General features: G+C 39.3%; 91 protein-coding genes and 1 riboswitch. Of the genes, 32 read left to right on the top strand and 59 right to left on the bottom strand.

The window, feature by feature from the left end; genetic code table 11:
• The first annotated feature begins 61 nt into the window (after nt 1-61).
• Nucleotides 62-1,396 (top strand): hypothetical protein, encoded by a 1,335-nt coding sequence (locus tag MED121_RS15980; protein ID WP_009834759.1) that lies wholly within the window; start codon nt 62-64, stop codon nt 1,394-1,396.
• Here the strand turns inward: MED121_RS15980 and MED121_RS15975 are convergent.
• Nucleotides 1,393-2,649: an MFS transporter gene (locus MED121_RS15975; RefSeq protein ID WP_009834758.1), complete on the bottom strand. Its 1,257-nt coding sequence runs from the start codon at nt 2,647-2,649 to the stop codon at nt 1,393-1,395. The genes MED121_RS15980 and MED121_RS15975 overlap by 4 nt on opposite strands.
• 144 nt (nt 2,650-2,793) lie before the next feature.
• Between MED121_RS15975 and MED121_RS15970 the strand changes: the two genes are divergently transcribed.
• Entirely contained in the window at nt 2,794-3,735 is a 942-nt protein-coding gene (locus tag MED121_RS15970; protein ID WP_009834757.1) for a cupin-like domain-containing protein, read from the top strand.
• 17 nt (nt 3,736-3,752) lie between these two features.
• A complete protein-coding gene (locus MED121_RS24740; protein ID WP_009834756.1) occupies nt 3,753-3,884 on the top strand; it encodes a hypothetical protein in 132 nt (43 codons plus the stop codon).
• On the opposite strand, the gene MED121_RS15965 is transcribed toward MED121_RS24740, so the two are convergent.
• The 3 genes from MED121_RS15965 to MED121_RS15955 all read right to left on the bottom strand — a co-directional run bounded on the left by MED121_RS15965 (nt 3,877) and on the right by MED121_RS15955 (nt 6,904).
• Nucleotides 3,877-4,857 carry a TauD/TfdA family dioxygenase gene (locus tag MED121_RS15965; protein ID WP_009834755.1) on the bottom strand — a complete coding sequence of 327 codons (981 nt, stop codon included), beginning with the start codon at nt 4,855-4,857 and terminating at the stop codon, nt 3,877-3,879. The genes MED121_RS24740 and MED121_RS15965 overlap by 8 nt on opposite strands.
• Nucleotides 4,858-5,029: 172 nt before the next feature.
• The gene (locus tag MED121_RS15960; RefSeq protein ID WP_009834754.1) at nt 5,030-6,157 is read right to left on the bottom strand and encodes a Gfo/Idh/MocA family oxidoreductase; all 1,128 of its coding nucleotides are present in this window, start codon (nt 6,155-6,157) and stop codon (nt 5,030-5,032) included.
• Between the two features lie 27 nt (nt 6,158-6,184).
• Nucleotides 6,185-6,904, bottom strand: a complete 720-nt coding sequence (locus MED121_RS15955) for a GntR family transcriptional regulator (RefSeq protein WP_009834753.1) — start codon at nt 6,902-6,904, stop codon at nt 6,185-6,187.
• A gap of 308 nt (nt 6,905-7,212) precedes the next feature.
• On the opposite strand from MED121_RS15955, the gene MED121_RS15950 reads away from it, so the two are divergent.
• The 6 genes from MED121_RS15950 (at nt 7,213) to MED121_RS24445 (ending at nt 12,669) form a co-directional block, all read left to right on the top strand.
• Nucleotides 7,213-8,115: an aldo/keto reductase gene (locus tag MED121_RS15950; protein ID WP_009834752.1), complete on the top strand. Its 903-nt coding sequence runs from the start codon at nt 7,213-7,215 to the stop codon at nt 8,113-8,115.
• A gap of 35 nt (nt 8,116-8,150) precedes the next feature.
• Nucleotides 8,151-8,687 carry a TRAP transporter small permease subunit gene (locus tag MED121_RS15945; RefSeq protein WP_036180920.1) on the top strand — a complete coding sequence of 179 codons (537 nt, stop codon included), beginning with the start codon at nt 8,151-8,153 and terminating at the stop codon, nt 8,685-8,687.
• 43 nt (nt 8,688-8,730) lie between these two features.
• The gene (locus tag MED121_RS15940) at nt 8,731-10,023 is read left to right on the top strand and encodes a TRAP transporter large permease (protein WP_009834750.1); all 1,293 of its coding nucleotides are present in this window, start codon (nt 8,731-8,733) and stop codon (nt 10,021-10,023) included.
• 45 nt (nt 10,024-10,068) lie between these two features.
• A complete protein-coding gene (gene dctP / locus MED121_RS15935) occupies nt 10,069-11,139 on the top strand; it encodes a TRAP transporter substrate-binding protein DctP (protein ID WP_009834749.1) in 1,071 nt (356 codons plus the stop codon).
• Nucleotides 11,140-11,386: 247 nt separating this feature from the next.
• Nucleotides 11,387-11,532: riboswitch (FMN riboswitch) on the top strand.
• Nucleotides 11,533-11,660: 128 nt separating this feature from the next.
• A complete protein-coding gene (locus MED121_RS15930; RefSeq protein ID WP_009834748.1) occupies nt 11,661-12,149 on the top strand; it encodes a 6,7-dimethyl-8-ribityllumazine synthase in 489 nt (162 codons plus the stop codon).
• A gap of 367 nt (nt 12,150-12,516) precedes the next feature.
• The gene (locus MED121_RS24445) at nt 12,517-12,669 is read left to right on the top strand and encodes a hypothetical protein (RefSeq protein ID WP_009834747.1); all 153 of its coding nucleotides are present in this window, start codon (nt 12,517-12,519) and stop codon (nt 12,667-12,669) included.
• A gap of 34 nt (nt 12,670-12,703) precedes the next feature.
• Here MED121_RS24445 and MED121_RS15925 read toward each other — a convergent pair whose 3' ends face one another.
• Both MED121_RS15925 and MED121_RS15920 read right to left on the bottom strand, forming a co-directional pair.
• Nucleotides 12,704-13,027, bottom strand: a complete 324-nt coding sequence (locus MED121_RS15925; protein WP_009834746.1) for a hypothetical protein — start codon at nt 13,025-13,027, stop codon at nt 12,704-12,706.
• 179 nt (nt 13,028-13,206) lie between these two features.
• Entirely contained in the window at nt 13,207-14,103 is an 897-nt protein-coding gene (locus MED121_RS15920) for an alpha/beta hydrolase (protein WP_009834745.1), read from the bottom strand.
• 658 nt (nt 14,104-14,761) lie between these two features.
• Between MED121_RS15920 and dusA the strand changes: the two genes are divergently transcribed.
• Nucleotides 14,762-15,811 (top strand): tRNA dihydrouridine(20/20a) synthase DusA, encoded by a 1,050-nt coding sequence (gene dusA, locus MED121_RS15915; RefSeq protein ID WP_009834744.1) that lies wholly within the window; start codon nt 14,762-14,764, stop codon nt 15,809-15,811.
• Nucleotides 15,801-16,751, top strand: a complete 951-nt coding sequence (gene tal, locus MED121_RS15910; protein ID WP_009834743.1) for a transaldolase — start codon at nt 15,801-15,803, stop codon at nt 16,749-16,751. The genes dusA and tal overlap by 11 nt, the downstream gene beginning before the upstream one ends.
• 105 nt (nt 16,752-16,856) lie before the next feature.
• Here the strand turns inward: tal and MED121_RS15905 are convergent, their stop codons facing one another.
• Entirely contained in the window at nt 16,857-17,549 is a 693-nt protein-coding gene (locus MED121_RS15905) for an aspartate/glutamate racemase family protein (RefSeq protein ID WP_009834742.1), read from the bottom strand.
• Nucleotides 17,550-17,715: 166 nt separating this feature from the next.
• Entirely contained in the window at nt 17,716-18,015 is a 300-nt protein-coding gene (locus MED121_RS15900; protein WP_009834741.1) for a hypothetical protein, read from the bottom strand.
• 308 nt (nt 18,016-18,323) lie between these two features.
• On the opposite strand from MED121_RS15900, the gene MED121_RS15895 reads away from it, so the two are divergent.
• The gene (locus tag MED121_RS15895) at nt 18,324-20,141 is read left to right on the top strand and encodes a M3 family metallopeptidase (protein WP_242603220.1); all 1,818 of its coding nucleotides are present in this window, start codon (nt 18,324-18,326) and stop codon (nt 20,139-20,141) included.
• An 81-nt stretch (nt 20,142-20,222) separates the two neighbouring features.
• Here the strand turns inward: MED121_RS15895 and MED121_RS15890 are convergent, their stop codons facing one another.
• From MED121_RS15890 to MED121_RS15875, 4 genes are all read right to left on the bottom strand, one after another.
• The gene (locus MED121_RS15890) at nt 20,223-20,714 is read right to left on the bottom strand and encodes a DUF1842 domain-containing protein (protein ID WP_207382828.1); all 492 of its coding nucleotides are present in this window, start codon (nt 20,712-20,714) and stop codon (nt 20,223-20,225) included.
• Nucleotides 20,715-20,835: 121 nt separating this feature from the next.
• Nucleotides 20,836-21,279 (bottom strand): GNAT family N-acetyltransferase, encoded by a 444-nt coding sequence (locus MED121_RS15885; RefSeq protein WP_009834738.1) that lies wholly within the window; start codon nt 21,277-21,279, stop codon nt 20,836-20,838.
• Nucleotides 21,280-21,658: 379 nt separating this feature from the next.
• Nucleotides 21,659-23,959: an ATP-dependent helicase gene (locus MED121_RS15880; protein ID WP_009834737.1), complete on the bottom strand. Its 2,301-nt coding sequence runs from the start codon at nt 23,957-23,959 to the stop codon at nt 21,659-21,661.
• 90 nt (nt 23,960-24,049) lie between these two features.
• Complete coding sequence (locus tag MED121_RS15875) at nt 24,050-25,195, bottom strand: succinylglutamate desuccinylase/aspartoacylase family protein (protein WP_009834736.1); 1,146 nt, start codon at nt 25,193-25,195, stop codon at nt 24,050-24,052.
• 146 nt (nt 25,196-25,341) lie between these two features.
• On the opposite strand from MED121_RS15875, the gene MED121_RS15870 reads away from it, so the two are divergent.
• From MED121_RS15870 to MED121_RS15855, 4 genes are all read left to right on the top strand, one after another.
• Complete coding sequence (locus MED121_RS15870; protein WP_009834735.1) at nt 25,342-26,538, top strand: ABC transporter substrate-binding protein; 1,197 nt, start codon at nt 25,342-25,344, stop codon at nt 26,536-26,538.
• Between the two features lie 108 nt (nt 26,539-26,646).
• Complete coding sequence (locus tag MED121_RS15865; RefSeq protein ID WP_009834734.1) at nt 26,647-28,371, top strand: ABC transporter permease subunit; 1,725 nt, start codon at nt 26,647-26,649, stop codon at nt 28,369-28,371.
• A gap of 34 nt (nt 28,372-28,405) precedes the next feature.
• Nucleotides 28,406-29,056, top strand: coding sequence for an ATP-binding cassette domain-containing protein (locus MED121_RS15860; RefSeq protein ID WP_009834733.1), 651 nt, complete (start codon nt 28,406-28,408; stop codon nt 29,054-29,056).
• Nucleotides 29,057-29,560: a YgjP-like metallopeptidase domain-containing protein gene (locus tag MED121_RS15855; RefSeq protein ID WP_009834732.1), complete on the top strand. Its 504-nt coding sequence runs from the start codon at nt 29,057-29,059 to the stop codon at nt 29,558-29,560.
• 153 nt (nt 29,561-29,713) lie between these two features.
• Here MED121_RS15855 and MED121_RS15850 read toward each other — a convergent pair whose 3' ends face one another.
• Nucleotides 29,714-30,673: a YHYH protein gene (locus MED121_RS15850; RefSeq protein ID WP_009834731.1), complete on the bottom strand. Its 960-nt coding sequence runs from the start codon at nt 30,671-30,673 to the stop codon at nt 29,714-29,716.
• Between the two features lie 3 nt (nt 30,674-30,676).
• Nucleotides 30,677-31,060, bottom strand: a complete 384-nt coding sequence (locus MED121_RS15845; RefSeq protein ID WP_009834730.1) for a hypothetical protein — start codon at nt 31,058-31,060, stop codon at nt 30,677-30,679.
• Between the two features lie 176 nt (nt 31,061-31,236).
• Between MED121_RS15845 and MED121_RS15840 the strand changes: the two genes are divergently transcribed.
• Entirely contained in the window at nt 31,237-31,974 is a 738-nt protein-coding gene (locus MED121_RS15840) for a dienelactone hydrolase family protein (RefSeq protein WP_009834729.1), read from the top strand.
• Between the two features lie 77 nt (nt 31,975-32,051).
• Here the strand turns inward: MED121_RS15840 and MED121_RS15835 are convergent, their stop codons facing one another.
• Nucleotides 32,052-32,597, bottom strand: a complete 546-nt coding sequence (locus tag MED121_RS15835; RefSeq protein WP_036181065.1) for a YaeQ family protein — start codon at nt 32,595-32,597, stop codon at nt 32,052-32,054.
• Nucleotides 32,598-33,104: 507 nt separating this feature from the next.
• On the opposite strand from MED121_RS15835, the gene MED121_RS15830 reads away from it, so the two are divergent.
• Nucleotides 33,105-33,335 carry a hypothetical protein gene (locus MED121_RS15830; RefSeq protein ID WP_036180915.1) on the top strand — a complete coding sequence of 77 codons (231 nt, stop codon included), beginning with the start codon at nt 33,105-33,107 and terminating at the stop codon, nt 33,333-33,335.
• A gap of 319 nt (nt 33,336-33,654) precedes the next feature.
• Here the strand turns inward: MED121_RS15830 and MED121_RS15825 are convergent, their stop codons facing one another.
• The gene (locus MED121_RS15825; RefSeq protein WP_242603219.1) at nt 33,655-34,143 is read right to left on the bottom strand and encodes a hypothetical protein; all 489 of its coding nucleotides are present in this window, start codon (nt 34,141-34,143) and stop codon (nt 33,655-33,657) included.
• 177 nt (nt 34,144-34,320) lie between these two features.
• Between MED121_RS15825 and MED121_RS15820 the strand changes: the two genes are divergently transcribed.
• A complete protein-coding gene (locus MED121_RS15820) occupies nt 34,321-35,517 on the top strand; it encodes an MFS transporter (RefSeq protein ID WP_009834724.1) in 1,197 nt (398 codons plus the stop codon).
• Nucleotides 35,518-35,622: 105 nt separating this feature from the next.
• Nucleotides 35,623-36,123: a glutathione peroxidase gene (locus MED121_RS15815; protein WP_009834723.1), complete on the top strand. Its 501-nt coding sequence runs from the start codon at nt 35,623-35,625 to the stop codon at nt 36,121-36,123.
• Between the two features lie 67 nt (nt 36,124-36,190).
• Here MED121_RS15815 and aroC read toward each other — a convergent pair whose 3' ends face one another.
• The 12 genes from aroC to dinG all read right to left on the bottom strand — a co-directional run bounded on the left by aroC (nt 36,191) and on the right by dinG (nt 48,043).
• On the bottom strand, nt 36,191-37,282 hold the full coding sequence (aroC, locus tag MED121_RS15810) for a chorismate synthase (protein WP_009834722.1): 1,092 nt from the start codon (nt 37,280-37,282) through the stop codon (nt 36,191-36,193).
• Nucleotides 37,283-37,306: 24 nt separating this feature from the next.
• The gene (gene prmB / locus MED121_RS15805) at nt 37,307-38,212 is read right to left on the bottom strand and encodes a 50S ribosomal protein L3 N(5)-glutamine methyltransferase (protein ID WP_009834721.1); all 906 of its coding nucleotides are present in this window, start codon (nt 38,210-38,212) and stop codon (nt 37,307-37,309) included.
• A gap of 143 nt (nt 38,213-38,355) precedes the next feature.
• On the bottom strand, nt 38,356-39,123 hold the full coding sequence (locus tag MED121_RS15800; protein WP_009834719.1) for a hypothetical protein: 768 nt from the start codon (nt 39,121-39,123) through the stop codon (nt 38,356-38,358).
• Nucleotides 39,124-39,317: 194 nt separating this feature from the next.
• Nucleotides 39,318-40,166: a DUF4892 domain-containing protein gene (locus MED121_RS15795; RefSeq protein ID WP_009834718.1), complete on the bottom strand. Its 849-nt coding sequence runs from the start codon at nt 40,164-40,166 to the stop codon at nt 39,318-39,320.
• Nucleotides 40,167-40,196: 30 nt separating this feature from the next.
• On the bottom strand, nt 40,197-41,069 hold the full coding sequence (locus tag MED121_RS15790; RefSeq protein ID WP_116371650.1) for an alpha/beta hydrolase: 873 nt from the start codon (nt 41,067-41,069) through the stop codon (nt 40,197-40,199).
• Between the two features lie 37 nt (nt 41,070-41,106).
• Nucleotides 41,107-41,586, bottom strand: coding sequence for a phosphohistidine phosphatase SixA (gene sixA / locus MED121_RS15785; protein ID WP_009834716.1), 480 nt, complete (start codon nt 41,584-41,586; stop codon nt 41,107-41,109).
• Between the two features lie 2 nt (nt 41,587-41,588).
• Complete coding sequence (locus tag MED121_RS15780; RefSeq protein WP_009834715.1) at nt 41,589-41,867, bottom strand: DUF4389 domain-containing protein; 279 nt, start codon at nt 41,865-41,867, stop codon at nt 41,589-41,591.
• Nucleotides 41,860-42,891, bottom strand: coding sequence for an NAD(P)H-dependent glycerol-3-phosphate dehydrogenase (locus MED121_RS15775; protein ID WP_009834714.1), 1,032 nt, complete (start codon nt 42,889-42,891; stop codon nt 41,860-41,862). The genes MED121_RS15780 and MED121_RS15775 overlap by 8 nt, the downstream gene beginning before the upstream one ends.
• Before the next feature lie 58 nt (nt 42,892-42,949).
• A complete protein-coding gene (locus tag MED121_RS15770; RefSeq protein ID WP_009834713.1) occupies nt 42,950-44,188 on the bottom strand; it encodes a protein adenylyltransferase SelO family protein in 1,239 nt (412 codons plus the stop codon).
• Between the two features lie 3 nt (nt 44,189-44,191).
• On the bottom strand, nt 44,192-44,380 hold the full coding sequence (locus tag MED121_RS24440) for a hypothetical protein (RefSeq protein ID WP_009834712.1): 189 nt from the start codon (nt 44,378-44,380) through the stop codon (nt 44,192-44,194).
• Nucleotides 44,381-44,461: 81 nt separating this feature from the next.
• On the bottom strand, nt 44,462-45,760 hold the full coding sequence (locus MED121_RS15760; RefSeq protein ID WP_009834711.1) for a DEAD/DEAH box helicase: 1,299 nt from the start codon (nt 45,758-45,760) through the stop codon (nt 44,462-44,464).
• Between the two features lie 147 nt (nt 45,761-45,907).
• On the bottom strand, nt 45,908-48,043 hold the full coding sequence (gene dinG / locus MED121_RS15755) for an ATP-dependent DNA helicase DinG (RefSeq protein WP_009834710.1): 2,136 nt from the start codon (nt 48,041-48,043) through the stop codon (nt 45,908-45,910).
• A gap of 69 nt (nt 48,044-48,112) precedes the next feature.
• On the opposite strand from dinG, the gene lexA reads away from it, so the two are divergent.
• Nucleotides 48,113-48,733, top strand: a complete 621-nt coding sequence (lexA, locus tag MED121_RS15750) for a transcriptional repressor LexA (protein WP_009834709.1) — start codon at nt 48,113-48,115, stop codon at nt 48,731-48,733.
• A 49-nt stretch (nt 48,734-48,782) separates the two neighbouring features.
• Here lexA and MED121_RS15745 read toward each other — a convergent pair whose 3' ends face one another.
• The 3 genes from MED121_RS15745 to topA are packed head-to-tail and all read right to left on the bottom strand — an operon-like array spanning nt 48,783 to nt 52,152.
• The gene (locus tag MED121_RS15745; protein ID WP_009834708.1) at nt 48,783-49,052 is read right to left on the bottom strand and encodes a hypothetical protein; all 270 of its coding nucleotides are present in this window, start codon (nt 49,050-49,052) and stop codon (nt 48,783-48,785) included.
• A gap of 4 nt (nt 49,053-49,056) precedes the next feature.
• Nucleotides 49,057-49,515 (bottom strand): DUF6586 family protein, encoded by a 459-nt coding sequence (locus tag MED121_RS15740; RefSeq protein WP_009834707.1) that lies wholly within the window; start codon nt 49,513-49,515, stop codon nt 49,057-49,059.
• Nucleotides 49,516-52,152: a type I DNA topoisomerase gene (gene topA / locus MED121_RS15735; RefSeq protein WP_009834706.1), complete on the bottom strand. Its 2,637-nt coding sequence runs from the start codon at nt 52,150-52,152 to the stop codon at nt 49,516-49,518.
• Nucleotides 52,153-52,347: 195 nt separating this feature from the next.
• Here topA and MED121_RS15730 point away from each other — a divergent pair, with 195 nt between their 5' ends.
• Nucleotides 52,348-53,115 carry a DNA topoisomerase I gene (locus MED121_RS15730; RefSeq protein WP_009834705.1) on the top strand — a complete coding sequence of 256 codons (768 nt, stop codon included), beginning with the start codon at nt 52,348-52,350 and terminating at the stop codon, nt 53,113-53,115.
• Nucleotides 53,116-53,119: 4 nt separating this feature from the next.
• Here MED121_RS15730 and MED121_RS15725 read toward each other — a convergent pair whose 3' ends face one another.
• Entirely contained in the window at nt 53,120-53,605 is a 486-nt protein-coding gene (locus tag MED121_RS15725) for a hypothetical protein (RefSeq protein WP_009834704.1), read from the bottom strand.
• A 57-nt stretch (nt 53,606-53,662) separates the two neighbouring features.
• Between MED121_RS15725 and MED121_RS15720 the strand changes: the two genes are divergently transcribed.
• Nucleotides 53,663-54,094: a universal stress protein gene (locus MED121_RS15720; protein WP_009834703.1), complete on the top strand. Its 432-nt coding sequence runs from the start codon at nt 53,663-53,665 to the stop codon at nt 54,092-54,094.
• Between the two features lie 49 nt (nt 54,095-54,143).
• Here MED121_RS15720 and cysS read toward each other — a convergent pair whose 3' ends face one another.
• The 5 genes from cysS to MED121_RS15695 form a co-directional block, all read right to left on the bottom strand.
• A complete protein-coding gene (gene cysS, locus MED121_RS15715) occupies nt 54,144-55,526 on the bottom strand; it encodes a cysteine--tRNA ligase (RefSeq protein WP_009834702.1) in 1,383 nt (460 codons plus the stop codon).
• A 3-nt stretch (nt 55,527-55,529) separates the two neighbouring features.
• Complete coding sequence (locus MED121_RS15710; RefSeq protein WP_009834701.1) at nt 55,530-57,203, bottom strand: glutamine--tRNA ligase/YqeY domain fusion protein; 1,674 nt, start codon at nt 57,201-57,203, stop codon at nt 55,530-55,532.
• Nucleotides 57,204-57,331: 128 nt separating this feature from the next.
• Nucleotides 57,332-57,655: an AzlD domain-containing protein gene (locus MED121_RS15705; protein WP_009834700.1), complete on the bottom strand. Its 324-nt coding sequence runs from the start codon at nt 57,653-57,655 to the stop codon at nt 57,332-57,334.
• On the bottom strand, nt 57,656-58,414 hold the full coding sequence (locus MED121_RS15700; protein ID WP_009834699.1) for an AzlC family ABC transporter permease: 759 nt from the start codon (nt 58,412-58,414) through the stop codon (nt 57,656-57,658). It abuts the gene before it with no gap.
• Between the two features lie 3 nt (nt 58,415-58,417).
• A complete protein-coding gene (locus tag MED121_RS15695; protein ID WP_009834698.1) occupies nt 58,418-59,368 on the bottom strand; it encodes a bifunctional helix-turn-helix transcriptional regulator/GNAT family N-acetyltransferase in 951 nt (316 codons plus the stop codon).
• Between the two features lie 155 nt (nt 59,369-59,523).
• Between MED121_RS15695 and queC the strand changes: the two genes are divergently transcribed.
• The 4 genes from queC to MED121_RS15675 all read left to right on the top strand — a co-directional run bounded on the left by queC (nt 59,524) and on the right by MED121_RS15675 (nt 62,351).
• Entirely contained in the window at nt 59,524-60,189 is a 666-nt protein-coding gene (gene queC / locus MED121_RS15690; protein ID WP_009834697.1) for a 7-cyano-7-deazaguanine synthase QueC, read from the top strand.
• A gap of 110 nt (nt 60,190-60,299) precedes the next feature.
• A complete protein-coding gene (gene queE / locus MED121_RS15685; RefSeq protein WP_009834696.1) occupies nt 60,300-60,950 on the top strand; it encodes a 7-carboxy-7-deazaguanine synthase in 651 nt (216 codons plus the stop codon).
• 96 nt (nt 60,951-61,046) lie between these two features.
• Complete coding sequence (locus MED121_RS15680; RefSeq protein ID WP_009834695.1) at nt 61,047-61,538, top strand: peptidylprolyl isomerase; 492 nt, start codon at nt 61,047-61,049, stop codon at nt 61,536-61,538.
• A gap of 12 nt (nt 61,539-61,550) precedes the next feature.
• Nucleotides 61,551-62,351, top strand: a complete 801-nt coding sequence (locus MED121_RS15675) for a UDP-2,3-diacylglucosamine diphosphatase (protein ID WP_009834694.1) — start codon at nt 61,551-61,553, stop codon at nt 62,349-62,351.
• A 123-nt stretch (nt 62,352-62,474) separates the two neighbouring features.
• Here the strand turns inward: MED121_RS15675 and MED121_RS15670 are convergent, their stop codons facing one another.
• Together MED121_RS15670 and miaE are read right to left on the bottom strand one after the other, a co-directional pair.
• Nucleotides 62,475-62,774: a hypothetical protein gene (locus MED121_RS15670; RefSeq protein ID WP_116371649.1), complete on the bottom strand. Its 300-nt coding sequence runs from the start codon at nt 62,772-62,774 to the stop codon at nt 62,475-62,477.
• Nucleotides 62,775-62,873: 99 nt separating this feature from the next.
• Nucleotides 62,874-63,482 (bottom strand): tRNA isopentenyl-2-thiomethyl-A-37 hydroxylase MiaE, encoded by a 609-nt coding sequence (gene miaE / locus MED121_RS15665; RefSeq protein ID WP_009834692.1) that lies wholly within the window; start codon nt 63,480-63,482, stop codon nt 62,874-62,876.
• An 88-nt stretch (nt 63,483-63,570) separates the two neighbouring features.
• Here miaE and MED121_RS15660 point away from each other — a divergent pair, with 88 nt between their 5' ends.
• Together MED121_RS15660 and acnB are read left to right on the top strand one after the other, a co-directional pair.
• The gene (locus MED121_RS15660) at nt 63,571-65,301 is read left to right on the top strand and encodes a formylglycine-generating enzyme family protein (protein ID WP_009834691.1); all 1,731 of its coding nucleotides are present in this window, start codon (nt 63,571-63,573) and stop codon (nt 65,299-65,301) included.
• A 235-nt stretch (nt 65,302-65,536) separates the two neighbouring features.
• Nucleotides 65,537-68,137 (top strand): bifunctional aconitate hydratase 2/2-methylisocitrate dehydratase, encoded by a 2,601-nt coding sequence (gene acnB / locus MED121_RS15655; protein ID WP_009834690.1) that lies wholly within the window; start codon nt 65,537-65,539, stop codon nt 68,135-68,137.
• Between the two features lie 148 nt (nt 68,138-68,285).
• On the opposite strand, the gene raiA is transcribed toward acnB, so the two are convergent.
• Nucleotides 68,286-68,684 (bottom strand): ribosome-associated translation inhibitor RaiA, encoded by a 399-nt coding sequence (gene raiA / locus MED121_RS15650; protein ID WP_009834689.1) that lies wholly within the window; start codon nt 68,682-68,684, stop codon nt 68,286-68,288.
• A 299-nt stretch (nt 68,685-68,983) separates the two neighbouring features.
• On the opposite strand from raiA, the gene MED121_RS15645 reads away from it, so the two are divergent.
• Complete coding sequence (locus tag MED121_RS15645; RefSeq protein WP_009834688.1) at nt 68,984-71,119, top strand: FAD-dependent oxidoreductase; 2,136 nt, start codon at nt 68,984-68,986, stop codon at nt 71,117-71,119.
• Between the two features lie 68 nt (nt 71,120-71,187).
• Here the strand turns inward: MED121_RS15645 and MED121_RS15640 are convergent, their stop codons facing one another.
• The 9 genes from MED121_RS15640 to leuC all read right to left on the bottom strand — a co-directional run bounded on the left by MED121_RS15640 (nt 71,188) and on the right by leuC (nt 81,903).
• The gene (locus tag MED121_RS15640) at nt 71,188-71,904 is read right to left on the bottom strand and encodes a YebC/PmpR family DNA-binding transcriptional regulator (RefSeq protein WP_009834687.1); all 717 of its coding nucleotides are present in this window, start codon (nt 71,902-71,904) and stop codon (nt 71,188-71,190) included.
• Nucleotides 71,905-71,992: 88 nt separating this feature from the next.
• A complete protein-coding gene (locus tag MED121_RS15635) occupies nt 71,993-72,940 on the bottom strand; it encodes a hypothetical protein (RefSeq protein WP_036180909.1) in 948 nt (315 codons plus the stop codon).
• A gap of 157 nt (nt 72,941-73,097) precedes the next feature.
• On the bottom strand, nt 73,098-74,849 hold the full coding sequence (locus tag MED121_RS15630; RefSeq protein ID WP_009834685.1) for an ABC transporter ATP-binding protein: 1,752 nt from the start codon (nt 74,847-74,849) through the stop codon (nt 73,098-73,100).
• Complete coding sequence (locus tag MED121_RS15625) at nt 74,842-76,458, bottom strand: ABC transporter ATP-binding protein (RefSeq protein ID WP_278043832.1); 1,617 nt, start codon at nt 76,456-76,458, stop codon at nt 74,842-74,844. The genes MED121_RS15630 and MED121_RS15625 overlap by 8 nt, the downstream gene beginning before the upstream one ends.
• 303 nt (nt 76,459-76,761) lie before the next feature.
• Nucleotides 76,762-77,367, bottom strand: coding sequence for a hypothetical protein (locus tag MED121_RS15620; RefSeq protein ID WP_036180907.1), 606 nt, complete (start codon nt 77,365-77,367; stop codon nt 76,762-76,764).
• Between the two features lie 75 nt (nt 77,368-77,442).
• Nucleotides 77,443-78,561 carry an aspartate-semialdehyde dehydrogenase gene (gene asd, locus MED121_RS15615; RefSeq protein ID WP_036180904.1) on the bottom strand — a complete coding sequence of 373 codons (1,119 nt, stop codon included), beginning with the start codon at nt 78,559-78,561 and terminating at the stop codon, nt 77,443-77,445.
• 132 nt (nt 78,562-78,693) lie between these two features.
• Nucleotides 78,694-79,773 (bottom strand): 3-isopropylmalate dehydrogenase, encoded by a 1,080-nt coding sequence (gene leuB / locus MED121_RS15610; protein ID WP_009834681.1) that lies wholly within the window; start codon nt 79,771-79,773, stop codon nt 78,694-78,696.
• 45 nt (nt 79,774-79,818) lie between these two features.
• Nucleotides 79,819-80,466 (bottom strand): 3-isopropylmalate dehydratase small subunit, encoded by a 648-nt coding sequence (gene leuD, locus MED121_RS15605; RefSeq protein WP_009834680.1) that lies wholly within the window; start codon nt 80,464-80,466, stop codon nt 79,819-79,821.
• Between the two features lie 9 nt (nt 80,467-80,475).
• The gene (gene leuC / locus MED121_RS15600) at nt 80,476-81,903 is read right to left on the bottom strand and encodes a 3-isopropylmalate dehydratase large subunit (protein ID WP_009834679.1); all 1,428 of its coding nucleotides are present in this window, start codon (nt 81,901-81,903) and stop codon (nt 80,476-80,478) included.
• Nucleotides 81,904-82,099: 196 nt separating this feature from the next.
• Here leuC and MED121_RS15595 point away from each other — a divergent pair, with 196 nt between their 5' ends.
• Nucleotides 82,100-82,990, top strand: coding sequence for a LysR family transcriptional regulator (locus tag MED121_RS15595; RefSeq protein WP_009834678.1), 891 nt, complete (start codon nt 82,100-82,102; stop codon nt 82,988-82,990).
• A gap of 52 nt (nt 82,991-83,042) precedes the next feature.
• Here the strand turns inward: MED121_RS15595 and MED121_RS15590 are convergent, their stop codons facing one another.
• Nucleotides 83,043-84,197 (bottom strand): MFS transporter, encoded by a 1,155-nt coding sequence (locus MED121_RS15590; protein ID WP_009834677.1) that lies wholly within the window; start codon nt 84,195-84,197, stop codon nt 83,043-83,045.
• A gap of 266 nt (nt 84,198-84,463) precedes the next feature.
• Here MED121_RS15590 and MED121_RS15585 point away from each other — a divergent pair, with 266 nt between their 5' ends.
• On the top strand, nt 84,464-86,215 hold the full coding sequence (locus MED121_RS15585; protein WP_009834676.1) for an alpha-glucosidase: 1,752 nt from the start codon (nt 84,464-84,466) through the stop codon (nt 86,213-86,215).
• Between the two features lie 162 nt (nt 86,216-86,377).
• Here the strand turns inward: MED121_RS15585 and MED121_RS15580 are convergent, their stop codons facing one another.
• The 9 genes from MED121_RS15580 to MED121_RS24435 all read right to left on the bottom strand — a co-directional run.
• The gene (locus MED121_RS15580) at nt 86,378-87,667 is read right to left on the bottom strand and encodes an NAD(P)/FAD-dependent oxidoreductase (protein ID WP_009834675.1); all 1,290 of its coding nucleotides are present in this window, start codon (nt 87,665-87,667) and stop codon (nt 86,378-86,380) included.
• A 132-nt stretch (nt 87,668-87,799) separates the two neighbouring features.
• The gene (locus MED121_RS15575; protein ID WP_009834674.1) at nt 87,800-88,249 is read right to left on the bottom strand and encodes a YaiI/YqxD family protein; all 450 of its coding nucleotides are present in this window, start codon (nt 88,247-88,249) and stop codon (nt 87,800-87,802) included.
• Between the two features lie 167 nt (nt 88,250-88,416).
• A complete protein-coding gene (locus tag MED121_RS15570) occupies nt 88,417-89,751 on the bottom strand; it encodes an NCS2 family permease (RefSeq protein ID WP_009834673.1) in 1,335 nt (444 codons plus the stop codon).
• A gap of 758 nt (nt 89,752-90,509) precedes the next feature.
• Nucleotides 90,510-91,520: a low-specificity L-threonine aldolase gene (gene ltaE / locus MED121_RS15565; RefSeq protein ID WP_009834672.1), complete on the bottom strand. Its 1,011-nt coding sequence runs from the start codon at nt 91,518-91,520 to the stop codon at nt 90,510-90,512.
• 158 nt (nt 91,521-91,678) lie between these two features.
• Nucleotides 91,679-93,556 carry a propionyl-CoA synthetase gene (locus MED121_RS15560; protein ID WP_009834671.1) on the bottom strand — a complete coding sequence of 626 codons (1,878 nt, stop codon included), beginning with the start codon at nt 93,554-93,556 and terminating at the stop codon, nt 91,679-91,681.
• 240 nt (nt 93,557-93,796) lie between these two features.
• Complete coding sequence (locus MED121_RS15555; RefSeq protein ID WP_009834670.1) at nt 93,797-94,246, bottom strand: SLATT domain-containing protein; 450 nt, start codon at nt 94,244-94,246, stop codon at nt 93,797-93,799.
• Nucleotides 94,247-94,350: 104 nt separating this feature from the next.
• On the bottom strand, nt 94,351-96,540 hold the full coding sequence (locus MED121_RS15550) for a diguanylate cyclase (RefSeq protein WP_009834669.1): 2,190 nt from the start codon (nt 96,538-96,540) through the stop codon (nt 94,351-94,353).
• 79 nt (nt 96,541-96,619) lie between these two features.
• Nucleotides 96,620-97,720 carry an ABC transporter substrate-binding protein gene (locus MED121_RS15545; RefSeq protein ID WP_009834668.1) on the bottom strand — a complete coding sequence of 367 codons (1,101 nt, stop codon included), beginning with the start codon at nt 97,718-97,720 and terminating at the stop codon, nt 96,620-96,622.
• 578 nt (nt 97,721-98,298) lie between these two features.
• Nucleotides 98,299-98,568: hypothetical protein (locus MED121_RS24435; protein WP_009834667.1), on the bottom strand; the 270-nt coding region annotated here is incomplete at its 5' end.

Genomic DNA, 98,568 nt, shown 5'->3' with positions numbered 1-98,568 from the left:
AAGTTATTGTTAGTAATTAATCCCTTTGATATTTTATTCTTGTGCATTAAGGAAAGTGTGAGTGAAAAATTTAAAAGAGCATTTTTGGTTCACTTTTTTTGATGAAAACCCTGATTCTGATGATGTTGCTGATGATATAAGAAACATTGGCGCAATCAATAGATTTACCCGGCCGGATTGGAGTTTAGTTTTAACGCCTTATGAGTTCATGGATAAGGATGTTAATGATTACAATAAAAGCTTTAATCAATTGTTAGAAATAATTAAAAACCTCCCTGAATTGTTATTCAAAGGTGATTTTAAGCAGTTTTCTCACAAGGTTGGTTTTTACGACGAAACACTTCAATCGTTTTTTGCCGATTACGCACGCCTTAATTTAGACACAATCACCCCTTGTCGTTGGGATTTAATAAATACTCAAGATGGATTGAAAATTTTAGAATTAAACACAGGCGGTGCGTTAGGTGGTTTTGCTTATGAAGAAGTACAAAAAATTTATGACGAAACCCTAGATAAGGAAAATACTAAAGAACCCAGTCTTAATGTAATCGAAACTTGGGATAATCCTTTTACTGAAATCAGCCTCTTTATCCAAAACAAGCTAGCCAAGCTTAATAATCCTCTTTTGTTAGTGGTAGATGATGAGTCAATTTATAAAGACAGCCCTTTAATTGCCAACAGTGTCGCCCTAACCCTATCCAAGACGCTAAAACGGGATGTTAATGCCATTACGCACACGCAATTAAAAACAGTGTTAGATGAGCACACCGGAGACATTCTTTGCTTTGAAGTGTTTGGTGCGATAGACCTTGTTCGCGCTAAGGAATCCTATCAAACCTATCTTAATGGGGTAGAAACAAAGCGTATTTATCCCATCATTGATCTATTGAGCGAGCTTTTTATGAGTAAAGCTATCCTAGCCTTACTCAAGCAAGAAGCCACACTTACTCAGCTTGAGCCATATCAAGTTAAGGTCATCAATGAACTCATCCCTGACAGTGTGTTTTTAAAAGAGAATAAAGAAGCTCAACAATATCAGCAAAAGCTTAACGCAAACGATTGGGTTTTAAAGCCTGCAATTGGATACGGCGGTCAAGGTGTAGTCTGCCAATGGGAAATGAGTAATACACACTGGCAAGAGCAGGTTAAAACCTGCTTAGAAACAAAAGACACGCTTTTTATTCTTCAAAAAAGAGTTATCTCAACAAAGGTAAATCTCATTGCTATGACAGCACAAGGGCACTTTATTGAATCTGATAAACCCTGTGTACTGGGTGTTTTTAATGTTAATGGTGTGTTTGGCGGCGGCACTGTCAGGCAATCATTATCTGGCGAGGGTGTCATTAACGCGAGCAAAAATGCGGCTGTTGGCGTTATAAGACGACGTCTAAATTAATCAGCTAGCTTGATAAGACTTGCATCATCAGTGTGATTTAAGGCCTGACTTAAAAAGATCAAACCGGCAAAGCCTGCGATAGCAGCGCCCACTAACCATGTGTTGGTTAAGCCTAAATAAGATGCCCCTAAGGCACATAGCAAAGTGCCAAAAACACCCCCTAATCGAGAAATAAACGACATAATCGAGTCTACTGTCGATCTCACCTTGTCTTGGGTCGCATTGGCAATCAGGTGATTTCTGGCTGATACACCTAATTCCAAAGAGAAATCAAATGCGATAAAAAACAAAATAAAGTAGGTAATTGAATCAGACATAGTCAAGGCGATGACGGACACTAACTGACAAACAAGGCCAATAAAAAGTACTTTCCCCATTTGCTGTTTGAGCAGGCGACATAAGTGATTAGTCACTTTTGCTGCTATGCTGCCAAGGAACAAGGTGATAGCAAATACAAGACCAAAAAACCAAGGCAATGGGTCGGCTTGCGTTAAATGAGTAAATTCAACTTGCCAGAATTTTTCGATGGCACTGGCAAGAGGAATCGCCAATAACCCTGTCATTAGAATGCGCCAAAGAATGGGATGACAAATGGCTAGGACACCTGTTTTGATTTGTTTTGGTAACTCGGTGAAGCTCTGCTTAAAAACCGCATCAAAGCGTTTCTCTTCCTGTACCCAAACAATTGAAATGGCAATCACCAATGCATAACACAGGGCTCCCCCTAAAAGAATAATGCGATACACATCTATCTCTTCAAATTCAAATGTTATGCCTAAAAATACAACAAGGGAGCATAATAAAGCACCTGTTGCCCCCATAAGATTGGTACGAAAAGCAATGATGGCAAAGCCTTGTTGAAGGTCGATTTGATCTTTTTTGGCATTGAAGGTTTCAACAAACCAAGCGGTAATCGTCCCTGAACTCATTGAAATACCCGCTCCCCAAAATATCATGCTGACAATGGCACCGATAACACTGGGCAGGAGACACAAAATAAGTAATGAAGCGGCATTTAAAGCAAGTGAAATGATAAAGAGTTTTTTTCGACCAATTTGATCCGCTAATCCACCGGTTGGCATTTCAAGGATAATAACGGTCACTCCCATCACCGCCATAATGATGCCTATTTCTTTAATGCTGACCCCCATTGCAATAAATAAGGGGGTTAGAATAGGAAGCACTAAGAACTGACCGAGAAAGAACAAGCCTAATAGAAGTCCATAATAATGGCTAAACTGAATTCGATTCATCCATAAACCTTATGTTTTATTTCTTTTTGATTACAAAAAAATAATTTTTTCAAAAACCATTAATGATATAAAGATTATTAACTTATAACAAAAATGTGATTCATTGGATATCAAATTACTGGCTGAGCCAAAGGTAAAACAATCATGGAAGAACAAATACTTAGCAATATTCCAGGTATGGATGCCGCTGAAAAAGTGATGTGTGTGGATGCTGAAGTGCTCACTAAATCCTCTTTTTATAGTAATTTTGTCTCCATCAACAAACCTTGCTTAATCAAGAATGCGGTATCTCATTGGCCAGCAATAAAGAAATGGCAAAATGAAGCCTACTTAAAAGAGCAATGCGGTGATAATCTGTCAAATTTTTATCCTCACATGAATTATGACGATGAAAAGAACATGGTTAAAGACGAAACGAAACAGCCTTTTAGCCATATCCTTGATTTGCTCCTTGATAAATCGCCTGACATTATTAGTGCTCCCTCTTTGCTACTTGAGCGCCCTCCCTATGATGTCTTAAGGGATGATATGCAAGGATTTCACTTCATGCCAAACCCACCTAAGCCAATCGCTTATCCTTCTAGTCGTGCATTTTTTTATAAGAAAGCCGGTACAGGATGGCATTATCATTTTGTTGACGAAACACTCATGTGCCAAGTCAAAGGCAGTAAAAAGGTGGGTCTTTTACCGCCGGATAAAATCACTGACCAGCTAGTGCACGATATCTTTACAACGGATGCTTATTTAGCCAATAAGAATGTTTTTACCGCTTCTGCCAAAGATAAACTAAAGCCCATCATTGCAGAAGTTACCCCAGGAGATGCGCTTTACATCCCTCCTTTCTGGTGGCATGGAATAGAAACAATGGACAGTGAATTTGGTATTACAGTAGCCCAGTGTTGGCGCTCCCCTTTGCATGTCATGGGAGACTTGTCTTACCCTACTGTTAGGAAAATATGGAAAAAGTCTTTAACTAAACCAAATAAAAACACACCTTATGTTTTTGCCTTTGGCACCTTAAGTTTTATTGCACAGTTTGTGAGGTTGTTTCAATTTCCCTTCAAGCGAAAAGGCTCTCAATTCTAGCAAGACAAGGAATCGAAATGGGGTTGGAAGTAAGCGGCAAACAAAGAATTGAAATTAAAGCATTGTGTCAGCTGACAAGCACACACATTGAAGATAACAGGCTTAAACGCCACCCTAAATTAAGGGCGGCGCTAGATAAGCTTATTTAAATGAGATAGAAGCAAGGATACGACGATCCCCTTCAAAAGGTTGTCTAGCATGCAAAACCGTATGATTATTGACCCAAAGAACATCACCATTTTGCCATTTAAAGTTTACGCACTTATCATCCATTTGCGCGACTAAAGCTTGAATTGTTGCATCATCCATCAACTCACCTAGGCCTGTTTCAACTGCCGTTTTGCCGCTATTACGACTATCATTCCAGCCCGTATAAACCGCAACAACTGAATTGAAAAAGACTTTTTGCTCGGTTTCTTCATCAAAACGAATCGCAGAAAGTGTTTTGGTTTGAGTCCTTACATCCCCATTTTCTAGCCATTCCCAACTCATACCCGCTTCCTGCATTTTTGCTTCCGCCTCTTCTTTAGTACTGACTTGAAAAGTATCTTTCCAAGAGCGGCCAATGGCAGACGTGTTATCTGTTACTGCTGGCATTACCCTAACGTATCGAACACCATCTTGTTCAATTTTCTTAGCAAAGTTTGGGTTTAGATCAAACAAGGATTTACAGATTTCGCCAGAGTGAAGAATTGAGGTGGCTCCGCCTTTTGGTGATGCTGTTTCACAATAAAAGAAAATATAACCTGGTGGCGTAGGAACTTGCGCCATCTCATGGTGGAATGGGATTTTTTCAGTTGCCGGAGATTCATTTGCCGTCACAATTCTTGAGGCTGTCACTTGCTCTCTTGGTGCTGCTCCGCCTACATACGGCATATTGATATAATCCGTATTATCTAACATTTGCTCAAATTCAGCGGCACTCTCTAGAGGAAAGCCTCGTAACAAAATAGCGCCATGATCAATTAATCGCTGATGCAGTTCTGCTTTATTTTCGCTAATCCAATTTAAGAAGGCAGCTTTAGATGCATTTTTCAGCTCTTCATTGGGTATGACCAACAGTGGAAAGTCTAAACCGTCTACTTGTTTTTGTTCTGCTAGTTTACCTATCACCACACTCATCTTAACTCCCAATTATTAGATTTCTTATATTTAATATATAAATCAATAGTAGATCATTTATTAAAACTCTAATCCGAAAAGAATAAAAAGTAAATCAATGGTGAATGAATTAAACTTAAAATTTCCCCTTAATTCATTCAACTAATTGATTTAAATTAAATTAATTACAAAATTATTTTACGAAAGAATAGCCATCATCGGTGATTTTAACGGCTTGACCTGTGTTGGCAGAATGCTGAGCAGCGAGGCCAATCACAACCGCTTTAAGGCCGTCTTCAATACTCACCTCAACTTTTTCACCTTGTGTGATGGCTTTATAGAAGCCTAAGTGCTGATAAAAGGTTGAGCCATTATGATCGCCAGCGGCTAATAAGGTATCGTCGACAGGAATATCTGCTTCAATGGGACCTTTAGGATGTCTTGGGCTCAAAACCACTTTAGGGATAGGTGCATCACCTAAGGTCTCAACGGGCCAGAATCGGCCAGGTCCAGGAACAAAACATTCAATTTTTGCCTTTTCACCTATTGCGCAAATTTCTTCTTGATAACGAGAACCTTCTGCAAACATATTTAAGTCAAGGTTCGCTCGTTTACCATTTTTAAAATCCAAGACCACAAAGGCATTATCGATAATATCAGGCTGTTGACCCTCATACGTTTCTGTAAGGTGATTCACATCTTGTCCAGTAGAAGCATAAACACGGGTCACTTCTGACTGAGTTAGTAAGCGCATAAGGTCAAAAAAATGACAGCACTTTTCAACCAATGTGCCACCTGTTTTGTGATTAAAACGATTCCAATCTTGTACTTTTTCTAAAAATGGGAATCGATGCTCTCTGATACTGAGCATTTTCATATCACCGATATCATCAGCATCCAATTGTTTTCTTAGTTGCGCAACAGGCGGCATGTAACGATATTCCATTGCCACCCAAACAGGGGCTGGATGTTTTTGTGCAGCTAGCTGAATCGCTTCAATTTGGTCAATCTGGGTAATAATGGGTTTTTCGATCAGAATTGGTAGTTGCGTGTGTTCAAATAGATAAAGAAGCTGATCAGCATGCTGATAGTTAGGCGTAGCAACGACTATAGCACCCAAGTTTAAATCCGCTGCGAGCATCTCTTCAAGCGAGTCATAAAAGGCAGCATTAGGGGTGATTTGCGTACATCTTGCTCTCATTTCAAGGTCAGGCTCGATAATTGCGACGACTTCTGCCCCCTCAATTAAAGCAATGTTATTAAGGTGCTCTTGACCCATCATTCCGCAACCTAACATGCCATAACGTACGCTTTTGCTCATTTTCTTTACCTCTTATTTTTAGTTGTATTAACGCCAACGGGCAAAGTAGCGGCATTTACTCGGGTCAAACCAGGTTAAGGAATATTCCTCTATATTATCCTCGTTTGACCAGCCTCTTCTTTGCACCCTTGGCAAGATCTGATCTTTGTTCAGTTGAAGGCTATCTGCAACCCAATCAGGGATAGGTGCGCAATCAATTTCATCTTCAACACGACTTATCCAGAAAGAAAAATTCTCTCGATAATGTAAATAAAGTGATTCGTGTAAATCGTCTAAGGAAAGACTGTTGGCATGTTTTTGACTAAACCAGATTTGCTCTGCAGCAACTAATTCACGATTTAAATAACGTAAGCGCTTAATACACCAAGTTGATGCATTGACTTGCTCGATTCTAAGCTGTGAATTAACGCTATTATTGACATCAAGCTCAAGACTCAGAGTGTCGGCGCTGGGTGCACCACCACCTTCTAAAAGCTCTAAATGAAAAAATTGATAAATCGCACGTCCACCTGGAGCACGCTTTACATAAGTCCCCGAACCTTGTCGTCTTTCAAGTAATCCATCAGCTTCAAGCTTGGCAAGGGATTTTCGTAAAGTACCCACCGCAACACCTAGCTTAACCGCAAGCTCTGCTTCAACAGGTAAACGTTCACCTGCTTGCCAATGACCCGCTGCAATTTCCCTATGTAATAGCTCTCCAATTTGAATATATAGAGGCAGTTTCTTTTTTGTTTTTTTATCTTTCACGCATTCGCTCCATAAGGAAGTGATTTCACCTCTATTTTACAGACTCATGCGGCTTAAGAAAGCTTAGGCACATTTAAAAAGTAACTGTATTAAAAGCTAAATATAGTGACTCTATATTAGAGTTATCTTAAAAAAGCTAAAAAGATATAAAATTCATTTACTATTGATTTACATCATTAGAATACACTGATAGTGTAAATATACAAGTTATCTTGATTCAGTTTTCTTCTAGTGGTCAGAGCACCAGTTTAAGTAACAGAATCATTAACCGTTTTGTTTGAGCAAAGTGTTTTAGGGTGAGTTAGACAATGAAAAAAATAACAATGGGTCAGTCAGAGATTGAATTAAGCCGTTTGGTATACGGTGCATGGCGTTTAGATGATGCAGAAGATACCTCAAGCGCACATGTTAGAGAAAAAATTGATCTGTGTTTAGCGCAAGGGATTACCAGTTTTGACCATGCTGATATCTATGGGGATTATCGCTGCGAAGCGATTTTTGGTAATGCTATAAAAAATGATACGGCTTTAAGAGAGAAGATTCAGCTAATATCAAAATGCGATATTGCTCTATTATCTGAAAAATTCCCACAACGTAGAGTGAAGTTTTACGATACCAGCGCACACTATATACAAACAAGTGTCGAGCAAAGCCTAACTAATTTGGCAACTGACTACCTGGATCTACTGCTAATTCACCGCCCTGATCCCTTTATGGATGCGAAAGAAACCGCCTCTACCCTCGATTCTCTCATTGATAGCGGCAAAGTGCGCGGCGTTGGTGTTTCTAATTTTACACCTTGGGATTGGAAGTTGATCCAAAAGCACATGAAACATCCGCTACTGACAAATCAAATTGAAATGAGCCTGCTTAATCGTCAAGGCTTTGTTGATGGCTCCTTATCGGCAATGCAAACGGATGATATTACGCCAATGGCTTGGTCACCACTAGCCGGTGGCGAATTATTTAAAAATTCTGCTGCAACAGAGCGTTTAGCACCTATCTTTAAACGTATCTGTGATGCTCAAAATACCAGTATTGATCATATCGCTCTAGCTTGGTTATTAGCTCATCCTGCTAACATTTTACCTGTTGTAGGCACCAATAACCCTGAACGTATTAAGCATTTATCAGATGCCTTAAATGTTGAAATTGATCGAGAAACTTGGTTTGAACTTTGGACTGCTGCTGAAGGACAGGAAGTGCCATAAGCAAACGAGTTTAAGATGATTACTGGGAGAAGCAAATGGTCATATTAATGCCGTTAGTTAAATACCTGAGTCGATTTAACCTTATGCTGCATAAGGTTGGACGCAATATTGCTTGGGTACTTGTTGCCTTGATGATAAGCGTTATTCTGCTTCAGGTGTTCTTTCGTTATGTTTTAAATAGCGCCCTGCCATGGCCAGAAGAAGCCGCCAGAGCACTGATGATTTGGATGATGGCTGTGGTTGCTGGTGAGGCTTACCGTAAAGGTGGGTTTGTTGCTATAGACATGTTGATTCTTGCCCTACCAACAAAGTTAGCCAGTGTACTAAAGCTGGCTCTCTACCTCTTGGCTGGGTTAGTGCTATTTAAATTATTTACCTTAGGAATTGATTTTTTTGAACGAGGTTTTCGTTCAAGAGCCGCATCAATTCATATTTCAAGAGCTTGGATTTACCTGGCGATGCCTGTCTGCTTTTTTACCATGCTGTTATCTAACATAGAGCTCGTTCTACGTGAAATTGGCTGTTTGATGGGCAGAGCAGATCTCTATGCTTTAGATATAAAAGAAACTTAATTTAAATTACTTTCAAAAAATAATAAAAACGAGAGAAAAACCAATGTTAGCGCTATTTTTACCCCTGTTTTTAGTTTTTTTGTTGATTGGCATGCCAGTATTTTTTGCCATGTTAACTGCGCCTGGAATTATGCTTTATGCTACCGGCATGGAGCGCGATGTCTCGTTACTTTTTCGTAATATATACAACGGCATAGATTCCTTTCCTTTAATGGCGATTCCGTTTTTCATGCTTGCTGGTGAAATAATGAACCGTGGTGGCATCACCTTAAATTTGGTTCAATTTTCCCAATCTTTTATTGGTCATGTTCGCGGTGGTCTTGCCCATGTAAATATCTTATCCAGTATGCTGTTTGCAGGACTTTCTGGCTCAGCGGTCGCTGACACATCCGCCATTGGTTCTATGATGATTCCAGCAATGGAAAAGAATGGCTATAAACGTAAGTTTGCCGCAGCCATCACAGCCGCCTCTTCCGTCATCGGTCCTATTATCCCTCCTTCTGGCATCATGATTATCTATGCTTATACCATGGAAGTTTCTGTCGCAGCCTTGTTTGCAGCAGGGATAGTGCCAGGTATTTTAGTTGGTGTGTCCTTAATGATAATGGTTGCCTTAATGGCAAAGAAATATGACTTTCCAATTGCAGGGCCAAAATCAACTTGGAAAGAGAGAGGTCAAGCAACCAAAGGGGCTATTTTACCATTATTTGCCCCTGTCATTATTTTGGGTGGCATTATTGGTGGTATTTTTACCCCTACAGAAGCCTCTGCGGTTGCAACCTTTTACGCCTTAATCATCAGTGTTTGGGTAATGAAAACCGTTAAACTGTCTGATCTGCCTGATATTTTTATTAAGGGCGCTCAAGCTTCTGCTGTTGTGCTTTTATTGGTTGGATCTGCCATTGCTTTTAAAACGGTGGTAAGCCTCTCACACAGTGCTGAAATCCTTGCTGAATGGGTACTTGCGATTAGTGATAACCCACTAATGTTACTTTTCTTAATTAACATTCTGTTATTTGTTGTCGGCATGTTTTTAGATGCAGGCCCTGCCATTATTATCCTTGGTCCTATCTTAGGCCCGATCTTTATTAATCTGGGTATAGATCCAGTGCATTTTGCCATCATTATGAGTGTGAACTTAACCGTTGGCTTGGCAACGCCGCCCATGGGATTAGTTCTCTTTGTGGCATCCAGTGTCTCTGGTGAACGCATCGAAGCCATTTCAAAGGCAATTCTCCCTTTTTTAGCGGTAGAAGTTGCTGTGATATTTCTTATTACCTTTTTCCCATCCTTATCCATGACAATGCCAAGACTCTTAGGTCTGGTGTCAGGATAAACATTTAGTAAACCAATTAAATAATAAAAAAACGAGGACGACTTAATGTTTCTAAAAACTAAAATCTCTAGTGTGTTTGGTACAGCTATCTTAGCAGCCGGCGTATTATTAGGTGCGCAGGCGCAAGCTGCTGACTTCAACCTTCGCGCGGTAGCGAACTCAAATGAAAATGATGAAGATTATGATGGTTTAGTCGTATTCAAAGACTTTGTAGAATCCCATTCAAACGGTCGTATTAACGTCGATTTGTACATAGGCACACAACTTTGTGGTAATGGGGTGGAATGTCTTGAAGCACTAGAATATGGGTCAGTTGATATTTATATCTCTACCTCAGGTGGTGCATCTGCTATGTATCCTTACGTTCAAGTGTTAGACCTACCTTATTTGCTACGTGATGACAGAGTGGCAGAAACCGTTCTTGAGGGTGACTTTACCCGTGAATTACGTAAGCAAATTCTTGCGGATTCAGGCGATACAGTACGTCTGATGACAATTGGTAATACCGGTGGCTGGCGTAACTTTGCTAATACTAAACGTACAGTAAAAACACCGGGAGATTTAGATGGGTTGAAAATCAGAACCGTGGTATCTGACTTGCCACAAGAACTTGTTCGTTCTCTAGGTGCTAGCCCTACTCCCATCCCTTGGCCTGAACTATTTACTTCATTCCAAACCGGTGTGGTTGAAGGTTCTAAAAACGGTATCACGGATATTATGGGGATGAAGTTCACCGAAGCGGGTCTTAAGCATGTCACTCTAGATGGTCATGCTTATATGTCTGCGCTTTGGTACATGAGCAACGAATCTTTCATGGATATGCCTGAAGACCTTCGTAAAGTGGTCGTTGATGGCTTCAGCGCCTTGCAACAAGCAACATTTGCATCACCAAAACGAAAGTCAATTCAAGCATATCAAGACTTTGCTAAAGCAGGTGGTGAACTTTATGTACCAACACCTGAGCAAAAAGCCGACTTTAAAAAATCAGCAGAACCTGTTTATGACTGGTTCAAAGGCAATATCAAAGATGGCGAGAAATGGTTTGACCTGTTAGCTAAATCTGCTGCTGAAGCTGAAAAGGAAATTGAGCAAGCCTACGCTGCTGACCTCAATTAATCCTATTGCTCTTACTCCATTTTTATGAGGCCTTCGGGCCTCTTTTTTTGTTTTAAAACAAAGTATATTTAATGTTAAAAAAAACCAGCTGTTTAATATTTGTTCAGGTTATGCTGTTAAAATTGTCGAAATAAGAACAAATAATGACTATATGATGAAATCATCAAAAAAAGTGCGATTAAGTTCACTTTCTCCTTTGACATACACTAGATAAAACAATACATTTTGCGTGCTGGTTTTAGACCAGTTTCGTTCTCGGGGCGGGGTGAAATTCCCCACCGGCGGTAAGAACTTAGGTTTAAGCCCGCGAGCGTCTAATCGTATAGATTAGAGTCAGCAGATCTGGTGTGATTCCAGAGCCGACGGTCATAGTCCGGATGATAGAGAGCGTGTCAGACAAGAATTTTACTCGCCTATTAGCTCGCTAATTGTGCAGGGCTGTTTGGTATTTATTCGTTAAATACTAATCACTCTTTGCCTGTCCGTTCGCCCTGATTCAATATTTTATATAGGATTTACTTATGAATCAGAGCTTAACGAATAACTCTACTTTTAACGCAAATAACCAACGTATCGCATTCTTATACGGTTCTTGGCATTCTGATATTGTTTTAAATTGCCTTGATGGCTTTAAAGCAGAATTAGAAAAGCGTGGATATAACACAGACCTCATTGATGTCTTCCCAGTACCTGGCGCCTATGAAATACCGCTTCAGGCTAAAATCTTAGCTAAAACAGGAAAGTATGCAGCCATTGCAGGCTCTGGCCTCGTGGTAGACGGTGGTATTTATCGTCATGACTTTGTTGCTCAAGCGATTTGTACTGGTTTAATGCAGGTTCAATTAGAAACTGAAGTACCTGTATTAACGGCTGTACTCACTCCTCATAATTTTCATGAGCATGCTGAGCATAAAGACTATTTTAGTCGTCACTTCGTTGTAAAAGGCACTGAGCTTGCTAATGCGGTTGATGAGACAATTAGACTTACGGCTCAAACAAAAACCTTATAGCCATTGCGTAGCTGCTTATTAATTACCATTAATAAGCAGCTAAATAGCTGTTAAAAGAATGGGGCACTAAGAAGGTTTTTAGAAAGTAATTAGAAGTTTTTAGAAAGTCAGTTGCCACTTTATGCCGTCTTATTGCCACCTTTTTTGATAGAACTCACTATGCCTTTAAGCATGATGCATTTAGCAGAGTGTTGTTTTGACTTGTGTTTTACGGCTTTTTATTTACTATTTTTTTTACTTAGTGACATTTAAATAGCGCCTTATCAATAGAGTCTTAGCTCTGCCTTAGCTTTTAAACAGTATCTTTACCCTCTATCTCTATTTCTATCTTTAGTTGCAAGGCATGACATGCTCTTTGAGAGTAAGAATGATAAAGATAGCGAATCTCTTTGATTCAGACGCCAGATGGCACAGCCAGGATGAATCAGAAACTCGGTTTTATCAATCAGGTCACCCCGTTGAAATCAATGCTAAAACGACAAGGGTGCGACTCATTGATAATAATAAGTATGCCCTATAGGCTAAAATGACTGCTTTACTAAAAACCATATAAGTCATTGTTTTAAAGATGTTTCAATCACATCTTCAAACTCTAGTTTAATACTAAATACCTGTGAAAATAACCATAAACCCGAAGCACTTAACAACCAAAGTAAACTTGTCAGAAAGAGGCTCAAAAGCGGCCAACTCACAATAAAAAGGGTAAAAATATCTAAAAAATGATAGGGCTTGCCTAAAAAGCTATTATCAGAAAGATAAGTAACCACAGAGATCAAGATAGCAATAAGGAGAAGCAGTACGAATAAGCTACTGCTTAAAGCCGTCAGTAACAACTTGAAAAGTGACAGGTGTGATAGTCTCTCAGCTTTAACAAACATGATTTATTCCACTCCAATATTAAGAATGGTCAAGCCTGTACTGACGAGAGAACCATGTAAGATAATGGCTGACTAAAACAGCTTTAATCAGAAGGCTAACCTAGTTTTAACTTTTGTCATCTCTATCAATAAAGCAAAAAAAACGCCAAGGTGGCGTTTTTTTATACAGAAATTTAAAATTATTTCTGATTATCAGGGTTTTTCTGAAAAATCTCGTAAATATAGGCTTCGATAATATCCGTGTATTGACTGGAGAGCCCCAGTGAGTCGATGATTTCTTTCTCATCAAGATTGATTTTGACAACCTTTGTTTCTCTCGACATTTCTTGTGCTTTTAAATTAAATGCTTCAGAGCTTGCACAGTTATCAGGTTCTTCCAAAGTGGAACAAACCATCATCATAGGAATGGCTGAAGGCGTTAACTGATGTAGTGGTGAAACACTTGACCAATAACTTGGGTCATCCCCAAACGCGTCTCTTTGGGCATAATTAGCATCGTTTTCCATCAAGTCAATGGTATCAAGGGCGATGGGATTGATCACAATAGTACCTAACCAAGGCTTCACCCCTTCTTCAAATGCCATACTCGGATTTGCAGCTAACAAAGATGCCAAATAGGCCCCTGATGAATGCCCCATCAAAATAACATTGCTGGCATCACCGCCCCAAGCTTCCATCTTTCTTTGTAATAAAGCGATTGCTTTGGCAACATCCCTCGCCTGCCTATTTGGTTTTGCATCAAATAAGCTTCTGTAATTAGTTGAAGCAAACACCATACCGTTTGGTACCCAGCGTACCATCTTATTTGAAATACTAATGGCATCCGTTTTATCACCTGAAGTCCAGGCGCCCCCATGAACCATTAAAATTGCCGGTCTTTTTTTGGTATTGATAGGAAATGATGGGAGGTAAATATCAAGGGTTTGCAATTCATGGCTGCCATAAATTTGATCAGGCAGCTCGAAAATGGTTGGGGTATTGGCACTCGAGCTCGTTAATGGGGCAATCTGTGCCTGTAATCCACCCACACAAGCAAGTGAAGTAACGATAAGGAGGTTTTTTAAAGGTTTTAACATCAACTCAAGCCCATAACTGTCATTTGTGATTAGATTATAAGCACATAGCTAGTTCAATAAAAGCATATCACCTTGTTTTAACAAGTTTTACCATATTGGTCTTGGGATTTATTAAGTATGTTTGCTTTTCTTAGGCTTATCAAAAGAGTCATTAGAATATAGTTAAGGAAGCTTCTAATAAGTCCTGCCGCATCAGCGTGTGGATAAATTGTTTGAGAGTTAAGGCGAAAATCGTAACTTGATAGTCGCTTTATTGATAAGGTTCTAAGCTTTCTTCATTACCACACCCTTTTTTGGTTTGATAACTTATTATTTAAATTTAGGTGTCTTATTAAAAAATTGGCTTTCTTAGAGTGACCTTCCCGCATTTGTCTAAGAAGTCGCGTACTGATTAAAGCGTATGAGGATGTATTTTTACTTTTGGTAAAATTTATTTCTTTGTAATTTTATGACACAATGAGTCAAATTAATCATTCCAAATCGCTTTTTTGAGGCATAGAGTGAAAATTAATTACCAATTAATGAAATTTCATGCAATCAATAATGGGGATTTTATGGCATAATTCCGCCCCTAAATTAATGGAATTTCTTTTTTAGAATAACTTAATTTATCTCTGATACAGACTCTCAACCAATACAGTTTTATATAATATATTTTATGCCAGAAACCAACTCATTAAAGACAGGTAAGCCAGTTAAAAATAAGGTGAATCGCCGCTTTAGCATTGCACCCATGCTAGATTGGACAACATCTGATTACCGTGTATTTGCGCGCGCCTTGACCACTGAAACACTCCTTTATACTGAAATGGTGACAACCGGCGCCCTTTTGAAAGGAGATAACCCTGAGCGTTTTTTGAGATTTGAAGATATTGAGCACCCTATTGCCTTACAGCTAGGTGGTTCTGATGCAAATGCATTAGCTCAGTGTGCTAAGTTAGCAGAGAAATTTGGCTATGATGAAGTCAATTTAAATGCTGGCTGCCCTAGCTATAAGGTGCAACATAGCTTAATCGGCGCCATTCTCATGGCGCATCCAGAGAAAGTAAAAGATGCCATGAAGGCGATGCAAGATGCTTGCTCTATCCCTGTGACCTTAAAGCACAGAATTGGCTTAGACGACCAGCAAGATTATAGCATCGTAAGAGACTTTATTGGTGACGTCGCCACGACAGGCACACAGACTTTTATCGTACATGCAAGGAATGCCATATTAGCGGGCTTAAGCCCTAAACAAAATCGTGAAATCCCACCATTAAAATATGATTTTGTTTATCAATTGAAAAAAGATTTTCCTGATTTAGAAATTATTATCAATGGCGGCATCAAAACATTAGATGAATGTGAGCATCATTTAAAGCATCTAGATGGCGTTATGGTAGGACGTGAAGCCTATAATAACCCTTGGATTTTGAGTCAGGTTGATTCACGTTTATTTGATAAAGAAGACCAAGTTCAAGACAGAATACAAGCACTGAGAAATTTTGTGCCTTTTGTTGAGCACAGATTGAATAATGGCGAGCGCCTATCGCACTTAACTCGTCACATTATGGGAATATTCTTAGGACAGCCTGGTGGTAAGCAATTTAGACGCTATCTATCAGAGCAAGGACATAAAAAAGATGCATCGATTGATGTATTAAAACAGGCCATTGATTTGGTCACAGAACAGTTAACTAGAGCGAAGGAAATTAATAATGAGCAATAAGCTTTCTCAACTTAAAGAGTTTACAACTATCGTTGCTGATACGGGTGATATCGCGGCGATTAAAGAGTATATGCCAGAAGATGCAACAACTAACCCTTCATTAATGCTTAAAGCAGCTCAAATTCCTGAGTATGCTCCATTTATTGATCAAGCCATTACTTGGGCTAAATCACAAAGTGATGACCTTAACCAACAAATCATAGACGCTTCAGATAAGTTGGCCGTTATTGTTGGTGCTGAAATCCTCAAGACCGTACCTGGTCGTATCTCAACTGAAGTGGATGCACGTTTGTCTTTTGATAAAGACGCTACCTTGGCGAAAGCTCGTAAACTGATCAAACTGTACGAAGAAGCGGGTGTTTCTAAAGACAGAGTATTAATCAAAGCAGCGTCTACATGGGAAGGCATTAAAGCGGCTGAAGAGTTAGAAAAAGAAGGCATTAATTGCAACCTAACATTGCTTTTTTCTTTCGCTCAAGCAAAAGCGTGCGCAGAAGCAGGTGTTTATCTTATTTCTCCCTTTGTAGGTCGTATCCTAGATTGGTATAAAAAATCGACTGGCGAAGACTACACAGCAGAAACTGATCCAGGTGTGGTTTCTGTGACTGAAATATATAACTACTACAAGCAACATGATTACAAAACAGTTGTGATGGGTGCAAGTTTTAGAAACATTGGTGAAATTGAACAACTAGCAGGTTGTGACCGTCTGACAATCGCACCGGCTTTACTCGGTGAGCTTGAAAAAGATACGGGCACTTTAGAGCGTAAACTTGTGCCAGTTGCTGACATCGAAGCAGCTCCAGAAGCCATTACTGAAGCTGAGTTTCGTTGGGAAATGAATCAAGATGCCATGGCGACAGAAAAGTTATCTGAAGGCATTCGTAACTTTGCTATCGACCAAAACAAGCTAGAAGAGAAACTGGCGGCTATGCTATAACAGGCATACCAAGCTATTCTTGATTGCTTTGTAAAAGCGCCCTATGCCATCCAGAAAAAAGCATAGGGTGCTTTTTTATTTATAGACCCAGTTGGGTTCACCCTTCTACTCAAGCGCTAACGTCACCGCAGCCTTGGCATGAATAAGGCAGGTATCATAAACAGGTATGTTAAGATCAGACTGCTGAATCAAAAGACCAATTTCGGTACAGCCTAAGATAACACCTTGTGCTCCCTCTTCTACCAAGCGACTAATAATATCAAGGTAGGCTTTTTTGGATTCTTCTAAACACTTCCCCAAACAAAGTTCTTGATAAATAATATTGTGTATTATTTGGGCATCCCCTGCTTGAGGTACAAGCACTTCTAATCCAAATGCCTTACTAAGGGTATCTTTATAAAACGCTTGTTCCATAGTAAACGCCGTGCCTAATAAAGCGACCTTTTCAATCTTATCTGCTATAAGTCTTTCACCTGTCGCATGGGCAATATGTAATAAGGGCACATTAATATTGGCCTTTATCTGATTCGCCACTTTATGCATGGTATTGGTGCCAATCAGGATAAAATCGACGCCTGCTTTTTCTAAACTCTTAGCGGCATTGGTTAATATTTTGGCGGCTTTATCCCAATCCCCTTTTTCTTGGCAGAGTGCAATCTCAGCAAAATCGACACTCATGAGACAAATTTTGGCACTGTGTAAACCACCTAATTCTTGTTTCACAGTTTGATTTATTTCTCGGTAATAAGTGGCACTTGACTCCCAACTCATACCCCCAATTAACCCAATTGTTTTCATTAATTACTCCTTCTTTAAACAAGATGCAGTCTCTATAAAAGCGAACTATTGGGATTTTAAATAGTGACAGTCACTCATTCGGTGAAAGATACAGAGGAAATAAACAAATGCGGAGCCTTACAAGGAAAAAGCCACACTTTAATATATGTGGCTTAAAAATAAATTCTTAGGAGGTAAATTTCATGTAGGTGGAACCATGATGCTGATAGATAGAAAAAGAAGAAATGGTGGGGCAACCTTCACAGCTAAAATGAAGTGTTAACCCTTGTCTTCTTGGACTTGGATTGTCCGCAATATTGGTATCGGTTGTTACCTTTTCATCAACACTAACATGTAGACCACTTCTATCATCCTCGTTACGTTGAAACACCTCCACTTTCTTTTGATGTAAATAATGAGAGCCACAATGGGGGCACTCTAGGGCTAAACCAAAATCGTTATCGCTATTAGAAAAGGTTTGTCTCATAAGTTATTCTCACTTTTTTATTGTTCTAGAATAATGATTTGTTACTTAAATATGTCTTAACGCTATCTATTTCAGGGTTCCATAACGACTTAAAAAGATCAAGTCTTAGGTTTTTTTCAACGTGAAGGTTTTGATAAATGTCTTATCTAGATGGTGGCAAGATCAAAAGATTAATCTCAGATCCACTATGAAACATCTTAAAATTTTAACCTTAAGATTTGTTAAAGTTAGTGAGTGTCATTTCTCTGAAACTTTAAGTAAGCTTGCTGTCCGATATTCAATTATTGACATAATAACAAGGAAGAACGTTGACTAACCCAATGGATCAAGAAACCCCAAGAGACTTTTTTTTACGTCTCAATAATGAGTACCTATCACTACATCGCTGCAAAGAAGATCTATTCTGGCAAACCTATATGGGAACAAGTAATGAACATGATGCTTTTGCCTTAGCTGAATCTAAGTTAAATGCGTTTATTTCTTCTCCTGATAAGGTTAAGCAAACAAGAAATATGATCAGCCAGTTAGATGTTAATGAGCGAGATACATTAAAAGGATTACAAGGATGGTTAGCTTATTTTGAAGCTAACACCATCGAAAGTGATTCAGGTAGAGCAAAAATGGCTGCCTTGATTAAAGCGGAAGCGAACCTCTTTGCTAAGCGACAAAAGCACATCATATATTTTACCAACGAAACAGGTGAAACCCTGCCCGCTTCGTTAACTGTGCTGTCAGCCAATATTAGTAATAGTGAGCATGAAATAGTCAGGCAAACCTCTCACCAAGCCTTGTTAGACCTTGAGCAATGGGTCCTCAATAATGGTTATATTGAACTGGTTAAGCAACGAAATGAGTTTGCTCGCGACCAAGGTTATCGCAACTTTTTTGACTATAAGCTTAATAAAACTGAGCAAATGACACCGGAAAGCTTGTTTGAGATATTTGAAGACTTTGAACAACAAACTCGAGAGAGAAATAAACAAAGCATTGAACAGCTAGTTCAAGAAAAAGGGGATGCAGCCGCTTTGGGGCACAATTTTAGATATATGTTTCAAGGTGATGCCTCTAGAGAGCTTGATGCATATGTGCCTTTCACTAAGTCCTTAAGGCGTTGGATTGAATCCTTTGGTCGTTTAAACATTGATTATTCAGGGGCTAATTTAACCTTGGACTTGCTTGATCGTGAAGGGAAGTTTCAAAATGGCTTCTGCCATGGCCCTATCCCTTCATTTTATAATCAAGAAAAATGGCAGGCAGCAAAAGTCAATTTTACGAGCAACGCTAAGCCTGACCAGATAGGCAGTGGTTTTAATGGTATTAATACCTTATTTCATGAAGGAGGCCATGCTGCTCATTTTGCAAATGTGAAACAGAACTCACCTTGCTTCTCTCATGAGTTTTCGCCTACCTCAATGGCTTATGCCGAAACTCAGTCAATGTTCTGTGATAGCTTATTGAATGATGCTGATTGGTTAAAACAATATGCGATTAATGATGAGGGTGAGCCAATACCGGATTCACTTATTCAATCTCTTATTAATGCTAATCAGCCATTTAAGGCCTTTGAAGAAAGAAGCATACTGGTAGTCCCCTATTTTGAATGGGCTCTTTATAGCGCTGATGAAGACAAGCTAAGCCCCTCGTTTCTTACGAACCTCGCAAGAGAGACTGAGGCCAGTGTACTGGGTCTTAAAACAAGTCCAAGGCCATTACTTGCTATCCCACATCTGCTCTCTCAAGAAGCCGCCTGTTCATATCAAGGTTATCTATTGGCACATATGGCAGTTTATCAAACCCGTGATTACTTCAAAAAACAGTTTGGTTACTTGACAGATAATCCTGCGATAGGGCCACTTCTAGCGGAACATTATTGGAAACCAGGCAATAGCCTAACCCACAGGCAAACCATCCAAAACTTAACGGGTGAAGAATTCAACCCTGCTTATCTTGCTACACACTGTAACCTTTCTAGTGACAAAGCTTGGCAAGAAGCGAAAGCTGAAATCTCATCATTAAAGACACGTGAACGCAGTGAGAAGAAGCCACTCAACGCTAAAATTAAAATAGTGGATGGTGACTTGAGTATTGCTGATAATCATCTAGGTGATGAGGCATTATGTAAATAATTTGAAGCCTTTATTAATAAGACCTATTTTTCATAAGGAAACAAAGCCCTTGTATCAGATTAAATACAGGGGCTTAAAAGTTTAAAGAGTCGGTTGATTTGCATGGATAAAGCTAGACAAGGCATCTAGGTTTATTTGCTTTTCGCCTTCGAGCAAAGAAACGTTAGCGTATTCCACCTCATACCATTCACCTTCATACAAATAATTAAAACTAGCGGTACCGGATAACCAATCTTCTGACATGACTAATCTAAGGCTCACATTTTTATGGGCCATTGGATTGCCACCAAACTGAATATCACATAAGTCGAAGCCATCTACGACGATTAAGGTATTTATCTGGTTATTGTGTGAGATATATGACCAATCACCATTGAGGTGAGAAATGACATTGACGGGGGGATTTGATGCTTGATACAGATTGGAAATACCATTTACAGACTTTTCTGGGCCATTAATAATCAAATCAAGTCTTAATGTGGCGCATCCAAGTTTTTCTTGGCCTCCGATTTTTTGAGTTATGTAATAAGATGCTCTAAACAATCCCTGTTTATTTTCAGCTTGTATAGTCATGTGTTCATCCTTAATCATCTGTCGTTACCGATTTGATTACAAACACGATTACAATAACCTTACTTAACCGTAATCATTCTCAATCATAGTAAGCATGGACTAAAAATTGAATTACGTACAATTACAAGTTAAAAAAAGACTGAATCCGATTCAGTTTTAGGTAAACTGTTAAAAAAGGCTCTCCTTGTTTTAAAAACTCTTCTCCATACACCTTAAAACCAAGCTTTTTATAAAATAATAATGCAAATTTAGGGCTATCACACCAAAGATAATCAACCTCTTGGGCCTTAAGGTCAGTAATGATATGTTGTATTAATTTATTACCTATTCCAATTTTTTGATATTCAGCTAATGATGCGAAATATCTAAGCCTAACGCGACAAATCCCGTTAATAGTTTTAGCGTATAAAGATGCAACAGTGACAATTCTATTGTCAAAAAAAGCACCATAATGGGTGCTTTCTCTATCCTCTTCTACCTGACAAAAAATTTCCGGTTTATTTGGCCATATGACTGCCTGTCGAACTGGCAAGGTCTGCTGCCAAGTAATTGTTTGAATAATCATGAACTTATTAGAATTACCTTTGATATCTACTGCTCTATTTTCATTTTTTATAACAGATATAAAAGGTGAACAGAATTTGAATTTTCTATTCCTACAAATCAAAACATTGCTGTTTTATTTGTTTCAGTTATGTTCATTAAAGATTACATAAAAAAATATTAAAATTAAAAATCCTGCCAATTCCTTACATTACAACAACAAAAAAACCTTGCAGTTATATAAATAAAGCAACCAACAATCTTTCATTAATTCTCTTATAAAACAATACCTTAAATTAGTTTTTATTAATATTGCCACAGTTAAAACTGTTTGCAGAAGAAGACAGAGTTAAACTGTCTTTTCCCTTAATCATTGAAACCCAATCGCTATAAAAGGGGTTTTATTGATTCACCAATTTAACTAACTTGGTATGTCTTGGATTAAACCGCTTAAAGCCAACCTCTTCAAATTCGACATAGATCATTTCATTACCACCCTTTTCTTGGCGAATAACGACCCCTTGTCCAAATTGGTCATGTCGTACTTTTTCACCTGGCTTTAACTTACCACTAAACTCATGCTGGGATTGCTGTAATGGATTATTAAGGGTCATGCCGGCTTGGGCAAAGTAAGCTTTAATTTTTGCTGTGTCTTTTACTTCTATGTTTGAAGCTTGATGATCATCTTGTCTTTGCAATATTTTTTGGCAAAGAAGCGGTTGTGATTCGTAAATAAAGCGAGAGATATCTGACACTTTTTTGGTATTAATGGCTTTCTCAGCTACCTCTAACCGTTTTGCTTCCGCTTTATCTGGCTTAGTCAGTAACACCAGCTTTTTCTTGGCTCTTGTGATTCCCACATAAAACAAACGACGCTCTGCTGCTAACTGAGTCGCATCAAGTTTATTCGCTTCATAATAAGGAAACAGCCCCTCTTTTAGGCCCGCCATAATCACTAGGTCAAACTCTAATCCTTTAGCCTTATGAAGACTCATAAGGTGAAGACTATCCTGATTCTTGCTATTTTCCCGACTTTGATCCAATGAAGCGAGTTGTTTTAATTCGTCTAATAAGGCTTTAGCATCCAGTTTTACACCTGCAACATAAGCAATAAAAGACTCACATGTTGCCACTTTTTCATTATATTGAATTTCTTTACTACTGGTGTTTTCAAAGTATCGATAAATGCCGAGTTTATCTAAGGTGTTGATAATACCTTTATCTGGTTGCTTGCTATATAAGGTCAAACTTCTCAGCCAGTCTGCTCTTTCTAATAGTTTTTTAGCACGCCATCCATTCGTTTCATCCGCCATACTTTCCAACATTTGAGGAATTAAATGGGGTGAGGCTATGGCCCTTTGATTGATGGTTTTTCTCTGATTGGGAGGAATGCCCAGACTCGGTACTGTCATTAAATAGCTAATATCCTCTTTATGGTAAAAAAGACTCGCGTCATCTAATCCACCAGCCATGACACCAATATAGGCCATCAGCATACGAATTTGTCTATTTTCAAATAAAGGTGAATCCCCATGCAGTTGATAAGGGACTTTTCGATGCATGAGTGCAAGCTGAATTGGCACCATATCACTGTATAAGCGCACTAATACGGCACAATTTGACAAGTTACCCACTTGGTTTCCCCAAGTTTTTAATTCATTTAACAGCGCTTTACCTGTTTTATCGTATTGGGCAAAAGAAAACTCAGTTTGTTCACCTTTACCAATCACACAAGCACTCTCCTCCTCTGGCGTTTCGTTATCAAGTTGCTTGTTATGAGCTAACAGATTACTGGCCATCAAGCCAATCTGATGACCAAAGCGAAAACTTGTACTTAGATCAAATCGATGGATTGGCTTAAAATCGTGATCAATTTGTTTGGCCATAATGTCTGGTTTGGCCCCACGCCACTCATAAATACATTGCTGCACATCACCAACCATCATCCAATAGGAATGGGATTGGTATAAGTGTTTCAGTAAGCTGTACTGACTATCATTGATGTCCTGAAACTCATCAATTAACAAATGGGTATATTTAGGGACTAAGCCTAGGTAAAGGGCTTTTTGTTCTTCATTCGCATCTTCGATAAAACTTAGGGGGTCACTGATAAGATCTGAAAAGAATCGAATTTTCTTACGTTTTCGAATAATCTCTAATTGCTTATAAAGTGCGGGGAAAAACGCCCTATCCTTTGACCATTTAGCCTCGAGAAAAACAGCTTTAGCCGATTGCGTTGAGGCTTTAACTTGATCAACAAATAACATGGCATCTTCCAGCCAATCTTTTTCATCATGTAACTCAATATTTACCTGCATTCTCACCAGCTGCTGCATTGCTTCACGCATCAGCTTAACCAAAGAGAAATCATCAGTGATTAATTCAGAACGTTCAATTAACCCTCTCTGTTCCATTCGCCTTGCTAACTTCATACCAAAACTATGAAAGGTCATTACCTCAGGTTTTAAGGCGGTACTTTGATGCGTCATCGCCTGTAATAGCCTTTGGCTAAATTCTTCTTGCGCACTTTTATTGAACATAAACACCGCAATTCGATCAGGCTGAACACCTTGTTCAATCAAATGATTGATTCTGGCAATTAAGGTCGTGGTTTTACCGGCGCCTGCGACAGCAATAATTTTTGCATTAATATTGGTGTTTGCTTGAATAACCGCGAGCTGTTCTTGGGTATATTGAGTCATGAATTAAATCTATTTACTAAGCGCCAAAGTGGCATACAGTGTTACGAATATTTAGGATGAGTCTTTACCTTCGAACTCGTTTACTTGAGCCTATTTATCTTCAAATAAGTGTCCGATTTCTCGATAAGCAAGGTGCTCTTTGCCTGCGATTTTACCAATTGCCTCGCCACAAATAACTAAACGTCTTTGCAGCCTCGCAAAAAAGATACCATTGGTTCGGGCAATTAGCGCATGCTCAGACTGATTAACATCGTCTGCCATTAAATCAACGACCTCACCAATCTTCTCACCCGCTTCTACCTTATCGCCAATTTTTTTGTTGTAACATACAATGCCAGCACAAGGCGCTTTTACTAAATCCATCGCGTCTAACGGAAAGTATTCTAACTGGCTTGTATCGACCTCTGACACAGGTTTATCAATCACATTACGCTCACATAAGTAATCAAAAATTGCATTAGCATCTTCTGTGGCTTGAGCTTTACTAATGTCATTTTCACCTCTTAATTCCAAGGTTAACGATCTCGCACCCCAAGGAACTAAATGGGCATAATGATTTTTGAGATGGCGCCATACGCTCACATTCGTTTCATCAAAAGAATGTGCGCCGGTTTCAAGTTCAGACAAAGCAACATTTGCCCCGAGTCTTGCTAGTAAAGGAGCAAAGTGTGATTCAAACTCCTGCGCCACATAAGCATGCATACAGGCTTCACCAGAGCAATGTAAGTCCAATATTTCATCAGCATCCATCGACATGGCTAATAAGGTTTTTCTTAAGCCTTGTAATTCTGTTGTTTCGGGTAAGTTTTTAAGTTCATGGGTAATCGCATTTCGAATAAGACTCGCATTCACATCCGTGTCTGAGCTAATCTGACCTTTGATTTGATGTTCAATTTTCTCACCTAATTGAGGCCAATTACGGTTAAAATTACCGCCGCCATCGGAGAAAGCAAAACGACCAGGAATATAGCCATGAAAGTTCTGCGCTAAACCAATTGGATTTGCCACAGGAACAATGGTGATTTCACCTTTAATAAGCCCGGCTTCATCAGCGCTAGTTAGGGCTTTAATTAACTTATTCAAGACTAAAAAACCTGGCCATTCATCAGCATGTAAACCGGCCTGAAGATATATTTTCGGTCGTGCACCCACCTCACCGAAATGATGGGCCTTAATCATGCGAGCACTACCAGGCGTTGCAGAAGGCAAAATATGAGAAAGTATTTGGTGGGACATAAAAAGGCCTTAATCAAATAAGCTGAAAATAAGCCCCATATAATACGATAAAAGATGCCTAAAGGATTGAACTAAAATACAATTTTTAAATCCTATACATTAGAATTAACTTTTATATCATTGACCCATTATCAATAGGATCATTCATGTTAAAACATACTTTCCTTGCTGCAAGTATTCTCTCATCGCTTACCCTGCAATCACTTCATGCACAATCATGGGAAGACACACTAGAAGAAGCCAAAGGCCAAACGGTTTATTGGAATGCTTGGGGGGGTTCTGACAACATCAATGATTATATTGATTGGATAAAAATGAATGTCAAAGACCAATATCAAGTTAATTTAAAGCACGTTAAGCTGGCAGATACGGCCGATGCTGTCTCAAGGGTCTTGGCAGAAAAAGCGGCAGGTAATAACAATAAAGGTTCAATTGACCTTATCTGGATTAATGGTGAAAACTTTCGAACGTTAAAACAAAACAATTTATTGTACGGCCCTTTTAGTCATGATCTACCAAATTACGCCTATATTGATGAATCAAGCAAAACGAGTTTAACCCTGGATTTTGGTACCAAGGTAGAAGGTATGGAATCACCTTGGGGAGCCGCCCAGGTTATTTTCATGTACGACACCGACATGATTGAACAACCGCCTAAAACCATGCATCAATTGTTGGCTTATGCAAAAAATAATCCGGGTCGAATTACCTACCCTGAACCCCCTCAGTTTTTAGGCACCACTTTTTTAAAGCAAGCACTTATTGAAACAACCCATTATCCAAATGCCTTATCAAAACCTGTTACTCAAGTTGATTTTGATCAAGTCACACGTCCATTATGGTCATTTTTAGATGAACTACATCCTAATGCATGGCGCGCGGGCTCTTCCTTCCCGTCAAACTCAGAACAAATGATTCGATTATTAGATGATCAAGAAATTGACCTTGCTTTAAGCTTTGATGTTTCTGCCGCTTCAGTCCAAATTGATCAAGGAAATCTAAGCGACACGGTAAGATCATATGTTTTTGAAAGAGGTACCATAGGTAATACACACTTTGTTGCCATACCTTATAATTCAGCCTCTACCGCAGGCGCTCAAGTCGTAGCCAATTTTTTGTTGTCACCAAAAGCGCAAATTAAAAAGCAAAACCCCACTACTTGGGGAGATTTAAGCGTTTTAAGTTATCAAAATCTCAACCCTCAAGATCAAGCAAAATTTAATGCCCTACCAAGAGGTATTGCGACTTTAACTTTGGAAGAGCTAGGAACCAGTTTGCCTGAACCTCATGTTTCTTGGGTTGAAGCGCTAGAAAATGAATGGCGTAAACGCTATTCACGTTAATACATTGGGCTTGTTTTGTATGAGCAAGCCCATTTACTTTCATTCAATGCTGGCTAATTAGTGTGATATCTGTCTTTTTGGAAAAATTTAAAATAAGGGTTTACCTCATTGATTAAGCAATCTTTTTTTCATTATTTTGCAAAATTGACCTGCTTAAGACTCCTGTCCATTTTGATTACTATTGGCCTAATCTCTCCCATTATATTGGGCTTAGCGGGTACCGTTTTACCTGCTTTTGACTATTTACCGGCTTTATCTCACTATACATTTAGCTTAAAACCCTGGCACAACCTTTTTCAATCACCTGAAGTCTACGGCAGTTTAAAACTCACATTAATCAGCGGTCTTCTTGCGACATTTCTGTCTTTTATTATCGCCTTTTCAACCATTGCTGTTTTTTATGAAAGTCGCTGGCTAATAAGTATCAGACATACCCTTGCTCCCATTCTAGCGATTCCCCATGCCGCGATCGCGATTGGTTTAGTCTTTGTATTAAGCCCAAGTGGTTGGCTTGTTCGATTATTCAGCCCCTGGCTTACGCAATATGAAAGGCCGCCTATCTGGGTCAGTGTGCAAGACCCTTATGCTCTTTCACTGGTTCTCGCTTTGATTGTCAAAGAAACCCCCTATCTTTTGTTTGTAATCCTAGCCAGCTTAGACCAAATCAAGACCTGTGAATTAATTAAGGTCGGAACCAGTATGGGATACTCACGCTTGAGCGTTTGGCGAAAGGTTATTTTCCCGCTGCTTTATCCTCTCATTCGCTTGCCTTTGTTAGTTATCTTAGCCTTTAGTTTAACTGTGGTGGATTTATCACTCGTGATAGGCCCAAACACCCCATCAACCTTTGCTGTGACTTTGTTTCATTGGTATAACGATACTAATCTGGATAAACGCTTTACCGCTTCTGCTGGAGCGGTATTACTTATGTTAATTATTCTTGTCTCTGCATTGTTTTGGGAGTCTTGCTATCAAGTCATTACCCGCTTCGATCGCTATCGTTGGTCAAACGGTAAACGCCATACCCTATTCGCCCCCTTACTCAAAGGGGCTGCATTTAGTTATATCATCTGTGTGGTACTGGCCCTGCTCTCTTTGTTTGTATTGCCGATATGGGCATTTACGCAAAGATGGCGATTTCCGGATGTGCTGCCTTCAAGTTGGTCCTTCAAAAAGATTGAGCAGTTGAGCCCGCTATTATTTGACCTTGCTTGTGTCAGTTTAGTGATCGCTTTTATTAGCACCTTGTTAGCCCTAGCCATCAGTATCTTGATGTTAGAGCAAAAACGATTAAAGCCAGCAAATACCAAATGGTTTGATCGCTTTATTTATTTACCTATGATTTTACCGCAAGTGGGGTTCTTATTTGGCATTCAGGTATTTCTTATTTGGAGTAACAACAGTGGTTCTCTCTTGGCCGTCATAGGCCTGCATTTACTGTATGTTTTACCTTATGTCTACCTCACATTATCAGGGCCTTATCTTGCTTATAATCAAGACTTTTACGTACAAGCTATTTGTTTAAATAAGCACCCAACCGCTTCTTTTTTCAAAATAAAACTAGCCATGTTAAAGCCTGCGTTGTTCAGCGCCTTTGCACTTGGGATTGCGGTTAGTTTCGCGCAATACTTACCAACCTTGACTGCTGGTGAGGGGCGTATCAACACATTAACAACTGAAGCCGTTGCTTTAGCCGCTTCTGGTGAAAGAAAAAAAGTAGGTAATATGGCCATGTTGCAGGCCTTATTTCCACTCGTCATATTTATGCTTGCCCAGTGGCTTCCTAGAGTTTGGACTAACTATAGGCTGAATTTTCAGTCTATTTTTCGTTAAACTTTAATCAATTACTTATAGAATAGAGAAGATAGTGTTACGAATCTCAAACTTTAATCTTACCCTGCAAGATAACCCTCTTATTAAGAATTTGAGTTTTACTATTGATAATGGTGAAGTTTTAACCTTAATGGGGCCAAGTGGTTGTGGAAAATCAAGCCTGTTAAATTATTTGTCAGGCACCTTAGAAACAGGGTTAGTTGCAGAAGGTGAAATTACCCTTAATCAAACACGTATCGATAACTTGAGTACTCAAGAAAGACAGGTAGGCATTCTTTATCAGACACCTTTGTTATTTCCTCATATGACTAACTTAGAAAACCTTCTCTTTGCCATTGATAGCAAAGGCCAAGGGTTAAATAAGGTGCAATGCAAAGAACTTGCTATGTCTAAATTAGCGGAATTAGGTCTAGAGGTGAAAGCGAATAACTTACCGACTTCACTGTCTGGTGGGCAAAAAGCTCGTATTGCTTTACTGAGAACCTTACTATCTAGCCCTAAATACTTATTGCTTGATGAGCCTTTTAGTAAACTCGACCCTGAATTAAGACAAAGTGTCAGGCGCTTTACACTAGAGCAAGTGAAAAAAGCCAATATCCCAACCTTACTGGTGACACATGATGAAGACGATGTCGCGGCTATGGGAAGTAAATTAATACAACTCAATCATTTAAATCATAAATAGATGAACAGATTAAAATATATCAGTGCCTACCCAGATCATTTACAACAGCAGATTAAAACACTGATGGATAAAGATCAGCTGTCGCACTATTTATTAAAACGCTTTCCTGAACCCCATAAAATAAACAATGATAAAGCCTTGAGGGATTATGTTAACCAGATTAAAAAAACCTATATGAAAAAATCTGGAGCCCTAAGTAAGATCCAATATGATAATAAAATTCATCTGGTTAATAATGCACTTGGCATGCATTCCTATGTCTCAAGAGTGCAAGGCAATAAGTTAAAAAGCAAAAATGAACTCCGAATTAGTACTCTTTTTAAAACCGCACCACTTGAATTGTTAAATATGATTTGCGTTCATGAGCTGGCACATATCAAAGAAAAGGAACATAACAAAGCCTTTTATCAACTTTGCCAATATATGCTAAGCAATTACCATCAGCTCGAATTTGACGCTAGAGTGTATCTTACTCAGGTTGAGTTTTTAGGTGATATCTACTGATATGAAATGTCTGGCATGCAGATGATTTACCGGCACGCCATTAAGGAAGCGATGAATAATACCAAGGTGGCATTTCAGAAAAAATCACGTTAATAGTCAGGCTAATAGAGTAGACTGTAAAAGAGTGACTTAATCATCGCTTCCTTAAACAGATTAATGGTTACTAAAGAAAGATCGATTTGGTGTACCTGTCCAACAACGTGATAAAAATGGATGATCTTTTGTTAAAAAGTAAGCATAGGTTCCGTTTGGAAATTCTGTTGAAAAAGTCACAGTGCCATTACACTCATCCAGATCACCAGAATTTGCTACATATTCCCAGTCTTGATTGAAAGTACCATCGTATTTACCTGCTGGGTTATTGCTACCGCCTGGACGTTCGCCCGCCTTTAACTGGTAAGATGATACTAGCATTTTAACCCCATCTCCTAAGTCACCAGTTAATGCATAAACAGGATAACCATCCGCTGCCCAGCCAATTTGAGGAGAGTGTTTGTTTGCTTTCCAATTGAGCGCTTGCATGAGCCCAATTGGTAATCCATGGTAATGATACGCCCCTGTCGGTTGAACATGGGCGTTATTAGCATCTAACCCTAAAGGTAATGCGCCACCTAAAGCATCATAATTCCAACCGCCTCGTTCACCTTGCCAAAACTCAGCGGTTTGAGCTTCAAATGGCACACCATTCATAGCAACACCCCAATACCATCGATCTGATAAGGTAATTCTGCCTGCTTGACCTGGTACGGTTGTCATTTTGAATTCATAATTGCGAGCCTTTATTGTGTTTGGGTTATTCCTATTGGGAAAGGCGCCCACGTCATGTTCTGGAATACCGTTTGAAATAATAGTTCTTGTTGTGCCTGAAACACTTTCTTGCATTAAATTATCGATACTCAAGGCTTTATTAGCTGGGAGCAAAACAATATCACCACGGGTAATTTCTGTATGACTTCTCGATGGAGGGCCGCCAGCCATGCGCATCCCTTTTTTCCCTTTGGCCATTCGCTTTGATGCAGAAGGTCCAGTATCACTACTACCGGTGCTAGCACAACCTGCAAGTATTAAAGCAACTCCCGTGATCGAAGATATAATGAGTGTTTTATGAGACATGTGTTACTCCATAAAAGATGACGCAATAATGGTAACAGGACCATCGCCCGCTTCACCAAGATTGAAAATTAGAGTGAATATATGCGGTATTTCTTCATTACCAGACACCAATAGTGCTAAAGAATCAGTGAAATTAAACTGAGATTGAGCATCAATCGCTATTGGGTAATTCAAAGCAAACACCACCTCACCGACATTGCTCGTAATAGCTTCTATATAAATAGTATCCTGACCTTCATTAGTGAAAGTTAAAGCGATATTGGCATGATTTTGCACTAGATCAGCACTGAGTACTTTAATCGCAACATCAGAAGAATGAGCACCAATATGTGCATGTGATGCCATACTGATAAATAAAATAAAGCCAGATAAAATGATTTTATACATAAAATGATTCGAATTTAGATTCTCTAATAATAGCCGTTTTAATCTCAATGAATTGCTAGCATGATGTAAATTAAGTGTTTATATCCTCATCATTTATATTAATGTAAATTACTGAAAAGTTGGCTTAATTTACTTATAATCTTGTTTTATTTTGGTTCAACTCGTTAAGGCTTAATATGATTACCCAATCTCAAACTATTGAAATTAGTACAGCAACCGGACTTATGCGTTGTTCCTTATTTCGCCCTGTGGATGAAGGTAAGTTTGCCAGCATCATATTCTACTCTGAGATATTTCAGATTACGGCTCCGATAGAAAGAACGGCTCGTATCATGGCAAGCCATGGTTTTATTGTATTAGTGCCTGAAGTGTTTCATGAACTTAATCCAATTGGCACAGTGCTGGCTTATGATGATGCAGGTAAAGATAAAGGCAATCAGGATAAATTCACAAAAACTTTAGAAGCCCATGATTCAGATACTGACGCCATGGTTAACTTTCTATTGGAGCAGAGCTTTACTACTCAAGAAATTGGTAGCATGGGCGTATGTATTGGTGGACATCTAGCTTATCGTGCTGCATTAAACGAAAAAGTAAAATCCAGTTTTTGCCTCTATGCGACTGATATACATTCTAATACACTTCCATGTACTGAATCGAATGACAGTCTTTCAAGAACAGCCGATATGAATGCTGAATTTTGCATGGTTTGGGGTAGACAGGACCCCCACGTAAGTCCTGAGGGAAGGCAAAAAATCTATCAAAATCTAATGCAATCTGAGCGAAAATTTAGCTGGCATGAGTTTAACGCTCAACACGCCTTTATGCGCGATGAAGGCGATAGGTATGATGCCGAAGTAGCTCATGAGTGCTATCGTCTAGCAAGCAGTTTTTTTTATAGAAGCCTAAGGTAATAAGTTAGTCTGTTACTCAATAATAAGCATCTTCAGCCAGGGTTAGATGAGGTATCTAACCCTGGCCAATTGACGTATTAACGATAAGTTGGAACCAAGGTGCAAGAACCTAAATCAGAAGAAACCCACATCTCACCATCTTGAATAGTGACATTTAATTGCATTGATCGCTGACATAACTTTTCTAAAGCAACAACCTCTTCTTCTGCAAACCTAAGCACTTTTAGATTAGTGAAACGAGATAATTTACCTTGATTTTGTTGCCACCAGATATCAGATTTGTCATTGTAATTCACAATGATGACATCCTTTCCTCGACCACAGGCTTTTCTTAAACGCTTTTCATCTGGTTGACCTAAATCAATCCATAAAATAATGTCATCTGAAAGGGTCTTTTGCCATAAGTCAGGCTCTTCATCGGTACTAATGCCTTTGCAAAACGCCAGCTGCTCATCATCCGTTTTTTCATCAGCAAGTAAGGCAAAGGTGATAAGCCTGACCATCATTCTTTCTTCGGTCTCTGATGGATGAAGTGCAAGGGTAAGATCATATCCCTGATAATGAGACCTATCCATATCCGAAACTTGAATGCTTGCTTTGAAAACCGTAGATTTAATCGCCATTTTGACTACTTTTAAAAATATATTAATTAAATTAAGCATTTGGGGAAGCTTAATCACTTATGCGTGGCATTGTACCTTAACCGATTAATTTTAATAGCCTTATCAAATACAAAAGAGGTGTGCTTATAAAGCAGGTATAGGTGATAACACACATTGTGAACATCCTTCGCTATAAAATTAGGTCGTTTTAGCAAAAACGGAAGTGCTATGGCTAATTGTTAAAGTTAATTTGGTTATTTCTATATAGCTTGTTGACATAGATTAAATATTAAACTTTAATACTCCTGCTTAATTCATATTAAGCATCACCATTTCATTCACTTAACACGCACAGTTTGGAGGTAAACATGAATTTCATTAAATTAAATATCGTTTGCACCAATTCTGGTAATCAAAAAACAACCAAAGCTGCGTACTAAGTAATCAATATTTAGCCGCAGATCCTATGCGGCAATGTCATTTATATTAATGCATATGATCTCGGTTTATTTAAAACTGGAGAATACTATGACTTTTATCGCTTTATTAAATGCTGCAAAGAACTACTTCGAAAAACTTCATGCTCAACGAGCATTAAGACATCTCGATGCCCACTCTTTAAAAGATATCGGCTTTTATAATGATGAAGGACAAATCCGTCCCTTATCAGGTGATGTAAAAACGATTGCTAATTCAATTAAAATTAGTACAGGTATCGTTAATGAAGAAGAGCCGATACCGCAAAGAAGTGACGGCTAATGCTTGCTGCTTAAGCTATCTTTGCTTAAGCAGCCATTCAACTGAGCATTGTTAATCCATAATGCTCAATTAAGCCGAATAAGGTTGAACCTTATTCGGCTTTTATCTATATAAGCATCTGTTGTATCTAAATTTTTGTATTTAGAAACGTTGCGATTAACTCACCTCTTCTCAGTCTAGTCTTTCAAGGTATATTGAAAAAATGTCAAACAGACATCGATTTGTACTTGATTAATAGAAAGTTATTCTAGGTACCTTTCGAGAAGGGACAGCACAGATTAGCCCCGCACCATAAATCTAGAGGCTTTTATTCGCAGCTTTATTGGCATTTGGATAAGATATTAGTAATTTCTTCTAGGTGGCATTTTATTTTTTCTAGACATTGATGGGTGTCATTATCCTGCATTTCATTACCTTCTAATAAGACATAACGCTCGCTGTCTAAGTTTTCCCTATGAGAAAAGTAAAATGACTCTCGCCAATACCTGCAGGCAACAGGCTTTTCATTAAGATATTTCTGACATTCTTCTTCATCTTTTAAATAAGCAAAAACCCCAAGAGCTTTATGCTTATAAACTTTGATTGATAGTCCGTCTGGCCAATTGAGCAAACGAATATCATAATCAATTTTAACGTCTGCCCCTTCTTTTTTAATGATCACTTTTTTCATATCAAAAGACCCACGCCATTTTAAAAAAGCGTCACCATTAAAAATTTCATTTTCTATGGTGTCAAAATGAGCTTCAATTTTATCCGCTGTTTCTCTGGTCTTAGTTAGCATCGCCTCTTTACCCTTAGCTGTAATCATTTTTGTATGCATAATAGACATGGAAATTAATACACCCGTTCCCAATCAAAGTGGCTACTTTACAACATACAACGCCAAGGCGTTGATGAGTTGTTTTTATTACAAGATAAGTTTTATTGCTCATCGAAATAAGGCAATTAAGGTAATATGCGCTCTCAAAAAATAGAATGAATTAAAATGAAGCGCAGTATTTGGTCAGAGAAGCAATATTTTACCTATTTATCAGGCAGTATTTTCTCGACCCAAGGCCTTTGGATTCAACGTATGACTCTTGGTTGGATTCTCTGGCAAGCATCCTACTCAGAAAGCTTGTTAGGTTTGCTCGCATTTTTATTGTTTGTACCTTCGATTATTTTAGGTCCATTATTTGGCGTTTTAGTTGATCGTTTTGATAAACGTAAAGCCGCTTTGCAGGTGGTATTAATATTAGCCTTGCTATCATTAACCTTGGCATTAATGACACAATATAAGCTTATTAATGAAATTAACTTGCTTGTATTATCTCTCCTATTAGGCATAACCAATAGCGCGTACCAATCATTGCGACTGGCTTTCGTTCCTGAACTTGCTAGCCAAGAAAACATGTCAAAAGTGGTCGCTATCAATGCCGTTATTTATAACAGTTCGCGCTTTATTGGGCCTATGATTGCAGGCTATCTTATCAAGCACTATGGCAATGCCCTTTCTCTATATCTGGTTGCGTGCTTTTACTTACCCTTAATCTTGGTGTTGCTGAAATTACGCTTTGGACATATGCAAACTAAGAAAGCGTCTTTTACTTTTATCGAGGATATAAAGTCAGGTATTAATTTCGCTCTAAGCTCAAGACTCATTTCAAGGTTATTAATACTTATGAGTATTTCAGCTGTGCTAGGACGTGGGTTACTAGAAATATTGCCTGCAGCTGCAGACATGTTATATCAAGGAGGCGTTGACGCTCTTGCTTGGTTAAATTCAGTCGCAGGAATAGGAGCAATTTTAGCGGGTCTAATGCTTACTAAGTGTTCAAATAATCAGCTGTTATTAGCGCTTAAACTTGCTATTTGTTCCTCTGGAGTGCTCATTTTAAGCTTAAACTTTTTTGAGAGCCTAACTCAAGGCTTAGTACTGGTTGCCTGCTTGAGTTTTTGTGCGACAGTTTGTGGCGTGTGCACTCAGGCACTGATTCAAATTTCTGTGAAAAGCGAATTTCGTGGGCGAGTGATGAGTTTATGGGGGGCGATCAACCTAGGAGGAGCAGCCATTGGCGGACTTTTGTTTGGTTTTATGACTGAATTTTTTAATTATGAGCTCACTTTTTTGCTACTAGGTAGTCTATGTACCCTCATCGCTTTGCTAAGCAGCTTTAAGCTGACGATGAAAGTAAACCAGTAAGCCGCTTTCAATTATCATTTCTGTATTCGTTAAAAGAAAGATAAATGACAGCTTAATTACTTAATGTAATACTATTCGGACAAACTATCTTTTAGGATTATATAGATGAGTATTTACGATATAGAGGTTACCCAAAGTAATGGCACTAGTTACCCACTTTCAAACCTTAAAGGAAGAGTGCTGTTGATTGTAAATACTGCAAGTCAATGTCGATTTACCCCCCAATATCAAGCGTTAGAAAAGCTTCATCAAAAATACGCAGCCAAAGGCTTAACGATTCTCGCTTTTCCTTGTAATCAATTTGCCCACCAAGAACCAGACACAGATGATAAAATCGAAAGCTTCTGTCAGCTCAATTACGGCGTAAGCTTTGAACTGCATAAGAAGATTAAAGTAAACGGTGCTGAATCATCCAAGCTTTATCAATATTTAAAATCGCAAGCTAAAGGGATTTTGGGTACTGAGTCGATAAAATGGAATTTCACAAAATTTATTGTTAATTCAGATGCTTCACACATTGAGCGCTTTGCCCCTAGTGTGGACCCGATGAAACTTGAAGGAAAGATTCAAGATTATTTATCAATAATCCAAGGTGAAGACGCATAGTATATTTAGATCTAAATTCAAGACATAAAAAAACTCGCCTGCGCGAGTTTTTTTATGTCTGATAATTTTATTTAGTAATGATTGGTGTAGCACATTGCACATCAGCATTTTGTCCACGATGGCGTAACAAATGATCCAGTAATGTAATGGCTAACATAGCTTCTGCGATCGGTGTTGCTCTAATACCGACACAAGGGTCATGACGGCCTTTTGTGATGACATCCGCAACATTCCCTTCTCTATCAATAGTTTTACCTGGAACAGTTATGCTTGACGTAGGTTTTAGCGCTATGTTCACAACAATATCTTGTCCAGATGAAATACCACCAAGCACACCACCGGCATGATTTGAACTAAAGCCTGATGGTGTCAACTCATCCCTATGCTCACTACCTTTTTGCTCAATAACTTCAAAGCCATCACCAATTTCAACGCCTTTGACTGCGTTTATTCCCATCATTGCCTTAGCAATATCCGCATCCAAACGGTCAAAAACTGGTTCACCTAACCCCGGCATAAGATTACGAGCAACAACTGTGATTTTGGCTCCAATTGAATCCCCTTCACGTCTTAGCTCTGTCATATACTTTTCAAGCTGAGGTATGGCTTCAGGATCAGGGCAAAAGAATGGATTATCGTAAACTTGGGTGAGGTCTTTAGCATCAAGTTTGATAGGTCCCAATTGGGATAAGTAACCATTCACCTCAATGTTAAAACGTGTCTTAAGGTATTTTTTTGCTATTGCACCTGCTGCGACTCGCATTGCTGTTTCACGCGCAGAAGAACGACCACCACCTCGGTAATCTCTAAAACCATATTTTTGATCATAGGTGTAATCAGCATGGGCAGGTCTAAAAGTGTCTTGAATATTGCCATAATCTTTTGATCTTTGATCGGTATTTTCAATCAAAAGGCCAATTGAGGTGCCAGTTGTTTTACCTTCGAATACACCGGATAAGATTTTCACTTGATCAGGTTCACGCCTTTGGGTCGTGTACTTTGATGTACCAGGTTTACGAAGGTCTAATTCCTTCTGTAAATCCTCTTCACTTATTTCAATTCCAGGAGGACATCCATCCACTATCGCCCCTAATGCGATACCGTGACTTTCACCAAAGGTGGTGACTTTAAATAAGGTTCCAAAAGTATTACCAGACATAGACTCTGTTTGCTCTTCTAATAATTAAAATGAATGTGCTAAAAGTTCTTTTTTAGAGATAATGAAAACGCCATTACCCCCTTGTTCCAATTCTACCCACATGAAAGGAACGTCGGGAAAGGCATCTTGCAAAGCAATTTCACTATTCCCTACTTCATACACTATGATGCCATCATCATGTAAATGTTCGGCGGCTTGATTCAAAAATTTGCGTGTAAAATCAAGACCATCAAATCCAGAAGTTAGTGCAAGTTCAGGCTCCCTATGAAACTCAAGCGGTGCACTTTGATAGTCGTCAGCATCCACATAAGGTGGATTACAAATAATTAAGTCATATTGACGCTGCAAAAGCTTTTCGAACATATCTGATTGAATAGCTTCAACCGATTCTTCCACTTGATGTATTTCTATATTTTGACGTGCAACATCAAGTGCAGCCTGGCTAATATCACTAATATCTACTTTTGCATCTTCAAATATTAATGCCGCCGTAATACCCAAGCAGCCGCTTCCAGTACACATATCCAATATATTTAATGGATATTGTTTTAACCAAGGCTGAAACTCGTCTTTAAGTAACGCCATGATAGGAGACCTTGGTATCAAAGTATCTTTCGTCACTTTAAAGGGGAGGCCCATAAACCAAGCTTCACCTAGCAAATAAGGTAAAGGCGTACGTTTTGAAATACGCTCATTTAACATGGTTAAAATACTTTTTTTCTCATCAATTGTGAGACGACAATCCAGTAAATCTTTATCAAAATCTAAAGGCAATCTTAGCGCCCCTAAAACAAGGTGTACCGCTTCATCCCAAGGATTATCAGTGCCGTGTCCGTAGAAAAGATCCGCTTTCACAAAACGGCTATAACTATAACGAATAAAATCTTTAATACTACATAGATCGCGAAGCGCGGACTGTCTACTGCTCATTTAACCTGTCTTCATATACATAAAAGAAATGCATTATACCTTGTTATCAGGATTTTCAGATGTTTTTTATGCTATTTATCAAGCCTTAGCGCAAATTCATGGCGGAAATTTCAAAAAGAAATGATTAAGCCCAAAATAACCCTTTATCTCGTTTTCTGATTGCCATTCTCTGTTTGAAGTTTAATCAAGTTTTTAACCTGCTCTGTTAAATCCTCGATCTCTTTATGATTATTTTGTTTTGAAAGATTCTCAATTTGACACTGTTGCGATCGGATTTGGTCTAACAAAGTCTCTCTTTCATCTTTTATGAGGTTAAGTTGTAACTCATAACTTGCAAGCTCAACCTCCTTTTGTGAAAGATTAAGGTTTAAGGTTTTTATTTCCTTATCCTGTTGCTCCAGTTTTGACTGATGTACTTTTAGATTTGATAAGGTGTCTTGATAACGACCAGTTAAATGTTCACATTTTTGCAGTGCATCTTGGTTGGACTCAGTTAACTCAACCAAGGTTTTTGCTTGGCTCTCCAATTCCTGACTTTGCTGCACAACGAAATCGGATAGGGATAAATATTGACCATTTGTAGCATCTTTTTTTAGAGCTTGGTCATTTTCACTATGATGTAGTTTCTCTTCTAACAATTGCTGTATATCACGACCTATGTCCCTTTCAAACTTCTTAAAACTAGGTGTAAAGACATCAAACAAATCCTGAAAGCTAGCGTCTTGTCGCTCTTTATACAACTCTTCCCATTCGGTTATGGCTTTTAAAAACGTAGTATTAGAACACTTCCTGCCATCTAGTTTTAAAAAGTAATCCGCAACTCTTGGAATATTAGGAAAATAGTTTTGTTCTAACAAATTCCAGCATGCCATGATAATTTCATCACGACTTATATTTGCTTTACGCGCCATAATATATCCAAACTAATAATTTGATAATTAGTATAAAGGTTTTATCTTATTATCCAATAAGGGTTGCTTAAGAGGACGTGCTCTAAAAGCCCTATCTTAACAATAATTAAGTTGCGCCCCTCGCCATGAATTTTTTTGTTTCCACGCGCCAAGGCTTAAGGACTTTTTCGCACCTCCATAGTTGGAAGGTAAGGTTATTGATTAAGGAGAATGCTAATGGAATTTTCACCATAATCAGGAAGGGCTTTATTACCTAAGTTAATGAAAGTGACCTTCTCTACTAATCTAGCACCTAAAAAACGTTTTAAGCTTTCTATTTCTGTCTCGCCTTCACGATAAGCACTGGCTTGGCTTTGTCCTTTGCTTGTAGACACTAAAATAAAGAAATTGCTACCATCATATGAGCGTGCTAAATAATCTTTAACAGCAAGTTTTTTGTTGATACCCGTTTGAAACAGAATGTCATTCTTTGTTTCATTCTGACTTTCATCAAGGCTATCCAGTCTTAGTACAACATCACCAGCACCGCGACGGTTCAGGTATAGAAGATGGTATTGCTTTTGGCTTGAGGATAAATTCTCAACGACTAATAAAGATTGGTTTGCATCAGCACCGTTAAGGCGATAATCATTAAAGAAATTATTTGCCCAAGCATTACTACTACCACAGGTTCTACCTTGGCATTCGTAGAGGATATTTGCATTATCAATTAACTGGTTTCTATAAAATTGATAAATGTTTTCTAAAGCCTCATCCCGACCAAATTTGTATAAACTCGATGACAAGTCGCCTTGAACTCGCTTCGACTTAATCGGTATCCAAGCTCGTGCGGATTTCTTCAAATTCGCAAGTGGCAACGAATAATCAGTCTGATTGGATTGATCAAATTTTAATAAGGAAGCACCTTGATATTGATCAAAACTTTCTGCCGCATATACACTTGAAGCACAGGTTAAAACGACAGCTGAGCTGAGCCTTAACGCTTTTTTGAATGATTTTCTAAGATCGATTTTAATAATATCAGCCTCTTTCATGTGACCCATTATAAAGTGTAATCCAATAAAAATATTTATCTAATGTCTTGTTATAAATGCATAAATCTTTTTTGCAACCGCTAGGTGCGTATCATCTTCAAGGTGAAAATGATGCCCTCCTTCACACCAATCAAGCTCTCCATTAGGAAACTTGTTACAGATAAGCTCAGCGTCTTTCATTGAATTTGCAAAAAGCCCCTGATTTGCAAGGAGCGTCAGCGCTGGACAAGAGACTGACTTCATAAATGCTTCAACGCTTTGCCTATCCATTCTAAATGGAGAAGGAAAAGTGAGCTTAGGATCATGACGCCAACGATATCTGCCATCTGCAGAGAGCTGACTACCTCTTAAGATAAGAGCTTTAGCAGCGTTATAACCCAATTTAGTAAAGCCATTCATTCTCGCTTTTATCATAGCCTCTTGGTTATCATAGCCTCGAGACTCAGGTCTCTCATGCCCCATTTTTTTTATGGCATGTTGTAACTGTGAGACTCTCTGGGAAGGTGAAGAAGTTAAAGGACCAAGGTTATCTAACATAACTAATCCATGTACCTTATCAGGAATGACAGAAGCGACTAACATGGCTACAGATGCCCCCATGCTATGGCCCACAAGCCACACCTTTGCATTTAGTCCTTCAATAAATTGAACCGTATCTAACACATAATCCCAAAGATGATAAAAGCTCCCTTCTGCTCGGTGTAAAGACTCACCATGACCGGCGCAATCTAAACTAAACCAATGTAAATCTGGCATAAAGTCCATGCATAGCTTAAAGCTAGCGGCATTATCTAACCACCCATGTAAAGCCACTATTTTAGTTGAGCAACTTGTATCTGGATGATTAGAATGAGACTCGATAAGAGACAACTTGGTATGATTTAAAGAAACATGCTTTTTATGATCCATCATAGGTTTAATCTATTTTCTAATCTTATAAATGGCTAACTTAGTCGTTAGCATTAATGACCCAACGCAGCTTGCAACAAGCAGTAGCTAATATTTCGCCTTCAACTGCAGCCAGGGTGGCTGTTTGCATCATAAAGTCATGGGGAAAAGGCATATCAGCTAAAAGATCGACAACTTGGCTAGCAAATGGTTCATGTGTTACAAGCAAAACCGAATCAGCCTGCATATTTGAAAGCCAAAGTGCAACATCAATTGCTTTACCACTTGGCGTAATTTTATCCGTTGTTTGGCTTACCCCATTATAATTAATCGCCTTTAAAAAGTGTTGTGCAGTTTGTTGAGCTCTAACGTAGGGGCTAACAAACACTTGATCAAGCGTTTCACCTTTCTGCTTAAACTTCATCGCACTAGATAACACTTCTTCCACGCCTAAAGGCGTTAAATTACGCCCCGCATCATCCCCAAAGGTTGGAGCTTCAGCATTACCGTGGCGCAATACATACAAGCGTTTAATGGCCATGATTAATTCCCTTTATCTTCACTTGGCCAAGCCTGGAACGGATAAGGCTTTTCCTCTGTTTGAAAACAGACAAACGATAATGTTTGACTGATAAAGTTTGATAAACCTGAAATAAAATGAGCAAGTGGGACCGGCTCAAATTGAGAACCAAAGCGTATGACTGTCAAAATAATCAACAAAATACCAAATATTGATAATGAAATATTAAGTACTGCCCAATAAATCACCATAAAGACTAAACGTACCCAAAAAGCTTGATCTGCATAACCTGGCTTAGCCATTTTTATTCTCCTCATAAGTTGCAAACTCAACATCCCACCTTAATTCGCCGGTCATCATAGTTTGCACTAACGTTTCTAGTTTATATCCATCAAACACAAGCTTAGATAAACCTAAAGCGAGTGGCATATAGAGGTCATTCTTTTCTGCTTCACGAATGACCATACGTAAAGTATTCACACCTTCGGCGACTTGCCCTAGTTGCTCGACGGCTTGCTCTAATGTTTTGCCTGAACCAAGCGCAAAGCCCACCTGGTAATTCCGACTTAATGGTGATGAGCAGGTTGCAATTAAATCTCCTACGCCCGCAAGTCCCAAAAATGTCATGGGATTAGCACCAAAATGAACCGCAAAACGACTCATTTCAGCCAAACTCCGGGTCATAATCATTGCCATGGTATTTTCACCCACATTAAGGGCTTTCGCTAAACCACAGACAATGGCATAAATATTTTTGAGCGCACCAGCAAGTTCAACGCCTTTAATATCAGCATTCTCATAGACTCTGAAAGTCGGCGATTTAAGTAGTTCAACAACATGGGAGCGAACGGAATCATTAGGACTGGCAATAACAGAACCTGTTAATTGGCCTGCTGCAATTTCTTTCGCGAGATTAGGGCCACTTAACACGCCGATTTGATCACTGACATTTTGTCTAAATAAAATATCGCTCATCAGTTCAAAGCGGTTTGGGTTAAAACCTTTTGTCGTGCTAATGAGCATCTTATCAGGGGTTAGCAAAGGCGTGATACGCTCTACAACCTGTTCAAATGATTTAGATGGAATAGAGACGAAGATGGCATCACTTTCTGCAATTGCCGCTTCCAAATCTGTCGTAGCAACTAGCTCTTCGCTTAATTGTGCTTTTGGCAAGTAACGGCTATTAAAGCCGGTTAAGTTAATTTCTTCCACTTGCTCTTCATTACGCATCCATTGGCTAACAAGATGTCCATTGTTTGCCATAATATTTGCTAGTGCTGTACCGAAGCTCCCTCCCCCTAGCACGCAAACGGTTTCCTTTGTCATTATTAACCTCCAACTTACCGCTTTAAGGTAAATTTATAATTCTGTGTGCAAGCTAGACTTAAGATGAGCAGCTCACACAAAATGATTTTTGCTCAGTATTAGTTGGAATCGCTAAATGGGCGCAATCTTCATGCTCCTCAAACGGCGCTTCAAGCACTTTAATTAACGCTTCGAAAGCGCGATAATCTTTATTTTCTGCTGCTTCGATAACTCTCTGTGCTAAATAATTACGTAATATATATTTAGGATTAGTTTGCAACATTTCAAGTCGGACTTGCGACCAAATACTGTCTTCTAACGAACGCCTTTTGATATAAGAGGCTAACCAAGCCTCAAAATCTAGCCGATTGGCAAACATTAAGATTAAATGCGCTTTATCATCAGCATCTTGCATTTGGCTTAGATTACGCCAAAAATTAGTATAGTCGATTTTTTCTTTTTCTAATAATACCAATAAGTTAGAAAAGAGTGTTAGATCATCTTTATGTTTTTCTTTTAAACCTAACTTAGCGCTAATTAGTGCTTGGAAGTGATTGATTAAACAAGGCTCAAAACGCGATAGAATTTCAATTAATTGGGTTTTGCTAAGGTGCTTTGAAAAACAGACAAATAAATGATTTAAGTTCCATAATGCGACGGCTGGCTGCTTTTCAAAGGCATATCTAGCATTGTAATCTGATTCATTAGCAACCCATTTTTGATCATAGGCTTCCATAAAACCATAAGGCCCATAGTCCAAAGTCTCTCCTAAAATAGACATATTATCTGTATTCATAACACCGTGCTGAAAGCCGACCGCTTGCCAATGGGCAACCATCTTAGCCGTGCTCTCAACTATCTTTTCAAGCATCTTAATAATACTTTGTGTACGTGATGCCATAGATCTAAAATGTCGTTTGATACAATAATCAATTAACTCATCAAGTTCTTTGGTTTTCTTTTGATAAAAAAAGTATTCGAAATGACCAAAGCGGATATGTGTGCAGGCACCTCTTAATAGCATCGCAGCAGGTTCAGCCCCTTCTCGATATATGATTTCCTCACTGTCAAACAAGGCTAATGCACGTGTACTGGCCACTCCCAAATGATACATGGCTTCGCTGGCAAGATACTCTCGAATACTTGAGCGCAAGACAGCACGTCCGTCGCCTTGTCTTGCATAGGGTGTTGGACCGACACCTTTCATGTGCAAATCTATCAAGTTATTCTTGTTATCTTTTACCTCACCTAAAAGAAGGCCTCGCCCATCCCCCAATTGTGGACTGAAACCACCAAACTGATGACCAGCATAAACCATGCTTTATGCGTTTTTTAAAGGCGTTTTACCCAAAAATATATCGAGTGTTTCTGTATGAGTAAAATCAATACCAAGCTGAGATGCTAAGGCATGATTTGTAAAAGAAAGGCGTAGGCCCTTAAGAGGTTTGATTTGACCGTAGGAGAAAAATGGTGAACTTAATTGGGAGTAGTGGTGCTCTAATTGCAGCATAATCCCCCTACCTAATCTGATTTAAAAGCCAGCTCTATAAGCCATTACCAGCACCATTAAAGCATGGTGCTGGCTATCATTTTAATGATTACTTACATATTCGCAGCGAATTTTTTCACCCACTACTTTTTCAATTTCTGGCACCATAAATGCGTCATCTTCACTGGCAAAGCTGACTGATTTACCTGTTTCACCACCGCGTCCAGTTCGACCTATACGGTGAACATAATCTTCAGGGTCTTCTGGTAAGGAGTAATTAACAACAAGCTCAATACCATCAACATGAATACCGCGACCAGCGACATCAGTAGCAACTAGAACTTGAATCTTACCGTTTTTAAAATTTGCGAGTGTTTTAACTCGCTTATCTTGAGCGACTTCACCAGACAGCATGGCACAGTTAACACCAGCATCTTTCAAACGCTCGTATAAATCGCGTGTTTCATCACGACGATTAGCAAAAACGATAGTTCTTTGGTTATCTTTCTCTTTGATTAGACTTTCTAGTACAGGCCACTTTTGATCAGCTTCAACGCTGTAAATAACTTGTTCAATGTTTTTATTCGTGGTTTCTTCTGGCACAACTGATACTTCTTTAGGGAAGTAAGTCCATTGGCGTGCAAGGTTTTGAATATCTTTAGGGAAAGTCGCACTAAACAACATGGTTTGACGTTTTTCTTTATGCGGTGTCATGCGGATGATGCTTTTTACATCAGGAATAAAGCCCATTGAAAGCATGCGATCCGCTTCATCTAGGACAAGTGCTTCAACTTTATTCAGTAACACTTTCTTATTACGTGCAAAGTCCATCAAACGACCCGGTGTGGCAACAACAATATCAACACGTTCATTTTCTAGAATTTGTTTTTGCTTCTCATAGCTTAAGCCACCCACTAAGGAGACAATGTTAATGTCACTGTTTACAGTCAATTTGACAGCATCTTCAGCAATTTGAAGCGCCAGTTCACGAGTAGGTGCAATGATTAAACCACGAGCCAAGCGGCTATCACGCTCTTCTTCAATGGGGTAATCAATAAAATCACTGATCATAGCAATCAAAAAGGCCGCCGTCTTACCGGTACCTGTTTGAGCTTGTCCAATCAGGTCATAGCCTTGAAGGGTTTCTGGCAAAGATGCGGCTTGAATTTCACTGCAATATTCAAAAGACATTTCTGCAATCGACTTTAATAGTCGATCTGGAAGGTTTAGATCATGAAAACGCACTTTACCTTCGACTTCAGGTACTTGAAAATCTTCAATTGACCAAACCTTGCTTGAATCAAGGTTTACATTTGATTCGCCTTCTTGACGTTTTGGCTTGCGATAAGACTTTCGAGGTTTCTTTGTTTTAGGTTTTTGTGGCGCGCTTTGATTATCCATATTGGAATCTATGTTCTTCTGTTATATGTCTTGTGGATCCAAATGCCGTAAAAGCGTTTGAATAATGATGTATCACTAAAATTGATTTGGGTGGAGTTTACAGAAATGCCACCCAATTATACAGTTATTTTAAATAGTCATTTTTGACTAATGCGGTTCTAGTGCCAAGGAATACGGCGGTAAACTGTCAATCAGGTTCTTGCCGTAGCGTTTAGTAATTAAGCGTTTATCTAAAATGCATATTTTACCCGTGTCTTTTTCGCTCCTAAGCAGTCGTCCTGTTGCCTGGACTAACTTTAAAGAGGCATCAGGGATTGAAATCTCCATAAAAGGGTTCCCCCCTCTTTTTTGTATCCATTCTGCCAAAGTTGCGTCAACCGGATCATCGGGAACAGAAAAAGGGATTTTGGCAATCACCACATGCGTTAAATATTTTCCTGGTAAGTCCACACCTTCTGCAAAACTGGCTAGGCCCAATAACAAACTGCCTTTGTCCTTATCAATACTTTCTTTATGGCTTTCTAGAATGATGCGTTTAGATTGTTCACCTTGAATAAGCATAATGTCTTTAAGTTTACTATCAACCGCCTCTGCTACCGCTTCCATCTGCTTTCTAGAAGAGAAAAGCACTAAACTGGCGCCTTCAAGGTCAACTTCATCATTTAAGTATTTAACAATTTCTTGCGTATGCATATCTGCATTATTAGGTTCATGAGCTAATTTGGGAACGGTTAAAACCGCATTTTCACGAAAATCAAAGGGGCTAATCACTCTTAAATATTCAGAGTCTTTTGGTACACCACTGCGCATATTAAAGCGATGAAATTGATTCAAGGCAGTCAATGTCGCTGAAGTAACAATGGCCCCGTAACATTTATCCCATAACTGCATTCTCAAGGTATGAGCCGCCAGAATAGGTGAACCACCTAATTCAATATCCTGTTCCATGCCTTGACCAGTTAAAGTCAACCATCGTGCATTAGGTGGGAAATTTTGGTCATCAGCACTTGAATATAACAACCATAATGATTTCGCTTGCTCTAAGCGGCCAAGCACTACCCCTAAAATTGGCAACCAAACTTCGGCTGTTTCGCTGTTGACTCCCATCCCCTCATTCTGTTTTACTTTTTTACACTCATCGTGAATAGATTCAATAGCAGCGTAAAGCTTTTGATACGAGGTTTGAAGGCTATAGGAAAGTTGTCTTAGTTCTTCTGGGATAATGCCAAATTCAAACCGGTGTAATTCGTTATTTTCTAAATCCGTTAAGTTATTAATAAAAGGCGCTAAGCCTTGTTGAGCATACTGGATAAAATTTACAATTGTTTGAATCATTTGGGGAATTTTAAAAAGCAATTGCCCGGTCACACTGACATCATCAGTGAGCTCTTGCTTGAGGTTTAGTAGATTTTTTTCTAATTGCCTTAACCATAAAATACTTTGCTGCAGTCTTAATTCATGACGAAAATGATTGATTGCCTTATCTGGTAAATGATGTCCCTCATCAAAGACATAGATGGTGTCATTGGGCGCAGTCAGTATAGCACCTCCACCCAAGGATAAATCGGCCAACACAAGATCATGGTTAGCGACAATGACATCAGCCACTTCAATTTCAGCTCTGGCTTTGTAAAAAGGGCAAGCACTAAAGTTAGCGCAATTTCGGTTGGTACATTGTTGGTGGTCTGTCTTCAAACGCCCCCAATCTTGCTCCCTAACAATTCCAGACCAATTATCCTTATCGCCATCCCAAGTGCCGGCCTTTATAGCATCGTCCATCTCTTTATATAGGGCGGTATTGATATCTCCTGGCTGCAAGTGCTGTTCGAACAAACCTGCGAACATATCATCGGTAGCTTGTGCCTCGTCATCTAAATGACTCTCAAGATGATTAAGACATAAATAGCGCCCCCGCCCTTTGGCTAAGGTGTATTTAAATTGATAGTCCGTGTGCTTTAGTAGGTCGGGCAACTCTTTATGTAAAATTTGTTCTTGCAAAGCAACCGTTGCCGTTGAGATGACTAAGGTTTTGCCTCTTGCTTTGGCAATGGGAATGGCAGCCAGACAATAGGACAAGGTTTTACCTGTACCTGTACCCGCTTCGATCACCGCAACATGTTTTTCACCCAAACGATTGCCTTCACTATCAGGTGAAACATTGCCTAAGGTTCTGGCAATTGACGCTATCATTTGTCTTTGTCCCGATCGTGCATTATGGCCTTTTGCCTTTAAGCTAGAACGGTAAGCAGCTTGGATTTTTGACTTTAATTCATCTGAAAGCATTTATTTAATTGAGTATCCCTTTAAAAGCTGTATATAATAACAGTTACTGTACAAACAACCAGATGCCTTATGATTAAACTTACAAAAAGACAATCCGATGTAATGGATACTATCCGTGACTTTATTGCTGAAACGGGTTTTCCACCAACACGTGCTGAAATTGCGAATAAATTAGGTTTCAAGTCCCCTAACGCCGCCGAAGAACATTTAAAGGCCCTTTGTAAAAAAGGCGCAATCGAAATCTTGCCAGGAGCCTCTCGTGGCTTGCGTATTATCGACGAAGCAAGCAATGATGCCAACACTGAATTAGGCCTACCCATAATAGGTAAGGTTGCTGCTGGTTACCCCATCCTAGCCCAAGAGAATGTTGCTTCTCATGTTCAAGTGCCGGCAAGTATGTTCTCTCCACAAGCCGACTACCTTCTCTCTGTCAATGGTATGAGCATGAAAGACGTCGGCATCATGGAAGGTGACTTACTAGCCGTTCATAAAACATCAACAGTAAGAAACGGCCAAATAGTGGTTGCACGAATTGGCGATGAAGTTACCGTAAAACGTTTTGAGAAAAAGGGAAATACAATTCGCCTGATTGCCGAAAATGAAGAATTCAATGACATTCTGGTCGATCTTGAAAGTGAAGAATTTGCTATAGAAGGCTTGTCTGTTGGTGTCATAAGACAATCAATCTAAATAATTAAATTAACCCATAAATAAATTACTTTCTTTATGGGTTAATTTTTTAATGTATTACTTTTGCATCTGATGCAAGCGCTTCATCCATCGTTTCATGCACTTCAGATTCAGGAAAATCTTCTGAATAAACAAAATCAATCCCCGCATGAAACATTCTTTTAGCAAGTTCAAAATATCTATCTTGAAGATAAGCTTTAGTAGTATCAGAAATTTTCAGCACCGCTAAAGGTTCTGTTTCAACACCCTCGTCACTTGCTGGGCGCAAAACAATTTCGCCATTTTCTAGTTCAACTATCTCTAGATACGACTCATTCATATTATTAGTACTCTGAGGATTCTTCTCTAAACCTAAGTGTCAATTCGGTTAGAGCGTTTAAATATGTCATGCTGGCAGATCTATCATCAACCGCACTAACAATTAAATTACTTTGTTTAGCATTATAGAAATTGGGATGGCATTTTAAGCTAGCCTCAAAAGCATGCTGTAATTGGCTAAACCAAGATGATTGGTTTGCCTGCAACTCCATGAGTTCGTTAATTACAGGAATACTTATCTGTTTCGACTTTGCATCTTGGCTAAGTTTTAGCAAATCAATTTCCGAGCTAAGATGATACGCTTGTTTTACTTCTTGCAAAAGCCCCATAAGCGCACTTTGCAAATGAAAAAGAGCCGCATTTTCAAATGCTGGCTCCATCCATTTTTGTTCTGAGCTCGGCATAGACAAGAATTTTCTAGCGATATCTAACCTTTGGTTAGTCATACTTGCTGCAGAACTCATTTATTTTTTAGCCTTTTTCTTTGCTTCTTCAATGACCCATTTTGAATCAACAAAGTAAGCCTTCCAGCCTGTTGGCTTACCCTCTTCCTCAGACATAACATATTGCTCTTTTGTCTTACGGCTATAACGGATAATGGCAGGTCGACCTTCTGAGTCAGCCAAAGGCGCATCTTTGAAAAAATGATACTTAGGATCAATTTGATCCATGTAAGGTATCAGTTCAGCAACCAGAGGCGCTCGTGTTTCACGCTTTCTTGGAAATTGGCTAGCCGCTAAGAATAAGCCCGTTGCACCATCACGAAGAACATAATGATCTTCAACTTTTAGACATGCCAAATCAGGCATAGGCACAGGGTCCATTTTTGGTGGCGCAGCTTCACCATTCTTCAGCAATTTACGGGTATTTTTACACTCTTCATTTGTACAACCAAAGTATTTGCCAAAACGGCCCGTTTTCAGCTGCATTTCAGAAGAACATTTATCACATTCAAGCACAGGGCCATCATAGCCTTTAATTTTGAATGAACCCTCTTCTACTTCAAAGCCACTGCAGCTTGGGTTATTACCACATACATGCAGTTTGCGCTGCTCATCAATAAGGTAACTATCCATTGCTGAGTCACAAATTTTGCAGCGACGCTTATTAATTAATGCCTTAGATTCCGCCTCATCATCATAAATAGCGACAACTTCGTCACCACTGACAAGGTTAATTGTCGCTTTACAACGCTCTTTGGGTGGCAAGGCATAACCAGAACAAGACAAGAAGACACCAGTACTCGCAGTACGTATCTGCATAGGTCTTGAACAGGTTGGACATTCAATATCTGTTGGTGTCGGCGCATTTTGCGTCATACCCGTTTCAGGGTGCTCAGCAACATTCAGGGTTTTGCTAAAGTCACGGTAAAAGGCATTTAAGGTTTGAATCCAGTCATCACGACCTTCAGCAATATCATCAAGCCTTTCTTCCATTTGCGCAGTAAAATCATAACCCATTAAGGTTTGGAAGCTATTTACTAAACGGTCAGTGACGATATCACCCATTTTCTCAGCATAAAAACGACGCCCTTCTGTTCTCACATAACCACGATCTTGGATTGTAGATATGATAGATGCATACGTAGAAGGTCGGCCAATGCCACGTTTTTCAAGCTCTTTTACCAAGCTAGCTTCACTGTATCTTGCTGGCGGTTTAGTAAAGTGCTGCTCAGGGATAAGTTGTTCAAGTTGTAAACTTTCACCTTGACCAATATCTGGCAAAATATTGTCTTCACTCTTCTTACCAAGAGGTGTCAAGACACGGGTATAACCGTCAAAACGTAAGATTCTACCCTTTGCTTTAAGCTCGTACTCATCGACAACCAAGGTAACAGTGGTTGAGGTATAACGTGCAGGTGTCATTTGACATGCCATAAACTGATTACGAATCAACTCATAAAGTCGATGGGCATCTTTTTCCATGCCTTTTAAGAACTCGGGTAACAAGGTGACATCAGAAGGACGAATTGCCTCATGAGCTTCTTGAGCACCTTCTTTACTTGAGTAACTAATGGCTTTCTCAGGCAAATATTCACTGCCAAAATTAGACTCAACATAGTCCCTAAGCGCAGCCACAGCCTCTTGACTCAAATTGGTCGAGTCAGTTCGCATGTAGGTAATATAACCCGCTTCATAAAGACGTTGAGCCAACATCATGGTTTTCTTAACGCCAAAGCTTAAACGGGTACTGGCCGCCTGCTGAAGCGTTGAGGTGATAAATGGCGCACTTGGCTTACTGCTCGTTGGTTTATCTTCACGTTTAGCCACGCTATAAGACGCATTTTGTAAACGCGCCAAATGCAAATTAGAGTCAGACTCACTGGTTGGTCTGTATTCTTTGTCTTGATATTTAGCAACTTCAAACTTGATCTTTGCTTGCTTTGGCGTTTGTAAGATAGCATCCATTTCCCAGAACTCATCTGGATTAAATGCTCGAATACTTTGCTCACGCTCAACAATTAAGCGCACCGCCACTGACTGTACACGCCCAGCTGATAAGCCGCGTGCCACTTTAGCCCAAAGCAATGGAGAAACCATAAAGCCAACAACACGATCTAAAAAGCGTCTCGCCTGTTGTGCGTTAACTCGGTTTATATCAAGCTCTGAAGGCACATCAAAGGCTTCTGTGATTGCTTTTTCAGTGATTTCGTTAAAAACAACACGCTTGTATCGACTATCGTCACCACCAATGGCCTCACGAAGATGCCATGCAATCGCCTCTCCCTCTCTATCCAAATCGGTTGCGAGATAGATGGTGTCAGCATTCTTAGCAAGTCGTTTAAGCTCATCAACCACTTTTTCTTTACCAGGCAAAACCTCGTATTTGGCTTCCCAGTTATTTTCTGGGTCTACACCCATACGATTGATCAGCTGTTGACGAGCCTTACGGCTTTTATAAACAACTTTCTCTTCTGCCGACATCTTACGCGTGAGCGCTGCTTGTTTAGCTCGCTCTTGAGGCGTAGAGGTTGAAGTGGTGCCAGTCGGTAGATCGCGTATATGTCCAACACTGGACTTTACAACATAGCCACTACCTAAATATTTATTAATTGTCTTCGCCTTGGCTGGCGATTCCACTATTACCAGTGATTTTCCCATTTTCTAATATAGGCCTTATGTAAAGTACATCTCCGATTCTGCAAAATTGTGCAGTTAACATCGTCGGGGTCGTGATATTAAGCAAACCCCTTTTATATAACAAGCTATCACTGTATTGTTTGCGAGATAATTTTCTAATTCTTTGAAAAAATCTATATTTAACATACTGAATTCATCGTCAGAGGACAATACATAGTGACATTGCAAATTGTTACCATTATTTTTTTATTCATCATAGTTGTTCTTTCTGTGATCATTGGCAGCCGAGCACACCAGAAAGAAAAGGAAGAAACTGAACGTCGTCTTACCCAAGTGAAACTATTGAATCGTGCCGACAGAACATATAGTCAGATCAACGGCATAACGCAAATTAATACTGATCCTATTGTTACTGATGTTCTGTATGACTTTTATATCGACACCTTACGCGATCTCATTAATTACAGTGATGACATAGATTCAATTGAACAACGAATCGCTAAAGCTGAGGAAGAACGTAATCAGGACCTAATTGAATACAATACTTCTCCTACTTTATTTAGTTTTCAAGAGAAGGCGAATTATAAAGAGCGCTTAACAAAACTGGCTAAGCTGCTCCTTTTTATGCGCAGAAAAGGACGTATAAGCCATTCACACTACCAAGCCTGCTATGACTATTTAAAGTGGCTCAATTTAGACTTACAAATCAATCGTCAGTTAGTACAAGCTAATACCAATATGGCAACAGGTGATCCCCGCGTTGCCAGAACGTTATTTGGTGTAATTTTGTCTCACATTAAGGCCGACCCTATCCAGCGCCCTGAAAAGAAAGCACTGGAAACCTATGTGGATGAAAAAATAAAAGAAATTTATGAGCCTGAGCTTAAAGCAATAGAAAATGCTGAAACACCAGAAGAAGCTCAAGCCTTGGTTGAAGAGCTCTCTAAGCCTGTAGATATTTCAGCTTTTGATGACGACGTTTAATTTATCAATATAACCCTTCAATTGCTTCTAACTCATTTAGAAGTGATTGGATGGCGACGATATCACTTTCATCCCCTCTTTCATCCCAATACAAGGACACAGCGTCTTTTGTAATCTGAATAGCCTTGAAAGCATCCATCTTGTTTTCCAGTAGTGCAGCGCTCTTGTCAGACAAGGGAATGGGCATCGCTGAATACCAGTTATCTGTCACCTTTTCATGCTTCCAGACCTCGTAGGGGTAGATACCAATCTCATGATCTAACGCTTTTAGTTTGTTAATTCGAAACTTATGATAAGCAGTCACTTTCACTTTTGTCGTTGACTTATCCCATTTATCGGGTAACTCTATATGTGTAAGTTGTACACCTAATTGACTTTTTCGGGCAAGAAGACGTAATTTCATTCTATCCTGATCGCGCTTACTTGGCATTAGCCATAAAATAGAACCTAGCATTGAGGCAACAATCGCAACCACAATTAAAATAGTCATAAAATTTACTCATGTTTGAACTAATATAAGAATATACAAACCCTTTCGGAGGTTTATATGCCATACCAAAGAATTTTATTAGCAGCAGACCTTACAGAAGAAAACCTTCAAGTTGTCGAAAAAGCGGTACGCTTATGCGCAACCTATGATGCAAAGCTCGTTATACTTCATGTGATTGAGTCACTCAACTACGCCTATGGCGGCGATGTGCCCATTGATATCACCGACATTCAACATCAACTGCAAACAAGTGCACAAGAGAAGCTTGACGCTTTGTGTGAACAAATAAATTGTCCCATCGAAAAAGCCATCATTTCTCAAGGTGGTATTGAAAGTGAAATACACAGAGTGGCTGAAGAGAATGACACCAATCTCATTGTTGTCGGTAGCCATGGGCGACATGGTCTTGCTCTTCTACTCGGCTCTACCGCCAATGGGGTTTTGCACGGTGCCCCTTGCGATGTTCTCGCCGTCAGAGTGAAAAATTAAGCACAAATAAAGGCCAGCACTAGCTGGCCTTTATACGAGATTAGATTACTTAGCGACGCGTCCAGCTAGTGCCCTCTCTAGAATCTAACAAGGTAATCCCTTGCTCTGAAAGTTCATCCCTTATTTCATCACTTCTAGCAAAGTTCTTATCTTTTCTAGCCTGAATACGCTCTGCAATTAATGTCTCAATTTCAGCTTCAGAGATGCCATTATTGAGCACACTATTTTTTAGAAAGTACTCAGGATCTTGACCCAACAAACCAAGCAATTCAGCCAGTACACTTAACTCTTTTGCCAAAATTGGTGCATTATCAGCAGCAGAAGCCTTAGCTTTATTTAATTCTCTTACAAGATCAAACAAGACTGAAATCGCAACCGGTGTATTAAAGTCGTCATCCATGGCTTGCTGGTAGCGCTCAGTATAACTAGATGCAATATAATCGTCTGTCAAAGCCTGGCCTTGCAAACTGGTATACATACGCTCAAGCCCAACCTTGGCTTCCAGCAAACTTTGCTCTGAATAATCAATCGGACTTCGATACTGGCTTGATACCATCAAGAAGCGAATGACTTCAGGATTATATTTTTCAAGCACGTCACGAACAGTGAAAAAATTACCTAAGGATTTAGACATTTTTTCATTATTTACCCTAACCGCGCCACAGTGCATCCAATAGTTGACATAGTCAGTGCCGTTAGCGCACTCAGATTGGGCAATTTCATTTTCATGATGCGGGAATTTAAGATCAGGTCCCCCTCCATGAATATCAAAATGAGGCCCTAAGCAGTTAGTCGACATAGCAGAACACTCAATATGCCATCCAGGACGACCTATCCCCCATGGAGACTGCCAATGAACTTCACCCTCTTTTGCTGACTTCCATAATACAAAGTCAGCCGGGTTTTCTTTGGCACTTTCTACATCAATACGAGCACCAGCAAGCATGTCTTCAAGTTTACGATTATTTAATTTACCGTAAGCTTCATGCTTTTCAGTACGAAAATACACATCCCCTGTCGACCCTTGATACGCAAACCCTTTGTCAACAAGTACAGAAATCATATCAATGATTTCTTGCATAAATTCTGTTGCCTTAGGCTCCCTATCGGGTAACTTATTACCTAGTTTAAGCTCATCCTGTGTTTGCGCCTCAATCATTCTAAGAGTAAGTGATTCAGGTGTTTCATCATTTTCTGCAGCGCGCTTTATAATCTTGTCATCAACATCCGTGATATTTCTAACATAGTTCAAGTCAAAGCCACTAAAACGTATATGGCGAGCAATAATATCAAACGAAATCATGGCTCTGGCATGGCCAATATGGCAATAATCGTAAACGGTATTACCACATACATACATACCCACTTTGCCAGGTACTAAAGGGACAAACTCTTCTTTCTTACCACTTAGGGTATTATAAACTTTTAACATTTCTTATTTTCCCTTAGCTTCTATTTTCGCCCATGAATCTCGTAAAGTAACAGTACGGTTAAATACTAATGTGTCACGTTCGATATCACGACAGAAATAGCCTTCCCTTTCAAACTGATAGCCTTGGCCTTTTTCGCTTAAGGCTAACGAAGGTTCAAGTTTTGCATTTGACAAAACAGAAAGTGATTCAGGGTTAATGAAATCTAAGAAAGTTTTGCCCTCATGATTAGCGTCAGGAGCCTCTTCATTAAATAACCTATCATATAGGCGTACTTCAGCGGTTAATGCATGTTTCGCGCTTACCCAATGGATAACCCCTTTAGGTTTATAACCTTCTGGGTTTACACCAAGTGTATTTTCATCATAACGACACAGAAGCTCTATCACCTCACCTGCATCATTTTTAATGGCTTCGTCACAGGTAATAACATAACCGCCACGCAATCTTACGGCAGAATCTAAGGTTAAACGCTTCCACTTTTTAGGAGGTACCTCAGCAAAATCAGCCGCATCAATATATAGGTCTTTCGAAAAAGGTACATTTCGCTTGCCTGCGGCTTCATTTTTAGGGTGATTGGCCACACTAAAAATTTCTTCTTTATCACTAGGGTAGTTGGTTAATGTCACCTTAATAGGATTCAACACCGCCATGGCACGATTTGCATTGGCATCAAGATCTTCTCGAATAGCGTGCTCTAACATACCCACATCAACAACTGAGTCCGACTTAGTTACCCCAATTCGTTCGCAGAAATTTCGAATAGATAAAGGGGTATAACCACGACGACGTAGACCAGAAATAGTCGACATACGTGGGTCATCCCAACCTTCAACATGACCCTCGTCAACAAGCTGCTTAAGTTTACGCTTACTTGTCACGGTATAATTGACATTAAGACGTGCAAATTCAATTTGCTGAGGGTGAACTGTCTCTAAACTTTCTAGCACCCAATCATACAAAGGCCTGTGATCTTGAAACTCTAAGGTACAAACAGAGTGGGTAATGTTTTCAATTGCATCAGACAAGCAGTGAGTGAAATCATACATAGGGTAGACACACCACTTATTGCCTGTTTGATGGTGTTCAATATGGCGCACACGATAAATAATAGGATCACGCATATTAATATTTGGACTTGCCATATCAATTTTGGCACGCAATACCATTTCGCCATCTTTATACTTGCCTTCTTTCATTTCCATGAAGAGGGCTAAGTTTTCATCTATGTTTCGATCTCTATATGGACTATTTTTACCAGGCTCTTTCAAGGTGCCACGGTAAAGTCGCATTTCTTCTGCGTTTAACTGGCATACATAGGCTTTATCTAATTTAATTAGTTCTACTGCAAAATCAAATAACGCATCAAAATAGTCCGAAGAGAACTTCACTTCATCCTGCCAACTAAAGCCTAACCAAGAAACATCTTTTTTAATGGCGTTAATATACTCAACACTTTCTTTCTCAGGGTTAGTATCATCAAACCTTAAATTACATTGACCTTGATAACGCTGGGCTAAGCCGAAATTTAAACAAATAGACTTAGCATGGCCTATGTGTAGGTATCCATTTGGCTCAGGTGGAAAACGGGTGATGACTTTACCGCCATGCTTTCCTGTTTCGTTATCTTTATCAATGATTTGGGTAATAAAATTACCAGGTTTAGACGTATCTGACATGTTAACCTTGGGTCCCGATTTAGAGTTTTAAAAAGGTAAAAAAAAATTATGCGAGGAGTATATCTGATTTAACACTGAGGTGAATTAAAAAAGTCACTTAACCTGCATATATCCCACATACTTCAGTATTAAACGATCAACTTGCTTAAATAAAAAGCAATCACACCAACAAGTATGGTTAAAAGTTGATTTTGCTTTATCAAACCAACAATAAAAGCGACGCCAGCCCCAATCAGCCAAGGGTTTTGTAAACTAAGCGTCAGATTACCATTTGGCATAAATATCATAGGGACTATGATGGCCGATAAAACAGAAATGGGCACAAAACCCAAAGCACCTTCAACCCACACAGGCATCACAACTTTATTCGCTTTTGCAAAAAGACAAAACCGTATACCAAAAGTCACTGCAAACATGCCAATTATGATTAGTACAAAATAAAAGTCAGCCATCTAAGTGCCCTCCTTTATTAATGCTTTTGTCTCTTTATTAGGCACATTTTTGCCTACTTTTAATGTCACTAAATACCCCACCATAACCCCTACTAATGCGGCACAAAGTAGCCCTAAATTATTTGGCAAATCATGCAAAATTAATGAGACGATAGATGCACTAATGAGAGCCGCCCAATAAGGTGTGACAAAACCAACACGTTTAGCCTGCAAGTAAGGTGTGATAATACCGATAAAGGTAGCCACCATGGCAAATTCTAAGCCCCATGCACTCATCCCTGGAATCAGCTCACCAGCAACCACCCCAACAATAGTCGATAACTGCCACATAAGATAAAAAGACAAAAACGAGCCTAGAAAAGCAAAGTGACCATTGTCTGTCGTAATCTGCTTATCGTTATACAAAGGCCGCACCGCAGCATAACTTTCATCGATCAAGCCAAAACCAATCAAAAGTCGCCATTTGATTGGCAGATGTTTAATAAATTTAACCATATCTGCTGCATATAACAGATGTCTTAGGTTAACAATAAATGTGGTTGATATGATTACCCATAAAGGCGCATCAATCAAAATCAAACCTAATGCAACAAACTGAGCAGAACCTGCAAATACAAGACTTGACATAGCAATTGCAAACCAAGAACTAAGTCCATTACTCATTGCCAGCGAGCCAAACAAAATACCAAATGGCACCCCTCCGACTATCATGGGGATACTGGAGGTCATGCCTTTTTTCATTAATTCTAATTGCTTCATTTTTTACCCTTTTGGAAAAGCTAATTCCATATAAACATCACTACGATCAACTGAATATCCATGAACTGGCGTTTTAATTTCGAACCCCAACCTTTGATAAAGCTTCATAGCAGGCTCTAACTTACTGGCTGTTTCCAAGGATAAATATTGTGCGCCCTTACTTCTTGCCTTAGCTATGCACTTGAGCATCAGGCTAAGCCCGATTCCTTGTTGTTGAAATCGCTCGTCTACTGCCAGCTTAATGACTTTAAATGAGTGCTGAGTATCTGGCATCAAAGCACATATCCCCACACATTCTTGATTGATCTTAGCCCCCCAAATATACCCCCCTTTTGCCAAAACTTCGGATTGAGGGTTATCCAGTATGATTAAATCTTCCTTTTCAATTTGATGTTCAAAATAAGCATTTAGCCACTCCATGTTGAGCGTTTTAAACGGGGCTTTGAGCGCGGGACACCAAGACGTTATCTCAACATCTTCAACATTTTTATAGACCTCTTCTTCTACCCAGGTTTGAAGCCCATACTTTAATAGGTGTTTCTCATATGCATTAAATGAGTAGAGCAATCTAGCATCAATATTATTTGCCTCTCGCTCCATGACTAGTTTAATGGCATTTAAAATTGGCTCGACCTTCTCCATTTCTTTTTGACCTTTTTCAGTCAACACAATGAAAAGCCGCCGATTATCATCTTCATCTATTCGTTTACTGACCCATTCATCCTTAACCAGTTTATTAATCTGCTTACTGATTGCAGGGTGACTCAAACCAAGTTTTGCTGACAGCTCGACCACAGTTAATGCAGGCACCTGTTGAAGCTGCCTTAAGATAGGAAAATGCGTGGGCGAAAAACCTATCTCATGTTGCTTATAAATCGACTCAACTTCAGTAAAAAGATAATCACTTAACCTTTTTAAGCGACTTCCAAACGCCATAACGCCAAAATGATCCATACATCCTCGAAACCAACTACGTAACTAGTTACGCAATATAAAAACTTTTTATTTCTTTTACAAGCTGATCTGCAATAAAGTTAATTTTAAATAGGATTGTTGGGTATGAATCGCTATAATCGCGCGTTTGAAAAATCAATACTATCGAGGTCAAAATGGCAAACAAAGCAGTCGTAGTCTATTCCGGTGGCATGGACTCCTATACGGTTTTACATAAAGCCTTGTCTGAAAATGATGAAATCTACGCAATTTCATTTAATTACGGTCAAAAACACAACAAAGAACTTATTATTGCCGCCCAAGTTTGCCAAGAATTAAACATTCCTCACAAGGTGGTGGACATTACTGCTATTAATAGCTTAATGGCTGGCTCTTCACTCACCCTAGACAGTGATGAAGCGATACCTGAAGGCGATTATGAAGATGCCAATATGAAATCCACCGTGGTTCCTAATAGAAACATGGTACTCATATCAATGGCGATAGCCTATGCCGTCTCACTTGAAGCGAGCAAGGTTTATTATGGCGCTCACTCAGGCGACCACGACATCTACCCTGATTGCCGTCCAGAATTTGTTGAAGCCATGAATGCCGTATCATTAATTGCCAATTATCAGGCGGTTGAAATTATCGCTCCATTCTTAAAAAGCAGTAAGGCTGAAATTTTAGCGTCTGGGTTAGCAATGAACCTAGACTATTCAAAAACCTGGACCTGCTACAACGGTAGAGAGAAAGCATGCGGTAAATGTGGCTCTTGCCTGGAACGTTTGGCGTCATTTAAGCAACACAATTTGATCGACCCAATTAAATACGAAATTTAAAACATACACGATTTTAGTTCGCCAGTTTCTGTTACACAGATTGCCTGGCATAGCACTAAAGTTACTAACCCGAGCCTCGACTGTTTTCGAGATGCTAACCAGGTGTAACCATGTACTCAATTAAAGAAGCCTTTTACTCGCTACAGGGTGAAGGTGCCCAAGCTGGCCGCCCATCTATCTTTTGCCGTTTTAGTGGCTGTAATTTATGGAATGGTAAAGAAACCCACAGATTCGATTCACTCTGCCAATTCTGCGATACTGATTTTATCGGTGTAGACGGTCAAAATGGCGGTAAATTTAAACAAGCCAAAACACTTGCGTTACATCTAGATGCGCTATGGCCAAATGATCAATCCGATAAATATGTGGTTTTCACAGGCGGGGAGCCTGCACTTCAGTTGGATGCCGCATTAATTTTAGCGATGAAGGAAATGGGGTATGTTATCGGCATTGAAACCAATGGCACCAAACCTTTACCTGATGGCATAGATTGGATCTGTGTCAGCCCGAAAACAGCGGATGAATTAGTCATTCAACAAGGCCATGAATTAAAATTAGTCTATCCCCAGTCTCACTTAAACCCCAACAAGTATACTCATCTAGATTTTGACACCTTTTACCTACAACCAATGGATCAAAGTCATCTACCTAAAGATCGTATATCCCCAGAAAGCACACTTAAACAGACCCTAAATTACTGCTTGGCTAATCCTAAATGGCGCCTTAGCCTACAAACTCATAAAATTTTAGAGATTGATTAGTTATTTAAAGCATTTTGCTTGAATTAAGAATTTAAAGACCTATAAAGATTTAAACGATATTAATCTCGCTTACTAACAAATAAATAAGGAAAGACCATGATCGTACTTCATACTAATTTTGGCGATATCACAGTTGAACTAAACCATGAGAAAGCGCCTATTACCGCTAAGAACTTTGAACAGTATGTAAAAGATGGTTTTTACGATGGTGTTATCTTCCACCGTGTCATCAATAACTTCATGGTTCAAGGAGGAGGTTTTGAACCAGGCATGAAGTCAAAAGAAACTAATGCATCGATTGAAAACGAAGCTGATAATGGTCTTAGCAATGACATAGGCACACTAGCAATGGCTCGTACTATGGATCCGCATTCGGCTTCAGCACAGTTCTTCATTAACGTTGCTGACAACACTTTCTTGAATCACACAGGTAAAAATGCCCAAGGGTGGGGATATGCTGTATTCGGTAAAGTAAGTGCTGGCATGGATGTTGTTAACAAAATTAAAGAAGTACAAACCACATCAAAAGCAGGACACCAAGATGTACCTGCAGAAGATGTCATCATTGAATCTGCTGAAATCCTATAATATTAGACTTAGATGACTCATTATTTTATTTCTGATTTACATCTAAGTGATAAACGCCCGGATTTAATTCGGGCGTTTACTTCTCTTTCAGACCTAATATGCCTAAAACAACATCAAGAAGGCAATATTAAGCTTTCAGTTGTTGGCGATTTTTATGAAGCTTGGATTGGTGATGATTTTACTTCTTCATGGAATGATGACATTGAAGCCGCTTTAATAAAACTCTCTCATGCAGGCGTGAAATTGCGCGTATTTCATGGCAATAGAGACTTTTTATTAGGACAACTTTGGGCAAATCGCGTCCAAGCAGAGCTAATAGAGGGCAGCTTTTGTTTATCACATAATGCTCAAACTATTCTTATTAGTCATGGGGACGAAGCCTGTTTAGACGATGTTGAATACCAAGCATTTAGAAGCATGGTTCGACAAGGTGCCTGGCAGAAACAAGTACTCAGCATGCCACTAGAAAATAGAATTGCCCTCGCCTCAAAACTTCGAGAAGACAGCAAATCTTCAAACAGTGAAAAAATGCTAGATATCATGGATGTTCATGGTGATGAGATTAAGCGCTTAATGACCCTGCATAATGCCAAGGTTATGATTCATGGCCATACCCATAGACCAGATTTACATAAACTAAGTAATGGCAGTCGTTTGGTTTTGGGCGATTGGGATAAGTTTGCCTGGTTATCTATTTTGGATGAAACAGGGTTATCTCAATATAAATTTGATGTAAATGAATTAAGTGAAGAAAAGAATGACTTGGACAGTCTTTTAGCGGTTTCAAAAAGAATGCATGTTTTAAAAATTTAGCGAATAGCTATATTAGATGATGTAAGTATTAGATGCTGCAACCCTCTAAAGTATCCGTTTTTAAAGGCGATGAGTGGAAGAAGATGAACCCTATGATTGTCATAGGGTTGTCTGAAAAAAATCTTATAAGTGCAAAAGCCCCTTAACCCAATCCGTTTCCTTACAATCTCTAGAGCGTGAGTATTCAAGATTTCTTTCATATAAAGAAGCAACGGCTCTAAAAAAAGCATTATTGACCAACATTGGTGATAGTTCTACACCATTTTCTGTCCACCAATAGTGTTGAGCCTTGTTTGTTAAGGTTTGATACAAATAATCTAACTCAACTGACCCTTGATAAATTTCATCTAGATTTACTGGCGGATCAGTTTTGGAAATTTGAAGAGCTAGCCAGTAAGTTACATCCGCTAATTGGTCTTTCATAAAACTCTCTCCAACTATGGTCTCTAAACTCAGTGTAGCAGCCATTTAATCCCATATAGAAGTTTTTTATGAATTGATTTTAAAGACGATTTTAGCGATCTACTCGCTTGGCGGACCACTATGAATACGAAATTCTATATCAGGCGCTTGAATCAGGTCCTGCTCTAATTCTCTGAAAAATTGAACTCTTTGGGTGATGTCTTCCTTTGAGTATTCTTGAGCCAAAGCTAAATAGTCTTCAAAATGTCTCGCTTCTGATTTAAGTAAAGATAAATAGAACTTACTTAACTCTTCATCTAAATGAGGCGCTAACACTGCAAACCTTTCACAGGATCTCGCTTCAACAAACGCACCGATAATAAGAATATCAACCAGTCTTGCTGGTTCATGAGTTCTAATATGCTTTCGTAAACCATCAGCATAACGAGACGCACTTAGGTGGACATAATCAACACCTCTACCCTTCATGATTTTATGAACTTGTTCAAAGTGCAGTAATTCTTCGCGAGCTAAACGCGACATTTTGTGCAATAAATTATCGCGGTCTACATAACGATACATTAAGTTCATTGCAGTCGATGCGGCCTTTTTTTCACAATGAGCATGGTCAACAAGCATCAGTTCCTGATTTTCAATTGCCCACTCAACCCAGGCTTTAGGCGACTCACAAGGTAAAAAATTTGATAATTCTGGATATGCGGATAACATTGCCCTACCTTTTCTTTCAAAAAAACGAGATTATACTCTATATCAGTTACTAAACGCAGCAACGTCTTGATTTGGATGCTATTTTACCATGAACAAAATTATTGATCCGGCACAACTAAAAGTTGGTCTACGTGTTGGTATCGAACTCGACCCTTATGTCTTAAACCACCCTGTTGGCAAAGGACAAGCAACTTGGATAGCTGATCAAGGCGGAAGACCCTTTGTTTTACGGTTTTATCAAGAGAAGCGCGGCCAATTAGACCACTTTCTTTTAAATGCCCGAAAATATGCGGGCATAAAGCACCCTTCAATCACGCCAAATTATCCGCCTTTTACGTCCTCTTTATGGGTGTATTCTATTTCTTCGGTATGTGGTGGCGAAAAGCTTTTTAGCTATTTAGGTAAATATCCAGATGGCGCGCCTCTTAATGTGGTAGTCAGTATATTCGATTTAATTGCAAAAGGCCTTGATAAAGTGCATGAAAATGACCTTTGCCATGGTCACTTGGATCTAGACTCGATTCAAGTCGTCAATGGCCTAGGGGTAATGATTGGTTTTGGCAGTTATAACTGGATGACCAATATCAGTGATACTGAGATGGATTTAAGGTTTGCTCCTCCTGAATACGCAAAAGCAAAGCATGACTTTACGCCAAACGCTGATAAATTCGCCTTTATGCGCTTAATAATTGCAGCACTACTTGGTGAATCGAAATTAGATAAAGAACTTAAAGTTAACGCCTTGCCCGAAAACATAGATCAACTTTCACCCGAAACATGGAAAAAGATTAAAAGATGGTCACGACCCAGTCAGCGCCATCGCCCAAAATCACTGGTTGAGGTGGTGCGTGTCCTAAGAGCAGACATGTACACCAATACAAAAACAAAGGCGGTAAAACCAAAAGACAACGCCGCCAGCAACAAACGCAAAGCCATTATTACAACGTTTCTAGTTGGTGTAATCGCGGTTTATTCATTAAGTGGTTGGAACCCATTTGGGCAAACACCCGAACCCATTATAGAAAAAGTTGACGTGGTCCCCGAAGAAGTTATCACACCGACTTTTGAAGAGTTACCCGCTATTTTAGAAGAACCATTAAAAGTAAGTGGAACAGCGCCTCAGGTAATAAAACTTTCACCAGCCGTTTTTACCATGGGAGACAGTCAAGGAATTGGCGATGATAATGAAAAACCAACCCATGAAGTCAATATTCCAACGGGGTTTTATCTTAGTCGTTATGAAGTCACTTTTGACCAGTATGATCAATTTGCTACAGAAACAAATAGAGAGCTGCCGCCTGATAATGGTTGGGGCCGAGGTAAACGACCGGTTGTCAATGTCAGTTGGTATGAGGCAAAAGCCTACACGAGTTGGTTGACAGAACAAACTGGCCAAGAGTACCGATTACCCACTGAAATTGAGTGGGAATACTCTGTTAGAGCAGGTTCTGACCTTTCCTTCTGGTATGGCGATAAGGTTCAAACTGGCTATAGTGTGTGTGATGAATGTGGTAGTCAATGGGATGGACGATCAACCGCTCCGGTTGGTAGCCAAATCAGTAACCCATTTGGTTTATTTGATATGCATGGCAATGTGGCTGAATGGGTAGAAGACTGTTATCACGAAAGTTATGACGGCGCGCCAGGTAATAATCGCGCTTGGTTATCCAGTGATTGCCCAAGTAAGGTGATTCGAGGTGGATCATGGTTTGATATAGCCAGAGTAGGAAGAAGCTCCACTAGATATCGTGCCGAGCCAAGCCTTAAAGCCAGTAATTGGGGCTTTAGGGTCGTTAGGGTAATTCGCGATAATATATAGATAATGGTTTATAAATAAGCATTGGAAATACCACTCATTCTGAATTGTTATGGCTATACGGCAGTTTTCTGTCACATATTCCTATAGTATAACGCCAGAAAATAGGTAAACCGAAGTTGTTGATTTTATATATCCAATACTTAGACGCTTAATCTAGGTAGCAACTTATTTAACATCAACTTTACTCATCTACACTTGTCCTTGTCGTAGATGTCGATAATTAAGGGGATTTATTTTGTTAGAAGCATATCGTAAACACGTTGAAGAACGTGCGTTGGAAGGCATTCCACCACTTGCACTAGACGCAGAGCAAACTGCTGCACTAGTAGAATTATTGAAAAATCCACCTAAAGGTGAAGAAGACTTTATTCTTGACCTTATTACTAACCGTATCCCTGCGGGTGTAGACCAAGCTGCTTATGTTAAAGCAGGATTTTTATCCGCAGTTACTACGGGTGAAGTTAGCTCTCCTCTTATTTCAGCAGAGCTTGCGACTAAGCTACTTGGCACCATGTTAGGTGGTTACAATATTCAGCCTCTTATTGCTTGCTTAAGCAATGACAAGCTTGCTCCGATCGCAGTTGAAGCGCTATCTCATACATTATTAATGTTTGATGCATTTCATGATGTAGAAGAACTATCCAAATCAGGCAATACTTTTGCAACACAGATTCTAGAATCTTGGGCTGCTGGTGAATGGTTCACATCTAAGCCAGCTCCTGCTGAAAAGTTCACTGTCAAAGTATTTAAAGTCACCGGCGAAACCAATACTGATGACCTATCTCCAGCACCAGATGCTTGGTCTCGTCCAGACATTCCATTACACGCTAATGCGATGTTAAAAATGGAACGTGAAGGCATTAACCCAGATGACGATGGCACAATTGGCCCAATCAAACAAATTAATGCCCTGAAAGAAGACCAGATTCCTTTAGCTTATGTTGGTGATGTTGTAGGGACAGGCTCAAGCCGTAAATCTGCAACCAACTCTGTACTTTGGCACATGGGTGATGATATTCCATTCATCCCAAATAAGCGTGCTGGCGGCATATGTATCGGTAGTAAAATAGCCCCTATCTTCTTTAACACTATGGAAGATGCTGGCGCCCTACCTATTGAAGCCAATGTTGAAGATCTAAATATGGGCGATGTCATTGATGTCTACCCTTACGAAGGTGTGATCAAAAAAGCAGGTTCTGATGTTGTTATTACTCAGTTTGAACTTAAAACAAACGTCATTTTAGACGAAGTTCGTGCTGGTGGTCGTATTCCGCTAATCATTGGTCGTGGATTAACAACAAAAGCACGTGAATCTCTTGGCCTAGGTGCAACTGATTTATTCAAAACGCCTATTGCTAAAGAAGATTCAGGCAAAGGCTTTACACTAGCGCAAAAAATGGTGGGTAAAGCTTGTGGCGTTGAAGGTATTCGTGCCGGTGTTTACTGCGAACCAAAAATGACAACGGTTGGCTCTCAAGACACAACAGGCCCAATGACACGTGACGAACTGAAAGATCTTGCTTGCCTAGGTTTCTCTTCTGATCTTGTTATGCAGTCTTTCTGTCACACAGCGGCTTATCCAAAACCTGTTGATGTTAAAACTCACCACTCTCTTCCTGATTTCATCATGACACGTGGTGGTGTTTCTCTTCGTCCAGGCGACGGTATTATCCACTCTTGGTTAAACCGTATGTTGCTACCTGATACAGTGGGTACTGGTGGTGACTCTCATACTCGTTTCCCTCTAGGTATTTCTTTCCCTGCTGGTTCTGGTCTAGTTGCCTTTGCAGCAGCGACAGGTGTTATGCCATTGGATATGCCTGAATCTGTATTGGTTCGCTTTAAAGGTGAAATGCAACCAGGCATCACACTACGAGACCTAGTTCATGCCATCCCTTATCAAGCGATCCAAGAAGGTCACCTAACAGTTGAGAAGAAAGGTAAGAAAAACGTTTTCTCTGGTCGCATTCTCGAAATCGAAGGCTTAGAAGATTTAACTGCTGAACAAGCATTTGAATTATCTGATGCATCTGCTGAACGTTCTGCTGCTGGTTGTAGCATCAACCTTTCTGAAGAGTCTGTTGCCAACTACCTTAAATCAAACATTGTTATGTTACGTTGGATGATGTCTGAAGGTTACGGTGATCCGCGAACGCTAGAGCGTCGTGCTAATGCGATGGAAGAATGGTTAACGAACCCTCAATTGATGCGTGCTGATGCTGATGCTGAATACCACACTATCATTGAAATTGATCTAAACGATATTAAAGAGCCAATCGTTTGTGCTCCTAACGATCCTGATGACGCTCGTTTACTTTCATCTTGTGTTGGTCAGAAAATTGATGAAGTTTTCATTGGTTCTTGTATGACAAACATTGGTCACTTCCGTGCAGCTGGTAAATTACTTGAAGCAGCTGGTACCGTTGTTCCAACACGTTTATGGGTTTCACCTCCAACTAAAATGGATGCTGAGCAACTGACTGCAGAAGGCTACTACAGCATCTTCGGTAAAGCAGGTGCTCGTATGGAAATGCCGGGTTGCTCTCTATGTATGGGTAACCAAGCACGTGTAGCGGATAAGGCAACCGTTGTTTCGACTTCAACTCGTAACTTCCCTAACCGCTTAGGTACAGGTGCAGATGTATTCTTAGCATCAGCTGAATTGGCTTCAGTCGCTTCTCTTCTTGGTAAATTACCAACGCCAGAAGAGTACCTGACTTATGCTGAGAAAATTAACAGCATGTCTTCTGAAATCTATACTTATTTGAACTTTGATCAAATGGGTGAATATGTGAAGAAAGCATCTTCTGTTATCGCAACAGATGCAGCACAATAATTAACTTAAGTTAATTAATAGAAAGGCCTCTTCGGAGGCTTTTTTTTTCATCTAAAAACGGAACAATAAGACATTAAAGCTTGCTACACATAAGTTTCAGCCATAAAAAAGGCCCCATATTAGGGGCCTTTCAAGATAAATTAATTGTTTATTGGAGCACTTCCCTTTCAACTAATTCGTTGTATTCGGCTTGAAACTCACGTTCAAAATTAGACTCATGGTCATTGGCATTATCTTTATGCACCTTACCAACACTGTGTCTGGCTTTATATTTAATTAACTGCTTTTCAAGTTTAGAAACCAACATGTCGAGAGCTGGGCTAATTTGTTTGTCTGTTTTTACTGTGGCAAATAGATCATGGCCAGGTATATGGACGCTGGCTTCAACAATAAGTTTGTTGGTTTCATGTTTTTCGGAATTTAGAATGACTTTAATCGTTGTAATTTGTTGATTGATGCGACTTAAGTTGTCCATTTTGTCTTTAACTAATGCTTGGACTTCTTGGCCTGATGTTACATGGTGGCCGCTGATATTAAGTGTATACATAGAGTCTTTATCCTTCTTCTATTTAACTAAGCGTAAATTACCTTACTCACTACTCCTATTCGTTGCCGTTATTAATAACCTATGGTTTATGAGTAAGAAATTCAACCCATTTCTATAAAATTATTTTCATTCTGTCATCATACTTAAATATTTAATGCCCTTAAGATCGCTATAGGCACATTAAAAAAACAATATTTGAACTAGTTCGTTAGCCTAGAGTCATAAATTTAATGTAAAAAAAGTGTAAAATTGTATTCAGCACTTTATCGATATCTTATTGATTAATTTCAGGAACATACATGAAAAAAAGCAAACTTATCATTCTTCTTCTTTTTATTACTTTGCTAAGTGCATTTGTAATTTTTGATGTTCAAGAATATTTAAATTTAGCCGCATTAAAATCACAGCAAGATTACTTCTCTGAGCTTAAGCATGAAAATGCATTTCTCATCACACTGAGCTTTTTCATTGGTTATATATTAATTACGGCATTATCTTTACCAGGTGCTGCCATTCTAACCCTAGCGGCAGGTGCTATCTTTGGCCTATATCAAGGATTACTCATTGCCTCTTTTGCAAGCAGTATTGGCGCAACATTAGCCTTTCTAGCCTCAAGGTATTTATTCAAAGAAGCCGTTCAAGCTAAATTTTCTAATCAATTAAAGGCCTTCAATAAAGGCATAGAAAAAGATGGTGCTTTTTACTTATTTACACTTCGCTTAGTCCCTGCCTTTCCTTTTTTTGTGATTAACTTATTAATGGGACTTACTCCCATAAAGACTAAAACCTACTACTTAGTCAGCCAAATCGGTATGCTGGCAGGTACCGCCGTATTTGTTAATGCGGGTACTCAGCTTGCTAAAATTGACAGCTTATCTGGTATTTTGTCTTTTGATCTATTCCTATCTTTCGCCCTATTAGGTGTTTTACCTATTGCTGCGAAGAAGACCATTGAGGCAATAAAAGCGCGTAACGCTTTTTCTCATTTCAAAAAACCTAAGCATTATGATTACAACCTTGTAGCAATTGGTGCTGGAGCAGGCGGTCTTGTCAGCACCTATATAGGCGCTGCAGTTAAAGCCAAAGTAGCTTTAATTGAAAAACATAAAATGGGAGGCGATTGCTTGAACACTGGCTGTGTCCCAAGTAAAGCCTTGATCAGATCAGCTCATGCGGCACAAGAAGTAAAAGATGCAGATACTTTAGGTATAAGCACCCAAGGCCTTGAAGTCGACTTTAACAAGGTGTTTGAAGGAATCGATAACGTCATTAAACAAGTTGAACCGCACGATTCTGTTGAAAGGTATGAAGGACTGGGAGTGGAATGTATTTCAGGGGCTGCGACCCTTCTTTCGCCCTATGAAATTGAAGTAGATGGCAAGATCATAACGACCAAGAACATTGTCATAGCCACTGGCGCAAGGCCATTTATTCCAAATATAAAAGGCTTAGACAAGATTAACTACCATACCAGTGACACCATTTGGTCAATAAGAGAAAACCCAGGTCGTTTAATTGTCCTTGGTGGCGGCCCAATTGGTAGCGAGTTAACGCAATCTTTTAATAGACTTGGGGCCAAGGTAACTCAAATAGAACGTGGACCTCGAATTCTACCAAGGGAAGATGAAGATGCCTCCCTTTGGGTAAGCAATAAATTCTTGCATGAAGGGGTTAATTTACTGACCAATCACGAGGCTGTCGAGGTCATTATTGAAAATGGTGAGCAAATTTTAATCTGTCAGACTGGTGATAACACAATTAAAGTTGTTTTTGATAATCTGTTAATTGCAGTGGGACGCACTCCTAATACATCAGGACTTGGCCTTGAAAAACTAGGTATTGAAACTCAAGCAAATGGCGCGCTTGTTGTTGATGACTTTTTGCGAACGAATATCCCAAATATTTACGGTGTTGGTGATGTCATTGGTGCCTATCAATTTACTCATACAGCCGCACATCAGGCGTGGTTTGCCGCCGTCAATGCATTATTTGGAAGTCTAAAAAAGTTTGCAGTGGATTACCGTGTTATTCCTTGGGCGACTTTTACCGACCCAGAAGTCGCTAGAGTAGGTGTAAGCGAAGATGAAGCAAATGCTAACTCTATTCCCTACGAACTTGTTAAATTTGATTTAGAAGAACTTGACAGAGCAATAGCGGACCGTCACACCGATGGCTTTGTAAAAGTATTAACTGTGCCTGGAAAAGATAAGATTCTTGGGGTGACTATCGTTGGTAATCAGGCGGGGGATCTGATTGCTGAATACGTTCAGGCAATGAAGTACGGCTTAGGACTCAATAAGGTACTTGGAACAATACATATATACCCAACCATGGCTGAAGCTAATAAATATGCTGCAGGCGAATGGAAACGAGCTCATATTCCTGAAAAAATAATGAAGTGGTTAAAACGTTTCCATAACTGGCGTAGAGGATAATGACATAAACAAAAAAACCAGCCTAGGCTGGTTTTTTTTATGGCTCAGTTAACAATTAAGCGAACACATTAAAGCTCAACATTGTGATATATATTTTGCACATCATCTAAGTCATTTAACATATCAAGAAAACGTTCAAAGTTTTCCATTGCCTCTTCTGCTATTGGCGCCACAGTTTGAGGTAAGAACTGAATCTCATCGACATCAAACTCAATTTCACCAAAGGTTTCAATCAAGGCTGTTTTTGCTTTGAAGTAATCAGTGTTAGGCGCGAAAACTGTAATTTTACCGTCTTCATTTTCAATATCAGCAACATCAACATCTGCCATCATTAAGGCATCAAGTACTGCTTCTTCATCATCATTGTTAAATGAGAAAATGGCACTGTGGTCAAACATATGGCTGGCACTGCCTTGAGTACCAATTTTACATTTCACCTTGTTAAAACAAGTTCTGACATCACCAAAAGTACGGTTTGGATTATCTGTTAGGCAGTCAATAATCACCATGCAGCCACCTGGTCCAAAACCTTCGTAGCGAGCAGTATCGAAATCTTCGCCACCGCCTCCCTTCGCTTTGTCTATGGCTTTATCTATAACGTGTGTAGGTACTTGATCTTTTTTAGCGCGTTCAATTAAGCCGCGAAGAGATAGGTTACCATTTGGATCGATACCACCGGCTTTTGCGCAAACATATATTTCACGGCCGTATTTACTATAGACTTTTGCCTTGGCATCCGATGTTTTTGCCATGGACTCTTTACGGTTCTGGTAGGCTCTACCCATTATTCTGCCCTATTCATATATATAGAAAAGCGTTTATTTTACAGATAAGCCCTTGTCTATGAAACCTATTTAGCTTTTATTCACTGACTTAGTCATGGTGTTTTGCAAAATCTAACGATTCACCTTGCTGGGTAGTGCTAATATCGCGCATTGAATTCACAATACATTGGGATTTAATATTGGTTTCTTTGGCAATATCACTCAAATCATTCAGTTTTACTTTTATTGCTTGTGCAAGTTCAGCCTGCTCTAACGCTAATTCGTTACTTAATTTATTGGCCTTATCAAATTCATTAAAATAATCTCTCATCTGCAAATCCTTCTCAGGCATACTAGGCAAAAAGGAGCCATTTAACGTTAGTTTAACTTGGTCTGTCTTTTGTTGGGTATTTAACAACAAGGCATCAATTATTGAGGCAATATCTATCGCTAGTAAACGTCCATGATGAGCTAATTGCGTTAACTCTTTAAGCAATATTTTTGATGCAGGTAGGTCTGTGTGAAAGTTACTAATATTCGCTTTTGTGTCTAAAATAATGCCGTCAATTCGAACCATCAGACTATTTATAACCACATTAGTTTGAGCAATGGATACCGCATTATCCTTCAATCTATCAATTTCTTCTTCAAGCCGGCTGAGTTCACTGGTAACAACGGCATTCAAAATGGGCAAACTGGTGCTGACGATATTTTCCGCCCCTTGTTCAACCACCTTAAATTGCTGAGTGTTTGCATAGCTTTTATCTTCTAGGTCTTTGATTTCACTTTTATAACCCGAGATTAAGAAAACATTTTTATCGAAAAGCACGAAAAGTAGATGGGAAATGAGAAAAAAGCCGAGTGACGCAATCAATAAGCTACTAATTGCAGGGTAGTTTGCAAAATATGAGTATACAAAATCAATCAGTTGATTATCACTTATTGCAAGTGAATTATGTTTATTTGCATCTCTATAATGTAGATAGATAAGCGTAAAAAATAGAGCAACGCTGGACACTAGCACTAGATTAAAAAGCCTTTTCTTTAATTTACGCATATTTAAATCCATTTATCTAAAGATGTAATCGCTATCAAAACCATCTTCAATAGCATCGCATTCATTAGAAATATAGAACAAAATAGCTTGATATCTAGCTTTTCAAGTTAGAAGTTAGCAACCCTCCTTTTAATGATTGATACCCGACACTCAATCTTCAATGTTTCTCTGCATCAACCAATTGATGGTACGAACCTTTTATCTTAATAAGCTCATCATGAGTCCCAGACTCAATAATCTTTCCCCTTTCTAATACGAGAATTTGATCTGAATTTTTAATCGTGCTTAGCCTATGTGCTATGGCAATTAGGGTTTTATCTTTAAACACATGTTCAATTGCCTTTTGAATCAAACGCTCTGTGACCGAGTCGATTGAACTTGTTGCCTCATCAAGTAATACAAACTGACTTTGGGTTGCCATTGCCCTAGCAAATGCAATGAGCTGACCTTGACCTGCTGAAAGGTTTGCACCGTTATCTGATACTCTAAATTGATATTTTTCAGGTAGCTTTTGAATAAATTGATCAGCAAATACATATTTTGCCGCTTTAACGACCTTCTCCTGATCAATCCCATGGCGAGATAATGAAATATTAAACGCGATTGACTCGTTGAAAAGGTACACTTCCTGCTGCATTAGGGAATAGAAATCAGATAAATGACGTTTTTCAATATCCCTCAGCTCATATCCATTTAACTTTATACTGCCTTGATAGCCTGTATAGGTCTTGGTTAAAAGCCTAATAATGGTGGATTTACCAGAACCTGTACTGCCCACCAGTGCAATTTTTTCACCTTTACGCAAACGAAAAGACACCCCATTTAACACATAGGGAGAGTCTTTTTTATAGCGAAAATAAACTTCATCAAACTCAACGCTCTCAAATGTTTTGGCATCAAAACCGCTTGTCTTGAAATTTTTCGATTTAACAGAGTCCTCTGTCTCCTGCAAAAATATACCTTCGATATTTTTTAAAGCGGCAACCGCCCTTTGAATAGAGGCTATCTGGGATGTGAAATCGCGAATTGGGACAAAGATTTTGTCTAATGTCTGAATAAAGCCAATCAAGATACCAACAGACAAAGTAGCAGTCAGGATTTCATTCGCACCGTACCAAATTATTAACCCCATGCTAATCGTAGTAATCCCTTCGATGATCGAAAATAAGCTGGCATCGATTAAGTTAGATTTTGATTGATGCTTAAAAAACACATCACTAAAGCCTGAAAACTTTTTTTGACTTTGTGATTCGGCATTATAAAGCTGTACTGTTTTGATTCCCTGAAGGCTCTCTTGCAGATAACCTGTACTTTTTGACAGAATTCGTCTTGAAGCTAATTGGGACTTTTGTAAACTGCGACGTAAGCGGTTTGTTATCCAGTACATGGGAGGAGCGATGACCAGAGTAACTAAGGTTAACTTCCAACTGATACTGGCCAAAAATATAAACAAAGCAACCGTCACTAATACATCTTTAATCATGGCCAACACACCAGACGCTAAGGACTCATTGATAGCCTCAAGGTCACTCGTGATGCGTGTTAACACACTACCCATTGGGGTAATATCAAAGTAAGTTTTAGGGAAGTGTAAAACACGATTAAATAAGTCTTTTCTAATATCTGTGATAGTTTGCAATGCGGCTTTTTGTACAAAGTAGCTATAACAAGAACTCGATAAGTAGTTAAAAATGAGCACTAAAACAATTAAGCCAATCCAGTGACTCATTCCTTCCCACTCTTTTGGTACTAACTGTTGATCAATAATCTGAATAATTAACCAAGGAAATGCAACATTGCAGAAAACAGCAATGGGGATAGGTAACATGCCTAAAATATAGTCTTTTTTATAGGCGCTTAAATAAGGGAGAAAATGACGATATTTTTTAAAAAAAGAAGCTTTAAACATTTACCGGCTCCTCCTCTTGGGTTTGTAGGGCCTGCCAGGTTTCACGATAGGATTTGGATGTTTGAATCAACTCTTGATGGCTACCTACTGCAATTAACTCCCCTTCATCTAATACTAAAATTTTATCAACGCGCTCCAACACAGCCTGTCGATGCGAAACAAACAAACAGGTAAAGTCATTATTTGAATCAAGCAGGTAATCTAATAAATACCGTTCAGTTTCATTATCTACAGCGGAAAGAACATTGTCTAAGATCAATAACTGACTGGGTGTATAAATACCTCTAGCAAGGCTAATACGTTGTTTTTGACCACCTGATAATAAAATGCCTTTTTCACCGACTATGGTTTCTAAACCATCATTAAAGTTTTCAACTTCTTGGTCCATTGCACTGTGCTTTAACACCTGCTCTAAACTTTGATGTTTAGCACTCGGGCTTGCACCAAATTCGATATTTTTTTGTAAGCTATCTGAAAATAAAAAAGGATCTTGAGTGACGGTTCTAACCAGTTCTCTAAGGGTTCTTTTGGAGACCTGGGTAATGTCTTGATCATCAATATAAATGCTACCTGGCTCAATCTCATTAAATCGATTCAAGCAATTTACTAAGGTCGTTTTACCGCTTCCAACGCGTCCAAGTACAGCAACCTTTTCACCTTTATTGATTTCAAAACTGATTTTTTTAAGTACATCCTCAGTCTTAATATTGTTTTTATCTTTAGCTGGAATACTAAAATCTGGGTAATGATAACTCAGCGCATTCACACGAATAACACGATTAAATTCTATCGAATGTTCTAAATCTGACTCTTTCTGATTTTTCTCAAATAAAATTTTCGACATACTTTTAAGACTTACCATGCCCATTTGGATGGTTGCGATTAATCGACCTAATGACATCATTGGCATCGCAAATAAAGCAGCATAGGTTAGAAAAGCCGTTATCTGGCCTAAAGTAAGCTCTGAACGTATGAGCATTAACCCACCCAAAGATAAGATTAAAATCTTGACACCGGCATCTGTATACTCAAGTAAAGGCATAAAGAAGCTTCGGATACGTAGCTGCTTAACTGAGAGTGCTAATACCGCTTGATTATCTTGCTCAAATTGATTGACTACCCAAGGTTGAATTTGATGGGACTTAATGACCTCCACACCATTTAAGAAATTGACAGTTTGGCTCGATAGGGACTGTAAATTGAGCATCCTTTGCTTGAGTAATTTACGCATTAAATTGATAGCATGATTAACAATCAAAAATGAAATAATGATTGGCGTGATGCAGTATAAAGTAAGTGTGGGAGAGATTTGCCACATTTTTAGCGGCGTCATAGATAAAGTAAACATGATATTAAATATATTCATCATGCCGACACCAGCCATAGCACGGATACCATTAATGTCGTTATTTACAATTGAGATAAGACCACCAACAGGATTTTTCTGATAAAAGTCTTGTTGTAAATGCGTTAACTTTTTAAATGCGTCGTTTTTAATTGATTTTTCAACTAAACGACCAGGGTTAAAAAACAACATCCTAGACACAGTTCTGCTAATAACCATTAAAATTGCAAAGCTGATAACGTAATAGATATTGGTGACGAGCAAATCATATTGATTGGGCTTGGATTTCAACTAAAAGATCGACACTAGCGCCAATATACAAAGGAATATTGACTGCTAACCAGTTAGTTAAAAAAGAAAAATAATCCCTGCTAAAAAGAATACTTATGACTTAAGAGATAACGAGAAAGAGCTTAAGTTCATTCAATGAATCTTTCCTAAAGGCAATAGAAAATAAATTTAGATATGCTGACAGACTAGCTACGAAAGCTTGCTCGTCTTTGGTAAGTATACGTTTAGTATAAGTTTATGTCTTTGTTAAACTATTTAGCAAATAAGGAAGTTAATCTAGAGTGCGATTCCGGCTCTAAAAAAGAAAACATGGTAATCTGACACATCACTAATTGCTGGCAAAAAAACAAAATCAAAATGAACATTTGCTGAGGTGTAAAGACTTAATGATGGGAAGGGAAATATGGCATGAATTCTTTTTTCATTAGCCAATTGAGCGGTTTCGCTATCAATTTCCGCATAACTACGACTGATTGCGACCAAGTTTAGACCGTAATCAATATTTTCAATACCAAATTTCTCTATATTTTGCCTATGAAATACACCGTAACTCACTTGTACATTATCTTTATTGAATGAGTCCTTCATATACCAAACTTCATAATTATAGCCATCAAAAAAATGACTAGAAGAACCAGTTTTGTCATAGCTTGAATAGGCAAAACCAATTCCATCATGGCTTTCATTAAAGTCATAGTTTGCAGCTCCACTGGTACGGTAATGCTTAGACCAACCACCAAATTTAATTTGGTAATGAGAAGATTCATTTATACTGCTTTGTGCTTCTGTACTTGCCTCTGAGTCAAGTGCATAAGCCCATTTAACAAGAAAGCTGTTTAAAAGCATTAAAAACAGCATTTTTTTATAGGTTAGATTTAACATTTTCATCCTTAAAAATTATTCAATAAAAAAGCCAACTAGAATAAACTAATTGGCTTTAATGTTAGCGTGATTGAACTAACGCTCTAGAACAATGCGAAGCATTCTTCTTAATGGCTCTGCAGCGCCCCAAAGCAGTTGGTCACCGACAGAAAAGGCACTGATATACTCAGGTCCCATATTAAGCTTACGAATACGACCCACTGGAATATCCAATGTGCCAGTCGCTGCTGTTGGTGTTAATTGAGCCATGGTCAGCTCTTTATCATTAGGCACTACTTTTACCCAATCATTATGCTGAGCTAGCATACCTTCGATATCTGAAACAGGAATATCTTGGTTCAACTTAATCGTGAACGCTTGACTATGAGAGCGCATCGCACCGATACGAACACATAAACCATCGACAGGAATTGGCGCACCAAAGTTACCTAAAATCTTGTTAGTCTCAGCTTGTGCTTTCCACTCTTCACGACTTTGGCCATTTTCAAGCTGGCTATCAATCCAAGGGATCAAACTACCCGCTAGCGGCACACCAAATTGGTCTGTTGGCATATCTTTTGAACGCATTTTTGCGGTTACTTCACGGTCAATATCAAGAATGGCACTTGCAGGATCAGCTAACTTATCGGCCACACTGCCTTTCAGTTCACCCATCTGATTAATTAATTCACGCATATGGCGTGCACCGCCACCAGAAGCTGCTTGATAAGTCATGGATGTCATCCATTCAATATGACCTTTCTCAAACAAACCACCTAATGCAAGCATCATTAAACTTACAGTACAGTTACCACCAACAAAAGTATTAACCCCGTCTTTTAGACCGTTTTGAATAACATCTTTATTGACAGGATCAAGTACGATGATGGCATCGTCCTTCATACGCAAAGAAGAAGCCGCATCAATCCAGTACCCTTTCCAGCCAGCTTCGCGCAAAGGTCCGAAAACAGCGGTTGTATAATCACCACCCTGGCATGAAATAATAACGTCCATTTTTTTAAGGTCGTCAATACTCATCGCATCCTGCAATAATGGAATCTCTTTGCCAATATCAGGACCCGCTTGACCTTTTTGTGAGGTGGTGAAAAAAACAGGATCAATAAGATCAAAGTCTCTTTCTTCTTGCATTCTTTGCATCAACACAGAACCAACCATTCCGCGCCAACCAACTAAACCTACTGTAAGTTTTGACATTTTCATTACCTTTTTGTGATGGGCCCACTCATACCAAGAGCAGTATTAACCCGTTTATGCCTATAGTGGGTATTGCTTAACAATACCCAAATGGTCTTTTTACCATTATTAAAAACGACTGTTTTTAAATCCCTAGGCGGATAGTGCCGCAAGTACTGCGTCACCCATTGCTTGTGTACCAACTGTTGTGCAACCTTCTGAGGCTATATCACCTGTACGAAGGCCTTGATCTAATACATTGCTTACTGCTGCTTCAATCGCATCAGCCGCCGGTTTTTCATTCAGTGAATAACGTAGCATCATAGCAACAGATAAAATCGTTGCTAATGGATTAGCAACACCTTGACCTGCGATATCTGGCGCAGAACCATGACAAGGCTCATACATACCTTGGCCTTTTGCATTTAATGATGCTGACGGTAGCATACCGATAGAACCGGTTAACATAGCAGCGGCATCAGATAGGATATCACCAAACATGTTACCCGTGACCATTACATCAAACTGTTTTGGCGCCTTAACTAGCTGCATAGCAGCATTATCTACTAGCATATGGCTTAATTCGACATCTGGGTACTCTTTAGCAACCTCTTCCATGATTTCTTTCCAAAGTACAGTCACTTCAAGTACGTTGGATTTATCGATAGAACATACACGCTTACCACGTTGACGCGCGGCTTCAAAAGCAGAATGCGCAATGCGACGAATTTCAGATTCTGAATAAACGTAAGTGTTATAACCCTGTCTTTCACCATTTTCTAGAGTGCGAATACCACGTGGCTGACCAAAGTAAATACCACCGGTTAATTCACGTACTATCAAAATATCTAAGCCAGCTACGATTTCAGGTTTCAAGCTAGAGGCTTCAGCCAATTGAGGGTACAAGATGGCAGGACGATAGTTTGCAAATAACTCTAAGTTAGAACGTAGACCTAAAAGGCCTTTTTCTGGGCGCACTGACATATCAAGGCCATCCCACTTAGGCCCACCCACTGCACCTAGTAAAATGGCATCAGCGGCTTTCGCTTTATCTAAGGTTTCTTGCGGTAATGGAGAGCCTGTTTCATCATAAGCAGATCCACCCACTAACGCAGATTCATGGGTCAGGTTTAGTGAAAAAGCGTCATTTACATGATCAAGTACACGAACCGCTTGCGCTACAATCTCTGGACCTATGCCATCACCCGGCAGAATTAGAACATTTTTAGACATAATCTTTCCCTAAAAGCGCTCATTGAGCGCTTTAAATTAATTAAATTAACCTTTGTTTGCAAACAACCATGGCGCTGATTGCTGACGCTCTGCTTCATAAGATTTAATCGCATCTTGGTCTTGTAGTGTTAAACCAATATCGTCTAATCCATTTAATAAGCAATGCTTTCTAAAAGCATCTACGTCAAAACTAAAACGTGAACCTGACGGAGTAACAACAACTTGCTCTTCTAAATCAATCGATAATGAATAGCCTGATGCTTGATTTACTTCTTGAAACAACTGCTCAACTTGCTCTTCGCTCAGTTGAATGGGTAACAATCCATTTTTAAAGCAGTTATTAAAAAAGATATCAGCAAAGCTAGGGGCAATGACGACTCTAAAACCATAATCATCCAGTGCCCATGGCGCATGCTCACGTGAGGAACCACAACCAAAATTACGGCGGGCCAATAAAACACTCGCGTTTGCAAACTGAGGTAAATTCAATACAAAATCTTCACGCAATGGACGACCTGTGCAATCTTGATCTGGCTGACCTTCATCTTGGTAACGCAATTCGTCAAATAAGTTTTTACCAAACCCCGTTCTCTTAATCGATTTGAGGAACTGCTTTGGAATAATCATGTCAGTATCGACATTGGCCAAATCTAAAGGGGCAACTATGCCTTGATGTTGTGTAAAAGCGCGCATATTTGTCTCCTAGTGTTTTACTAATTCATTAACGTCCACAAAATGACCGGCAATGGCGGCAGCTGCTGCCATCGCTGGGCTTACCAAATGCGTGCGTCCACCAAAACCTTGACGACCTTCAAAGTTACGGTTAGAGGTCGAAGCGCAATGTTCGCCGTTACCTAACTTATCGGCGTTCATAGCAAGACACATAGAGCAACCTGGCTCGCGCCATTCAAGACCGGCTTCCGTGAAGATACTGTGTAAGCCTTCCGCTTCAGCTTGTGCTTTAACTAATCCTGACCCAGGCACAACAATGGCCTGTTTCAAGCTTTCAGCCACTTTACGGCCTTTAACAACCTCGGCAGCAATACGCAGGTCTTCGATACGTGAATTAGTACAAGAACCAATAAATACTCGATCCAAAGTAATGTCTGCCAATACAGACTTACCTTCTAGGCCCATATATTTCCAAGCACGTGCATAACCTTCTTTTAACACTGGATCTGTTTGATCTTCAGAGCGCGGAATGGCCTGATCGATAGCAATAACCATCTCTGGAGAAGTCCCCCAAGTCACTTGAGGTTTAATATCTTCAGCATTAAGAACAACAACATTATCAAAATGTGCTCCCTCATCAGAGACAAGATCTTGCCATGCATTGACAGCTTGATCCCACTGCTCACCTTTTGGTGCATAGGGACGACCTTCAACATAGTCGATTGTTGTTTGGTCAACAGCTATCAAACCAACACGTGCACCGGCTTCGATTGCCATATTACACACTGTCATACGCCCTTCCATAGAAAGACTTTGAATGCCTGTACCACCAAACTCGATAGCATAGCCTGTACCACCAGCGGTACCAATCTCACCAATAATGGCAAGTACAACATCTTTAGCAGAAACATACGGTGATAGTTCGCCATCCACTCGAACTAACATGTTTTTGTTCTTTTTCTGAACGAGACACTGAGTTGCTAAAACGTGTTCAACTTCAGAGGTACCAATACCATGGGCTAATGCACCAAATGCACCATGGGTTGAAGTATGAGAATCACCACATACCACTGTCATTCCAGGTAAAGTTGCACCTTGTTCTGGCCCAACAACATGCACAATACCTTGGCGTTCATCCATCATGTTAAATTCAGTAATGCCAAACTCATCACAGTTTTCATCCAAGGTAACAACTTGGATTTTAGAAACAGGGTCGGCAATACCATTAACACCATCACGTCTCTCTTTTGAAGTCGTAGGCACATTATGATCTGGTGTTGCTAAGTTACCACTGATTCTCCATGGCTGGCGGTTTGCCAAACGTAAACCTTCAAATGCCTGCGGGGAAGTCACTTCATGAAGAAGTTGTAAATCAATATAAATTAAGGCACTACCATCATCTCTTTGTTTAACAAGATGCTGATCCCACAACTTGTCATATAAGGTTTTCGCTGACATATTATTCTCTCCTGCATAACTGATTGCGTAATCCTACTGCTTATGTATAAATTACTCAAATTCATATTTTTCATAAATTGCATTATTTTTTGGAATAGATGAAACTTTGATTATTTATTCAACAAAATGAGTCTATACGAGCTGTTTTTATTGGACAGTAGAAAGCCAACACTGGCAACTAAGGAGTAAAACCACAATGGAAATATCAGAGTTGCTCACCTTTATTAAGGTCGCTGAAACGGCTTCATTCTCAGATGCGGCCGAACAACTTTTTGTGACTCAGCCAGCAGTGAGTAAACGCATAGCGGCCCTAGAATCAAGTTTGGAACTAAAACTTTTTGATCGTATTGGAAGACAAATACAACTAACAGAAGCAGGCCATCAATTATTACCAAAAGCAAAACAAATCACAACCGAGATCAAAGATATAAAACGTAGCTTAACCACCCAAGATGAAGAGCTATCAGGTGAGCTTAAAATGGCCACCAGTCATCACATAGGTTTACACCGTTTGCCAAAAGCCCTGAAGCAATATCAAAGTGACTTTCCAAATGTATTAATTGAAATTGATTTCACTCAATCAGAAGATGCTTATCAACAAGTATTAAAAGGTGAGGCAGAAGTTGCGGTGATTACCCTTTCTAATGAAGAGAATCCCATGATCGAATCCATTCCAATCTGGTCAGACCCACTGATGCTAGTAGTTGGAGAGGAACATGAGCTGGCAATAACAGCATCAGCCAACACGCAAGAAGTTGATATTAAGGCGCTGGCCACTTTGCCCTGCGTACTGCCAGATAAAAATACCTTTACCCGGCAAATGGTTGATAAAGTACTTGGCAGTCAAGGCTTAAAGCCAAATGTCCGCATGAGTACCAATAATTTTGATACGCTCACTATGTTAGTTTCCATAGGCTGGGGTTGGTCCCTATTACCCTCAACATTGGTTAATCAGAATCATAAGGTTTTAGCGGCACAGGACTTAATTCTTGAAAGGCGTTTAGGCATCATTTATCACAAACAACGTACTTTAAGCCGAAGTGCAGAGGCTATGATAAGTTTACTAAAAGCTGAAATTCTAACTTGAGCGGATATTACTGCCCTAGTAAAACGTCAGCTTATTAGCTTAAATATTATCACTAACGACTTTTTTGACTTAAGATCAAAATCACTAAAGCAAGAACACTGACAATGGATGCGGCGGTAAAGGTCCATTGACCACCAAACCAGTCCCAAAGATAGCCGGCCCCTACCATACCAACACCCCCACCTAAACCAATAGCAAAGCCACTGTACATAGCCTGTCCTTGGGCAGCAAATTGCTCAGGGAAAAGACGGTTAATTTGGGCGATAGATACCATATGAAATGTTGCAAAGGTAATACAATGCAATAACTGAGTAAAAAGTGCGATCCAAACACTGTCTGCATACCATGCAATTAAAGACCAGCGCGCAACACCGCATAGAAAACAAAATGCGATGAGGTAAACCACATTAAAGCGAGTAAAAAGATTACCTAAAAAGAGAAAGACAAAGATCTCAACCAGCACACCAAAAGCGATCAATAATCCAACTTGATCACCACTAAATCCCGCATTCGTTAAGTGAACCGCAAAAAAGACATTAAAAGGTGCATGAGCCATAAAGGAAAGGAATGCGAGCAGTAAGAAAAATATTACTTCACGATCTTTAATGAGGTTAAGAAAATCCCCTTTGCCTTTCTTCACACTCGTATCAATAGGCTGCTCAAAAATATAGAAACTGGTGAGTACCGCAATAGCCAAGAAAGCCGTCACGCTTGGCAATATCACTTTGGGGCCATAAGACTCAATCAAATACCCTGCTAAGGTAACCGCAAAAATAAAGCCAATGGATCCACCGACGCGAATACGAGTGTAGGGAACATTTAAATTTCGAATACTTCGCAGGGTTAAGGTGTCGCTTAAGGGGGTCAAGGCAGAAAAGAAAATGGCATAAAACAACATCACCCACCAAAAGCCTGAGTAGCTGCTTACAAAATTCATCATCAATGCCATTAAACACGCACCAATCACGGCGATCTGTAAAGCGCGTTTAGGCAAGCCCATTCGGTTCGTTAGCCATCCCCAAAAATGAGGTGCCACTATGGTAGATAAGGTCACTAAAGCTAATAATTGCCCTGTTTGAGTCCCATTAAACCCAATGGATTTAAAGTAAACAGACATATAGGGCATGAACACCCCTATCATGGCGCAAAAAAAGAAATAGAAATTAAATAAGGGCCAAGCAATATGACGAGAACGCACAGAAAACATAATCTACTTCCAAACAGAGAGGCAATCGAGCATCAGTTTGATAATGCTTGATACAGGTACAAGGTGATCGAATCACCTATTTTACCCCATACTATTGATGACAACTAATCTAATCATAGTAATAATGCCTAATAGTGATAATTTAATGTACAGAAAGTCCCTTTAAGTAAAAATTAATAAAGCATTAGGTTTGAGAAGCTGTAATTAAGTCGTCTTTTCTCAGCCTCATCATAGATTAAACAGAATCATTCTTCAGGGAGTCAAACATGGACACACTTAACAATGAATGGTGGCGTGGATGTGTTATCTATCAGGTTTATCCTCGCAGTTTTTACGATTCAAACAATGATGGCATTGGAGACTTGCCAGGAGTTACTCAAAAGCTCGACTATATCGCGTCATTAGGCGTTGACGCCATTTGGCTATCGCCATTTTTTACCTCACCCATGAAGGATTTCGGCTACGACGTCAGTGATTATTGTGATGTTGACCCTATGTTTGGCAGCCTTTCTGATTTTGATACCCTTATTCAAAAAGCGCATAGCTTAGGACTTAAAATCATCATAGATCAGGTGCTTAATCACAGCTCAGATGAGCACTTATGGTTTAAAGAATCTCGTCAAAATAAAACCAATAACAAGCATGATTGGTATGTATGGCAAGACCCTAAACCTGATGGTAGCGTGCCAAACAATTGGCTGTCTGTTTTTGGTGGTCCTGCTTGGCATTGGGATAGCCGTCGTAAGCAATATTACTTACACAACTTCTTAGACAGTCAGCCAGATTTGAACTTCCATAACCCTGATGTTGTTGATGCACTTCTGGATACTGTTGAATTCTGGCTTAAACGTGGCGTGGACGGCTTTAGATTAGACACAGCTAATTTTTACTATCACGATTTAGCACTTAGGAATAATCCCCCTAGGGAAGATATTGAAGAAGGAGGAATTGGCATACGGCCAGACAACCCTTATGCATATCAGTTACACCTGTACGATAAATCCCAAGAGATTAATATCTCATTTTTACAAAAGTTACGATCGTTACTTGACCAATACCCAGGCACAACGACAGTAGGTGAAGTGGGCTGCGATTTTTCCCTAAAAACCATGGCTCAATACACTCAAGGTGATGACAAGCTACATATGTGTTACTCCTTTGACCTCTTAACCAAAGATAATTCGATGGAACATGTTAGAAAAACAATCGACACCATTGAAGATGCCCTAGGAGATGGCTGGCCTTGCTGGTCAATCGGTAATCATGATGTAGAACGTGTTGCCAGTCGTTGGGGTCAAGAAAAGAGTAATCATGAACAAGCTAAAGTGTTTATGGTGATGCTATTGTGCTTAAGAGGAAGCATTTGCCTTTACCAAGGAGAAGAGTTGGGCTTGAGAGAAGCAGAATTAACCTTCGATCAATTAGTTGACCCATTCGGCATTGCTTTTTGGCCTGAATTTAAAGGTCGTGATGGCTGTCGAACGCCTATGCCTTGGGAGAATACATTAAATGCAGGATTTTCTAAGGCAGCACCTTGGCTACCTGTTGCTTTAGACCATCTATCACAAAATGTGGCTGAACAAACTAACAATGAAAACTCTACCCTTAAAGCCTATCAGGCATTTCTGCATTTAAGAAAAGAGCATGCTGAACTTATTTCCGGCTCAATTCAATTTATATACAGCGATAATCAGCATCTTGTCTTTATACGTAATTTACCTAATCAAGAATCCTTAATTTCCCTTAATACCTCTGCTGACGAATCTGAATTTGCTATCAACTTTGATATTACGCCGCTTGCCACAGCAAAATCACTCATCACAGGCAGTTTTAAAACGTCCGTCAATGCACACGGTGGTGTAATTACATTGCCCCCTTACAGTATTGTCATTGCAAAGGTAAATAATGATCATGCTCAATCAAACCGATACAACCGCCAAAAAGAGTGTATTAAAATCAATTGCAGTAACAGCACAGAAAGTGAAGATAAAATATTGAAAGAAGTCGCCTCTATTTAACTGTCTCCTCTATTTAACTATGAGCAACTAACTAGGAGTAACCTGTATAAATGTGATTTGATAAAAGGATGAGAGTAAACAAAATCTGCAGGAAGTTTCTATAAGCATAAAAGCCAGTCCAACTCATTCTCGTTAGGCTGGCTTTTTAGTATGCTTTTTATGTTAATGCAATTTCATTTTTGGCTTAACCACTTTGCCGATCTTTTGGGCGGCCATAATGACCATCGCCTTTAGCCAACCATGAATAGCAATTAGGTGTAAGCGATAGAGAGAAACATACACTAATCGGGCAATACGTCCTTCAACAAACATAGAACCTGCCGTTAGGTTTCCCATCAAGCTTCCTACTGTACTATAACGACTCAAATTGACTAAAGAGCCATGATCTTTATACAAGTACTCAGACAAAGGTTCGCCACGAAAGCTGGCTTGAATATTTTTAAAGACTAAACTTGCCATCTGGTGAGCTGATTGAGCCCTTGGTGGCACAAAGCTACCATCAGGTTGAATGCAGGCACAACAATCACCAATGACATAAACATTGTCATTTGATTTAGTCTGTAAACTGGGTAAGACCACAATCTGATTATTTCGATTCGTTTCAAAACCTTCTATTTTAGAAATAAAGTCTGGCGCTTTTACCCCAGCTGCCCAGATCATCATATCCGCCTCAATAAGATTGTCATCAGCAGAAATAAAACCCTGCTTCTCGGCCCGTATAACACGTTTGGATTCAGATACTTTCACCCCTAAACGTGATAGTTCAGATCTAGCACTATTGGCGATACGGTCAGGCAATGCAGGTAAAATACGGCTCCCCGCTTCGATTAATTCAACCTCAAGACGTTTAGCAGAGACAGAAGGCATGCCATAAGCTTTAAGCAAATCAGCAACATGATATAACTCAGCCGATAGTTCGACCCCAGTCGCACCACCACCCACAATGGAAAGTTTTAAGTTATCTTGTCCATCACCTTGTTGAATACGTAGGAATTGATTTAATAGGGCTTGTTGAAAGCGTTCAGCTTGACGGTGTGAGTCTAAGAAAAAGCAGTTTTCAGCAACCCCTTGCGTACCAAAGTCATTACTCACACTGCCCACCGCTAAGACTAAAATATCATATTGAAGCTTTCTTTGAGGTAGCAGTTCTTGGCCATCTTCATCTAACAGCGCATCGAGCTCGATATACTTCTCAGCTGCATTCATTCCATTCATGCAACCTAGTTGGAATTGATAATAGTGTTTAGCGGAATGTGCTCGATAACTGATGCCATCTGTATCAATATTTAAAGACCCTGTCGCAACCTCATGTAATAAAGGTTTCCAAATATGAGTACGACTTCGATCAACCAGCACAATCTCTGCTTGCTTGGCTTTGCCAAACTTATGACCTAGCTTGGTAACTAGCTCAAGTCCTCCGGCGCCCCCGCCGACCACTAAAATACGTTTCATAACTCATCCTCAATAAAATTCAGCAAATGACTTTTTATTTTGAATTAGCTTCTAAAAGCCATTAGCTGAATTTTCTTGTTGCTATCTTGATATAGCGGATGATCATAACCATTTTAAGACCATCCATGATATTTATTTAACTTTATTGGCCAATAACTTATCAAGAGAATTAGCAAATGCCATCCTATCTTGCTGATTAAATGCAGATGGGCCCCCGGATTGAATACCTGAGCTCCTCATGGACTCCATAAAATCACGCATGGCTAATCTCTGCTTAATGTTCTCTTTAGTGTAAATTTCTCCCCGAGGATTGATAGCAATTGCCTGCTTATCAATAATCTCTGCCGCTAAAGGAATATCTGCCGTAATCGCAAGATCTCCAGCTTCAATATTTTGCACTATGTAATCATCAGCCACATCAAAACCTTGGCTCACTTGACGACTTGAGATAAAAGCAGAAGGAGGTGTATTAATTTTTTGATTAGCCACCAGAATACACACAACCTTTGTACGTTCTGATGCTTTAAAAAGGATGTTTTTTATTACATTAGGACAAGCGTCCGCGTCTACCCATATTTTCATATCTAACCCTTTAAAATATTAAGGTTATTATTCAGGATATGAAGAAGCGAAACAATCTAACACTTGTTTAAATAAGCGCTTTTTACCCATTTACTTGAGAATTAATAGAAAAAAGCCCCTTTAACTTAGTTAAAGGGGCTTTTCATTAATTTGGATTACCCTATTTATTAAAGAAACATCAGCTTAGCCACAAATATTAACGTTAAGGTATACATGCATAGGGACACCTCTTTAGATTTACCCGTTGCAATTTTAAGGACGGTAAAAGTAATAAAGCCTAAAGCGATACCATTAGCAATTGAGAAGGTAAACGGCATCATAAATGCCGTAATTGCCGCTGGAGCAGAGTCAGTAAAATCACGCCAATTTACATGCTGTAAACTGCTGATCATAACAAAGGCAACATAAATCAGAGCGCCTGCTGTCGCATAAGCAGGAATCATAGCAGCAAGGGGTGATAAGAAGATGGCCAAAACAAATAAAGCACCAATCACTATCGCTGAAAGCCCTGTACGTCCACCAGCCGCAACACCAGCAGCACTTTCTAGATAACTCGTCACAGGCGGACATCCGACACATGCACCAGCAACACTGGCGACACTATCTGCTTTAAGGGCTTTACTCAAACCTTCAATTTTATTTGTTTTCGGGTCAATCAAATTTGCTCTATCAGCCACTCCCATTAAGGTGCCTGCTGTATCAAACATATTGACAAATAAGAAGGCTAAAATAACGCTTACCATGGAAATATTTAATGCGCCCATAATATCCATAGCCATAAACGTGGGGGCAATACTTGGTGGTGCAGAAAAGATACCTTGATATTCAACAATCCCTAAACCAAGACCAACTAATGTGACACTAATGATACCAATTAATACTGCACCAAATACCTTACGTTCGCTCAAAGCGGCTATGATAAGAAAGCAAACACCCGCTAATAATGCACTGGGTTGGGTAAAGTCACCCATTGAAATTAAGGTTGCAGGGTTATCAACAACAATGCCTGCCCCTTTAAGACCAATCAAGCCTAAAAACAAGCCAACCCCAGCGGTCATGGCATAACGCAAGCTTTGAGGAATACTTTCAATAATCCATTCCCTTACCCTATAAAAGCTCATCGCCACAAAAATGACACCTGAGAGAAACACTGCGCCTAAAGCCACCTCCCAGCTATAACCCATCTCACCAACAACGGTAAAAGCAAAAAAAGCATTTAATCCCATACCAGGCGCTAAACCAACAGGCCAATTAGCAAACAACCCCATTAATAAACAACCAATCGCAGCACCGATACATGTGGCAACAAATACAGCACCATGATCCATGCCTGAAGCAGCCATAATGCTTGGATTGACGAAAATAATGTAGGCCATAGTTGCAAATGTGGTGATGCCACCAATCATTTCATTTTTAACATTAGAGCCATGTTGTTTGAGTTTAAAGATACGCTCCAAAAAATTTGAAGGAATTGAATTGGCTTCGGAATTGCTGCTGATCATAACGAACAGTCCTCTTAAATGAACATATTTGGCATGGATTCAGCCTCTGACGTGCTTGATATCCAATTAAACCAATCTGGTAGCTAGGTTAATCATTTTATTTTTATTAAGGTGCGTAGCAGCCTCATATATGCTTCAAACTCAAGGTTCAAAAGGATTCAGACAAGGAGTTTGGTTCTTCACTTCTCAATTACGATTAGAAATAGTGCGTTATCCAGTTAGGCTTTTAATATTCAAAGAAAACATAACTAACAACTAAATTTCATTTTTCATAATATTGAAACAATGAGATCAGGATACATTGTCAAACTGACACATCATAGCCCCATAAGCAAAATAAATTTCACAATAAGGTTTTTCGTGATTATTTTTTCATAAGGTGGTAGATATTTACTAATTTCTTGCACATTTAATTGGCTTAATTAAACTTTATCAAGGTTGCTATAACATCAGTTCAATGATGTCTCTTGTATTAAGGTCGATATTTAAAACCTAAATTTAAGTCAATTAAATCAGCAGGTTAAAGCTAATTTCACAAAAAAAAATTGATTCTTAATAATTAGTTCTCAAATTTATTAACATGAAAAAATTGTGCTGCAGAATGGACCAACTTCATTGAACATATGTTCATAGCAAGCCGTTTTTGTAATATGAATCAAATTTCAGAATGAGCAATATTTGAACTATTTGAATCTAATGGTCGAACCAGAAGTGAAAGGGAAACCTAAGCAGATTCCCCTTTTATAAGGTGGTTTGAATTATGTAAAGTATTGCTTTAATTGATCAATCAAACGAGTGATATCTTGTCGACTAATGCCATTATGTGTCACAAAACGCATTGGCTGACCTTTGCTCACAAGAATGCCATTTTGTTTCAAGTACGCCACAAGCTTTTCCTGATCAACATCATCGTCTAACTTAGCGAACACTATGTTGGTTTCCACAAAATCAGGGTTAAGTTTGAAAGCGGCTAAATGATTGAGAGATTCAGCGAGATAACAGGCATTATCATGATCCTCTTTTAATCTAGTGACATTGTATTGAAGGGCGTACAAGCCTGCCGAAGCTAGGAACCCAGCCTGGCGCATCCCTCCTCCAAGCACTTTACGCCAACGCCTCGCTTTATTAATAAGCCGCTTATTGCCTAATAACAAGGAGCCAATCGGTGCACCTAAGCCTTTAGATAAACAAATAGAAACTGAATCAAAACATTGGGTTATCTCTTTGATATCTATGTCTAACGCCGTGCTTGCGTTATAGACCCTTGCACCATCAAGGTGAAGTGCTAATGCGTTTTCATTGGCAAATTGACGTGCTTGTTGAATATAAGTTAGCGGAATCACTTTACCATTAATGGTATTTTCTAAGCTTAATAAGCGAGTTCTCGCAAAATGAGAATCATCAGGCTTAATTGCCGCTTTCAATTTCTTAAAACAAAGGGTGCCATCTAACTCATTTTCGATGGGTTGGGGTTGAATTGAACCTAAAACAGCAGCACCGCCCCCTTCAAATTTATAATTATGGGCTTGCTGACCACAAAGATACTCATCCCCTCTCTCACAATGTGCCATTAAAGCCAGTAAATTCGCCTGAGTACCTGAGCTACAAAAAATAGCGTTTTCAAAGCCATGACGTTTTGCAGCCCAAGACTCTAATTCGTTAACACTTGGATCATCACCATAGACATCATCACCAACTTGAGCGCTAAACATAGTATCTAACATGGCTTGAGTTGGTTTGGTTACTGTATCTGAGCGTAAATCAATCATTTAAATCCCTGTATTTTACATTGTGAGGTTGGCTGACATCTTTCTAACATTTGGCATTCAATATAAAAGATCCCTTTAATGAATGCTAGACGATAAATCAGGCGCAAAAAAAATGCTTATAGCGCTTTACTATAAGCATTTTGATTTAACCTAAGCCTCTATCGAGCACAAAGTACACTTTCAATTTCAGATAAACTTGCAGGATCATCTATCGTTGATGGAACATTGTACTCTTCACCATCCGCTATTTGCCTAATGAGTTTTCTTAGAATCTTACCACTTCGTGTTTTAGGTAATCTTTGTACGACTTTGGCTTCTTTAAAACTCGCAACCGCACCAATTTCACTACGAATATTTGAGATTATCTCTGATTCTAACTGGCTTTCATTTTTATTTACGCCATCTTTAAGCAAAACTAAACCCAGTGGTTTTTGCCCTTTAATATCACACTTAACACCAATGACAGCACATTCAGCGACATCAGGGTGAGAGGCAATCACCTCTTCCATTTCACCTGTGCTTAGTCTATGCCCTGCAACATTAATAATGTCATCTGTACGCCCCATGATAAAGACATAGCCTTCTTCATCAATATACCCACCATCTCCACTGGTATAATAACCTTCGAATGTCTTTAGGTACCCGTCTTTGAATCTGTCATGATTTCCCCAAATGGTTGCTAAACAACTCGGCGGTAAAGGTAACTTCAATGCCACATTTCCCTGTACATTTGGCCCTACTTCATTGCCTTCATCATCTAGGATTTTCACATTAAAACCAGGGCTTGGTAAGGTTGAAGAGCCAGGCTTTGGTTCTTTTGCTTCAATCCCCATCAAATTACCGCAAATCGCCCAACCGGTTTCCGTCTGCCACCAATGGTCAATAACGGGTACATTTAATAGGTCTTTCACCCAATGATAGGTAGCCGGATCCAGCCTTTCACCCGCCATAAAGACAGTTTCAAGCTTATTCAGCCTATAAGGTTTTAAACAAACAGATTCAGGGTCCGCTTTCTTGATGGCTCTAAAAGCAGTCGGAGCAGAAAATAGCGCTTTTACACCATACTCTTCACATACCCGCCAAAATGCACCCGCATCTGGGGTGCCGATTGGTTTACCTTCATAAAGGACGGTCGTTAACCCCTGTAACAAGGGAGCATAAACAATATAAGAATGTCCAACGACCCAACCTACATCAGAAGCCGCCCAAAAGACGTCACCTGGATCCATATTATAAATGGCTTTCATGGAATATTTCATTGCAACAGCATGGGATCCATTGTCTCTAACAACCCCTTTTGGACGGCCTGTCGTACCTGAGGTATAAAGAATATAAAGCGGGTCTGTTGATAATACCGGAACACAATCGGCTGCTTGTGCGGTTTGCAAAGCTAATTGCCAATCGATATCTCTGCCTTCTATTAGGTTTGCCAATGACTCTGGTCGTTGCCAAATAATCGCATGTTTGATTTTATGACTCGCAAGCTCAACGGCTTTATCAAGCAATGCCTTATAATCAATTACACGATTCACTTCGATACCACAACTTGCTGAGACAATGACATCTGGTGTGGCATCTTCAATACGAATGGCTAACTCGTGGGCAGCAAAACCGCCAAATACCACAGAATGAACGGCGCCTAGCCGTGCACAAGCCAACATAGCAATACAGGCTTGTGGAATCATAGGCATATAGATAAGCACTCTATCGCCTTTTTTTACCCCTTGCTTTCTTAACACACCCGCAAACAGTGCCACTTGATCTCGTAAATCTTTATAGCAAATAGATTCTTTTGTTTCAGTAACAGGAGAATCGTAGTGAATTGCGATTTGATCACCGCGACCTTGTTCTACATGATAATCAAGTGCCATGTGGCAAGTATTCATCACGCCATCCATAAACCATCTGTCTATGCCATTTTCATCTGACCCGAGTATACGGCTAGGGGGCTCAAACCAATCCAGTTGATCTGCTTTTTCTTGCCAAAAAAGTTCAGGGGTTTGAATGGACTTTTGATACTCTTTCTCATAACTCATGATACCTGTTCCTTTATTATAATTTTGAACATGTCATAAATTGATAAGCCACAGGGCAAATCACAATAAAGTTATCATGGTTATTAATCAGATTTTCGACAACTCGACGTTAGTCTAACGTGAAGCTATAGGCTGGCATCAAAGCAAGATAGACGCCCTATTTGCTGACATAAGGCAATAAATTCAACACAAACAAGCAAGACCTTAGACCAAAGTATAAAGCTTCAATATCCATATAGGTTATGTTCCCATTTCACTTTCTGACCTTAGCTTTAACCAGTTTTCATTGACTTCACCAATAATGGCTTTATAACGCGCGTAAAGTAAATTGATGATAGCTTGCTCGATTTCACCATTGGCTTTTAAATGCTGAATATCCGCTTGCAATTCATTGAGCTGAGTTAGCGCGGTAACATAAGAGGTCCACAGTTTTTTGTGGTTATATAACCCATCCCAAGCCGTTAAAATGCTTAAAGATGCGCTAATAAGCAGCGCTGTCGCAGACAGGTAAATGGTATAGGTGCTCGCGTATTGAGATAACGCAATCATAACCGTCGTTAAAGAGGAGAGTATTGCCGTACTCATCACAAAAAAATGAGTTTTTTGCTTATTAACTTGGCTTACACCTTTAAACTTGGTAATTCGAGTTTGTATGTCTTGCTCTAGTATGGATAAATTTGCATCTATCATGGCGAATCCCTGCCTAAATCAAAAATATTACAAAGCCTCTTTGTTAAATACAATCCCAATTTACTTCATTAGAAATCAAAGTAATTAACTGTCCACCTACTAGGCTACTCAATTATCAAAGACGCTCGATTGCGGCCAGCATCTTTAGCACTATATAAGGCTTTGTCACTACGACTGACCACTTGTTCCCACGTCTTATCTTGTGCCATGACCTCAGCACAACCTGCGCTCACAGTAACAAGTTGATAATGACTGGCTTGATGCTCAATAGTCAGTGCAGCCACTTTTTCAATCAAGTTTTTAGCCATAGTTAAAGCCTCATCTTGCGTCACATTAGGTAATACGCAAACAAACTCTTCACCACCATATCGATAGATTTTATCCGCCTTTTTTAAATGCTCTCCGATACAATCAACCACCTGAATCAAAGCCTCATCACCTGCTTGATGACCATAAAAATCATTGAATTTCTTAAAGTAATCCACATCAAATAAGACAATGGAGTAAAGTGTCTTATGGGTTAAATAGGCTTGATGAATTTTATTTAAATCCTTTTCCAGAGCCCTTCGATTGCCGATGTTTAGAAGCATGTCCCTCATCGCCAGCTCATTTAAATGTCGATTAGCGACCTCCAATTTTAAGGTCCTTTCTTTTACCGTTTTTTCAAGGTCTTCATTGAGTTTTTTAATCTTTTCTTCTGTATGGGTTTGCTCACTGATATCCAAGTGAGTACCAACAAGGCGAGTCGCTTCTCCTTTATCATTACGTACAACAATGCCACGGGTTAAAATATGAATATACCCACCGGATTTATGACGCATTCTTAATTTATGCTTAAAACTATCCTTATCTGAAAAGCGTATTTTTTGGATTTCTTTTTGAATGAATTTATGATCCTTCGGATCAAGAAGATTAAAGTAAGTGCTTGGGTGAGAATCTAATTCATCAGTACCATAACCCAACATTTTTTTCCATCTAGGTGAGTAATACACGCTGTTATCCGCTAAATGCCAATCCCAAAGACCATCATTGGCCCCTTTCATTGCAAGCTCAAAACGCTCTTCACTCTGCTCTAGCCTCTTCTGCCGATCGACTATGACAGTTGCCATTTGAATAAAGGTTTCGGACAGCTCTCCAAGTTCATCACTCTCACTGCCGGCTTTGGTTTTATCTAAGGTATAGTTTCCTTGTTTTAACCGATTAGCTTGTCCTACAAGGCGACTGATAGGGTCGGTAATCGCCTTTGCAATTAACACCGCGGCAATCATAAAGACACATAAAGCTAATATAAACACCATCAAATACAAACGTTTCAATTCATATGAGGCTTCATTAACATCTCTTTCAGATACCTGTAAGGCAATTGAATATTGGCTAGAGGAGATAGGTGCGTAAAATAAGTAACTGTCCTCATTAGTATCAGACGCATTAAACTCGATGTAACCAGACTGTTTAGCTAACATGGCCTTATGAGCTTGATGTAATTCAGCCTCTGGGGCTTGATAGATGTTGGTTGAAACCGATATTGGCAAATCTTCAGCATCTTTTATAATAATCCCATTTTCATCGCGCTTTAAATGCACTAATTTCTCAGGATCCCAGTGATACCAATAGGTACCACTCCTACTTATGAGCATCATTTTGGCTTGCCAAGAGTATTGAGCAAAGATATTCGCTTGGAGGTTAGCAAGAAATGACTCAATTCTTGACCATTCGATAGAGGCCCCCACCATGCCTTTTAGCTTTTGATCAAAACCGAAGACAGTGGATGCCACAATGAGTTGTTTCACTTCAGTCGTATAAGAAATAACCGGGTCCGAAAGGTAACTCATGGCCTTTTCATGTTTATTATTACCGACTAATTTTTGCCAATACTCCCTAGCTTTCAGATGCTTTGGTAATGATTTAGGGTCTGTATCATCAAAAGTACATTTAAAATTTAAAGCAGGGTTGCCACAAAAAGGTAAATAAAAATGCCCTGCTTTGTCACTAATATAGAGTTTTTCATAGCGTCCAGATTGACGTTCTAGTTCACGGGAGAAAAAAGGTAAAAAGAGATTGGGGTCCATGCTTTTCACTTCCTGAGTTTGTGCATAAAGCTCAATCTCACGAATACTGGCATTAAACTCATCGGCAAGTTTGCTTGCAGTGAGTTGCACATAGTTTTGCAGGGTTTGCTTTGCGTTTTTTTCAGCATCATCCGTTACATGCCAAAGCACAAAGAAGATAATAAGGGACACAGGTACCAGAGTGGTAAAAATCAATGATAAAGATATTTTGTATCTTAAGTTCATGCTTTCTTACTCTTATAATAAAAAGATCAAATCCTTCGCTTTTACATTCCCTAACTTGCCGTTAAATCGAAGCGATTTTTTAATAAAGCTGAAGTAAAATCGAGTCAAAATCAAACTTGTATTTATCCAGTGACGGGTTATAAAACTTTGAATATTGTTTAAAATCAATTTTGCTCAAATTTTCTTCACTCCACCTATCATCACTCAATATTTCAAGGTATAGGTTTACATTTTCTTTTGTCACTATGCCCATGTTAGTTTTGGTTTGAACACCATGATCAACAAAATCAATCCCCTTAAAATAGTCATGCAAAAGTACAAGCACCCAAACCCCTTCGATATAATGTCCACCGGCACTGGCACTGACCCTATTCGACTCAATCGCTTCAAGCATGGACTTTTTAAAGCCAACACCACCTGTGAAGTAGTCTTGACCCGCCTTAACACCTAAACTTTTCTCACCTTCTAAAATGCCATCCACTAATCTGGCACTGCCAGCCCATACCACATGTATATCGCGATATCGCTTCATCAAGGCTTGAAATTTTAAGCTGGCCTCATCTTCATCCCAACTTTCGGCATTAACAATTTGTTTTAATTTTACATTTTCAATATTTTTCAATGTGTTAGTTAACGCATTGGATCGCATAATAGCCGCACCTGAAGAGATAGGCCCATTGACTCCGACCACATTGATTAAGCTATTAGGCTTATGACTCTTAGCATCACTGATTAACCTTTCAATAATACGCTTGTTAGCCCCCCTTTCATCTGGATGCATTTGCCCTAACCAAAATGGATAATGTTCCCTAGGGGCGCCCATTTCTTGGGCTTTAGCCTCAGGCATAGCGCTATTAACAAGAAAGGAGAAGACTTCAGCCTCATTGGCTAATTTGATGAATTGAGAACCCGAATCTTTATAATTATTAAATACAACTGCATCGACCTTGTTACTGCCTTGTATCACGGACAGCAGCTGTTGCTTCATTAAGAAGCGATTTCCTTTAGCACAGAATGTAACCAGTTCAATGTTTAAATCGTCAGCTGCAGCCTGCATTAAGTTGATAAAGGTTTGCCAGAAAGGGGCTTCTCTAGGGTATAAAATTGCCACTTTATATGACTTAGCATTAACATTTTTATGATCTGTGGTGTTAGCCAAAACAGGTGCGGAAATTAACAAAGAAAACAGAACCAGTCTTGTTAAAGAATTGTGTAATGAAGTGAACAGATAGTTAAAAATTATCATAAGCGAATCAACTAGTTACTAATTATTATTTTGAATAAACAATCACCCTTTGTTAATTCGATATTTATTTCTAAAAAGCCTTTATATTCCCTAAAACGAATAAGACATGGTTTCAATTAATACAGGTTCAGCTTAGAGGTTTCATGGCCAATTGGCAAATAAAGTAAAGTTTAGTAAAGAAAGGAAACGAAATGAATGAGCTACCTATAGACTTAGGAACCTGTGATTAAGTCACCTCTTCTCAGTTTTTTCAGAAAAAGTATCTATCAAGACATCACTTTGATGTAATCTAGGTACCTTTTAAGAAGCGACAACGCAGAGCATTATTTTTCGTGAAATGCCGTTTAGGTATTCTTCAAAGGCCCGAAGGGCGTGCTCTAAAAGCACCATCTTTACGTTAAGTGCCTTATTAATAGAGTGGCTATTAAGTTGCGGCTCTTGCTATAAATCTAGGCGCTTTTATCCACACGCTGAGACGGGAGGACTTATTCGCAAATTCCTTAGGTTTAGAACTAAAAATCAAACCTCATCCCCATGCTTAATACAGCATAGTGGCCAAAATCGGCATCAATATCCTTATAGCTTATATTGAGGTCAGCAGAGTCACTAACATGCCCGATTAACCCTAAGCCGACAATACGATTATCACCATCAAGTGCTTTTACCTCTTCTGCGCCCGGGTTAAATAGCTGCCCTTCTTTAGAGGTTAAATCCCAATAAGCCTTTCCATAATATGGAATTAAAGAAACGGATTCCCAAGCAAATCGATAACCAAGCAGTAT

The organism is Marinomonas sp. MED121, from assembly GCF_000153025.1.
Taxonomy (GTDB): domain Bacteria; phylum Pseudomonadota; class Gammaproteobacteria; order Pseudomonadales; family Marinomonadaceae; genus Marinomonas.
Note: the sequence above shows the minus strand (reverse complement) of the source record. Positions and strands in the feature narration are given on the sequence as shown.

Bases quoted from the DNA above. Each gene is read 5' to 3' on its own strand.
- MED121_RS15960 (WP_009834754.1), bottom strand. From the start codon at position 6,157: ATGAGCAAAAGCGTACGTTATGGCATGTTAGGTTGCGGAATGATGGGT.
- dinG (WP_009834710.1), bottom strand. From the start codon at position 48,043: ATGCTTTCAGATGAATTAAAGTCAAAAATCCAAGCTGCTTACCGTTCT.
- MED121_RS24740 (WP_009834756.1), top strand. From the start codon at position 3,753: ATGGGGTTGGAAGTAAGCGGCAAACAAAGAATTGAAATTAAAGCATTG.
- MED121_RS15815 (WP_009834723.1), top strand. From the start codon at position 35,623: ATGAGTATTTACGATATAGAGGTTACCCAAAGTAATGGCACTAGTTAC.
- MED121_RS15760 (WP_009834711.1), bottom strand. From the start codon at position 45,760: ATGGATAATCAAAGCGCGCCACAAAAACCTAAAACAAAGAAACCTCGA.
- MED121_RS15745 (WP_009834708.1), bottom strand. From the start codon at position 49,052: ATGAATGAGTCGTATCTAGAGATAGTTGAACTAGAAAATGGCGAAATT.
- MED121_RS15550 (WP_009834669.1), bottom strand. From the start codon at position 96,540: ATGAACTTAAGATACAAAATATCTTTATCATTGATTTTTACCACTCTG.
- MED121_RS15595 (WP_009834678.1), top strand. From the start codon at position 82,100: ATGGAAATATCAGAGTTGCTCACCTTTATTAAGGTCGCTGAAACGGCT.
- cysS (WP_009834702.1), bottom strand. From the start codon at position 55,526: ATGTTAAAAGTTTATAATACCCTAAGTGGTAAGAAAGAAGAGTTTGTC.
- MED121_RS15845 (WP_009834730.1), bottom strand. From the start codon at position 31,060: ATGTATAAAATCATTTTATCTGGCTTTATTTTATTTATCAGTATGGCA.
- queE (WP_009834696.1), top strand. From the start codon at position 60,300: ATGTACTCAATTAAAGAAGCCTTTTACTCGCTACAGGGTGAAGGTGCC.
- MED121_RS15940 (WP_009834750.1), top strand. From the start codon at position 8,731: ATGTTAGCGCTATTTTTACCCCTGTTTTTAGTTTTTTTGTTGATTGGC.
- MED121_RS15740 (WP_009834707.1), bottom strand. From the start codon at position 49,515: ATGAGTTCTGCAGCAAGTATGACTAACCAAAGGTTAGATATCGCTAGA.
- MED121_RS15640 (WP_009834687.1), bottom strand. From the start codon at position 71,904: ATGGGTAGAGCCTACCAGAACCGTAAAGAGTCCATGGCAAAAACATCG.
- MED121_RS15620 (WP_036180907.1), bottom strand. From the start codon at position 77,367: ATGTTAAATCTAACCTATAAAAAAATGCTGTTTTTAATGCTTTTAAAC.
- leuC (WP_009834679.1), bottom strand. From the start codon at position 81,903: ATGTCAGCGAAAACCTTATATGACAAGTTGTGGGATCAGCATCTTGTT.
- dctP (WP_009834749.1), top strand. From the start codon at position 10,069: ATGTTTCTAAAAACTAAAATCTCTAGTGTGTTTGGTACAGCTATCTTA.
- MED121_RS24445 (WP_009834747.1), top strand. From the start codon at position 12,517: ATGATAAAGATAGCGAATCTCTTTGATTCAGACGCCAGATGGCACAGC.
- MED121_RS15870 (WP_009834735.1), top strand. From the start codon at position 25,342: ATGTTAAAACATACTTTCCTTGCTGCAAGTATTCTCTCATCGCTTACC.
- sixA (WP_009834716.1), bottom strand. From the start codon at position 41,586: ATGGCCATTAAACGCTTGTATGTATTGCGCCACGGTAATGCTGAAGCT.
- MED121_RS15945 (WP_036180920.1), top strand. From the start codon at position 8,151: ATGGTCATATTAATGCCGTTAGTTAAATACCTGAGTCGATTTAACCTT.
- MED121_RS15635 (WP_036180909.1), bottom strand. From the start codon at position 72,940: ATGCGTAAATTAAAGAAAAGGCTTTTTAATCTAGTGCTAGTGTCCAGC.
- MED121_RS15795 (WP_009834718.1), bottom strand. From the start codon at position 40,166: ATGGGTCACATGAAAGAGGCTGATATTATTAAAATCGATCTTAGAAAA.
- MED121_RS15970 (WP_009834757.1), top strand. From the start codon at position 2,794: ATGGAAGAACAAATACTTAGCAATATTCCAGGTATGGATGCCGCTGAA.
- MED121_RS15830 (WP_036180915.1), top strand. From the start codon at position 33,105: ATGACTTTTATCGCTTTATTAAATGCTGCAAAGAACTACTTCGAAAAA.
- MED121_RS15950 (WP_009834752.1), top strand. From the start codon at position 7,213: ATGAAAAAAATAACAATGGGTCAGTCAGAGATTGAATTAAGCCGTTTG.
- MED121_RS15855 (WP_009834732.1), top strand. From the start codon at position 29,057: ATGAACAGATTAAAATATATCAGTGCCTACCCAGATCATTTACAACAG.
- MED121_RS15670 (WP_116371649.1), bottom strand. From the start codon at position 62,774: ATGAAAGACCAATTAGCGGATGTAACTTACTGGCTAGCTCTTCAAATT.
- MED121_RS15645 (WP_009834688.1), top strand. From the start codon at position 68,984: ATGAAAAAAAGCAAACTTATCATTCTTCTTCTTTTTATTACTTTGCTA.
- MED121_RS15675 (WP_009834694.1), top strand. From the start codon at position 61,551: ATGACTCATTATTTTATTTCTGATTTACATCTAAGTGATAAACGCCCG.
- MED121_RS15975 (WP_009834758.1), bottom strand. From the start codon at position 2,649: ATGAATCGAATTCAGTTTAGCCATTATTATGGACTTCTATTAGGCTTG.
- MED121_RS15585 (WP_009834676.1), top strand. From the start codon at position 84,464: ATGGACACACTTAACAATGAATGGTGGCGTGGATGTGTTATCTATCAG.
- MED121_RS15555 (WP_009834670.1), bottom strand. From the start codon at position 94,246: ATGATAGATGCAAATTTATCCATACTAGAGCAAGACATACAAACTCGA.
- MED121_RS15820 (WP_009834724.1), top strand. From the start codon at position 34,321: ATGAAGCGCAGTATTTGGTCAGAGAAGCAATATTTTACCTATTTATCA.
- queC (WP_009834697.1), top strand. From the start codon at position 59,524: ATGGCAAACAAAGCAGTCGTAGTCTATTCCGGTGGCATGGACTCCTAT.
- leuB (WP_009834681.1), bottom strand. From the start codon at position 79,773: ATGTCTAAAAATGTTCTAATTCTGCCGGGTGATGGCATAGGTCCAGAG.
- MED121_RS15840 (WP_009834729.1), top strand. From the start codon at position 31,237: ATGATTACCCAATCTCAAACTATTGAAATTAGTACAGCAACCGGACTT.
- MED121_RS15775 (WP_009834714.1), bottom strand. From the start codon at position 42,891: ATGACAAAGGAAACCGTTTGCGTGCTAGGGGGAGGGAGCTTCGGTACA.
- MED121_RS15780 (WP_009834715.1), bottom strand. From the start codon at position 41,867: ATGGCTAAGCCAGGTTATGCAGATCAAGCTTTTTGGGTACGTTTAGTC.
- MED121_RS15700 (WP_009834699.1), bottom strand. From the start codon at position 58,414: ATGAAGCAATTAGAATTAATGAAAAAAGGCATGACCTCCAGTATCCCC.
- MED121_RS15790 (WP_116371650.1), bottom strand. From the start codon at position 41,069: ATGATGGATCATAAAAAGCATGTTTCTTTAAATCATACCAAGTTGTCT.
- MED121_RS15835 (WP_036181065.1), bottom strand. From the start codon at position 32,597: ATGGCGATTAAATCTACGGTTTTCAAAGCAAGCATTCAAGTTTCGGAT.
- MED121_RS15725 (WP_009834704.1), bottom strand. From the start codon at position 53,605: ATGACTATTTTAATTGTGGTTGCGATTGTTGCCTCAATGCTAGGTTCT.
- MED121_RS15920 (WP_009834745.1), bottom strand. From the start codon at position 14,103: ATGTTAAAACCTTTAAAAAACCTCCTTATCGTTACTTCACTTGCTTGT.
- MED121_RS15710 (WP_009834701.1), bottom strand. From the start codon at position 57,203: ATGTCAGATACGTCTAAACCTGGTAATTTTATTACCCAAATCATTGAT.
- topA (WP_009834706.1), bottom strand. From the start codon at position 52,152: ATGGGAAAATCACTGGTAATAGTGGAATCGCCAGCCAAGGCGAAGACA.
- MED121_RS15850 (WP_009834731.1), bottom strand. From the start codon at position 30,673: ATGTCTCATAAAACACTCATTATATCTTCGATCACGGGAGTTGCTTTA.
- MED121_RS15770 (WP_009834713.1), bottom strand. From the start codon at position 44,188: ATGGTTTATGCTGGTCATCAGTTTGGTGGTTTCAGTCCACAATTGGGG.
- MED121_RS15800 (WP_009834719.1), bottom strand. From the start codon at position 39,123: ATGGCGCGTAAAGCAAATATAAGTCGTGATGAAATTATCATGGCATGC.
- MED121_RS15875 (WP_009834736.1), bottom strand. From the start codon at position 25,195: ATGTCCCACCAAATACTTTCTCATATTTTGCCTTCTGCAACGCCTGGT.
- MED121_RS15660 (WP_009834691.1), top strand. From the start codon at position 63,571: ATGAACAAAATTATTGATCCGGCACAACTAAAAGTTGGTCTACGTGTT.
- MED121_RS15890 (WP_207382828.1), bottom strand. From the start codon at position 20,714: ATGACTATACAAGCTGAAAATAAACAGGGATTGTTTAGAGCATCTTAT.
- MED121_RS15590 (WP_009834677.1), bottom strand. From the start codon at position 84,197: ATGTTTTCTGTGCGTTCTCGTCATATTGCTTGGCCCTTATTTAATTTC.
- leuD (WP_009834680.1), bottom strand. From the start codon at position 80,466: ATGCGCGCTTTTACACAACATCAAGGCATAGTTGCCCCTTTAGATTTG.
- MED121_RS15630 (WP_009834685.1), bottom strand. From the start codon at position 74,849: ATGTTTAAAGCTTCTTTTTTTAAAAAATATCGTCATTTTCTCCCTTAT.
- raiA (WP_009834689.1), bottom strand. From the start codon at position 68,684: ATGTATACACTTAATATCAGCGGCCACCATGTAACATCAGGCCAAGAA.
- MED121_RS15880 (WP_009834737.1), bottom strand. From the start codon at position 23,959: ATGACTCAATATACCCAAGAACAGCTCGCGGTTATTCAAGCAAACACC.
- prmB (WP_009834721.1), bottom strand. From the start codon at position 38,212: ATGAGCAGTAGACAGTCCGCGCTTCGCGATCTATGTAGTATTAAAGAT.
- MED121_RS15680 (WP_009834695.1), top strand. From the start codon at position 61,047: ATGATCGTACTTCATACTAATTTTGGCGATATCACAGTTGAACTAAAC.
- MED121_RS15580 (WP_009834675.1), bottom strand. From the start codon at position 87,667: ATGAAACGTATTTTAGTGGTCGGCGGGGGCGCCGGAGGACTTGAGCTA.
- miaE (WP_009834692.1), bottom strand. From the start codon at position 63,482: ATGTTATCCGCATATCCAGAATTATCAAATTTTTTACCTTGTGAGTCG.
- MED121_RS15825 (WP_242603219.1), bottom strand. From the start codon at position 34,143: ATGATTACAGCTAAGGGTAAAGAGGCGATGCTAACTAAGACCAGAGAA.
- MED121_RS15560 (WP_009834671.1), bottom strand. From the start codon at position 93,556: ATGAGTTATGAGAAAGAGTATCAAAAGTCCATTCAAACCCCTGAACTT.
- MED121_RS15900 (WP_009834741.1), bottom strand. From the start codon at position 18,015: ATGAGACAAACCTTTTCTAATAGCGATAACGATTTTGGTTTAGCCCTA.
- tal (WP_009834743.1), top strand. From the start codon at position 15,801: ATGAGCAATAAGCTTTCTCAACTTAAAGAGTTTACAACTATCGTTGCT.
- MED121_RS15705 (WP_009834700.1), bottom strand. From the start codon at position 57,655: ATGGCTGACTTTTATTTTGTACTAATCATAATTGGCATGTTTGCAGTG.
- MED121_RS15925 (WP_009834746.1), bottom strand. From the start codon at position 13,027: ATGTTTGTTAAAGCTGAGAGACTATCACACCTGTCACTTTTCAAGTTG.
- dusA (WP_009834744.1), top strand. From the start codon at position 14,762: ATGCCAGAAACCAACTCATTAAAGACAGGTAAGCCAGTTAAAAATAAG.
- MED121_RS15885 (WP_009834738.1), bottom strand. From the start codon at position 21,279: ATGATTATTCAAACAATTACTTGGCAGCAGACCTTGCCAGTTCGACAG.
- MED121_RS15570 (WP_009834673.1), bottom strand. From the start codon at position 89,751: ATGATCAGCAGCAATTCCGAAGCCAATTCAATTCCTTCAAATTTTTTG.
- MED121_RS15575 (WP_009834674.1), bottom strand. From the start codon at position 88,249: ATGAAAATATGGGTAGACGCGGACGCTTGTCCTAATGTAATAAAAAAC.
- MED121_RS15695 (WP_009834698.1), bottom strand. From the start codon at position 59,368: ATGGATCATTTTGGCGTTATGGCGTTTGGAAGTCGCTTAAAAAGGTTA.
- MED121_RS15905 (WP_009834742.1), bottom strand. From the start codon at position 17,549: ATGAAAACAATTGGGTTAATTGGGGGTATGAGTTGGGAGTCAAGTGCC.
- MED121_RS15965 (WP_009834755.1), bottom strand. From the start codon at position 4,857: ATGAGTGTGGTGATAGGTAAACTAGCAGAACAAAAACAAGTAGACGGT.
- MED121_RS24440 (WP_009834712.1), bottom strand. From the start codon at position 44,380: ATGCTGCAATTAGAGCACCACTACTCCCAATTAAGTTCACCATTTTTC.
- ltaE (WP_009834672.1), bottom strand. From the start codon at position 91,520: ATGATTGATTTACGCTCAGATACAGTAACCAAACCAACTCAAGCCATG.
- aroC (WP_009834722.1), bottom strand. From the start codon at position 37,282: ATGTCTGGTAATACTTTTGGAACCTTATTTAAAGTCACCACCTTTGGT.
- lexA (WP_009834709.1), top strand. From the start codon at position 48,113: ATGATTAAACTTACAAAAAGACAATCCGATGTAATGGATACTATCCGT.
- asd (WP_036180904.1), bottom strand. From the start codon at position 78,561: ATGTCAAAACTTACAGTAGGTTTAGTTGGTTGGCGCGGAATGGTTGGT.
- MED121_RS15720 (WP_009834703.1), top strand. From the start codon at position 53,663: ATGCCATACCAAAGAATTTTATTAGCAGCAGACCTTACAGAAGAAAAC.
- MED121_RS15930 (WP_009834748.1), top strand. From the start codon at position 11,661: ATGAATCAGAGCTTAACGAATAACTCTACTTTTAACGCAAATAACCAA.